This is a genomic window from Bacillus sp. ABR (genome assembly GCF_056172715.1).
Window position 1 is genome coordinate 456581 of sequence record NZ_JAOYSL010000002.1, and the last position, 115343, is coordinate 571923.

General features: G+C 41.8%; 121 protein-coding genes, 1 other RNA gene, 1 riboswitch and 3 other annotated features (2 of these 126 running past the window's edge). Of the genes, 24 read left to right on the forward strand and 98 right to left on the reverse strand.

The annotated features are described in order from the left end of the window. Window positions 1-422, forward strand: partial view of an RNA polymerase sporulation sigma factor SigK gene (gene sigK, locus OIT90_RS07755; protein WP_034738387.1) — the 3' portion only. 307 nt of this gene lie to the left of the window's left edge; only the last 422 of its 729 coding nucleotides appear in the window; its start codon lies beyond the left edge, outside the window; the stop codon is at window positions 420-422. A gap of 611 nt (window positions 423-1033) precedes the next feature. After that, window positions 1034-1516: a DinB family protein gene (locus tag OIT90_RS07760; RefSeq protein WP_126681563.1), complete on the forward strand. Its 483-nt coding sequence runs from the start codon at window positions 1034-1036 to the stop codon at window positions 1514-1516. A 22-nt stretch (window positions 1517-1538) separates the two neighbouring features. Here the strand turns inward: OIT90_RS07760 and OIT90_RS07765 are convergent, their stop codons facing one another. The 8 genes from OIT90_RS07765 to OIT90_RS07800 form a co-directional block, all read right to left on the reverse strand. Beyond that, window positions 1539-1835 carry a DUF3986 family protein gene (locus tag OIT90_RS07765; protein ID WP_247544509.1) on the reverse strand — a complete coding sequence of 99 codons (297 nt, stop codon included), beginning with the start codon at window positions 1833-1835 and terminating at the stop codon, window positions 1539-1541. A gap of 9 nt (window positions 1836-1844) precedes the next feature. Beyond that, entirely contained in the window at window positions 1845-2261 is a 417-nt protein-coding gene (locus OIT90_RS07770) for a hypothetical protein (protein WP_126681562.1), read from the reverse strand. A 35-nt stretch (window positions 2262-2296) separates the two neighbouring features. Then, the gene (locus OIT90_RS07775) at window positions 2297-2722 is read right to left on the reverse strand and encodes an NUDIX hydrolase (protein WP_144491388.1); all 426 of its coding nucleotides are present in this window, start codon (window positions 2720-2722) and stop codon (window positions 2297-2299) included. Window positions 2723-3001: 279 nt separating this feature from the next. Next, window positions 3002-3193, reverse strand: coding sequence for a hypothetical protein (locus OIT90_RS07780; protein ID WP_126681560.1), 192 nt, complete (start codon window positions 3191-3193; stop codon window positions 3002-3004). Window positions 3194-3300: 107 nt separating this feature from the next. Further along, window positions 3301-4704: a polysaccharide deacetylase family protein gene (locus OIT90_RS07785; protein ID WP_252049602.1), complete on the reverse strand. Its 1404-nt coding sequence runs from the start codon at window positions 4702-4704 to the stop codon at window positions 3301-3303. Between the two features lie 159 nt (window positions 4705-4863). Next, entirely contained in the window at window positions 4864-5418 is a 555-nt protein-coding gene (locus OIT90_RS07790) for a delta-aminolevulinic acid dehydratase (RefSeq protein WP_474892418.1), read from the reverse strand. Window positions 5419-5434: 16 nt separating this feature from the next. Then, window positions 5435-6001 (reverse strand): N-acetyltransferase family protein, encoded by a 567-nt coding sequence (locus OIT90_RS07795; protein WP_474892419.1) that lies wholly within the window; start codon window positions 5999-6001, stop codon window positions 5435-5437. A 50-nt stretch (window positions 6002-6051) separates the two neighbouring features. Beyond that, window positions 6052-6330 carry a spore coat protein gene (locus tag OIT90_RS07800; RefSeq protein WP_039180101.1) on the reverse strand — a complete coding sequence of 93 codons (279 nt, stop codon included), beginning with the start codon at window positions 6328-6330 and terminating at the stop codon, window positions 6052-6054. 250 nt (window positions 6331-6580) lie between these two features. Here OIT90_RS07800 and OIT90_RS07805 point away from each other — a divergent pair, with 250 nt between their 5' ends. Next, window positions 6581-6793 carry a hypothetical protein gene (locus tag OIT90_RS07805; RefSeq protein WP_064497634.1) on the forward strand — a complete coding sequence of 71 codons (213 nt, stop codon included), beginning with the start codon at window positions 6581-6583 and terminating at the stop codon, window positions 6791-6793. Window positions 6794-6834: 41 nt separating this feature from the next. On the opposite strand, the gene OIT90_RS07810 is transcribed toward OIT90_RS07805, so the two are convergent. The 4 genes from OIT90_RS07810 to OIT90_RS07825 all read right to left on the reverse strand — a co-directional run bounded on the left by OIT90_RS07810 (window position 6835) and on the right by OIT90_RS07825 (window position 12022). After that, a complete protein-coding gene (locus tag OIT90_RS07810; protein WP_461198304.1) occupies window positions 6835-8175 on the reverse strand; it encodes a sugar porter family MFS transporter in 1341 nt (446 codons plus the stop codon). A gap of 84 nt (window positions 8176-8259) precedes the next feature. Continuing rightward, a complete protein-coding gene (gene araA, locus OIT90_RS07815) occupies window positions 8260-9681 on the reverse strand; it encodes an L-arabinose isomerase (protein WP_039180110.1) in 1422 nt (473 codons plus the stop codon). 17 nt (window positions 9682-9698) lie between these two features. Beyond that, window positions 9699-10403: an L-ribulose-5-phosphate 4-epimerase gene (locus OIT90_RS07820; protein WP_039180113.1), complete on the reverse strand. Its 705-nt coding sequence runs from the start codon at window positions 10401-10403 to the stop codon at window positions 9699-9701. Further along, complete coding sequence (locus tag OIT90_RS07825; protein ID WP_474892420.1) at window positions 10397-12022, reverse strand: xylulokinase; 1626 nt, start codon at window positions 12020-12022, stop codon at window positions 10397-10399. Before OIT90_RS07825 ends, OIT90_RS07820 begins: the two co-directional genes overlap by 7 nt. 272 nt (window positions 12023-12294) lie before the next feature. On the opposite strand from OIT90_RS07825, the gene OIT90_RS07830 reads away from it, so the two are divergent. Further along, on the forward strand, window positions 12295-13383 hold the full coding sequence (locus OIT90_RS07830; protein WP_144490347.1) for a GntR family transcriptional regulator: 1089 nt from the start codon (window positions 12295-12297) through the stop codon (window positions 13381-13383). A 149-nt stretch (window positions 13384-13532) separates the two neighbouring features. On the opposite strand, the gene OIT90_RS07835 is transcribed toward OIT90_RS07830, so the two are convergent. The 11 genes from OIT90_RS07835 to OIT90_RS07885 all read right to left on the reverse strand — a co-directional run bounded on the left by OIT90_RS07835 (window position 13533) and on the right by OIT90_RS07885 (window position 27710). Next, window positions 13533-14258, reverse strand: a complete 726-nt coding sequence (locus OIT90_RS07835) for a DsbA family oxidoreductase (RefSeq protein ID WP_144464487.1) — start codon at window positions 14256-14258, stop codon at window positions 13533-13535. 139 nt (window positions 14259-14397) lie between these two features. Further along, entirely contained in the window at window positions 14398-14955 is a 558-nt protein-coding gene (gene hxlB, locus OIT90_RS07840; protein WP_144516106.1) for a 6-phospho-3-hexuloisomerase, read from the reverse strand. Beyond that, window positions 14952-15584, reverse strand: a complete 633-nt coding sequence (gene hxlA / locus OIT90_RS07845) for a 3-hexulose-6-phosphate synthase (protein ID WP_039180128.1) — start codon at window positions 15582-15584, stop codon at window positions 14952-14954. The genes hxlB and hxlA overlap by 4 nt, the downstream gene beginning before the upstream one ends. Window positions 15585-15823: 239 nt before the next feature. After that, window positions 15824-16180 (reverse strand): transcriptional activator HxlR, encoded by a 357-nt coding sequence (hxlR, locus tag OIT90_RS07850; RefSeq protein WP_012010675.1) that lies wholly within the window; start codon window positions 16178-16180, stop codon window positions 15824-15826. Between the two features lie 75 nt (window positions 16181-16255). Next, a complete protein-coding gene (locus OIT90_RS07855) occupies window positions 16256-17125 on the reverse strand; it encodes an alpha/beta hydrolase (RefSeq protein ID WP_474892421.1) in 870 nt (289 codons plus the stop codon). Between the two features lie 55 nt (window positions 17126-17180). Further along, window positions 17181-17555 (reverse strand): hypothetical protein, encoded by a 375-nt coding sequence (locus OIT90_RS07860; protein WP_151284442.1) that lies wholly within the window; start codon window positions 17553-17555, stop codon window positions 17181-17183. Between the two features lie 21 nt (window positions 17556-17576). Next, complete coding sequence (locus tag OIT90_RS07865; protein WP_369879797.1) at window positions 17577-17819, reverse strand: YxiJ family protein; 243 nt, start codon at window positions 17817-17819, stop codon at window positions 17577-17579. A 236-nt stretch (window positions 17820-18055) separates the two neighbouring features. After that, a complete protein-coding gene (locus tag OIT90_RS07870) occupies window positions 18056-18448 on the reverse strand; it encodes a YxiG family protein (RefSeq protein ID WP_369879798.1) in 393 nt (130 codons plus the stop codon). 13 nt (window positions 18449-18461) lie between these two features. Beyond that, on the reverse strand, window positions 18462-25466 hold the full coding sequence (locus OIT90_RS07875; RefSeq protein WP_474892422.1) for a DNRLRE domain-containing protein: 7005 nt from the start codon (window positions 25464-25466) through the stop codon (window positions 18462-18464). A gap of 166 nt (window positions 25467-25632) precedes the next feature. Further along, window positions 25633-26421: a BPU family class D beta-lactamase gene (blaBPU, locus tag OIT90_RS07880; protein ID WP_474892423.1), complete on the reverse strand. Its 789-nt coding sequence runs from the start codon at window positions 26419-26421 to the stop codon at window positions 25633-25635. Window positions 26422-26546: 125 nt separating this feature from the next. Beyond that, on the reverse strand, window positions 26547-27710 hold the full coding sequence (locus OIT90_RS07885) for an acyl-CoA dehydrogenase family protein (RefSeq protein ID WP_059374703.1): 1164 nt from the start codon (window positions 27708-27710) through the stop codon (window positions 26547-26549). Between the two features lie 144 nt (window positions 27711-27854). Between OIT90_RS07885 and OIT90_RS07890 the strand changes: the two genes are divergently transcribed. The 4 genes from OIT90_RS07890 to OIT90_RS07905 are packed head-to-tail and all read left to right on the forward strand — an operon-like array spanning window position 27855 to window position 30898. Beyond that, on the forward strand, window positions 27855-28619 hold the full coding sequence (locus OIT90_RS07890) for an amino acid ABC transporter ATP-binding protein (RefSeq protein ID WP_059374701.1): 765 nt from the start codon (window positions 27855-27857) through the stop codon (window positions 28617-28619). Beyond that, a complete protein-coding gene (locus tag OIT90_RS07895) occupies window positions 28616-29476 on the forward strand; it encodes an amino acid ABC transporter substrate-binding protein (RefSeq protein ID WP_039180202.1) in 861 nt (286 codons plus the stop codon). The genes OIT90_RS07890 and OIT90_RS07895 overlap by 4 nt, the downstream gene beginning before the upstream one ends. After that, window positions 29473-30171 (forward strand): amino acid ABC transporter permease, encoded by a 699-nt coding sequence (locus OIT90_RS07900; protein ID WP_039180205.1) that lies wholly within the window; start codon window positions 29473-29475, stop codon window positions 30169-30171. The genes OIT90_RS07895 and OIT90_RS07900 overlap by 4 nt, the downstream gene beginning before the upstream one ends. Window positions 30172-30184: 13 nt before the next feature. Continuing rightward, complete coding sequence (locus OIT90_RS07905) at window positions 30185-30898, forward strand: amino acid ABC transporter permease (RefSeq protein WP_474892424.1); 714 nt, start codon at window positions 30185-30187, stop codon at window positions 30896-30898. Between the two features lie 35 nt (window positions 30899-30933). Here OIT90_RS07905 and OIT90_RS07910 read toward each other — a convergent pair whose 3' ends face one another. The 7 genes from OIT90_RS07910 to OIT90_RS07940 all read right to left on the reverse strand — a co-directional run bounded on the left by OIT90_RS07910 (window position 30934) and on the right by OIT90_RS07940 (window position 38477). Continuing rightward, the gene (locus OIT90_RS07910; RefSeq protein WP_058839021.1) at window positions 30934-31764 is read right to left on the reverse strand and encodes a manganese catalase; all 831 of its coding nucleotides are present in this window, start codon (window positions 31762-31764) and stop codon (window positions 30934-30936) included. A gap of 126 nt (window positions 31765-31890) precedes the next feature. Further along, on the reverse strand, window positions 31891-32931 hold the full coding sequence (locus OIT90_RS07915) for a 2,3-butanediol dehydrogenase (protein ID WP_025092841.1): 1041 nt from the start codon (window positions 32929-32931) through the stop codon (window positions 31891-31893). Window positions 32932-33001: 70 nt separating this feature from the next. After that, on the reverse strand, window positions 33002-34222 hold the full coding sequence (locus tag OIT90_RS07920) for an MFS transporter (protein ID WP_144464168.1): 1221 nt from the start codon (window positions 34220-34222) through the stop codon (window positions 33002-33004). A 371-nt stretch (window positions 34223-34593) separates the two neighbouring features. Beyond that, window positions 34594-35343 (reverse strand): SDR family oxidoreductase, encoded by a 750-nt coding sequence (locus OIT90_RS07925; RefSeq protein WP_474892500.1) that lies wholly within the window; start codon window positions 35341-35343, stop codon window positions 34594-34596. Window positions 35344-35387: 44 nt separating this feature from the next. Next, window positions 35388-36161 (reverse strand): class I SAM-dependent methyltransferase, encoded by a 774-nt coding sequence (locus OIT90_RS07930; RefSeq protein WP_474892425.1) that lies wholly within the window; start codon window positions 36159-36161, stop codon window positions 35388-35390. A gap of 85 nt (window positions 36162-36246) precedes the next feature. Next, a complete protein-coding gene (gene fdhA / locus OIT90_RS07935) occupies window positions 36247-37461 on the reverse strand; it encodes a formaldehyde dehydrogenase, glutathione-independent (protein WP_024423097.1) in 1215 nt (404 codons plus the stop codon). A 413-nt stretch (window positions 37462-37874) separates the two neighbouring features. Beyond that, complete coding sequence (locus tag OIT90_RS07940; RefSeq protein WP_474892501.1) at window positions 37875-38477, reverse strand: class I SAM-dependent methyltransferase; 603 nt, start codon at window positions 38475-38477, stop codon at window positions 37875-37877. Window positions 38478-38744: 267 nt separating this feature from the next. Between OIT90_RS07940 and OIT90_RS07945 the strand changes: the two genes are divergently transcribed. Then, the gene (locus tag OIT90_RS07945) at window positions 38745-38870 is read left to right on the forward strand and encodes a YjcZ family sporulation protein (protein ID WP_008342643.1); all 126 of its coding nucleotides are present in this window, start codon (window positions 38745-38747) and stop codon (window positions 38868-38870) included. A gap of 43 nt (window positions 38871-38913) precedes the next feature. Here the strand turns inward: OIT90_RS07945 and OIT90_RS07950 are convergent, their stop codons facing one another. The 7 genes from OIT90_RS07950 to OIT90_RS07980 form a co-directional block, all read right to left on the reverse strand. Beyond that, window positions 38914-39075, reverse strand: a complete 162-nt coding sequence (locus OIT90_RS07950) for a hypothetical protein (RefSeq protein ID WP_155267112.1) — start codon at window positions 39073-39075, stop codon at window positions 38914-38916. 160 nt (window positions 39076-39235) lie between these two features. Then, on the reverse strand, window positions 39236-39370 hold the full coding sequence (locus OIT90_RS07955; RefSeq protein ID WP_064497892.1) for a YrzI family small protein: 135 nt from the start codon (window positions 39368-39370) through the stop codon (window positions 39236-39238). Window positions 39371-39821: 451 nt separating this feature from the next. Then, window positions 39822-40052: a YrhC family protein gene (locus OIT90_RS07960; RefSeq protein WP_034279976.1), complete on the reverse strand. Its 231-nt coding sequence runs from the start codon at window positions 40050-40052 to the stop codon at window positions 39822-39824. A 72-nt stretch (window positions 40053-40124) separates the two neighbouring features. Beyond that, the gene (locus OIT90_RS07965; protein WP_039180222.1) at window positions 40125-41273 is read right to left on the reverse strand and encodes a bifunctional cystathionine gamma-lyase/homocysteine desulfhydrase; all 1149 of its coding nucleotides are present in this window, start codon (window positions 41271-41273) and stop codon (window positions 40125-40127) included. Between the two features lies 1 nt (window position 41274). Beyond that, complete coding sequence (locus OIT90_RS07970) at window positions 41275-42198, reverse strand: PLP-dependent cysteine synthase family protein (RefSeq protein ID WP_423358324.1); 924 nt, start codon at window positions 42196-42198, stop codon at window positions 41275-41277. 46 nt (window positions 42199-42244) lie between these two features. Beyond that, window positions 42245-42940 carry a 5'-methylthioadenosine/S-adenosylhomocysteine nucleosidase gene (gene mtnN / locus OIT90_RS07975; RefSeq protein ID WP_024423101.1) on the reverse strand — a complete coding sequence of 232 codons (696 nt, stop codon included), beginning with the start codon at window positions 42938-42940 and terminating at the stop codon, window positions 42245-42247. A 15-nt stretch (window positions 42941-42955) separates the two neighbouring features. Next, entirely contained in the window at window positions 42956-43597 is a 642-nt protein-coding gene (locus OIT90_RS07980) for a class I SAM-dependent DNA methyltransferase (RefSeq protein WP_251180534.1), read from the reverse strand. A 186-nt stretch (window positions 43598-43783) separates the two neighbouring features. Here OIT90_RS07980 and OIT90_RS07985 point away from each other — a divergent pair, with 186 nt between their 5' ends. Further along, window positions 43784-43987, forward strand: coding sequence for a YrzA family protein (locus OIT90_RS07985; RefSeq protein WP_024423103.1), 204 nt, complete (start codon window positions 43784-43786; stop codon window positions 43985-43987). A 38-nt stretch (window positions 43988-44025) separates the two neighbouring features. Here the strand turns inward: OIT90_RS07985 and OIT90_RS07990 are convergent, their stop codons facing one another. The 3 genes from OIT90_RS07990 to greA form a co-directional block, all read right to left on the reverse strand. Then, window positions 44026-44691 (reverse strand): YrrS family protein, encoded by a 666-nt coding sequence (locus OIT90_RS07990; RefSeq protein WP_058839014.1) that lies wholly within the window; start codon window positions 44689-44691, stop codon window positions 44026-44028. Between the two features lie 67 nt (window positions 44692-44758). Continuing rightward, window positions 44759-46501: a peptidoglycan D,D-transpeptidase FtsI family protein gene (locus tag OIT90_RS07995; RefSeq protein WP_059374688.1), complete on the reverse strand. Its 1743-nt coding sequence runs from the start codon at window positions 46499-46501 to the stop codon at window positions 44759-44761. A gap of 50 nt (window positions 46502-46551) precedes the next feature. Continuing rightward, complete coding sequence (gene greA / locus OIT90_RS08000; RefSeq protein ID WP_047202506.1) at window positions 46552-47025, reverse strand: transcription elongation factor GreA; 474 nt, start codon at window positions 47023-47025, stop codon at window positions 46552-46554. 623 nt (window positions 47026-47648) lie between these two features. Here greA and OIT90_RS08005 point away from each other — a divergent pair. Then, complete coding sequence (locus tag OIT90_RS08005) at window positions 47649-47996, forward strand: Ig-like domain-containing protein (protein ID WP_247544496.1); 348 nt, start codon at window positions 47649-47651, stop codon at window positions 47994-47996. 52 nt (window positions 47997-48048) lie between these two features. Here the strand turns inward: OIT90_RS08005 and udk are convergent, their stop codons facing one another. From udk to OIT90_RS08070, 13 genes are all read right to left on the reverse strand, one after another. After that, the gene (gene udk / locus OIT90_RS08010) at window positions 48049-48681 is read right to left on the reverse strand and encodes a uridine kinase (protein ID WP_024423106.1); all 633 of its coding nucleotides are present in this window, start codon (window positions 48679-48681) and stop codon (window positions 48049-48051) included. A 7-nt stretch (window positions 48682-48688) separates the two neighbouring features. Next, window positions 48689-49957: a peptidase U32 family protein gene (locus tag OIT90_RS08015; protein ID WP_024423107.1), complete on the reverse strand. Its 1269-nt coding sequence runs from the start codon at window positions 49955-49957 to the stop codon at window positions 48689-48691. 20 nt (window positions 49958-49977) lie between these two features. Beyond that, window positions 49978-50907, reverse strand: a complete 930-nt coding sequence (locus OIT90_RS08020) for a peptidase U32 family protein (protein ID WP_064497887.1) — start codon at window positions 50905-50907, stop codon at window positions 49978-49980. Then, window positions 50904-51569 carry an O-methyltransferase gene (locus OIT90_RS08025; protein WP_039180249.1) on the reverse strand — a complete coding sequence of 222 codons (666 nt, stop codon included), beginning with the start codon at window positions 51567-51569 and terminating at the stop codon, window positions 50904-50906. Before OIT90_RS08025 ends, OIT90_RS08020 begins: the two co-directional genes overlap by 4 nt. A gap of 211 nt (window positions 51570-51780) precedes the next feature. Further along, window positions 51781-52863 (reverse strand): endolytic transglycosylase MltG, encoded by a 1083-nt coding sequence (gene mltG, locus OIT90_RS08030; RefSeq protein ID WP_039180252.1) that lies wholly within the window; start codon window positions 52861-52863, stop codon window positions 51781-51783. A gap of 73 nt (window positions 52864-52936) precedes the next feature. Continuing rightward, window positions 52937-54025, reverse strand: a complete 1089-nt coding sequence (locus OIT90_RS08035) for an acetyl-CoA C-acyltransferase (protein WP_106025816.1) — start codon at window positions 54023-54025, stop codon at window positions 52937-52939. Next, window positions 54013-55479 (reverse strand): acyl-CoA synthetase, encoded by a 1467-nt coding sequence (locus tag OIT90_RS08040; RefSeq protein ID WP_144491371.1) that lies wholly within the window; start codon window positions 55477-55479, stop codon window positions 54013-54015. The genes OIT90_RS08035 and OIT90_RS08040 overlap by 13 nt, the downstream gene beginning before the upstream one ends. After that, the gene (locus tag OIT90_RS08045; RefSeq protein WP_106025814.1) at window positions 55476-56042 is read right to left on the reverse strand and encodes a biotin transporter BioY; all 567 of its coding nucleotides are present in this window, start codon (window positions 56040-56042) and stop codon (window positions 55476-55478) included. Before OIT90_RS08045 ends, OIT90_RS08040 begins: the two co-directional genes overlap by 4 nt. A gap of 154 nt (window positions 56043-56196) precedes the next feature. After that, window positions 56197-56478, reverse strand: coding sequence for a DUF1292 domain-containing protein (locus OIT90_RS08050; RefSeq protein ID WP_024423112.1), 282 nt, complete (start codon window positions 56476-56478; stop codon window positions 56197-56199). A 15-nt stretch (window positions 56479-56493) separates the two neighbouring features. Further along, window positions 56494-56910, reverse strand: a complete 417-nt coding sequence (ruvX, locus tag OIT90_RS08055; RefSeq protein ID WP_034279935.1) for a Holliday junction resolvase RuvX — start codon at window positions 56908-56910, stop codon at window positions 56494-56496. Window positions 56911-56913: 3 nt separating this feature from the next. Further along, entirely contained in the window at window positions 56914-57180 is a 267-nt protein-coding gene (locus OIT90_RS08060) for an IreB family regulatory phosphoprotein (protein WP_008358522.1), read from the reverse strand. Window positions 57181-57269: 89 nt separating this feature from the next. After that, window positions 57270-59906, reverse strand: coding sequence for an alanine--tRNA ligase (gene alaS / locus OIT90_RS08065; RefSeq protein WP_474892426.1), 2637 nt, complete (start codon window positions 59904-59906; stop codon window positions 57270-57272). An 80-nt stretch (window positions 59907-59986) separates the two neighbouring features. Continuing rightward, window positions 59987-60194 (reverse strand) — a binding site (T-box leader). 44 nt (window positions 60195-60238) lie between these two features. Continuing rightward, entirely contained in the window at window positions 60239-61303 is a 1065-nt protein-coding gene (locus OIT90_RS08070; protein ID WP_058839007.1) for an AI-2E family transporter, read from the reverse strand. Between the two features lie 230 nt (window positions 61304-61533). Here OIT90_RS08070 and OIT90_RS08075 point away from each other — a divergent pair, with 230 nt between their 5' ends. The 4 genes from OIT90_RS08075 to OIT90_RS08090 all read left to right on the forward strand — a co-directional run bounded on the left by OIT90_RS08075 (window position 61534) and on the right by OIT90_RS08090 (window position 64482). Beyond that, window positions 61534-62262 (forward strand): amino acid ABC transporter ATP-binding protein, encoded by a 729-nt coding sequence (locus OIT90_RS08075; RefSeq protein WP_024423116.1) that lies wholly within the window; start codon window positions 61534-61536, stop codon window positions 62260-62262. 13 nt (window positions 62263-62275) lie between these two features. Then, the gene (locus tag OIT90_RS08080) at window positions 62276-63085 is read left to right on the forward strand and encodes a transporter substrate-binding domain-containing protein (RefSeq protein WP_474892427.1); all 810 of its coding nucleotides are present in this window, start codon (window positions 62276-62278) and stop codon (window positions 63083-63085) included. Window positions 63086-63162: 77 nt separating this feature from the next. Next, on the forward strand, window positions 63163-63816 hold the full coding sequence (locus OIT90_RS08085; protein ID WP_218677136.1) for an amino acid ABC transporter permease: 654 nt from the start codon (window positions 63163-63165) through the stop codon (window positions 63814-63816). A 15-nt stretch (window positions 63817-63831) separates the two neighbouring features. After that, a complete protein-coding gene (locus tag OIT90_RS08090; protein ID WP_474892428.1) occupies window positions 63832-64482 on the forward strand; it encodes an amino acid ABC transporter permease in 651 nt (216 codons plus the stop codon). 81 nt (window positions 64483-64563) lie between these two features. On the opposite strand, the gene OIT90_RS08095 is transcribed toward OIT90_RS08090, so the two are convergent. From OIT90_RS08095 to cymR, 8 genes are all read right to left on the reverse strand, one after another. Continuing rightward, the gene (locus tag OIT90_RS08095; protein WP_064497881.1) at window positions 64564-64695 is read right to left on the reverse strand and encodes a YrzQ family protein; all 132 of its coding nucleotides are present in this window, start codon (window positions 64693-64695) and stop codon (window positions 64564-64566) included. 20 nt (window positions 64696-64715) lie between these two features. Beyond that, entirely contained in the window at window positions 64716-64907 is a 192-nt protein-coding gene (locus OIT90_RS08100; RefSeq protein ID WP_211062958.1) for a hypothetical protein, read from the reverse strand. Between the two features lie 13 nt (window positions 64908-64920). Further along, window positions 64921-65439, reverse strand: coding sequence for a PRC-barrel domain-containing protein (locus OIT90_RS08105; protein ID WP_052196552.1), 519 nt, complete (start codon window positions 65437-65439; stop codon window positions 64921-64923). Window positions 65440-65707: 268 nt separating this feature from the next. Next, window positions 65708-68092 (reverse strand): SF1B family DNA helicase RecD2, encoded by a 2385-nt coding sequence (recD2, locus tag OIT90_RS08110; protein WP_024423121.1) that lies wholly within the window; start codon window positions 68090-68092, stop codon window positions 65708-65710. Between the two features lie 19 nt (window positions 68093-68111). Then, window positions 68112-68765, reverse strand: coding sequence for a tetratricopeptide repeat protein (locus OIT90_RS08115; RefSeq protein WP_025092425.1), 654 nt, complete (start codon window positions 68763-68765; stop codon window positions 68112-68114). Window positions 68766-68825: 60 nt separating this feature from the next. Then, complete coding sequence (gene mnmA / locus OIT90_RS08120; protein WP_039180282.1) at window positions 68826-69944, reverse strand: tRNA 2-thiouridine(34) synthase MnmA; 1119 nt, start codon at window positions 69942-69944, stop codon at window positions 68826-68828. A 94-nt stretch (window positions 69945-70038) separates the two neighbouring features. Continuing rightward, entirely contained in the window at window positions 70039-71181 is a 1143-nt protein-coding gene (locus tag OIT90_RS08125; protein ID WP_474892429.1) for a cysteine desulfurase family protein, read from the reverse strand. 18 nt (window positions 71182-71199) lie between these two features. Then, window positions 71200-71619 (reverse strand): cysteine metabolism transcriptional regulator CymR, encoded by a 420-nt coding sequence (gene cymR / locus OIT90_RS08130; protein WP_024423125.1) that lies wholly within the window; start codon window positions 71617-71619, stop codon window positions 71200-71202. 208 nt (window positions 71620-71827) lie between these two features. Between cymR and OIT90_RS08135 the strand changes: the two genes are divergently transcribed. Then, window positions 71828-73093 carry a replication-associated recombination protein A gene (locus OIT90_RS08135; RefSeq protein ID WP_474892430.1) on the forward strand — a complete coding sequence of 422 codons (1266 nt, stop codon included), beginning with the start codon at window positions 71828-71830 and terminating at the stop codon, window positions 73091-73093. 33 nt (window positions 73094-73126) lie between these two features. Here the strand turns inward: OIT90_RS08135 and OIT90_RS08140 are convergent, their stop codons facing one another. The 5 genes from OIT90_RS08140 to OIT90_RS08160 all read right to left on the reverse strand — a co-directional run bounded on the left by OIT90_RS08140 (window position 73127) and on the right by OIT90_RS08160 (window position 77854). Further along, window positions 73127-73891 (reverse strand): tRNA threonylcarbamoyladenosine dehydratase, encoded by a 765-nt coding sequence (locus OIT90_RS08140; protein ID WP_039180291.1) that lies wholly within the window; start codon window positions 73889-73891, stop codon window positions 73127-73129. Between the two features lie 92 nt (window positions 73892-73983). Next, window positions 73984-74164, reverse strand: a non-coding RNA gene (gene ssrS, locus OIT90_RS08145) — 6S RNA. 77 nt (window positions 74165-74241) lie between these two features. After that, window positions 74242-76020, reverse strand: a complete 1779-nt coding sequence (aspS, locus tag OIT90_RS08150; RefSeq protein WP_474892431.1) for an aspartate--tRNA ligase — start codon at window positions 76018-76020, stop codon at window positions 74242-74244. A gap of 18 nt (window positions 76021-76038) precedes the next feature. Then, window positions 76039-77313: a histidine--tRNA ligase gene (hisS, locus tag OIT90_RS08155; protein ID WP_024423129.1), complete on the reverse strand. Its 1275-nt coding sequence runs from the start codon at window positions 77311-77313 to the stop codon at window positions 76039-76041. Between the two features lie 73 nt (window positions 77314-77386). Beyond that, window positions 77387-77625 (reverse strand) — a binding site (T-box leader). A gap of 58 nt (window positions 77626-77683) precedes the next feature. After that, window positions 77684-77854 carry a YrzK family protein gene (locus OIT90_RS08160; protein WP_003216250.1) on the reverse strand — a complete coding sequence of 57 codons (171 nt, stop codon included), beginning with the start codon at window positions 77852-77854 and terminating at the stop codon, window positions 77684-77686. 161 nt (window positions 77855-78015) lie between these two features. Here OIT90_RS08160 and OIT90_RS08165 point away from each other — a divergent pair, with 161 nt between their 5' ends. Continuing rightward, window positions 78016-79572 (forward strand): SH3 domain-containing protein, encoded by a 1557-nt coding sequence (locus tag OIT90_RS08165; protein WP_474892502.1) that lies wholly within the window; start codon window positions 78016-78018, stop codon window positions 79570-79572. Window positions 79573-79668: 96 nt separating this feature from the next. Here the strand turns inward: OIT90_RS08165 and dtd are convergent, their stop codons facing one another. The 8 genes from dtd to OIT90_RS08205 all read right to left on the reverse strand — a co-directional run bounded on the left by dtd (window position 79669) and on the right by OIT90_RS08205 (window position 89291). Then, window positions 79669-80112, reverse strand: coding sequence for a D-aminoacyl-tRNA deacylase (gene dtd / locus OIT90_RS08170; RefSeq protein WP_474892432.1), 444 nt, complete (start codon window positions 80110-80112; stop codon window positions 79669-79671). Window positions 80113-80130: 18 nt separating this feature from the next. Then, entirely contained in the window at window positions 80131-82341 is a 2211-nt protein-coding gene (locus OIT90_RS08175; protein WP_474892433.1) for a RelA/SpoT family protein, read from the reverse strand. Between the two features lie 142 nt (window positions 82342-82483). After that, window positions 82484-82996, reverse strand: a complete 513-nt coding sequence (locus OIT90_RS08180; RefSeq protein WP_024423133.1) for an adenine phosphoribosyltransferase — start codon at window positions 82994-82996, stop codon at window positions 82484-82486. Between the two features lie 23 nt (window positions 82997-83019). Further along, window positions 83020-85344: a single-stranded-DNA-specific exonuclease RecJ gene (gene recJ / locus OIT90_RS08185; RefSeq protein WP_474892434.1), complete on the reverse strand. Its 2325-nt coding sequence runs from the start codon at window positions 85342-85344 to the stop codon at window positions 83020-83022. An 81-nt stretch (window positions 85345-85425) separates the two neighbouring features. Then, window positions 85426-85776 (reverse strand): LapA family protein, encoded by a 351-nt coding sequence (locus tag OIT90_RS08190; RefSeq protein ID WP_039180309.1) that lies wholly within the window; start codon window positions 85774-85776, stop codon window positions 85426-85428. A gap of 101 nt (window positions 85777-85877) precedes the next feature. Continuing rightward, entirely contained in the window at window positions 85878-86366 is a 489-nt protein-coding gene (locus OIT90_RS08195) for a cation:proton antiporter regulatory subunit (RefSeq protein ID WP_058838998.1), read from the reverse strand. A 358-nt stretch (window positions 86367-86724) separates the two neighbouring features. Then, window positions 86725-88953 (reverse strand): protein translocase subunit SecDF, encoded by a 2229-nt coding sequence (secDF, locus tag OIT90_RS08200; RefSeq protein WP_039180313.1) that lies wholly within the window; start codon window positions 88951-88953, stop codon window positions 86725-86727. 41 nt (window positions 88954-88994) lie between these two features. After that, window positions 88995-89291 carry a post-transcriptional regulator gene (locus tag OIT90_RS08205; RefSeq protein ID WP_003216788.1) on the reverse strand — a complete coding sequence of 99 codons (297 nt, stop codon included), beginning with the start codon at window positions 89289-89291 and terminating at the stop codon, window positions 88995-88997. 116 nt (window positions 89292-89407) lie between these two features. Between OIT90_RS08205 and spoVB the strand changes: the two genes are divergently transcribed. After that, complete coding sequence (gene spoVB / locus OIT90_RS08210) at window positions 89408-90958, forward strand: stage V sporulation protein B (protein ID WP_106025811.1); 1551 nt, start codon at window positions 89408-89410, stop codon at window positions 90956-90958. 15 nt (window positions 90959-90973) lie between these two features. Here spoVB and OIT90_RS08215 read toward each other — a convergent pair whose 3' ends face one another. After that, on the reverse strand, window positions 90974-91636 hold the full coding sequence (locus OIT90_RS08215; protein ID WP_039180318.1) for a DUF421 domain-containing protein: 663 nt from the start codon (window positions 91634-91636) through the stop codon (window positions 90974-90976). 151 nt (window positions 91637-91787) lie between these two features. On the opposite strand from OIT90_RS08215, the gene OIT90_RS08220 reads away from it, so the two are divergent. Beyond that, entirely contained in the window at window positions 91788-92165 is a 378-nt protein-coding gene (locus OIT90_RS08220; RefSeq protein WP_039180321.1) for a TIGR04086 family membrane protein, read from the forward strand. 49 nt (window positions 92166-92214) lie between these two features. Here OIT90_RS08220 and yajC read toward each other — a convergent pair whose 3' ends face one another. The 7 genes from yajC to OIT90_RS08255 form a co-directional block, all read right to left on the reverse strand. Beyond that, a complete protein-coding gene (gene yajC / locus OIT90_RS08225; protein WP_008360993.1) occupies window positions 92215-92481 on the reverse strand; it encodes a preprotein translocase subunit YajC in 267 nt (88 codons plus the stop codon). Between the two features lie 47 nt (window positions 92482-92528). Then, window positions 92529-93674, reverse strand: coding sequence for a tRNA guanosine(34) transglycosylase Tgt (tgt, locus tag OIT90_RS08230; protein WP_024423141.1), 1146 nt, complete (start codon window positions 93672-93674; stop codon window positions 92529-92531). A 31-nt stretch (window positions 93675-93705) separates the two neighbouring features. Continuing rightward, on the reverse strand, window positions 93706-94734 hold the full coding sequence (queA, locus tag OIT90_RS08235; RefSeq protein WP_474892435.1) for a tRNA preQ1(34) S-adenosylmethionine ribosyltransferase-isomerase QueA: 1029 nt from the start codon (window positions 94732-94734) through the stop codon (window positions 93706-93708). Between the two features lie 34 nt (window positions 94735-94768). Beyond that, complete coding sequence (locus OIT90_RS08240) at window positions 94769-94969, reverse strand: DUF2905 domain-containing protein (RefSeq protein ID WP_012010741.1); 201 nt, start codon at window positions 94967-94969, stop codon at window positions 94769-94771. After that, window positions 94962-95966: a Holliday junction branch migration DNA helicase RuvB gene (ruvB, locus tag OIT90_RS08245; protein ID WP_024423143.1), complete on the reverse strand. Its 1005-nt coding sequence runs from the start codon at window positions 95964-95966 to the stop codon at window positions 94962-94964. The genes OIT90_RS08240 and ruvB overlap by 8 nt, the downstream gene beginning before the upstream one ends. 11 nt (window positions 95967-95977) lie before the next feature. Further along, complete coding sequence (gene ruvA / locus OIT90_RS08250; protein ID WP_024423144.1) at window positions 95978-96583, reverse strand: Holliday junction branch migration protein RuvA; 606 nt, start codon at window positions 96581-96583, stop codon at window positions 95978-95980. A 148-nt stretch (window positions 96584-96731) separates the two neighbouring features. Continuing rightward, entirely contained in the window at window positions 96732-97232 is a 501-nt protein-coding gene (locus tag OIT90_RS08255; RefSeq protein ID WP_073979823.1) for an intercompartmental signaling factor BofC, read from the reverse strand. 238 nt (window positions 97233-97470) lie between these two features. Between OIT90_RS08255 and OIT90_RS08260 the strand changes: the two genes are divergently transcribed. Beyond that, a complete protein-coding gene (locus tag OIT90_RS08260; protein ID WP_059375678.1) occupies window positions 97471-98115 on the forward strand; it encodes a serine/threonine protein kinase in 645 nt (214 codons plus the stop codon). 33 nt (window positions 98116-98148) lie between these two features. Here the strand turns inward: OIT90_RS08260 and OIT90_RS08265 are convergent, their stop codons facing one another. Further along, window positions 98149-98331, reverse strand: a complete 183-nt coding sequence (locus OIT90_RS08265) for a hypothetical protein (protein ID WP_008342761.1) — start codon at window positions 98329-98331, stop codon at window positions 98149-98151. Between the two features lie 191 nt (window positions 98332-98522). On the opposite strand from OIT90_RS08265, the gene OIT90_RS08270 reads away from it, so the two are divergent. Continuing rightward, entirely contained in the window at window positions 98523-98669 is a 147-nt protein-coding gene (locus tag OIT90_RS08270) for a hypothetical protein (protein ID WP_167364625.1), read from the forward strand. A 35-nt stretch (window positions 98670-98704) separates the two neighbouring features. Here OIT90_RS08270 and thiC read toward each other — a convergent pair whose 3' ends face one another. Then, on the reverse strand, window positions 98705-100465 hold the full coding sequence (gene thiC / locus OIT90_RS08275; protein ID WP_458209064.1) for a phosphomethylpyrimidine synthase ThiC: 1761 nt from the start codon (window positions 100463-100465) through the stop codon (window positions 98705-98707). 126 nt (window positions 100466-100591) lie between these two features. Next, window positions 100592-100700: riboswitch (TPP riboswitch) on the reverse strand. A 235-nt stretch (window positions 100701-100935) separates the two neighbouring features. On the opposite strand from thiC, the gene OIT90_RS08280 reads away from it, so the two are divergent. Next, on the forward strand, window positions 100936-101568 hold the full coding sequence (locus OIT90_RS08280) for a LysE family transporter (RefSeq protein ID WP_073979793.1): 633 nt from the start codon (window positions 100936-100938) through the stop codon (window positions 101566-101568). Window positions 101569-101613: 45 nt separating this feature from the next. Here OIT90_RS08280 and OIT90_RS08285 read toward each other — a convergent pair whose 3' ends face one another. The 5 genes from OIT90_RS08285 to nadB all read right to left on the reverse strand — a co-directional run bounded on the left by OIT90_RS08285 (window position 101614) and on the right by nadB (window position 107460). Next, window positions 101614-102231, reverse strand: a complete 618-nt coding sequence (locus OIT90_RS08285; protein WP_059375683.1) for a YhcN/YlaJ family sporulation lipoprotein — start codon at window positions 102229-102231, stop codon at window positions 101614-101616. Window positions 102232-102565: 334 nt separating this feature from the next. After that, complete coding sequence (safA, locus tag OIT90_RS08290; protein ID WP_474892436.1) at window positions 102566-103813, reverse strand: SafA/ExsA family spore coat assembly protein; 1248 nt, start codon at window positions 103811-103813, stop codon at window positions 102566-102568. Window positions 103814-103944: 131 nt separating this feature from the next. Continuing rightward, a complete protein-coding gene (gene nadA / locus OIT90_RS08295) occupies window positions 103945-105054 on the reverse strand; it encodes a quinolinate synthase NadA (protein WP_039180349.1) in 1110 nt (369 codons plus the stop codon). Beyond that, the gene (nadC, locus tag OIT90_RS08300; protein ID WP_073979796.1) at window positions 105041-105904 is read right to left on the reverse strand and encodes a carboxylating nicotinate-nucleotide diphosphorylase; all 864 of its coding nucleotides are present in this window, start codon (window positions 105902-105904) and stop codon (window positions 105041-105043) included. Before nadC ends, nadA begins: the two co-directional genes overlap by 14 nt. Beyond that, window positions 105886-107460, reverse strand: a complete 1575-nt coding sequence (nadB, locus tag OIT90_RS08305; RefSeq protein ID WP_474892437.1) for an L-aspartate oxidase — start codon at window positions 107458-107460, stop codon at window positions 105886-105888. Before nadB ends, nadC begins: the two co-directional genes overlap by 19 nt. A gap of 94 nt (window positions 107461-107554) precedes the next feature. Here nadB and OIT90_RS08310 point away from each other — a divergent pair, with 94 nt between their 5' ends. Further along, complete coding sequence (locus OIT90_RS08310) at window positions 107555-108697, forward strand: IscS subfamily cysteine desulfurase (RefSeq protein ID WP_474892438.1); 1143 nt, start codon at window positions 107555-107557, stop codon at window positions 108695-108697. Window positions 108698-108700: 3 nt separating this feature from the next. Continuing rightward, window positions 108701-109243: a transcription repressor NadR gene (locus tag OIT90_RS08315; protein ID WP_039180361.1), complete on the forward strand. Its 543-nt coding sequence runs from the start codon at window positions 108701-108703 to the stop codon at window positions 109241-109243. Between the two features lie 24 nt (window positions 109244-109267). On the opposite strand, the gene pheA is transcribed toward OIT90_RS08315, so the two are convergent. The 9 genes from pheA to OIT90_RS08360 all read right to left on the reverse strand — a co-directional run. Continuing rightward, window positions 109268-110146 (reverse strand): prephenate dehydratase, encoded by an 879-nt coding sequence (gene pheA, locus OIT90_RS08320; protein ID WP_474892439.1) that lies wholly within the window; start codon window positions 110144-110146, stop codon window positions 109268-109270. 18 nt (window positions 110147-110164) lie between these two features. Next, window positions 110165-110608, reverse strand: coding sequence for an ACT domain-containing protein (locus tag OIT90_RS08325; RefSeq protein WP_251219680.1), 444 nt, complete (start codon window positions 110606-110608; stop codon window positions 110165-110167). Window positions 110609-110663: 55 nt separating this feature from the next. After that, the gene (gene obgE, locus OIT90_RS08330) at window positions 110664-111950 is read right to left on the reverse strand and encodes a GTPase ObgE (protein ID WP_039180364.1); all 1287 of its coding nucleotides are present in this window, start codon (window positions 111948-111950) and stop codon (window positions 110664-110666) included. 21 nt (window positions 111951-111971) lie between these two features. Further along, on the reverse strand, window positions 111972-112565 hold the full coding sequence (locus OIT90_RS08335; RefSeq protein ID WP_073979799.1) for a sporulation initiation phosphotransferase B: 594 nt from the start codon (window positions 112563-112565) through the stop codon (window positions 111972-111974). Between the two features lie 256 nt (window positions 112566-112821). After that, window positions 112822-113106 carry a 50S ribosomal protein L27 gene (gene rpmA / locus OIT90_RS08340; protein WP_003216586.1) on the reverse strand — a complete coding sequence of 95 codons (285 nt, stop codon included), beginning with the start codon at window positions 113104-113106 and terminating at the stop codon, window positions 112822-112824. Window positions 113107-113111: 5 nt separating this feature from the next. After that, entirely contained in the window at window positions 113112-113456 is a 345-nt protein-coding gene (locus tag OIT90_RS08345) for a ribosomal-processing cysteine protease Prp (RefSeq protein WP_260774545.1), read from the reverse strand. Window positions 113457-113470: 14 nt separating this feature from the next. Further along, the gene (gene rplU, locus OIT90_RS08350) at window positions 113471-113779 is read right to left on the reverse strand and encodes a 50S ribosomal protein L21 (RefSeq protein WP_003216781.1); all 309 of its coding nucleotides are present in this window, start codon (window positions 113777-113779) and stop codon (window positions 113471-113473) included. 12 nt (window positions 113780-113791) lie between these two features. Beyond that, window positions 113792-113864: a sequence feature (ribosomal protein L21 leader region), on the reverse strand. A 66-nt stretch (window positions 113865-113930) separates the two neighbouring features. Next, complete coding sequence (locus OIT90_RS08355; protein WP_047203338.1) at window positions 113931-114800, reverse strand: M50 family metallopeptidase; 870 nt, start codon at window positions 114798-114800, stop codon at window positions 113931-113933. Next, a protein-coding gene (locus tag OIT90_RS08360) for a peptidoglycan DD-metalloendopeptidase family protein (protein ID WP_474892440.1) crosses the window boundary here: on the reverse strand, window positions 114793-115343 show its 3' portion. The gene runs 241 nt beyond the window's last position; 551 of the gene's 792 nt are visible here — the last part of the coding sequence; the start codon falls outside the window, past its right edge; it ends in the stop codon at window positions 114793-114795. The genes OIT90_RS08355 and OIT90_RS08360 overlap by 8 nt, the downstream gene beginning before the upstream one ends.

Sequence of the window (115343 nt, forward strand, 5' to 3'; positions counted from 1 at the left end):
TGGCAACGTATGCAGCGCGGTGTATTGAAAATGAAATTCTCATGCATTTACGCGCGCTCAAAAAAACGAAAAAAGACGTCTCCTTGCATGACCCCATTGGTCAGGATAAAGAAGGCAACGAAATTTCATTAATCGATGTCTTAAAATCCGAAAATGAAGATGTGATCGATACCATTCAGCTCAACATGGAGCTTGAAAAAGTAAAGGAGTATATCGACATTCTCGACGGCCGAGAAAAAGAAGTCATTGTCGGCCGGTTCGGCCTTGATTTAAAGAAAGAAAAAACGCAGCGAGAAATAGCCAAGGAGCTTGGGATATCACGAAGCTATGTGTCACGGATTGAGAAGCGGGCGCTAATGAAGATGTTTCATGAGTTTTACCGGGCGGAGAAGGAAAAACGGAAGCGGGAGAAGGGGAAGTGAAAATGAATTTCCCTAACTTTTAACAAAAACAGACCTCATGAGGTCTGTTTTTTATTTCGGCAATAAGCTACTGTCTCTCTGCATTTCTTTTGATAATAGCTGCCGCCTTAGCCCTCAAAACAATGGCAAGATTTTGGTCATGTTCATGAACTAAGACATGAAGGAAATCCTATTCATTATGCCCCACTATTTAGAGAGCTGCAGGAAATGATGACAAAGCGATTTGCATATAAGTATTGTATTCTGCATTTATGCTTAAAAATTTAAATACGAAAAAATAAAATATAATGATTCATTTATTCTTGCTAATCAATTTAAAATGTTGTTATTGTTATTTGATACCAGTCAGAAAGCTTAGTATAATCAATATAGGAACAAATATTCGGGGTTAGTAATTGTAGATAAACTACCACTTACCAAAAATAACAACTTGCTGCAAGAGACGCTATAAACGTAACAGTTTCCAAGGGCTATGTTATGAAAACAAGGTTGATAGTATGATTGGTTCTAAACTGACACCAGATCATTTACATTGTGTCGTTTAATTCAACAAGAATATCTTTAAGAGATAGCAGTAATTAAACAAACAATTTAACTTTGGAGTGATGATAATGAATAAGTTTTTTGAGTACAACTGGCAGGTGAGAGACGAATGGATTAACTGGTGTAATCAACTAACAACAGAAGAGTTGCTACAAGACCGCACAGGTGGAGTAGGGAGTATTTTATACACTCTTTTTCACATTATGGATGTTGAATATAGTTGGATTCGTGGTATTCAGGGTAAAGAAGACGTGGTATTAGATTTTGATGATTACAAGACTCTGGCGAAAGTAAAAACGCTCTCAACTACTTTACGACATGAAATAGTTGAATTTTTAAAATCTCATTTAGATGGAAAACAAGATCGAATAGTAACAGTTCCTTGGGATAAAGGTGAATACACTAAAAATGAAATATTACATCATATAATTGCCCACGAAATTCACCATATCGGTCAACTTTCTGTTTGGGCAAGAGAAAAAGAATTAACACCTGTATCTGCTAATTTTATCGGTAGAAAGTTAAAATCAGTACATGCTTATGAAAAGTAAGGTCAGTTAAAGATCCATTCATTTATCCCACTATGCCATTTCCTTTTAAAAAACACTCAAATAATCGCTGACCTTCCTCTTCAATTTGATCATCTTCAATTGGATATTCCCCAATGAATAAGCCTAAATGGTCGTATTCCTCATAACTCTTTAAGAGATTCAACCCGTAACTTTTCTGATCAAAAAACAATAACCATCTTCCTGTTTCTAAACTCTTAAAAAAGACGCCTTCATAATCATAACCTTGTTCATCATATCCTACATGTAAATGCATACTCTCATCTAAACTATGTATTCTTTCATTTATACACACTTTCACCTTACTCCCCTAACTTTTCACATTATGCTGAAAATCAATATTCCTCAACTCAACCCAATCAACAAAGTCAGGGACTTTTTTTGTCGTCAAAAACTGTTGAATGATTTGATACGCCTGATTGCGGTCGACATAGCTGCACAATGGCACATACAATGGTGATCCAGCGACCAAATGCTCGATCGTTTCGATCTTTTCTACCTTTTGAAAAGGGACTAAAAAATCTGGATATCTGATGATAAAGAATCCATACGGTTCAGTATAAAAGAAAACTAGACTTTCGCATTCCCCATCTTCCTCTATCTCAATGGAAGATTCTCCGTTACCTTGTTTCCAATACTCTTCACCCTCCTGGAAGAAGATCTTTTTCATGAATTCTTCTCCCGGATTTTCTACTGGAGCTCCTGTGGGGCCGTAGTATAAAAACATCCATATCGCTCCTTTATGCCTATATCAATTTGGATTTAACCAATTGTTCTATTTCCCTCAAAATCATAAAAGGCTTGTGTTTGTTGGTTTAATTTTAGCATGTGAAATAGCTTTGGGTTTAGCTTTTGAAAGGTTTGAGTGCTGACCCATTTTACTTCTTCAATATCCTGATCCGGATCTAGAATGTTCATCTCTCCCCCGATCATTTCCGCAAAGAACGTAATGATCAGCGCATGATGCTTTTTATCTTGAAAGAATGCTTCACGAACCGAATGAAGTTCATTTACTTTGACAACATACCCTGTCTCTTCTTTCACTTCACGGATGACAGCTTGCTGCAGGTGTTCACCTTTTTCCACAGCACCGCCCGGAAGTTCCCAATATCCCTTTACATTCTTGACCGTTAATATATTTTCTTCCTCGTCATAAATAATAGCTGAAACCACGTCTACTCGTTTCAAATGAATCCCCCTTAACAATCCATTCACACCAATTGTCGAATAAATGGCACGAACTGTTCATTTTATACATTCTTATTGTACCGTATTCTTCATATCGATTGGAGGTCATAGCTTGTGGATGATCATTATTTTACTTATTGTCCTCATAGGATTTACAGGGAATATCGTTTCTCTTTTTAGACAAATCAAAGCATCAAACGAGAAAATCATCCAACTGTTAGAACATAAAAAAATAAAACCTCACGCAACTAGCAGGAGGTTTTTTCCATAGGGGAAATCTTACCGTTTTTCCTCAAACAACATATGTCTAATTCGTCGAATATAATGGAGCGCAATATGACCGAGACATAAAATGAGCCCAATCATCGCAAGAATATAGATGGGCAGCATCAAACCAGGTACATAGTTTATAACAAATCCCAAACTAAACGCTGTCAGCATATATATGCTGATCAACCTCATCAACACCATTCGAAGCCCTCCCTTTCTATAATCACTTTAACATATTTTCCCTTTATCTTCATAATATGCTTTAAAAAAGATGCGAATCCATTAAGACTCGCATCTTTTTAACGTATTCAATTCACCTTTTTCGCCCGTGCTTCCTTCCACTGCTCAAGCTCCGATACTGTTAGTAACTGATATCCTTGCTTCGTCAATTCGTTGATAATCGTGACAGCCGCGTTGGCAGAGGTGTCATAGATGTCGTGCATTAAGACGGTTTCTCCGCTAGACGCATGGGTGAGAATGTAGTTTGCGACGTATTGGCTGTTGCGATATTTCCAGTCTTCAGGATCAACGTCCCAAAGCGTAACTTTCATGTTGACAGCCTCGTTGATCTGTCCGTTTGTTCCACCATATGGCGGTCTAAAGTGAGTGGGTTTGAATCCGCTAGCTTTTTCAATAATTTGCTGCGTATCTTCGACTTGTTTGATGGCTTGTTTTAATGGCAATCTTGTGAGTAAAGGGTGGTTATAGGAATGATTTCCGATTTCATTTCCACCTTTTCTGATTTCACCTAGCATATCGGGATAATATTGAACCCTGCTGCCTAATACAAAAAATGTCGCGTGTCCTTTGTTTTCTTTTAAAGCTGTTAAGATTTTTGAAGTCGTTGATGGATTTGGTCCATCATCAAATGTAAGGGCAATGGCTTTTTGATGTGGGTTAAATATTCGCTGTTTAGGCAGTTTTACAATCTTTCTTTTTGCGATCGGTTCTTTTTTCTCGTTTTTGTTCTTTTCTTTATTGATGTATTCTGGCTTTAACATTCCTTTAAGCAGTGTTTTCTTAATCGCCAGCACTTGAGGGCCTTTCTTGTCTGGTGCAATTTGCCCTGCTGGGAAGTAGAATTCAATAAAACGATCTTTGATGGCAAAATACCGATAATGCTCTGCCTCAGGAGATGTTCCTTGTTTAAGCAAATGCTCGTTTTCAGCAAGAGAGCGATCTTTTTTTAACTCCTCAAATGTCATTTGAGACAGTTTTTTCAGACTTTCTTTCTTTGATAAAAATAGATCATCTATCGATAAAAAATGCTGTTTCTTGAAATCAAAATTGAATATCTTCGTTTCATGTGCGCCTTTTACTCCGCCTTTCAATTCATATGTATTGAATTTGATCGCAGCAGTTTGTTTGGCATAATGAGTAATCTCGTAATCTATGTTTAATTCGTATCGATGATCTTCATCGACATCACTTGCTTCACTAAATGATGTTTTGAATTTATCGAGCGCTGTTTCTGCAAATCTTTTCATCTCTTGATCTAGCTTTTTTTGATGAAACACAGGATAGTTCACAGCATATCTCAAGTATCTCCCGTCATTCACGAGGGTCACAATTTCAACTTCTTTATAGCTCGCATCTGGTGCTACCTTCTTCTTCTCTGTCCCGCTTGCCTGCTGATTATGATAAAACGCGGCGATTCCTATGATCATCGCAAGTCCGCATAGGACGAGACTGACTTTCCATTTAATTGACACAATGATTCTCCTCTCGTGATGCCGTCATGCCTGAATGACGTGTGTTTGTAGGATAGACTTTGCATGCCCCCTTTTTAGTTTGCAAATCACACAATTGTCACATTTTCGACACATTTTTTAGAGAGGAATAAAAAAAGGACTGATTTCTCAGTCCTTTGATTACTTTTGCATATATAGTTGAAATAATTTCGTTTCTTCATCAATGGAACGCGCTCGATCAAATGCCGCTCTGACCGTCTTTGTATTTTTCATGAGCTCGTACATCATGGTCAGCACAAAGATAAAAGCTGCATTCCCATCTATGTAATCGTCCGGCGCCGAATAAGATGTAGCTCCTGCCTCTAAAAAAGCATCTGCTAGATTTTTCTCTCCTAGTGTGCAGCCTGTAGAGATAACATGAACTCCTTCTAAGGAAGCATACCGCTTGATTTCATCCGCTCCAAAAGCAGTATCCCTAGGCTCTTCATCTTCGTATACATCTTCCCCTAATTCAGGCATGATAAATGCTCCTTCTTCACCATGAAACGATAAAAGAAGGTAATCTATTTCTCCTCTATTTCTACCAGATAACACATGAATCAGGTCATTTGGTCTTCCAATCCAATGCATATCGACTTTCGCGCCGAAGTTTTCAAGTGCTGCACGCAGTGCAAAAGATTCCAACTCACTATTGGGTCCTGCTGCTAACGTAATGCGCATGGCCTGTTGATTCACTTCTATCTCCTCCAGTCTATGATAAAAATAAAACCATTTTTTCCTCATCTGCATATGTATCAGCCCATTTTAACGCTTTTTCTTCGACAGCGTACGACTCAAATCCAACGGAGCGATAGAGGCGCTTTGCTGAATGATTAGTTGTCACCACTGATAAATACACTTGCTCGATGTCCTGCTGTTCTTGCGCCAAGGAAAGAGCTTTCGTCATTAAGGCATTGCCTGCTCCCATTCTGCGAGCACTAGGTGTTACATACATCGCAGTCAGATTCGCTCGGTGCTTTAACTTCTGCAAGGTTTCTTGGATAAGGGTGACTGCCCCCACAAGCTGCCCTTGATGAAAAGCGCCGAATGTCCACATAGATTGCGCCGAAGCAAAACGCGCTTTATATTTGTCCTTTGTATTGAATTGCTCTTCCTCATAGCTCATCGCAAAACCCTCTGGATTTAATTGCAGTGCTTCTAGTCTGAGTGCTGTATATTCTTCAGCATCATCTGTTGTTAACAATCGAATATTCAGAAAATCACCTCCAAAAGAATGATGGATACTTCCAATTTTATCTTGAAAAGAACTTTGGATCAAAATTTTATTCCTGAATATAAAAAGGCATCCTATAAAAGGATGCCCCTTCACTACCACTTACAGCGCTTCACCGGACGGCAGCAAGGGTTTTTGATATCACTGCCGCAATCGTATTCTTCTACAATATACTCGTTGTGAGTCGATTCAGTGACCGGATAGTAGTTTTCTATTCTTTTAATGTTTTTATTGACGTTTGTGATATGCGTTGGATGAATTTTTCTGATCGTTTGTTCATTCGTTCTTGTGTTGACAATTTGACGTGTGGGGAAAACAACCGTTTCTTCTCTGCGAGGTCCAAAGAAGAAATCATCTAATCGATTTCGGCTCATCTTAACACCCCTTCAAGTTGTCTTTCACTTACACTCTATCGTATGTAAGAGGCACCTTTCGTGATTAGATGCATGTCTATTTTTAAAGAAATCCACTTTCTATCTAGTTTTCTTTTTATTTACAAAAGGACAATTTTAACATATTATACAAATGATATATTGAGAAGATAGAACATATATGAAAACAACACATAAGCTCTTTTTATTCACTGCATTTTTTCTACTCATCATCAAATAAGAGGTGAACGATATGATTAACACGGCACAGCCATTCGAACGAAACAAGCTAGACATTGCACTAGAACTAACTCAATTACATCTGAATCAATATCAAACCAATCATCCTGATCAGCTGAGTGAAATTTACGCGAAATATTATGCACTGATTGAAGTGCTGGATTTGTCATCCTATGATCAATTAATTGATTTACTGCCAGATGAGCTTAAACAGACGCTTGAGTAAAAAAACCATCTATCCCGTGTGGGTAGATGGTTTTCTTAAATTTATACACGTGCAGCCATATCGGTTTCGATTTGCTCTAAGCTTCTTCCCTTTGTCTCGACTAGCACAAATCGGGTGAATAATAGTCCGATTAAGCAGATGACGCCAAATGAGGAGAAAATAACCCCAAAGCTGAATTGATCTGCCAAGATAGGGAAAACGAGTCCAACTGCTAACGATCCGGTCCAGTTAAAGGCAGAAGAGATACCTGCTCCGATGCCTCTTACAGATAGCGGGAAGATTTCGCCAATGATGATCCAAGTGATCGGTGCCCACGAGAAGGCATAGCACAAAATAAAGCAGCAAAGTGAAATCAATGTCACCCAGTTTAAAATTCCTTCACTGACGCCAAGTGCACCTAATGCGGCTGGGGCAAAGAAAGAAAGAGCCATGCCCGATCCCCCTACAGTGAGAATCGTTCGGCGGTCAAAGCGGTCAACAAATTGTAAAAAGATCACGGTCGTGACGACAAAAATGACACCGACAATGACTGTAAAACCTGCGGCAACCTGCGGCGCAAGACCTACATTCCGAGCGATACTCGTTGCATAATAGACAATGGAGTTCGCGCCTTGAATTTGTTGAAGGGTCGCCATTCCAACCCCAATGAAAAGAGCCATTCTGAATTTCTTTTGAAACAATTCACGAATACCCGAGCGTTCTTCTTTGGCGACTTCTAAGATTTCCTGCATTTCTAAGTCGATTTCCTCACGGGAAGAACGCAGTGATCCTAATACCTCTCGTGCTTTATGAGCCATTCCGTGTTTAATCAAATATCTCGGAGATTCAGGAAGCTTCAGCATGCCAATATAAAGCACGATCGCAAATAAAGCAGCACTTCCCAGCATCCAGCGCCAGCTGTCTGGGATGGGTTCAAACACAAACGCGACAATATAGCTGAGCAATAGTCCAGTTACAATCATGAGCTGATTGAGTCCAGATAATTTCCCGCGGATTTTAGCAGGAGCGATTTCAGACATGTAAGCCGGAACCAATGATGAGGCTGTTCCTACTGCTGTCCCTAAAAAGATCCGAGCGATGGTGAGTGAAATCTCTTCTGGTGCGACAGCCGATCCGATAGCCCCGACAAAAAAGATAACGGAAGAGACCAAAATGAGTTTTCTGCGGCCAAATTTATCCCCTAAGAGACCGCTTAAGATGGAGCCAATGATGGCCCCGCCCATTAATGAAGAGACAACAATTCCAAGCCATAATGGGCTGAGCTGAAATTCTTCCTGAATATGTCCTTCTGCCCCTGCAATAATACCAATATCATACCCAAATAAGATGCCTGCAAAGGACCCGAAAAAGAAGATAAATTTGCTTGACACTTTTTTCTCCAAGTGGATGACCCCCTCACTTAATTAACCGCTTTCATTTCTCCCTGTGCTTCCACTGTAAACAGTAGAAGACCTTTCACCCTTCTTCTATAAAACCACATATTCTGCATTGACAAGCTTTGCAAATTGAACAATTTGATCAACCGTTAAATTGAGAGACACGACTGTATGATGGCCTCCGCCTTGCTTAATCCATGCTTTGACGCCATCCTGAAAATTCGGTTTGATTTTCCACAATACACGCGCAACTGGTAAATGAGGTGCCGCTTCCTCCGGTTTAAAGGCTTCGACTTCTTGTATCAGCCATTTAAAATGTGTTCCAAAATCAGCTATGGAGACAACGACACCTTCGCCTGCTTTTCCATCAAATACAAGACGTGCTGGATCTTCCCGGTTTCCAATCCCAAGTGGAGACACGACAATGACAGGTTTTGTATGGGCGAGCGCTGGATCTACTTCCAGCATATGAGATTGCAGCACTGCTTCCTGCCCAGACGTCATTTCATATGTGTAGTCCTCCATAAAGCCAGTAGATTGATGATGGCTCATCACCTTTAATAAGCGGGATAGTGCAGCCGTTTTCCAATCGCCTTCCCCAGCAAAGCCGTATCCCTTTGCCATCAGCCGCTGTACCGCAAGTCCAGGCAGCTGCTTCATCCCATGTAAATCTTCAAAGTTTGTTGTAAAGGCATGATAGCCGCCTTCATCTAAGAAACGTTTGATGGCGATTTCATATCGCGCCTGCACCTTGACACTTTTTTCCCATTCGTCAACTGAATACGTTCCATAATTCACATCATATTGCGTTAAATACTCAGCAAATAATGCATCTACCTCTTCTTCCTCTACTGCATTTACATATTCGACGAGATCGCCTATTCCAAAGTAATCAACGGTCCATCCTAATTGAATCTGCGCTTCGATTTTATCGCCTTCTGTCACGGCCACATGCCGCATGTTGTCACCAAACCGGGCTACTTTGATGTGAAAGCTCTCATGATAGGCAGCCGCAACGTCCATCCAATCAGCAATTTGCTGCTGCACTTCAGGCTTCGACCAATGACCGGTCACAATTTGGTTTTGTTTATTTAAACGTGCATTGATATAGCCATATTCTCTATCTCCATGTGCGGATTGATGAAGATTCATATAGTCCATGTCGATCGTGTCCCACGGAATCTTTTCATAATATTGTGTGACAAGATGCAAAAGAGGCTTTTGCAAAAGATTGGTCCCGCGTATCCACATTTTCGCTGGTGAAAATGTATGCATCCACGTCATCACGCCAATGACTTCATCGCGATAATTGACCTCTTTCATTAGCTTTGTGATTTGATCGGCGCTGACAGCCAGCTCCTGCAAGATCACGGGATAAGGAAGTAAACCGCTCTCATTTAAGGCATCTGTCATCTTTTGTGCATTTGCTTTTACTTTTTGCAGTGCTTCATCACCATATAAATGCTGTGACCCAACGATAAACCAAAATTCTTTTTTCTGACTTGTTAACATTGATATCCCTCTTTTCTTTATCTTGAAGGTTTTTGTCCGTAATACGCATGCTTTCCATGTTTTCTTAAGTAATGTTTATCTAAAATTCGCTGCGGCAATGGCTCCGCAAATTCGTTCAATTGCTTGGCAAAAAGGTTCATTTTGGCAACTTCATCTAAAATCACACTGTTTGTGACCGCACTTTTTGCATCCTTCCCCCATGTAAACGGACCATGCCCTTGAAGCAATACACCCGGCACCGCCATGACATCTAGGTTTCTTTTCTCAAACGTTTCGATGATCAGCCGGCCGGTCTCTACCTCATAACCGCGATTGACTTCTTCTTCTGTCAGAAAACGAGCGCACGGAACGGCGCCGTAAAATGTATCGGCATGTGTTGTGCCCATTGCTGGTAAATCAAGACCTGCCTGCGCCCAAACGGTTGCCCACATAGAATGGCTATGTGAAATGCCCCCTATTTCCTCAAAGTGTTTGTAAAGAACCGCATGTGTAGCTGTATCTGACGAAGGACTGAATTCTCCTTCCACCACTTCACCGTCAAAGTTCACCACGACCATATCTTTTGCTGACAGTTGGTCATACGCTATGCCGCTCGGCTTAATCACAAACAAACCACTGTCACGATCACATGCACTGACATTGCCCCATGTAAATTTCACAAGTCCGTATTTTGGCAAATCTAAATTTGCTTGATACACTTCTTCTTTTAAGCGATCTAGCATACCGTCGTCACTCCTTTCTTTTGCATCAGATGCGCTACTGCCGCCTCTTCAATCGGAAGCCCCTTTTGATAGCGCTTTAAAAATTCGTCAAAGCCTTTGACATCGAGTGGATCGGGCTCCATGGGCTCTTCTGATGTATGGGCAAATACCCGGTGGGTAAGAAATTCAGCCAATGTTTGCTGATGATGATGGACCATATATGAAGCAAGGACCGCCATCCCAAACGCACCGCCTTCTCCCGCTGTTGAAACGACTGATACAGGTGTATTCAGCGCTGCGGCAACCATTTTTTGTCCAACGAGCGGTGTTTTAAATAATCCCCCATGTCCTAGTAAGCGGTCAATCACTACATGCTCCTGTTCCTTTAACCGGTCCATGCCTATTTTCATAGCACCAAAAGCGGAGAACAAATGGGTGCGCATGAAATTAGCGAGGTTAAAGCGGCTTTCAGGAGACCTGACAAAAAGAGGTCTTCCTTCTGGCAGTCTCGTAATATTTTCACCAGAGTAATAGCCATAGCTTAAGAGTCCGCCGCCATCTCGATCTGCTTCTAAAGCTTGCTGCAATAGGGACTCGTATAACCTTTCTGACTCCACTTGCATGCCTAGTGCTTCAAATGCCTCTCTGAATATATTCATCCAAGCGTTTAGGTCACTTGTACAGTTATTCGCATGAACCATGGCAACTGGCAGTCCATCCGGCGTCGTGACAAGATCCACTTCTGGATAGACACCTTTTAGATCCTGCTCTAGCACAATCATGGCAAAAACAGATGTCCCAACAGAAATATTCCCAGTCCGTCTTTCTACACTGTTTGTCGCCACCATTCCCGTTCCAGCGTCACCTTCCGGCGGGCAAAATGGAATGCCTGGCTGCAAATGTTTTCCTTGATCCAAAATGGCAGCTCCTGCTGTAGTTAACACGCCAGCCTCTTCGCCTGCTAAATAGACACGCGGCAAAAGGTGGCGAAGCTTCCACGGGTAGCCTTTTTCTGCAATCAACGCTTCAAATTGCTGGATCATTTCTTCATTGTAGTCCTTCGTTTCGTCATCAATTGGAAACATCCCTGATGCATCGCCAATACCAATGGCCTGCTTTCCGGTTAACAGCCAGTGAATATATCCAGACAAAGTGGTCATATATTCTAATCGGGATAGGTGTTTTTCCTCTTCTAATACCGCTTGATACAAATGAGCAATACTCCATCTTTCTGGAATATGAGATTGAAATACATCTGTCAGCTTTTGACTCGCCTCGATGGTCGTTGCATTTCGCCATGTTCGGAACGGAACGAGAACCTCTCCTGTATGATCACATGCCACATAACCATGCATCATCGCTGATACCCCGATTGAGCCAATGGTTTGAATGGTCACACCATACTTTTGCTCGGCCTGTTCTTTCATCTCTCGATAGGCCACTTGCAGACCTGTAATGATATCAATTAAGTTGTACGTCCAAATGCCATCCTGGAGAAAACTTTCCCATTCATATGCACCTTGTGCAATTGGCTGAAATTCCTCATCTATTAAAATCGCTTTAATTCGTGTTGAACCAAATTCAATGCCTAAAGATGTCCGTCCTTCTTTCAAGGCTTTGGCCGTCTCTTTATGATTCAATCTACGTTCACCCCCATTTTGATAGCGGTTTCAATTTTGTTTTTCTAGATTCATTGATTCTCTGGTACAATCACAATATAATATTTGTACGTACATATGTCAATAATAAATATAGTTGTACATACACAATGTGACAAAAACCTGCATTTTTTCTGGAGGGGTCATGACAGAAAAGGAAAGCGCCTGTTTTTGATTCGACAACCATGTTAAAATATGTCCATACAATTTCTTCTCAATCCGAGTAGATGATCAACTGAGAAAGAAGTGAAATGATGAAAAAGAAGTACCAGATCATTATTGATGATATAAAAAGCAAAATACTCACAGGGGATTATCGGATCGGGGAGCGCATTCCAACCGAATCAAGCCTGCAAGACATGTATCAAGTAAGCAGACATACAGTTCGAAAAGCCATTTTGGAATTGTCCAGTGAAGGATTTTTGCGCAGCGAAAAAGGTTCAGGCACATTTGTGACCAACCAATATCAAACAAAACCTGCGGGACATGCACATATGAAAACGATTGGGGTCATTACAACATACATATCCGATTACATTTTCCCTTCCATCATTCGAGGCATTGAAAGCCGATTAAACGAAGAGAACTATTCCTTGTTACTGGCAAGCACAAATAACGATGTTGAGCAGGAGAAAAAAGCGCTGGAAATGATGCTATCTTTTGGGGTGGACGGACTTATTGTCGAGCCGACGAAAAGCAATTTATATAATCCAAACATTTCGTACTACTTATCCTTTAAAGAACAGGATGTACCGCTCATTATGATCAATGCCTATTATGAGCAGCTAGAGGTTCCTTTTCTCTGTTTAGATGATGTGAAGTCCAGCTATTTAGCCACAAAAGAGCTGATCACCTCGGGCCATCAGCAAATTGGACTTATTTCAAAAACAGATGATTTACAGGGAAAATATCGGATGAAGGGCTATATTCAAGCGCTAGGTGAAGCGAAGCTTAATTTCCTGCCTGAGCATGTGCTCTTTTTCGATACAGAATCAAAGCAGCATTTGGGAGAGCAAATTCACACATTTCTGATGTCGCACAGACATGAATTGACCGCCCTTGTTTGCTATAACGATGAGGTGAGTTTAGAAGTAGCCAATGTATGCAGCGAAATCGGGCTGTCCATTCCAGATGATCTCTCGATTATTGGACAGGATAATTCGTATATTGCCCAGAAAAATGCCCATGTGAAGCTGACAACACTGACCCATCCACAGGAGCAAATGGGCCGTGATGCAGCAGACTGGATGATTAAAAAAGTACAAGGGAAAAAGAATCTCCCTGATCAAACGTTTTACGAGCCTGAATTGGTTCCAGGTGAAACGATCAAACGAATAAAATGAGCCCTTACTCCAAGTGGCTCATTTTATTTTAGATTCCAGCATAAGGCGTGAATGGGTCGGATTCCTGAAATGAAAGACATGTGTTTCCCCTCATCCATCATGAATCAATAAAAAATCCCCATCTTATAAAAAGATAGGGAACATATCTATTATGCCTCTTCTTTAGGGGAAGGCACCGCACATACGCCATCTGCACATGCCGCTTCAAACGCATTGTCAGCAGCTTTCTCTGCTTGAGCTGCTTCCTCTGTCCAAGCTGTTTCAAGTGCGCGCAGGAACGTATCTGCTGGCTGTGCACCTGCCACTGAATATTTGTTATTGATTAAGAAAAATGGTACGGCATTAATACCAAGCTGTCTCGCTTCTTTTTCATCTTCTCGTACATGATCTGCAAATTCCTCGCTGTCAAGAGCTTGCTCTACTTCCTTTAAGTCAAGACCTGCTTTTTCTGCAATGTCTAAAAGAGTTTGACGGTCACCAACATGCTTTCCATCTGTAAAATACGCTTGAAACAGCTCTCCCATGACGAAATCACCTTTCCCCTTTTGACCAGCATATTGCGCCAATCGATGAGCATCAAAAGTGTTTGTCAACACGAGCGGATCGAATTGAAAATCGATTCCTTTCTCTTTACCAGCCTGCTTCACCTGCTCATTCATTGCCATGGCCTGGCTGCGGCTCATGCCATATTTTTTGACAAGCATATCGTGAACGTCATGATCGACATCAACAGGTGCATGTGGATCAAGCTCAAAGCTTTTAAACTCTATCTCTACCTGTTCCTTCTCTGGAAATTGTTCTAGCGCTGTTTCCAGCTGTTTTTTTCCTATATAACAAAAAGGACAGGCGATATCTGACCAAATTTGTACTTTCATGTTCATCTTCCTTCCGTGCTGCACTTTTTCTTTAACGATGTAACAATTATAGTTACATCAAATAGATGATGTCAAGATTCTGATCTTGATTTAAATGAAAAAGCCTCTCCTTTTAAGAAAGGAAAGGCTTTGAAAATACCTATTCTAAATTTGCATGGTGACCGTACATTTTATGTGTGTCGAGCTCTTTTATTTCCATTAACCTTAAAATGACCGCATCGTATGTCAGAAGAAGCGATTGCTCAAATAGTGAGCCCATTGGCTGAATGGTATGATGGTTTCCTTCCTGTTGATCCTTCGGTGCACCTGACAATAAGATGACTTCATCCGATAAATCAGCTAAAGGTGACTCAGCAGAAAGCGTGAATGCTGCCACTTTTCCGCCAATTGCTTTTGCCTTTTTTGCAAGGACGAGTAAAGACTCTGTACGGCCAGAGCCGCTCCCGACAATCAAAAGATCCTCTTCTGTAAAAGAAGGCGTATTCGTTTCTCCAATTACATATGCCTTGACGCCAATATGCGTAAGTCTCATCGCAAACGATTTTCCCATCAAGCCGGATCTGCCCGCACCTGTCACAAAGACTTTTTGTGCAGATAAAATACTTGTGACCAGACGCTCTGCTTGTTCGTCTTGAATGGCAGACGAATGATCAGAAAGCTCATTTAAAATGGCTTTCACATAGTCGCTGGTCTTCATGATTGTGCGATCAGCTGTTTCATTTGTGCAGCCACTTCTGCTTTATTGTCCTGGCTTGCAATACCGCCGCCAACAATGATTAAATCAGGGTTTAATTTCACGACTTCAGGTAACGTATCAAGCTTAATTCCACCTGCAATCGCTGTTTTCGCTTGCTTGACAACTTCTTTAATCGTCATAAGATCAGCAAATGAATTTTGACCAACCGCTTGCAGGTCATAGCCTGTATGCACACAAATATAATCGACTCCAAGCGCATCCAGCTCTTTTGCACGGCCTGCGATATCTTTGATGCCAATCATATCAACTAAAATTTGTTTTCCTCTTGCTTTCGCTTCTTTCACCGCTCCTTGAATAGACATATCTTCTGCCGCTGCAAGAATGGTGACGATATCTGCTCCAGCTTCAGATGCCTGCTGCACTTCATAGCCGGCAGCATCCATAATTTTCAAATCAGCAAGTACACGTAAATTCGGAAAAGCCTGCTTGACTTCTTTTACAGCACGAAGCCCTTCGTTAATCACAACAGGTGTCCCAATTTCGACCACATCAATGGATGCTTCTACTTCTTTGATCAGCTCAATTGCCTCTGGTATATTCACTAAATCTAATGCTAATTGTAATTTCATCAACTTTCACTCCCGTTTTTCATCTCATCTTCAAGAGCTCCGCGGATGATGCATCTTGAACGATGAAATGAGTATAACAACAGGAATGACGCAATGTAAGTACGCACTTTTTTTTTACATACTATACTTTTCCGCATATGGTTACAAAAAAGATACTGTCTTTTGGGCAGTATCTCAGGGTAAAGACAAAGGGCTAAAATAAAGTTATTTTAGCCCTTTGTCTACAATCGGTAGTCTTTCTATTTATCATCTTTTAAGAAATTGCTGTCGAGATACTGTTTTCCCCAATCATACATCGCCTCTAAAATCGGCATTAAGCTTTCTCCTAATTCTGTGAGAGAATACTCAACCTTTGGCGGGACGACAGGATAAACCTCCCGGTGCACAATGTGATCTTCCTCTAATTCTCTTAGCTGATTGACAAGCATTCTTTGCGTAATCCCAGGCATTAACGACTTTAACTCACCAAAACGTTTTGTCCCTTCTCTGCCCAGATGCCATAAAATCAGCATTTTCCACTTACCGCCGATAATATTCAGCGTCAGCTCCTTTTCGCAGTTGAACACTTTATTTTCCATTCGTGATGACAACGACATACACTCCTTTAATAACAAACCACTTAGGTTTTATCATAACTGCAACAAAATGGATTGCCTAGCATATGGTCTTCGTTATTGATTTTGTTTTTTAACAAAAGCCATCACAGCCTCCGTCATTTTTTGTGCTTCTTTTGGCGCCCTGTCTGATCCAAACCATTTGTTCAAGTCACTGTGGCTCAGCGTATGCACCCGAAAAACAAACCGAGAGCCTTTGTCATGATTCAGTTTTTCAGCAAATTTGTACACCTCAGGATTTTCCCAGCCCGTGACCAAATAGACAGGTGGTAAATTCTTTTGATTCATATAAGTGACAGGTGATGCCTTTGTCCAGTTCTTCTCTTGTTTGCCAAAGACTTTTTTGTACGATGGGATGGCTTGTATAAATTGATTGATGTTTAACGGCCCATCTAAAATCACGATGGAATTGATCGTTGTTGGCGACAGCCCCACACGTTTTAAGTAGGTCGAATCTGTGGCAACCAGCGCCGTCAAATGACCGCCCGCTGAGTGACCCATGACATTGATTTTTGATGAATCAATTTGATACTCATCCGCATGATCCTTCACCCATTTAATGGCGTTTACCGTATCATCTGCCATCTGCTCATAGTTGGCATTAGGGTGAAGCCTGTAATTCATCGAAACAAACACATATCCTTGACCTGTAAAATAATCAGCTTTAGAAGCGACTCTATTCTTATCGCCGCCTGTCCAGCCGCCGCCATGGAGATAGATCATGACTGGATGCTTCTTCTTTTTGTCTTCATCTTTGCCCTTCGGCATATACATATCGAGGGTTTGCTGTTTATTTTGTGTGTCTGCATAATGGATGTTTGTCGTCGGTTTAGGCTGGTTGAAACGGAACACAAAGAATGCGCATACCAATAAGCCAGCGATGACCGCCGCAAATAAGAGCCATTTCAAGATTCGATTCAATGTCATTGCACCTTTCTGTGTTGGGATGGGGAAACATATTTAGGCATATGTTGGCAGACTATCACGATTCATTTGATATTACTTGTATGACTTGAACCGTTTCACAATAAAAAGAAAAATATTGTTCTTCAAAGTCTTCGACAAAGTAATTCAAATTTTCCCAGCCCCTATCTAAAAGCTGAATGTCCAAGAAAAGATAGTCATCGTTTGTTAACTCCAAATCTTTGATTTGAACACAAGAGACATTGGTGAATTTCAGATGAATGTCTGCTTGTAGATTCGGGGATTCATATGGGATGTGCAGAACAATACAATTGATCAAGTCGTAATGTTCATTATACTCTTTAAAGTAGTGAAATTCATTGATTTGCTTCAGATGGTTGATATCGAAATCAGGGATTTGCTTCTGGATTTTTTCATCTAAAAACCATGTCATCGTTTGTCCTCCAAGAGGTTATTATATAAGTGCAATGATTTGTTTTCTTGATTCTTCATGGTATTGAACATAGGAGTGCAATAAAGGATATGATTCAAGGATCTGTTGATACGATTTGATTTGGGGATATTGCTCTTCAAATGACTGACGCAGCACGTTTAACTGTTTTTTCGGTATTCGTTTATGATCGACCACAAGACTCGAGGTCCCCGCAACAAGTGCAATAAATAAAATTATCGGACCATATAACAGTATCTTCTTCAAAAGAGACGATATCATCTGGATAAGCGGACTGAAATATGTATTGATAACATTGTTTAATAACTTTAATAGGGTTTCTGTTTCCGATGTGAAGTTTGTTTAAACCTTCTTAAAAAAGGATAATCGTATTTAATCAAAGTCTAATTTATATTAATATTTATAGATTTCCAGAAATATTCTCTTCATTTTAAAAAGGGCAGCTTTAATTACCTAAAGCTACCCTTTTAATTACTATTTTATTAGCAAATAAATTCCTGCGAGTCGAAACTTGCTTTTTTGGATTCTATCGCAAGTATCATACAATTTATGTCAAATAAGAAATTTGCATTCGAATCAAACTCTTCAAGAAGTTCATTTTTGAGGTTCCCTATTCCATTAGGATGGTAACTGCATTCGAAAATTTGCCAATTCATCTCTTCTTCTATCAATTCTTCAAATCTATAATTACCTTCTCCACCATTATAATAAAGACTTGCCACATTCATAAATCGTATTTCATGTTGAGTAACTTTATTTAATTCTGATACTTTTACGCTCAGTACTAATTCTTTATGAAAAAAATCAAATGTGACTCCAAGTACATTACAACCCCCATCTAGATAATCGATCCATTTTTCTACACTATTAAACATCTCATTTACTCTCCTAACGTATCCTCTTATTTATGTTTTTATATGAGCGCCATTTCAATTTAATATGAGTATGTTCTCTACGTTCACTGAATTCCCCCTTTTTATTCATAGCTCCCTTCGTTTTATGACTCATTCTGTAATAAGGTTTTTTTCTTTCACCAGAATTCCTTCCCATTAATCTTACTGTATGCTTTTTAGTCGTTACTACCCATCCTTTTTTATTTCTTGCTCTTTTCACAGTCCCATTTTTCGCTTTAGCAACTTTTTTAGCATTCCAATAGGTTTTAGATAGTTTCCCAGCTTTATACAGAGAACTGCCAATTCGTAGAGCCCCTCCTCCGATAGCTCCTCCAGCTACTCCAATAACTGTAGCACCCACTAACTTCCATCCTTTTGCACCTCTGGCTTTAGCAGCTTTATAACTAGAAACTCCTCCAATAGCTCCTCCAGCTAGCATCCACACCCAATGGCCATCTGGATCAACATTCATAACTGGATTATTATTTCCATAAATATATCCATTTTGATCTAGTGCTCCTCCATCATCTCCTGGATATGGATCAAGTGATAGGAATACGCCGTTTCTCGGTTCATAGTAGCGAGCGATTAAATAGTAAAGTCCTGTTTCTTCATCGAAGCGGTAACCAGCATAGCGATATGAATTTCCTTTTACTTCTTCATCTTCTTTTACCTTTGTTGGAACGCCCCATGTATCGTATTCGTACTCAGCAACGATTTTTCCTGCACTATTTGTGATGGCAATGACATCACCGTGTGCATTGTAGTGATAGAAATATTTTTTCTCGTTTTGTGTGACTGCAAGGAGTTGTCCACTCTCACCGTATGTGTATGTTTTTGTGACTTCGTTGTCTCCATCTGTTTCGTATAAAACATTCAGGCTGTCGCCGTCATAAAAGTAATTGGTGACTTTTCCATTCACTGTTTTTTGAATTCTATATCCACGCTCATCATATTTGTAAGTGACAAATGGCTTGTCTTCCCCTTTTTTCGTGATGGCTGTAATGTTATCTTCTGCATCCCATTCATAAAGGAATTGCCCGTCAGACGTTCGGTTGCCATTTTTGTCATAAGTTAAAGTCTCATCATTTACCTTTGTCAGTTGGTTCATGATGTTGAATGATGCGTTGATTGTTTTTTTAGTGCCATTTTTTTCAGTCGTGACGGTTTTTCTGTTTCCAAACCCATCATATGTGTACTCAATGACCGTGCCATCTGGATGAGTTTCTTTGATCAATTGATCTAATTTTCCATATTCATAACGAATCTTCCCGTTGCTTCCTTGATCAACCGTTATTCTGTTTCCATTTTGATCATATTCGTAAGCTTCGTTTAAGATCGTTGTGCCTTGGCTTGTTCCAATATGCAAATCATTAATTAAATTGCGCTCATCATAAGCAAAACTAGCACCACTGCCGTTACCTGTTATAAAGGACTGAACATTTCCATTTTCATCATAATCAAACGAATACGTAGAACTCGAATCCTTCATCTGCGTCATTTGATCAAGCTTATTGTAACTGAATTGGTTCGTCCCTTTTTGATTTCCGTGTGTCCATTCAAAGGATTTCAGTTTATCTGAATCGGCTGGATACGTCCAAGTTTGGCTGCTGCCACGCTCTGCTAACTTTGTGATGCGGTTTTGTTGGTCGAACGTTCTGTTTTTGGTTGTGTTTTGTTCTTTGTTGACAACCGTTGTTTCGTTTCCGTTTTTATCATAGCTAAAGTTATATTTTTCTGTTCCATTGTATGACTTGGATTTCACTCGGTCTGTACCATCATACGTGAGAGACACTTCATGTCCATTTGCAGAAATGGTTTTGATTAAGTTGCTATTCGCATCATATTCACTTTTCAACACATTCCCTAATGGATCAATGGTTTTTGTCAATTTACCCATCAGATCGTATTCAAACTGATACGTCTGATCTGACTCTGCACGAATGGTTTTCGACTGTTCATTGCCCTCTTTATCGTAGGTTCTCACAATGGATGTCCCGTTAGATAAAGTGATTTTCTTTAGCTGATCAGCCTGGTCATATTCGAATGTTGTTTTTTCGCCTTTCGCATCGGTTTCAGAAAGTTTTTTGCCTGTTTCATCGAAGGCAGATTGAGATGAGTAACCAAGCTCATCCTCTTCTTTAACAGCATAGTTCCCTTTCTCGTCGTAAGTGGTTTTCGTTAACAGACTACCTTCTACTAGACGGATATCATCAAACCAAACCGTTCCAGTCGCGCTTTTTTGGAAAACAATCTGAACGTCGACTTTTTTCAATGGTTTTGTTTTTGGTATGACAACCGCCGCTCGGTTCCACTCTTGTGTACCTGTTGGGAATTTTGCATTAAACGTTCCTGTTGTGCCATCTGTATACGTAACGGACGCTTGAAGTGAGTAATCATTTTCATTTGAAGCTTTGACATTTTCAGCCTTAGACATCCCAGTCAAGGTGACATACACAGATTGATCATTCGCACTTTGTTCAATCGGTACAGATTGTTTATAGATGGCATTTGCTTGAGTTGAAGAAGTTCTTGTAATTTTTAACGAAACGTCATCGTTAAAGCCTTCTTCATTATCTAATGAACCACCTGTTCCGCTCCAGCTTATTGTTTTATCCGTAAAGGAATTATTTTTGACTGGATTGTAACTTGATGAAACTTCGCCTTTTTCCAGCTGAATCTCATCGAACCAGGCTTTTCCTTTTCCAGCCTTATCTCGATGATCCACTTCCATATAGATCACAGCTTTGCCTGCATGAGATGGCGTCGTAAACGAAACTTGGCGTTTTGTCCAATCGTTTTTGCCTGATAATGTGCTGTAGCCGTTGCTGATCCATTGAATTCGTTTATTGTTTGTATCTCTTAAATCAATGTTAAAAAATGCTCTTGCTTTCGTTAGTTCTGTCTTTATTTTCCCACTCAGTGTATACGTCGTATTTGGCTCTAGTATTACTTCTTGTGTAGCCGAAGAATAGCCAAGTTCTGTTCCTTCAGTTGTCGACTGTGAACTGACCTCTAATACTCGGCCCCCCGATAACGCACCACTTTTCCCAGCTATTTGCGCTAATTTCCCGTCATCCTTAGATGCTGTAAGCTTCCAGCCAGTTAGCGTATCTTCAAAACTGCCATTTTTCAAAATACTCGCGCCTGCAGCAAGTTCTTTACTTGTTTGTATCAAATTCCCGTAAGAATCATAAATACTTGCTGAAGACATATTTCCACTTTGATCTGTCTCAGATACAGCATCTAATCCATCGTAGGCGATATCTGTAATATCTCCTTCTGTATCTTTCACTTTAGTGACATCATTGTTTTTGTTATACTCGTAGGTTTCTGTCCCATAAGCATCTTTCGCCTGAATGACGTTGCCATTTTTGTCATACGAATAGCTTTCTGTAGCTTTTCCTTTCTCTACATCATTTGGGTCAATTTCTTCTACGATTTGGTTGCCTTCATATTTCGTTTTAGTGGTGATTTTAAGCCCTTCCGCATCATCTACAACTTGAATTGGATTGGCTGCTTCGTTATACGTATACTGTATTTTTCGACCATTTGGCTGTGTCAGCATGAGTGTCTTTTTAGACATATCATATGCGTACTCAAATGTTTCTTTTTTTGCATTGGTTGCCTTGACTAAACGATGATTTTCATATTGATATTCTGTAAAAACAGGCTGATCTTCTGTGCTGTTTTGAGAGAATTGTTTAATCACTTTGCCATCTTTATCGTATTCATATGAGATACTTGTTCCATCTGAATCTATGACTTTCGTTAGTAAACCTGCATCATACTCATATGAAAGCTTTTTCCCTTTTGGTCCTTGAACCGAAATGATATGACCATCTTCATCATAATCCATTGTTATTTTTCGGCCAGATGCATCTTCCATTGAAGTGAGCTGATTGTTTTCATTATATTTATATGTCGTTGTATTTTTATGTCCATCTACAACCTTGGTGATTTTCCCACCGTTTTTACTAAAGTGCGCAAAGGTTTGATCCTTCGTTTTTAACATGTATTCATCTTTTGATTCCGTTAATTCAAGGAAAATACCTGTTGGTGGTTGATACGTGCCATCTGCTTTTTTTGTAAAAACATGGGTTGTAGCATCCTCATCAAGATAGATAGCACCTTCTTTTGTTGGCGTGATACTCGTTTCTATATCTGCGTACCATCCTTGACCAAACAGGTGGTCAGCTGCATCTAAACTGTTGTATGTTCGACCAATTCCAAGCCCCGGTCCTCTTCCATCAATCGACATTTCTTCTTCACTGACAATCACATTCCCAGTTGCACCATTAAGCTGACCGTCTGGTATATCAATAATCGACCAGTAATCCTCTGTTCCAAGGAATTCGGCCCCTTCATGGAATGTCGGATTAAAGGCTGGTGTTGGAATGGTTTCTCCATTTGCATCGTAAGCGGAAAGGGTAAAGGAGTAGTTCTTGCGTCCTTTATAATTTCCATTCGCATTTTCATATACAGGTGATGGGTCTAGCGCTAATTCCCCGCCTTTACCATCTGTATGAAGCACATATTTCCCACTTTTAACTTCAGAAGGAGTCGGCCAAATATTCTTGTTTTGTGTTGTCCAATGATCGACATCACCCACATCAAATGATTGATATGCCTTACCATTATAGATGTTAATTTTATACCCTTTTGCATTTTTCACTTTGTCCCAATGTAAATTGATATAACCTGTTTGGCTTTCTTTTGTATTGGTATAAGCATATCCAGATAAAGCTTTTTGTCTAGATAGATCAGGTAAAGTTGGTCCAGCTGGCGGTGAAGCAATAGCCTCTCCATCTTTATTGTAGGCAATCACTCTGAAGGAATAATGTTTTTGAGCCGCATCTCCTCCAGCATTTTTATAAGTCGCACCAGGATGAATTGGAAGCTCCGCCCCTTTACCATCTTGGAGGTGCAATGCATATTTACCTGCTTTGATCTCAGCAGCTGTCGGCCATACTTTTTTCCCTTTAGTTGACCATGATGTTTGATTCCCAAGATCCAATGTCTCATAGCTTTTCCCATTAAACATTTGTATTTTATAACCAGTTGCACCGGAAACTGAAGTCCAAGAAAGATCAAAGTAACCTGTTGCGTTATTATTATTGAAACCTTTTGTACTAGGTGCTTTCGCTCTAGCAACATTCGGCACGACAGGCTTTACCTTTGCTGACATTGCGCCTTCACCTTGGTCGAAGATCGCACTTACAGCTACCCAATAATTTTTACTTGTCGCATACTTACCGCCTGAGTTTTTGTAAACTGGAGAAGGATCCACTGCTAATTCAGTGCCACCTTTTCCGTCTAAATGAAGTTTATATTTTTTTGCTGCTATCTCGCTCGCTGTTGGCCATATATTCTTTCCTTTTGTACTCCATGATGCCACATTTCCAACTGAAATGGCTTCATATTCTTTTCCGTTGTATAGCCACACTTTGTAACCTTTTGCGCCAGCTACCTTTTTCCAACTTAAATTGAAGTAGCCTGTCCCATTTCCATTACTAAAACCTTTTACAGTTGGTGCATTTGCCTGTGGAATGGTATACGTTACTTCAATGACTGGTTTATTAGTAGAGTTTGTTGATGAGATTATTTTTTTCCAATGGTCTTGTCCATTTCCATTTGCATGTAATTTAAAGCCATAGTTAGCTGTTCCACTATTCCAAGCTTTGATGGTTGATGTCACATCATAGCTCGCCCATTGTCCTTTATAAACATTGGCTTTACCGATGTTTTTAGAACTTGGTTTATTGTTCCATGTTAGCTTTGTATGATCATAGTTGGCATTCACTGTATCCAGCCAAAGACCAGTTGCTTTCGTCCCGTAATATGAATGAGCAACATACGTTTTGAGCGTCGCTTTTGTTACATTCATATTTTGAATCGGTTTGAATGAATTAAACTTCATGAAGGCGTAGTTTGTACCAGTTGTTTTATCATAATAACCGGTTTTCAGTACATAACTTTTCAGATTAGCATCCCATTTTTGCGTAGAGGATGAATAGTTTGTTGTTGGGTATTTACTCATGATGAATGTGTCTGCTGACACAGATAAAGAAGTCGATGGATCGATAGACACAGGATAAACTCGTTCAGGATCCTTAAGCCATTTCTCATCAGCAGTCACACGAAGTAAATAGCCATCGTCTTCTTTTTCTAGTTTAAAGCTCACATCTTCTGAGCGAGCCACTTCACCTGACTTTTCATCTAAATTAGAATCAGTCATAAATGGTTTTGGGACTTGAAAAATGGCCCGCTTTTTCTGATCATAAAAAGTAATAGAACCATCTTCCTCAATTTCTCCAGTTAGATCTGTCTTTATTTTAAATGTAAAAGAATTGTAGCCATCATATTGATTGAGTACAATATCTTCTTTGATGTTTTCATTAAAGGTAAATGATCGTAAATCTATATTTGGAAATACCTCTTCATATGTAAGCTCATTGGTGTTCTCTTTAAATTGTGCTGAGGTATCCTTGGAATTGATTTCTGATTTGTTTTTACCTGAAGCTTTTAAAATTGAAAATTCAATTTGATGCTTCTTGTGTTCAAATGTAGCATATAGTCCTTGCTTCATTTGCTTTTGAAAAGTTGATTCTAATCTCGCATTTTCTGTCTCTATTTCTTTTTGCGAGATCGTCTTTAATTCAGGAGAGATGTCCTCCCACTCAGCGTCTGACGCTTCTTTTATATGAATAGGGTCAGGATATACCTCTTGTGTAAATACACCCTCTCCTTCATAAAAAAGCTTGCTGTTTTCTGTTCTTTCTGAAAGAACTTCTCCATCTTTTCCAATTTCGTCTTCGTCAATCCCTGCCATTTCAAGGGCTTTTGAATCATCTAATTTTTCTAAGCGATTATGACTTGATTTTGTATTTGCGTCATGTTCTTCTGCAAAAATATCAGAAGGAAACATTGATAAAAGCATCACAAAGGCTAATAGTGCTGCGATATTCCTTTTCCATTTTACTTTTCTTTTTAGATCCATATTAATCTCCTTATCATATATTTGTAACATTTGTAACATTACGCCATATATAATAATATATTTGAAATGAAACTTCAATATATTTCTATAAATATATCATCCTTTCAAACTAACCCATATATCATCAACTTATCAATATATCTCCTTTTTCATATAAAAAAGCACCCTACACGGATGCTTCAATCAAATGATATTTTTTCAAAATACGATAGGTGATTTCTTTTGCTTCTAGTCCTGTGCCTTCGATATTTGTGGCGAAGATGTAGGTTTTGTTTTCATGTTTGATGAAACCTACGTACCAGCCAATGCCTGAGCCGGAGCCTGTTTTTCCGTATAGGGTGGCATGTTTCTCTTCTTTTTGGATCATCATTCGTTTGACCGTTCTCATGACAGATAGGTCAAATGGGAGACTTTCTTCATATAGCTGTTTGAGGAAATGGACTTGTTCTACTGGAGAAATGCGCAACGAACTGCTTAACCAAAATTGATCGATTCCGCCAGATATGTCTTCATTGCCATAGTGTATGGCTTTCACCCAATGGCTCATGCGTTCTTCCCCGATGTCACGCGCCATGGCTTGATAGTACCAGACGACTGAATCTCTCATGCCAGAGCCCAGTGTATGATCCTTATTCCAGTTATCAATTTCTCTTTTTACTCCGTCCCAATATTTGATGTCATATTCATCTCTCACCGCGCCGGTTTGGAGTCCGATGAGGGCATTTGCCACTTTAAATGTTGATTGTGGGGCAAAGCGCTGATTCGCTCTTTTTTTGTTATATACCCATGGCGATTTTTCTTTTACTTCTTGTATCACAAATGTGCCTTCCCTGTCTTTCAAGAATTCATCTACTGACCATGCTGGTGATGTTCCCTCACTTGATGACGGCTGACCGATACAAAGTGCCATCAGCATAATGGAAGAAACCAACCATTTCATATGCTTTTTCTTCAAAAAAATCGCTCCTTTTCCCATGATTTGTATCGATTGTAGCATGCCTGAGCGATGAGACATAAGGTACGCTTGTCCTCTTTTCTGCCAAATAAAAAAAGCCGGTTTCATCCGGCTTTCTGATCATATTAGCTTTCTTTTTTCTCTTCAATGGCCTGCTTCGCGATTTTTGAAATCGTCATATCATCCATTGGCGGGTTATGGAGCCCAGCACGAATATCTCGATAGTAACGCTGCAGCGGACAGCCAAGACTCAAACTTTTTGCACCGACTAAACGCATGGCTTTATCAACCACCTGCAGACTATGATTGACGACTGTATGCTTCACTGCACCGAATTCATTGATTAACAGCTCTCTTTTCTCAGGCTGCTCATACAATGTTGTCGTTGAATAGATGACGTGGCGTGCTTGCTTTAGTAGTAAATCAATTTCGCCAATCAATGTTTGGACATTTGGCAGGTCACTAATCGTTCCGCTAATACTGTTCGGTGAATGAGTGATGGCATACTGAACTGCATAATCTCTTGCCGCTTGCGCAATCCCTAAATAGCAGGAAGGAATATGTGCGATCCAAGGGTTTAATGTACCGCCTCGAGGTCCTTTTTGCACTTCAACAAGCATGTCATCTGAGACCACAACTTGATCTAAGATTAAATCATGGCTTTCTGTTCCTCTCATGCCGACAACATCCCATGTTTCTTCTATAGAAACACCTTCTGTATCACGGTGAATTAAGAAGAATCCCATCGCTTCTTTTTCTTCAATCCATACGCCGACTAAAAAGTATGTGAGAGCTGGTGACATCGTTGTGAAAATTTTACGTCCATTGATCACCCAGCGATCACCTGATTTAATTGCTGTTGTTCCAGGCTTGCCGCCTCTTGTTGGGCTGCCGGTCTGCGCCTCACTCACAGCGCGGTTGACAAGGGCGCCCTTCTTCACTTCTTCCGCAAAGAATTGCAGCTGTTTCTCATTCCATAGTTTCTTTTCATAAATTTCACCTACAACTCCTTGGTGCCAGCCGATCGATAAGGCAGTTGCTCCGTCCATGCTCCCAAGCGTTTCTTGAAATAGAACCATATCTGTTACAGATTGACCTCCGCCTCCATATTCAGTGGGAAGAGACAGGGTTGTATATCCCATGTTTACTAATGATTCGATATTCTTTTTAGGAAAATAAGCGCCTTCATCATGTTTTTTTGCGTTTTGTTCGATCGTTTCACGAAGAGATTCCAGCTGATTGAGCCATGTTTTTTGAAAATCGGTATCGACAAATAATGCTTTAGACAAAATGTATCCAACTCCTCTGTTTCTCACAATCTATGATATCTCATTTTTCCAATTGGAATGAATAAAACACACTTTACTTATAGGATTTAATGTGTTAAATTTTATCAATATTAAGTACATCTGTCAAAGGAACGTGATGCTTTTATGATCTCAGCTACTAATCTACATAAATCTTATGGGCAGACCCATGTGTTAAAAGGCATTGATTTCTCCGTACAAGAAGGTGAAGTGGTCGCAATTATTGGACCGAGCGGATCAGGAAAAACAACACTTCTCCGCAGTTTAAACAGCCTCGACATTCCAGACAAAGGAAAGCTGACTGTTGGAGAAGCCACGATTCAATTTGAACGATATCATAAAAAAGATCTTTTAAAACTAAGGCAGCAATCTTCCATGGTATTTCAGCATTATCACTTGTTTCAAAATAAACGGGCACTTGAAAATATTACAGAGGGATTGATTGTGTCTCAAAACATGTCTAAGAAAGAAGCAGAAAAGGTTGGAGAGCAATTTTTAACGCGGATTGGACTGCTTCATAAAAAGGATGCATTTCCGAGTGAACTATCTGGCGGGCAGCAGCAGCGGATTGGAATTGCCCGCGCTCTTGCGATGAATCCTGCGGTGCTTCTGTTTGATGAACCAACGTCCGCACTGGACCCAGAGATGGTTGGAGAAATCCTTGAAATGATCAAGGATATTGCAAGCCAAGGGATGACGATGGTCATTGTGACGCATGAAATTTCCTTTGCAAAGGACGTAGCGGATACGGTGATCTTTATGGCAGATGGGGAAATTGTTGAAAAAGGCTCACCAGAAGATGTTCTGATGAAGCCTCAGCATGAACGAACGAAACAATTTTTATCCAGAATTCATCGCGGAATGTGGCAAGGATCGGAGGAAGACATATGAAGCAAAAGACAGCATTCATGACATCTGGTGTCCTTCTGTTTCTCCTCTCTTTGATTGGCTGCAGCAGTGTAAAAACAACAACAGATGATGGGAAACAAATTGTGAAAGTCGCACTGAGTGCAGAGGTCAATCCACCCTTTTTAGCGACAAATGACCGAAACGAACCGATTGGCTATAACATTGATTATTTAAATGAAGTGGAAAAAAGACTTCCGCACATCCATTTTGATTACATCTTTGGCGAGGAAGAATCCAATCTTATTGGTGTTGGCGCTGGGAAGTTTGAAATGGCGGCTAATTGGTTTTTCAGTAACCCTGAACGCGAAAAGCGGTTTCTTTATCCTAAGGTTCCGTACGGCTATTCGATGACAGGTTTAATTGTGAATGAATCAAACCAGGATATTCAATCGCTTGACGATATGACATCTAAAAAGCTGGCTCCTGTAAGTCCTAGCGGCGGATTGCGTTCCATATTAAATCAATATAATGAAGAACATGATCCAGATATTCCGCTGACAACCATTGAGAGCCCTTCAAATGAACTCAACTTAAAGCGCGTTGAAAGCGGAAGGTCCGATGCGGCCTTTATGAATATTTCGACCTTTGATACCATTCAAAAGCATCTGAACCTGAAGGTCAAAGTGGGCGGGATCGTGTCAAAGGAGCCGATCTATCTTGTCTTACAGCCAAGTCAAAAACAGCTTGCAGCAGATTTGGACCGGGTTACACAAGAGATGATTGATGATGGAACATTGCCTAAGCTTGCGAAAAAGTGGTTTGGGGTTGATTTCTTTCAAGATATTGACTACATCTCAGAGCAAGGCTATCAATATGAAGAAAGGAAGGAAGCGTCATGACGTTTACAGCTGGAGATTGGCTGCGGATCTTTTTACAGGTGCTTGAACGCCTGCCACTCACTTTTCTCATTATTGTAGTGTCATTGTTTTTTGCCATCTTGATAGGGCTTTTATTTGCATGCATTCGTATTAAGCAAATCCCAGTGCTGAAGCAATTGGCTGTTGTCTATTTATCTTTTACACGAAGTACGCCATTAATTGTTCAGTTATTCTTAATTTATTTTGGACTGCCTCAGCTTTTACTTGTGGCAGGAATTCAAATCAACCATTGGGATCGTGTGTTATTTGTGATGATGACGTTCTCTTTACATACGGGTGCTTATTTATCTGAAGTTTTTCGCAGTGCGTATTCATCAGTTGGAAAAGATCAACTGGAAGCCGCCTACATTGTTGGGATGACAGATACACAGGCCTTGATCAGGATCATTATCCCGCAGGCCTTTCTCATTGCCCTACCAAACCTCGGAAATTACACCATTGATCTTGTGAAAGACACGGCGATTGCCTTTACGATCGGGCTCATCGATATTATGGGACAGGTGAAGATCATCTTAGGAAATAACTATGGAATCGGCATGTTTGAAGTGTATGTAATCATTGCGATTGTGTACTGGCTCATTTGTATGAGCATTGAACTAGTCACCATGCTGCTTGAAAAGAAATTTGTAAAAGGCCGCACCAGCCTGTCACGTTAAGGAGGCGATTTAGATGCAAACCATTGATATTCAATTTGCGATTGACCAAGTACCTCATATTCTAAAAGGCGTTCCTTTCACCTTATTAATTGCACTAGTTTCTATGGCTGTGAGTCTTGTGATCGGATATGTTTTTGCTTTTATTCGTCTCTTTCGCATCCCTGTACTCAGGCAGCTGGTCACGCTCTACGTCTCCTTTTTTAGAGGTACGCCTCTAATTGTTCAACTGTTTGCTTTCTTTTATGGGCTTCCTTTTGTTCTAACTAGCATGAGCGGCACATTCGGGCTGACCTTTCACCCGGACATGGTCTCCCCATTAGCTGTTGCCCTCATTACCTTCAGCCTGCATTCAGCCGCCCATTTAACAGAGGTGGTCCGAAGTGCACTTCTGGCAGTAGACAAAGGGCAGCTGGAAGCGGCAAAAATTGTAGGCATGACCACAAGGCAGGCGATGCTTCGCATTATTTTGCCGCAGGCATTTGTTGTGGCCTTACCGAACCTAGGCAATCAGCTCGTTCAGCTATTAAAAGCGACATCTCTTTCGTTTACAATTGGGGTACTCGAAATCATGGGTATTTCCCGGATCATTGCAAATGACGGCTATCAGTTTTTAGAAACTTATCTCGTCTCTGCTTTGATCTATTGGCTGCTGAGCATTTTCTTTGAATTAGCTTTTGCATTATTAGAGAAACGTGTCAGCGTGTACGGCAGAACCCTCGGACGTTAAAAAGTCGATCAGGCACAAAAACCTGATCGACTTTTTTATTCACCCTTTTTTGGTGTGTTAAACAGTTCTTTTGGTGCGGGATTGAGCTTTGGTGCTGAGCCGAATACGACAGGTGCAGAAATATATCTGAACTCTCCTTTTCCATCCATGCTGCGGCCATGTGCCCATCTGCCTTCCTTGCTTTCTTCCCCTCTTGAAAAGTTAAACAAATCATAGGATACTTGCTGTTTTTCTAGTGAACGAGGGAAAGTGGTTGGTACGACGACATCCCCTTCCCGCTCTTCTAATTCCTTAATTGCCGCAAGCCACATATTTTGATGATATGTATCACGAGCAATGAGGAAGGAAAGCATATCTTTGACGCCGCGGTCATCTGTCATCTCATAAAGCCTTGTGACCTGAAGTCTCCCCTGTGATTCTGCATTTAAATTGGCTCTGAAATCCGCCATTAAATTTCCGCTTGCAATGATATACTTGGCATTCCACGGATACCCTTGACTATCCGCTGCCATCGCCCCTAAGCCGGCAACAATTGCATGCTGCGGATTCATTCCGCCCATAACAGCCGCAAGTGCCGGATCACTTTGATACGCCTGTTCCTGTTCTTTTACCGGTGCTTTATCAAGTAGACGAGCGATCATTGTCGCCAGCATTTCGACATGACCAATTTCCTCTGTCCCAACATCAAATAATAAATCCCTATATTTTTGGTCTGCCCGGCAATTAAAGCCTTGAAATAAATATTGCATCATCACACTAATTTCACCATATTGACCGCCTAATACTTCTTGCAGCTTTTTCGCGTAAAGCGGATCAGGTTTTGAGGGCTTTGCTTCATATTGCAATTCTTTGATGTGATAAAACATGATGTCATCTCCCTTATCAAAAACATCTTTTCCCTTATCACTATTCAACCGCACCTTTCTTTATGAAAATGACCTGATCACATAAAAAAAAGAGAATGACTTATGCCATTCCCTTTGTTATCCTACTTATTCAGCACTGACTAAAATTTTCACTTGATCTTTTTCATTGATTAAAGCATGGAAGCCATCCTCGATCACATCGTCCAGCTTGATTTTTTTCGTGACGAGTGTGTCTGCAGAGAAATAGCCTTTTCTCATTAAGTTTAATACAGATGGGAATACGTCTCTGTAGCCGATAATTCCTTTCACTGTACGTTCTTTAATGACAATATCGTTCGGCATAATTTCCGCGCCTTTTTCCCAAATGCTTACAATGACGGTTTCGCCTGAAATTCTAGTTGATTGGATTGCTTGCTTCAATACAACAGGTACACCTGTCACTTCAAAAGAAACATCGACGCCACCGTTTGTACGGCTTGCGATTTCTTGAACAACATCTTCATATTGAGAAGGATCTACAATGATCGCTCCAAGCTCTTTTGCTTTCTCTTGGCGTTCTTTTGATAATTCAACTGCATAAATATCAGTAGCACCAGCTGCTTTTAATGCTTCAATGACAAGTAAACCAATTGGTCCGCAACCAAACACAGCCGCTGTATCCCCAGCTTGTACTTTACTAGAACGTACCGCATATAAAGCAACTGCAGAAGGCTCAACAAGCGCGCCTTGCTCATATGAGATTTCGTCTGGTAATAAATGAAGTAATTCTTCATCAACTGATACATATTCAGAGAATCCACCGCCGCCTCCGGCAAGTCCTAAAAAGCCCATGTTTTCATCTAAGTTATAAGCACCTTGATGCCCGTGAGTTGCAAAAATAGGTTCAACAACCACTCGATCGCCTACTTTGTAATTGCTCACGCCTTCTCCTACTTCAACAACTTCCCCAGAGAACTCATGTCCCAATGTAATTGGTGCTTTTTCTTTTGTAAGTGGATGAGGTTCATTCACAGGAATGAAGATCGGTCCGCCTAAATATTCATGTAAATCACTACCACAAATGCCGCACCATTTTACTTTCAGTTTCACTTTACCTGGAGCAACTGTTGGTTCGTCAATTTCCTCTAGTCGAATGTCCTTTTGATCGTGCCAGCGTAGTGCTTTCATTTGTAAGACTCCTTTTCTCATCAATTTAATTAACTTACTTAAATAATGATAACATAATTTTTTTAATTTTCTAAGTAGGATGCACTATTTTTTTGACAGTCAATGGACGAAAGATGACAAAACATAGCAATAGACAGATAAGAAGCATACATATACACCCAATGATGACGGACATTCTGATCGATAAAACATGAGCGAGCCCGCCGAATATTCCTGTCATGGCTATTGTCAAAATGGCTTCAATGAAAGCATAAAAGCTGGCTATCCTCCCCATCACCTCTACTGGGATATTTGTTTGATAGAACGTCATAAAACCTGTATTCGCAAAAGCTAAAAAGAAGGCTAAAACAAAAAATCCAACAGCGGCTGCAAATAGGGTGCTGGAAAATGCATAAATAAGATAGCCAAACGCCACAAACAAACTGCCGATTCCAAGCATCAGCGAAACTGACAGCCTTTCGACAATGACCGAATTAAGACTTGCCCCTGCGATGATGCCTGCTCCAGCCACACTAACAAGAAGGCCATATTGGGTATCAGTCAGCAGCAGTACTTCTTTTGCAAAGGCTGTTTCAAGTGAGTCAATGGCCGTAGGAAGGACCGATATCGCCGCACTAAATAATAAATATACCGCCATGATCTGGCGTGACGTCAGACTAAATCGCAGAACAAGCTTTGCATCCTCTTTTAACATTGAAAGGGAAAACCCCTTTTGGCCAGCATCTGTTTTGAGCAAATTCGGTAAACACATCGTTAACAGAGCAGATATCAAAAGGCAGAACGCATTTACATAAATTGAAAGAACAGGCGTCCCGATGAGAAAAAGTAGACCTGCTGCTGCGGGTCCAAGTAAAAATCCACCGGATTGTAATAAAGAGCGAATGGCATTAAACCGTTTTCGGTTATCGGCCGGGATGAGTCCTGTCATATACACCATCGACGCTGGATGAAACATCGCTTGTGCCATCTGTATGAAAAACACCATGACATACAGGATGAGCAGATGTCCTGAAAATAAGGCAAATGGGATGCATGCAATGAGCAAAGCACGGGTAATATCTAAACTGATCATCACATTACGCTGATTCAGTCTGTCAATCAAACTGCCAGACCAGCTATTGGTCAAAAGAGAAGCTGCCGGTCTTAGCAAATAAACTGCTGTTACAGCAAGTACAGAGCCCGTTTCTTGAAAAATAAGCAGATGGAGGGCAATCATATAAATCCATTCTCCTATGTTTGCGATCCCGATGGCTCCAAGCAAAATACTCATATCCCGCCAATGTTTTTTCATCATTGTCCCCCCTATTTGTCATAAAAAAAATCCCGCCCCCAAGACATTTCTGTCTTGAGGACGGGATTTACTCCGCGTTGCCACCTCAGTTCATTCATCTGTTGCCAGATGAACCTTAGCGGGTGATCATTCACCCTTCTCTGTAACGGGAGAAATTCGCTGCACCACCATCCGAGAGAATCCGGTGCAGAGCTAAGAGGCTTGGTTCCATCATGCTTCCCAGCTCCTTCTCAGCTTCACGGAGTTCTCTGTGTGGGGCAGCTATGATGTACTCTTCTCTATTGGCGCTGTGTCTTTTTTTCATCACGATCTTCAGCTGAATTGTTACATATTGTACTGCCGCTCGATCAAAGCGTCAATGTTTTTTTATGTTAATCCGCATAAATCATTTTTCTAGTCATGCCACCATCAACAACCAAATCTGTACCGGTCACAAATTGATTGTCTTCATCTGTTAAATAAAAACAAGCTTTCACAATATCCTTTGGCGTGCCGACTCGATTGGAAAGATGCTGCTGATGGTCAACTTCTCGAAGACTTTTCTCATCCTTCGTTTCAATCCACCCAGGGGAAATGCTATTCACCGTAATGTGATCCTGACTAAAAGAAACCGCCAAGGCATGAGTAAGCGCGGAAATCCCGCCTTTTGATGCAGCATAAGCTTCCGTATGAGGCTCTGACATGGTCGCACGGGTGGATGAAATGTTCACAATGGAACCGCCTTTTGGATTTTCTTTCATATAACGTGCTGCTTCTCTAGCACATAAGAAAGTCCCTCTTACGTTTGTATGCAGCACATGATCCCACTCATCGACTGTTAACTCATAAGGCGATGCTGTGCACATGACGCCTGCATTATTGATGAGAATATCAATCGTTTTACAGCGCTCCGCTGCAAACGACATTAAGCGCTGGATATCCTTCTCTTGTTTCACATCCGTTTTGATGAAATAAACTTCATAGGACTCTTTTCTCAGCTGCTCCTCCAAACGCTTCCCCTTCTCTTCATCTATATCCGCAAGCATCACACGCGCCCCTTCTTTTGCATAGCCGCAGGCGATCGCTTCACCAATTCCATTGGCTGCGCCTGTGATGATGACGGTTTTTCCTTTAAAATTCAGCATTTGATTGATTCCTTTCTATGACTGGTTTGAATGATTTACTTTTACCCTTTCCTGAAAAGAGCAATCCAGTCATCTACCTCTATTGATTCTATTTGATCCTCTGTCATTTTCAATCTATAATATTGCTTTATTTTCTCGTTAGCATCTAACAAGTATTCTGTAACAATCTCTTCTTCCTTTAAATTTTTCGTTGTTCGCTTGACCCATTCTTGAAAAGGGTAACGTTTTTTTCGTTCCATTGATTTTACTTCTTTTATTCCCTCTTTTAAAAACAATTCCCGCCATTGTTCTGTAGATAGACAGGAGACATGACTTGGGTCTCTCAATCGTTCTAGCTCATTGATAAATAGTGCAAGCTCTTCATCATTTGGCGAAATATTATCAATAAAGAAAAACAGACCATTTGACTTTAATACACGAGATGCCTCTTTGGCAAACTGTTCAGGGTGCGGGAAATGGTGTGCTGCAATTCGGCATGTGACCATATCAAATGTGCCATCTAAAAAAGGAAGGCTTTCTGCATCCGCTACTACATAAAAAATTTGTGGATAAACTTTTAAATGAAGTGATGTATGAGAAAGCATTTCTTTCGTTAAATCCGTCGCAAACACTTGTTTCACATATGGAGCCAGTGTTTTTGCGGTATGCCCGCCACCAGTTGCTATATCGAGAACGACCCAGCTTTCTTCTGGAGCTGCCCATTCAACAATTAGATCTAGGTCTGCTCCCTTTGTATGAGTTTGACTCGTCACATACTTTTCTGCATTTCTCCCAAATTGTTCTATAACTCTTCTTTTGGCTTGATCTGCATTCATCTGATTCCTCCCCTTTGAAATAGATTGGATTTTCCACAATAAAGAGCCGTCCCATTTTATTGAGCGGCTCCTTTCATGTTAAAAATTATCGAGAAAGCATCCCGTGCGGGTCAATCACAAATTTCTTCGCCACACCCGAATCAAAGTCACTATATCCTTTAGGGGCTTGATCAAGGTCAATGACGGTCGCATTGACGGCTTTGGCGATCTGTGCTCTTCCGCTTAAAATGGATTTCATTAGACTGCGATGATATTGCATAACAGGGGTTTGACCTGTCACAAAGGTATGAGCTTTCGCCCAGCCAAGTCCAATTCGCACTTTCAGAGAACCGACTTTTGCATCGGCATCCACTGCTCCTGGATCTTCTGTGACGTAAAGCCCTGGAATTCCAAGCTTGCCGCCAACTTTGGTAATATCCATAATTGTATTTAAAACGGTCGCTGGTGCTTCTCCCTGATCTCCATGACCCGAAGCTTCAAAGCCGACACAATCGACAGCACAATCGACTTCTGGCTCCCCTAAAATATTCGTAATTTGTTCGCCGATTCGATCATGTTTTCGTAAATTGATCGTCTCGCAGCCGAAGCTTCTTGCCTGCTCCAGTCTTTGCTCATTCAGATCTCCAACAATCACAGCAGATGCGCCAAGAAGCTGAGCCGAATGGGCTGCTGCAAGACCTACTGGACCAGCACCTGCAATATATACGGTCGAACCAGGCTTTACTCCTGCCGTATAAGCACCATGAAAACCTGTCGGGAAAATATCGGAAAGCATTGTCAGATCAAGGATTTTTTCCATCGCTTGATCTTTGTCTGGAAATTTGAGCAGCTGAAAATCTGCATATGGAACCATGACATACTCGGATTGACCGCCAACCCATCCGCCCATATCTACATATCCATAGGCAGAGCCTGGACGGTCCGGGTTTACATTTAAGCACACATGGGTCTTTTGTTCCTTACACATGACGCAGCGTCCGCATGCAATATTAAACGGAACGGACACGAGATCTCCTTTTTGAATAAATTCCACATCTCGCCCAACTTCAACGACTTCACCTGTAATTTCATGACCAAGGACAAGTCCTTCAGGTGCAGTCGTACGCCCTCTTACCATGTGCTGATCACTTCCGCAAATATTCGTCGTCACTACTTTTAAAATGACGCCATGCTCACATTTGCGCCCCACATTGGCTTTAGGTACACCCGGGCCATCTTTTAAGACCAAATCAGGGTATCCAATATCCTCAACTGCTACTTTTCCTGCTCCTTTATAAACGACACCTTTGTTTCCCGACATGATTTCATTCCTCCCTTTTGTTTAAAAATGAAGTCTCTACAATTTTCTCTATTTCTTAAGCAATTTCCTTCTTCAAACCGCACATTATGTGAAAAAGAAGGAGGTACATGTCTACATGAGAAAGAAAAATGTGTCTTCCAGTGAAATAAAAAAGAAAATATTGAAAAAAAAGCTAAACTTTTGCAGAACGGTGTCGATATAAGAAATAAGCCAGACAGGTATCCTTAATCGACAAACAAATTCCTTATATATACTATCATTCCTTACACACCTGGCTGGCGCCTACCTTACATACAAAAGGCTCTTCTGATGAAGAGCCTTTATTTATTTTTACATTCAATTGCAGACAAAGAGGCTCCTCTGACGAAGAGCCTCTTTTTGAGTGCTTGTTCATTACCTGGGAAATATTTTCATCATTTTAAAGCTTTGATACAGATGTATGTATCATAGTGATAAACCGAGACTTCTCTAAAGTGATAAGCTGAAAACAGACGGCTGATCTCTTGTTCACTGTACGATGAAAAAGATTTTGACCGTTTTTGTTCCTTTACCAGCTCCTGCTTTTGAAAAGATAAAAATACTTCACCATCCACTTGAAGGACGCGGTACACTTCCTTCATAACTTGCTCAATATCCTTCAAGTAATAGATCGTCTGCACCGTAAATAATTTATTGAATGATCTGTCTTCAAAAGGTAATTGCTCAGCCTTGCCAAGCGTAATAACGGCTTTGTCCTGTTCCGCAAGCTTCTTATGTTTTCTTTTTGCATATTTAATCATATGACGAGAGGCATCCACTCCATATACTTTTCCGCGGTCAAGTTTTTCTGCTACCTTTGATAAGGTGATGCCTCTTCCAGTCCCAATTTCTAAAATTCGGTCATTTTCCTGTATATTTAAGAGTTGAAGCGTCCATTCATTGATATTATGATGATTTTTTTCCATATAGCGGGCAACCCATTTTGAGAACAAGCCTTTTGGTTCTCTCATTTGTTTCCCAATCCAGCTTTGAATCAATGTTAACACCTGCTTTTCACCAGTAAATATAACTATTTACAAATTTTCTTACTTTTCATATCGGCTCTCACCTAACAAAAATTAAGACCTAGTCCTAATTTATTTATCCTTTATAAGACGCTCCTTTTCAGAAAATGTTTCGCAGAAAGTGAAAATTTTTTGACCTGAATAGGCGTTTTCATTATTTGTGCTCAGATTGATTTCGTTTTCTGCATGAGCTGCATAATTTATAAATGTATCTTGATAAGATAAAGGTGGTGCTAGATTATGGGCTTTGGCGGTTATTCTGGAGGCTACTGCGGTGGCTACGGTGGCGGTTTTGCAGGCGGATTCGCATTGCTTGTTGTACTGTTCATTTTGTTGATCATCATTGGTGCAAGCTGGATTTGCTAATGTAAAAGGAGCAGGAAACCATGACGTTTCCTGCTCCTTTTCTTTAATACCAATAAGTCCGGTATTGATACATATAACGTCTGAGCATTTCCTCTTGCTCTCTTTGCATGCGGTATGGATTGCCGTACCCGTGCTTTAAGGAATGCGGAATAGATGCATATCCGTGCCCCACAGACGGAAATCTCATATAGGGTGACATCGACATTTATTGATCACCTCACAATCTCCTTTTACGGTTATCATATGTGCAGGTGATCAATGTGGAGCGTGTCTAAACCTGGTCCTTCTCCCTCGTATAACAATCAAGCATGGCAAGCATCATAAACATGTCAATCTCCTCCTTTTCACTTTTTTCATTTCCTGTTTTAGTTCATATACTTTAGTTGTTTCTGTTTCATTTCTTCATAAAATGTTTCGACTTCTTGTTCGTAAAGAACAGTCTCAATATCCTTGTATTTACGCTTGATCGTCAATGTAATAAAAAATAAATGGATTGTCATATACGCTCACCTCCCTTCAGTTCGCAGCACGCGAAATAGCCCGCAGATCTTCTTTATCAGTTGACCTGCGGGCACACAAAAATACAGCTCAAAAGACATTGTCTTCCAACCTGCAATGGATGATACGTGTGAAATCCTCGTTTACTACTTAAACAGTTATAAAGCGTGCACCGTATAAGGCAAAGGAAGAACACGAACTCTTCCACAGGCTGATGACATGATGAAATTGTTGGTTGAATTGATCACAAGTAGATACGAATAACATATTCTTCAGCCTCCTTTACGTTTTTTTAATTACTTTGTAAGTATATCCAGCAAGCACCATTTTGTAAACCTGTTTTTAGTAATATAGATGATTTTTGTGTTTTTGACTAAATTTCTACAGTTATTCTTGTCCGATTGTCCAATACAATGAAAAAAGCCCCCTCAGGCACATGAGGAGGCTTTCGAATTAATCTTCATCTAATTCTTGCAGTTTCTTTTGAAAGAAAATCGCACGTTTAACACAAACAAAAGCGGCTAATAAGAAAACACAATCTATTCCCATCATCAGCATTTTTGGAGATGCTTCGATGTGCTGGTTCGGTAAGATCGTACCAATATATAAAAAGGTGCTGACAGCAAGCAAAATAAAAGCGTACTGCTTGTAATCTGTCACTAAATCACTCCACTTTTTCTTCACTTGTTTCACCTTCCAGTTATCAATGTCTATTCATAGCTTAACATAGTGAGAGAAAGCGAGGAGCATGTAAATCTATCCATTCGCCAGCGCGCTAAGTCCTTGCTTGATATCATGTAGTAAATCATCAACATCTTCAATCCCAACGGAAATACGAATTAAACCATCTGTGATGCCAAGCTCCTCCCTGCGGTCTTTTGGAATGGACGCATGGGTCATCCGGGCAGGGACAGAAATTAAGCTTTCAACAGCTCCAAGGCTTTCTGCGATCGTAAACAGCTTTAGCTGGCTCAAAAATACATCAACATGTTCTTCTTTTCCAATATCAAAAGAGATCATTCCGCCGAAGCCAGATGCTTGTGTTTTCGCAAGTTCATGGCCAGGATGAGTACCGAGACCTGGATAATAAACACGTGTGACAGCTGGATGTTGCTTTAAAAACTCAGCGATTTTCTGTGCATTTTGTTGATGTGCTTCCATTCTTAGCCCAAGTGTTTTCATCCCTCTCATGAGAAGCCATGAATCCTGCGGTCCAAGAATTCCGCCTGTCGAGTTTTGAACAAAGTGCAGTTCTTCTCCAAGCTCTTTCGTCGCTGTGACGACAAGCCCGCCCACAACATCACTATGACCGCCTAAATATTTAGTCGCACTGTGCAGAACAATGTCCGCACCATATTCAATCGGCTTTTGGAAATACGGTGTGAAAAATGTATTATCGACAATCATCAAGATGTTGGCTTCCTTTGTCAATTCGCCGATCGCTTTTAGATCCGTCATTTTGAGTAAAGGATTGGTTGGTGATTCAATGTAAACGGCTTTTGTTTCAGGTAAAATGGCTTTTTTCACCGCTTCAGGATCACTTGTGTCAACAAAGGTTGCAGTAATGCCAATACGGTTTAGCACCTTTGTGATGACGCGGTAGGTTCCGCCATACACGTCATCTGTCAGCACAATATGATCCCCGCTGTTAAACAGCATCATCACAGCCGTAATGGCTGCCATCCCTGAACCAAATGCGTAGCCGTTTGCTCCTCCTTCAAGATCACGAATGACTGTTTCCAGTGCGGTTCTTGTTGGATTTGCTGTTCTGGAGTATTCATACCCCGTATGTTCGCCTGCTTTTGGCTGCTTATACGTGCTCACTTGGTAAATAGGTACAGACACGGCGCCTGTTCTTTCATCACCCGTTGTTCCGCTGTGAATCATCATTGTTTTTGGTTTCATTCTATTTTCCTCCCTCATAAATTCCTTTACTTAAATATCGCTCACTGCTGTCAGGAAAAATGGTCACAATGACTGACCCAGGTGCTGCTTTCTTTGCTTCCTCTAAAGCGGCAAATAAAGCAGCACCAGAAGAGCTGCCGATGAGAACACCTTCTTTTTCAGCTGCTTCTTTCACCATTCGAAACGCATCATCATCACTGACAGTGTAAATCTCATCGAATAAAGCCTGCTCCATATAATCTGGGATAAATTCAAGACCAATTCCTTCTGTTCTATGCGGGCCCGGATCCCCACCATTTAAAATTGACCCTTCAGGCTCCACAACAACCGTTTTTAACGACGGATGCTGCTCTTTTAAATAGGCGGCACAACCTTGAAAAGTCCCACCAGATCCTGCTCCTGCGACGAATACATCGATATTCCCTTTTAAGTCGGACCATAATTCCGGACCTAGCGTTCTGTAGTAAGTCAATGGATTTACTTGGTTTTTAAATTGTAAAACACAATAGGCATTGTCAAGGCTTGCCTCTAGTTCAAGGGCTCGATCAATCGCACCCTTCATGCCTTCATTTCTTGGCGTATGAATAATCTCTGCACCGAGCGCCTTCATCACCTGTTGTTTTTCTTGACTAAAATGTTCTGGTACACAAAAAATGGTCTGCAATTGATGCTTTCTTGCACTTAGGGCAAGCCCAATTCCTGTGTTCCCAGCAGTTGCTTCAATAATGGTTCCGCCTGGACGCAGTTTGCCAGATGCTAATGCTTCTCTGATGAGCATATCACCTAAACGATCTTTAATACTTCCACCTGGATTCATCATCTCAAGCTTTGCATACACCTCAACGCCTTCTGGGACGCCAATCCCTGACAGCTTTAAAAGCGGTGTGCGGCCAATTAATTCGGTAATATCCTTTATGACAGCCATATAATTCCCTTCCTTTGCATGGAAAAGAAGGGGGAAACCCCTTCTTTTATTGTGTTTGCTTTATCATACGCAAGACAAGGTCGGTTGAGTGAATCGCTGCTTGCTCAAGGAATTGATCAAAGGAGATATTGGATTCTTTCCCTGCAATATCTGATAGCGCACGAACGACAACAAATGGCGTACCAAAGAGCTGGCATACTTGTGCAACGGCTGCAGCTTCCATTTCCACCGCATATAGCTCTGGAAACTTCTCTCTTACAAACGCTACACGATCCGGATCATTCATAAATGAATCTCCTGTTGCAATCGTTCCTTTTGCCACTTGAATATGATCGATCTCTAAAGCAGATTCCTCTGCAAGCTTCACAAGCTTTTCATCTGCAATGAAAGCAGCTGGAAGTCCCGGCACTTGTCCATATTCGTAATCAAAGATGGTCACATCTACATCATGATGTCTCACATCAGTAGAGATGACAATATCACCTACATTTAATGAGTGATGGAAACCGCCAGCAGATCCTGTATTGATCACATAATCTGGCTGAAAGCGGTCAAGCAGTAATGTTGTGCTGACCGCTGCATTTACTTTTCCAATCCCTGATTTTAATAAAATCACTTCTTTATCTTCATAAACACCTGTTGTAAATTCACACCCAGCGATGTTTTCTTGTGTAGCATTCTTTAGTTGATCTCTTAAAATCGTCACTTCTTCTTCCATTGCACCTATAACTGCGATTTTCAAAACAAAAACATCCTTTCATTCCCTTTTCTTCGCTTCTACGATCCAAACAAAATCATTCATTTGATGAAAGGATGTGCTAAAACCTTCTTCTTCAAAGATTTGCTTTAACACATCAATGGATGGATAATATTCCGTTTCTAAATCCTCTGCAAGCTGATCGAACCCGGCAGCTCTCGCTTTGTCGATTTCAGCTTGATGTGCTGCTTGATTTTGAAACATTGTATCAGCAAAGACTATTTTACCATCTGAGTGAAGGATGTTGCTATAGGTGTGAATGGCTTGTTTTTTTTCTTCATCCGTTAAATGGTGGAATGCATATGAGCTGACGATCGTATCCGGCTCAAAAGGCGTCGCTGGAAATGATAAAAAATCCCCATCATGAAGTATATTTGGTATTCCTTTTTGAAGAGCTGCTTTCTTCATGGCATCTGATGGTTCAACACCAAACACGTTTTTATCAGCTGCAAGCAGGAGCGCTGTTAGATTCCCCGTACCGCTTCCAAACTCAAGAACATATTGGCCTGAACGGCGGGTAATTTCTTTTAAAATAGCCGGATACCGGCGAAACACTTCTTTATACTGCTCGTCATGACCACTCACCGTGTCGTCATAAGAGTCAGCCCAATGATCAAATAAAGAAAGAAATTCACGTCCCATTTTCTTTCCCTCCACTTTATCTTTTTATTCCTATGCGTATAGTATGTTTTATTCCGTCGAACAGTTCCTATCCTACCACAACTTCTGTTTCTTTCCTACTAAAAAATACTGGGAGAGGTAGAAAAATATTTGCCCTTCTGAGGGAGAGAGATTAAGATGAATGAAGAGTATAGAGAGGTGAATCAAATGGATTTTCAGCTGGATTTTTTAAAGGATAAAATTGAATTTTTTGAAGCAACATCTTTAAAAGAACTTGAACAAAAGATCCAAAAACAAATTGAACATAATCAGGCGATTCTGCTGACCGTTCATTCTGTCAGTCATCAAACGACTGTGATCGATGAGCGGATTTTGTATACAGCAGTTGTTCATTTTAAAGCGAATGTTTAAACAAAAAAGATAGCATATCTGCTATCTTTTTTTCATGTTTATCTTAATTTTTCAACCTTCACAGGTTTCCAGCCTTTTTCATCTACCCACGTAATTTCCACGCGGTAGCGTTCACCTGTTGATTTATCACGGATGGTTCCTTTTGCATCTTGAGGACCTCCGTTATTTCCTAACCAAAGAACGGTCATTTGATCTTCTGAAATCCCTGTCGCATAAGACATCGCTTTGATCATTTCTTTCCAGTCTGTTGAGCTCGAATCATAGGTTGCTGTATGTGAACCGGATTGCTCTGTTCCTACAGGCTCCCAGTCATCGTTTTCGTATGTTTTGTCGACGTCACTTGTTTTGCCGCCGTCTGTTTCTTTGGCGTCTTTTAACGCATCTTTATTAGGTTTTTCTTCATCATCTGTCTTCTTCGTATCGTCGTCTTGATCAGATGAATCATCTTTTTTTGCATCTGAATCATCGGATGTGTCTTTCTTTGGATCTTTCACATCTTCTTCTGAGTTTTGTTTATTTTCACTTGTTGCAGGTGCCGTTTTTGATGGTGCATCCGCTACATCTGTATCTTTCGGCTTATTAAAAATTAACAAACTCGATGCGACAACCAAAATAAGCACCACAACGATACCAATTAATATGTTAAGCACCATATTTGCCTTTCTGCGCTTATCACGATGTTCAAATCGAGAATTTCTACTCAAAATCTCTGCACTCCTTTGCCTCTGTTCCCTAAGTCGTTACTATTCTAACATGTCATGAAGGGATGTTCTATGTCTGTTTCTTTTCAATTTCATTGACCTTTTTTACAATATCATAAAACGCATCATTTGTCTTAGCCCGGCCACTTGTCTCGTCAAGGTGAACAACGACAAGGGCGTATTTTGGTTTTTCTACCGGAAAGTATCCAGCAAACCACTTATGATAAAGCGGATTCCCCTTTTTGTCTTGACCGCCGGTTTGGGCAGTACCTGATTTCCCCGCTACATCGTATGGCAAATCTTGAAACCTTCTTCCGGTTCCCTTGTCAGAGGTCACCACCTGTCTTAAGAATTTTTGCAGCTTTTGAGCTGTATAGCGGTCTATGCTGCTCCCTTCAGGCCGTTTGTTTTGAAAGGACAGCATCGTTGTTCCGTTTTGATACAGCACTTTTTCTGCGATTTTCACTTCTTTTCGTTCTCCTCCTCTTGCGATCGTAGCCATCATATTCGCGATTTGCAGAGGAGTCGTTTTGACATTTTTTTGTCCTATTGCGGTTTGTGCAATGGCTTTTTTGACATGCTTGTCTCTTTTATCTCCCCACACACTGCCTGTTTCTTCACGATCAAACTGTTTGAAGTGCTGCTTATGATAGACATCCCCTTCCCAGCCAGCTCGATCTAAGAGTCCAAGCTTTGCAGCCGTCTTTTCGATGATTTGATCATCTGCTTGAATGAGCCTTTCAGCAAGTGTCGCAAAGGTATAATTGCAGCTCTCTGAGAAACTGTCCGTCAGATTTAGCACTTCCTGTTTTCCTTCAGGCTCTCCATATAAATTCTTTCGACAGTCATACATGGTTTGTGGCTGGTCAAGGTTTTTTTCGATTGCTGCGGCAAGCACAGCCGTTTTAAAGACAGAGCCTGGTGCAATCGCTGTCAGCATGTAATTTCTTGCCTCGTGCCGGTTTTTGCTTGTGACATTTGGGGTACTCGCCATCGCCAGCACACTGCTTTTTTCAATGTCAAGCAGAACGGCACCGCCTTTTTCAACGCCTTGTTCTTTGAGCACCTTTTCCATTTCAGCCTGCATGTCTTCATCTATTGTTGTCTGTACCTGAAGTGGATAAAAGGAATGAGCTTCTGCTGTATATTTGACGTCCATACCGAACAAAGGGTTTCCCCTTCCGTCCACATGATATAACAATTTTGTGTCTTGCTCGGGTAATAGAAATTCGTCAAAGGTGCTTTCCAGCCCAAATGTGCCGATTTCAGTACGAATGGAAAGCTCTTTTTTGTCAGGATAACGCTTTCTCAATAGTTCTGGATTCTCGCTTGTGAAACCTAATGTGTGGAGGGCAAGTCTTTTTTTGTCCTTCTCTTTCATATATACGCCGTACACACCTGAATATTTCATATCATTGATGTCTTTCAGCTTTTTTTTCGAAATGTCATCTTTTAAAATGAGCGGTTTTTTCGTTTCTGTTAACTGTTTTTTGAGTTCATTCTCTTCCATCTCAAGAATTGAGGCAGTTTGCTGCAAGCGCGGAAGATCATATTGCAGGAAAGGAAATAAGATAACCGCGGGCTGTTCTTTTGTAAGAAGTGCTTGGCCGTTTCGATCTAAAAACTCACCGCGTCCGTCTGAAATGACGACTTCTTCTGTTCGCTGTTTGACACTTTCTTGTATTAAATTGATATCAAGCTTTGAAAACGATTCTGTGAAGAACAGCTGAATTTCTGCCAGTCTCATCAGAAGACCGAGAAATAGCATAAAAATAATCGCACCTGTCCATTGAATTCTTCTTTTTTTGCGCATAAAAACACCTCGTCCCTATTGTGGACGAGGTGTTTACGTGATAAACGTGATTATGAAATTTTTACAATTTGGACGAACATTTCTCCGCCAGGTGTTTGAACGGTTACTTTGTCGTCTACTTGTTTACCTAAAAGGCTTTTTGCAATCGGTGAATCGTTTGAAATCTTGCCTTCAAACGGATCAGCTTCTGCACTTCCCACAATGGTGTAAGACTCTTCTTCGCCGTCTGGTAATTCAACGAATGTCACCGTTTTACCAAGTGAAACAACATTTGAATTTCCTTCATCTTCGATAATTTTGGCATTACGAATCATATTATCAAGCGTTGTAATACGGCCTTCTACAAACGCCTGCTCTTCTTTAGCAGAATCATATTCCGAGTTTTCAGAGAGGTCTCCAAAGCTTCTAGCGATTTTAATACGCTCTACAACCTCTTTACGTTTAACCGTTTTCAAATGTTCAAGTTCTTCTTCTAATTTACGCTTTCCTTCTTCTGTCATTGGAAATACTTTCTCTTGTGCCATGAATCATTCACTCCTTCTATTAATCCTCATCATACAAATTTCTGCACGTGAGTGACGACTGAAATATACAAGAATGAGGACATGTTCAGGCCCTCATTCCTTCTGTCCCATATTCGTAAAAGTCCATCTTACATGGCGTCCCTTTTAGATGCAACTATTATGCCTTTTATTAGACAGGACCACTCCGCAGCGGTCTAAAATCGCACAAACTGTGGAAAGGCACAGGAAGCTCCTGTACCTCGTTCGGCCATTTCGATCATATGTAGAAGAATAGCTTACCCATTCTCCATCTTCCAATACATAATATGGTCAGTGTACGATATGTCTATGCTATATTATTACAAAATTGCGTTTTGATCAAGAATTGTTTGAAAATTTGTGATGATTTGTTTGTCGTTTTTTTAATATACTTTTTCAACTTCATTCTTTCGCTATGTGGTAGTGATTTCTCCAACTCTTCTTTTCTTCATTGTTTTCTTATCATATCAAACCCTCAAGATTTTTTCCGATAATGCTGCTTTCATAAATGTTCACATATCATTAACAAATATTAACAAGGAAATATTTGGTTTTTGTTGAATTCTATCAATGCAAGACCAAATATATGCTAGGGAGTGTTTTAAATGAACATGAAGAAAACAATTGTTTCTGTTCTATCCATCTCTACCTTATCTTTTTCACTAATGGGCATGGCTTCAGCCAAAGAAACAGCGGATTTCACAGTCAATCACAGTTCTTCTGGATTTCAAACTTTAGATGTGATTTCGATTCAAGATTACAGTTTACCTTTAAGAGTTGGTGAGCGGCACTCGGTCTATGATTCTGCAGCTACACGTTATTGGACAGATAACCAGAGTGTAGCTTCTGTTAGCTCTAGTGGACTAGTGACCGCTCATTCAACTGGTAAAGCCACTATCACTCTTTATAAAGGATCGTCTATCTTAGGACAAGTTTTCGTGACTGTTTATTAATATGATGCTGAAAAGACCTTTACACTGTAAAGGTCTTTTTCTTCGCCACCATTTACTCTGCTCGGTTTTGAAGAATGGTTTGAATTTTTGTGACCATTAAGTCTATTGCCACATGGTTTTGGCCGCCTTCTGGGATGATGATATCGGCGTATCGTTTTGTCGGTTCAATGAATTGATTATGCATCGGTCTGACAACAGATACATATTGTTCGATCACAGAGTCGATCGACCGGCCTCTTTCCTTCGTATCGCGTAAAATGCGGCGGATGATGCGAAGGTCTGCATCTGTATCGACATACAGTTTAATATCCATTAAGTCTCTCAAACGTTCATCTTCGAGCGCAAAGATACCTTCAACGATAATGACATCCTTCGGCTCAACATGAACAGTCTCTTCTGAACGTGTGTTCAGTTTAAAATCATATATTGGTTTTTCAATGGATTCGTACCTTAGGAGCTGTTCCAAATGCTCAAACATCAGGTCATTGTCGAATGCAAGCGGATGATCATAGTTCGTGAGCAGGCGCTCTTCAAATGGCATATGACTTTGATTTTTGTAATATAAATCTTGCTGAAGCATGAGGATGGAATGTCCTTTAAATTTTTCATAAATCGAATTGGTGACGCTCGTTTTACCTGAACCCGAGCCGCCAGCAATACCAATGACAACTGGTTTACTCCTCATGTGGCTGTTATTTCCCCTTTCTCATCATGTTGCTAGGGTATACTTTTTGATCAAGCTTGAATTTGACGATTTGCAGCGGATGACGAGCGGCATCTAGTTCATTTCCTTTTTCATCCCAAATCGTCTCAATTTTGCATGTGAAATTCTCAATTTCTGGTCCGAAGAATTCGACTTCGTCGCCTTGCTTAAAGAAGTTACGCTGCTGCAATGTCACGATTTGTTCTTTTTCATCATAATGAAGAACAAGACCTGCGAAATCAAAGGTCGTTTTCTTTCCATGAATGCCAAACATTTGTTCATCTGTTCCTGGTACGCCTTCGAAAAAGGCTGGTGCTGTGTCACGGTTTGCACATTTATCTAATTCATCTAACCATTCCTGCTGAATGACAAAATTGTCTGGATCAGCACAATACGCATCAATGACTTTACGATACACACTGACAACAGTGGCAACATAATGAATGGATTTCATCCGTCCTTCGATTTTTAAGCTGTCAATTCCCATTTCGATCATTTGAGGAATGGATTCAACAAGCTTCAAATCTTTTGGACTCATCGCAAATGGTGCATCTTCTTCACCAAATAATGGTGCTTCCTCAGAACCTTCTAGTTTATAAAGATCATAATCCCAGCGGCAGGACTGGCAGCAGCCTCCGCGGTTAGAATCTCTTGCCGTCATATGGTTACTGAGCACGCAGCGGCCAGAGTATGCGATACACATCGCACCATGAATGAATGTTTCGATTTCAATATCGACTTTTTCTTTCATTTCTCTAATTTCTAGCGCACTTGTTTCACGTGCAAGCACCACACGCTCAAGCCCTTCTTCCTTCCAAAATTGAACAGCTTTCCAATTTGAAAGAGATTGCTGTGTGCTTAAGTGGACTTCAAGCTTCGGTGCAACACGTTTACATGTTTCAATGATCAGTGGATCAGCTACGATAATGCCTGCTACTCCAGCGCCTTCAATCCCTTGAAGGTATTCCTCCAGCCCATCCATGTTTTCATTGTGGGCGAAGATATTCGTTGTCACATAAATGCGTGCGCCATATTTGTTTGCAAATGCGACGCCCTCTGCCATTTCTTCAATAGAAAAGTTATCTGCATTAGAGCGAAGCCCAAATTCTTTCCCACCAATAAAAACAGCGTCAGCTCCATAATGTACAGCAATTTTCAGCTTTTCCAAGTTTCCTGCGGGTGCAAGCAGTTCTGGTTTTTTTGTAATGACACGTTTCCCATCAATCATTTCAGAAATACCATCTTTCAATAATGCCATTTCCTCTGCCTCCTCTTATCTTAATAAACCGTTTCTTTAAAGAAGAATCCTGTATCAATCGAACGATTCACTGGCTGAATCTCTTCAATTCGCTTCACCCAGTCCTCTTTCTGATCTTCATACGCGTCTTTGTCAGTCGTTAGTAAATCAATTGCTTTTCTATAAAGTGATGTCACCTCTGTCATATAAGAAAGTGACTTTAAAATTCCGTCAATTTTAAATGAGTCAATGCCTGCGTCAACAAACTCTTCTAATTCGTCAATCATACACACATCATTTGGACTCATAATATGTGTCCCGTTGGCATCCTCGAAAATAGGGTATTTGTTTTGACGCTCTTGGTCATGCAGGAATAGCCCTTCCTCCATATGTCTGCCTACGACATCCATTTGTTTGCCCTGGTATTCAAAGTAGTTGCCGATGAGCGTACGTTTTGATTGAAACATACATGTCATGCCATGGACCTGGATTTCAATCTCCACTTCAGCATTTTCTTTGATGTCGATCACACTGTCCATATTCAGCTCTTTTGCAAGAACAGCACGCGATGCACCTTTTCTACCCCAGTAGTTACAAGTGTAATAGTTTGTCCCAGTCGTTTCTGTACTCCAGTGAAGATTCAGGTTCACTCCTGTTTCCTTTGCAGCCATGATCACGGCTGGGTCTCCAAAGACGACACCGTCCACGTTTAATGAATCGAGAAAAGTTAAATAATCTCCAAGCAGCTGGACGCGGTCATTATGAAAAATTGCATTCATCGCCACATACACTTTTTTCTGATGGGCATGTGCAAGCTCAACCGTTTGTTTCACATCTTCTCTTGAAAACTCACCTGCAAGACGAATACCGTATGTTTGTTCGCCTATTAAGAATGCATCAGCTCCTGCCTCAATTAATGGCATGACGTCTGACACGCTGCTTGGCGTTACAAGCAATTCTGGTTTCTTCATGATTGGTCACCTCTTTTTGTACTAATGGCGATCCCGTCTCCAACTGGAATAATGCACGTTTGGAAATCAGGGTTTGACATGAGCCATTGATTGTATCGATCAATTTTTCCAATTAATTGTTTTTTTCGTTTATCTTCAATTTCTTCTTCATAATTCGTTGCCACTAAGCCTTTGAATAATACATTGTCTGTAATAATCATTCCGTCATGAGCAAGCATCGGTTCAAACAATTCAAAAAAACGCTTGTACTGCCCTTTTGCAGCATCAATAAAAATCACATCATAGGGCGCCATCGTTTGGACCGTTTTAGCCGATTCCATCGCATCACCAAAAAACACGTGTATTCTTTCTTTTAACTTTAATTCCTCAATGTTCCGTGTCGCTTCTTCATAGCGCTTTGCATTTCGCTCAATCGTATAAATCTCAGCATCTGGCAGAGCTGTTGCCATTCGAATGGCGGAATAGCCAATCGCTGTCCCAACCTCAAGAATTTTCTTCGGCTTTTTCATCGAAAGAAGCTGCAGTAAAAGCTCGATGCTCACCTTTTCCATAATTGGCACATGATGCTCTTTTGCATATATCTCTAATTGAGCGATTGCATCAGGACTTGGGTGAATTAAATGTTCAATATAATCATTTATTCGATCATCTTCGATAGTCATTATCTGTCTAGCTCCTTCATGACCTGAAAAAGAAGAGTCCTGCCTATTGCAGCTCTCTTTCTCGTCAATCTTTCGTTCATCTAAGTAAAAACAACCCGATATATTTTACCACAAAGAAGTGGTAATTGCGAACCTATAAAATGGATATTCCAACGAAAAAAACTGCAGGCAATCTCGTATTGTCTACAGTCTTTTTCGATTCACTTGTACGTTAATTGCTGCCTGTGATGTATTTCGCTTTTGCTTTATTATGCTCATTTAACGTTTTCGTAAATACGACTTCTCCATTTTTCTTCGCAAGGAAGTAAACGTAATCCGTTTTCTCTGGATGCAGTGCTGCTTTCCAAGAGGATTCACCAGCATTTGCAATAGGTCCAGGCGGCAGCCCTTTGTTGTTATACGTGTTATAAGGAGATTTCACTTTTAGGTCTTTGTAATAAACGCGGGATTTATGCTCACCAAGTGCATAAAGAACGGTTGGGTCAGTTTGAAGCGGCATGTCCTTTTTCAACCGGTTATAGAATACACTTGAGATTTTTGCCCGATCTGTCTTTTCTGTTGCTTCCATTTCAATGAGTGATGCCATCGTTAACACATCATGTATGGACATGTTTCTCTTTTTCATGTCTTTTTCATACGTTTTCACGTATTGATCTGTTTGTTTAATCATCGTTTCAATGATCGTCTCGAGTGATTCATCCTCACGATAAAATGGATACGTAGCAGGGAATAAGTAACCCTCTAACGGATGTTTCACCTGTTTCCCATTCACCTGTGATGTCACGGTTTTCGGATATTTTTTCATTAGTGTTTGAATAAAAGCAGGATCATCCAGCTTTGCTTCAACTTCCTTCGCTGAAAAATTCGTCTGATTTGCAATAATCGCTGCAATATCAGATAGCTGTCTTCCCTCTGGAATCACAAGCTGAAAGGCGTAATCTGTTCCGCCAGATGTCAGCTTTTTGATCAGCGTGTCTGCGTCCATTGTTTGTTTCAAATGAAAATAACCCGCTTTAAAGCCGGACGCATTTTTGTATTTCGCATAATAAGTGAAAATCGTGTCATTCGAAATGAGCCCATTTTCTTTTAAAATGCCCGCAATTTCGCGCACAGATGTCCCATTTGGAATATGAATATTAATCGTTTGTTTACTTTTTTGATCGACCGGTCCGAGTGCTGATTTAACATATAAAAAGCCTGATAATGCTGCAATGATGATGACAGCAAGGACAGATAACAGGACGATCCCCATTTTTCTTTTGAAGAATGGTCGTTTCTTTTGTTCTGAAAACATGCATGGCCCTCCTCACATCTAGCTTTTATAGTACATGATTCGACGGAGTTCGGCAATTCCTTGCTCATGCATGTCATGACAAAACTTGCCACAAAACGGCTAAACCAACACCGCCACCGCTTCCAATAGCAGCCATGACATAGCTTCCATTCGGTAAGGTGTGCGCTTCATAAAATAATCTCACCATCATAGCAGCTCCTGACGCGCTGTATGGATGCCCAAGGCATAGTGCACCGCCTCTTCTATTGATCCGGTCATATGGTATCCCCAGCATGCGGGCAATAAGTGCTGCTTTCAGCGCAAATGCTTCATTGATTTCAAAAAGCGCCACTTCCTCTGCCTTGATGTTCTCTTGATGTAAAAGTTTCTTGATCGCATCAATCGGTGAAGCAGCTGGAAAATGAGGATGTATCGCTGTCACAGCACTTCCGGCATACCGCAGCATCGCCTTACATCCACTTGCTTCCGCTAACGATCTTTCCATCACAGCGACAGCAGCTGCTCCGTCTGCTTCCTTACAGCTATTGGCGGTGGTCACAGTTCCTTTCCCCGGCAAAAATACAGGTTTTGCCCGCTTGATCAGCTTTGTCATTGGTCTTATTTTAGCAGCTGCTTGATCTATACTCAGCCCGTCTACCGAAACGATTTCTTCTGCATATGTACCATGTTTAAATGCGGCTAAACTCCTTTCCCAGCTTAAAAGGGCATAGTCATCTTGTTCTTTTCTTGTAACAGAAAATGCCGACGCGGTCAGCTCTGCTGCTTCTCCCATATGTGGATCTCCTATCCACTCCGGTGAAAAGCGGGCTCTTTCTTTCATTGGTGATCTGGAAATGCTCTCAGTCCCGCCAGCGATATACATCGAGCCCTCCCCCGATTGAACCATGATGCAAGCTGTTCGGATCGCTTCAAGACCAGAGGCACATTGCCTGTCAATCGTCATACCGGGAACGTGTAAAGGAAGCCCTGCTTCTAATGAGGACAGACGGGCCATATTTCCACCGCCTCCGACGACATTGCCTAATATGACGTCATCTGGTGTCATGTTCTGAGACAAATGCCGAATAAGGGGAGCGGCTAATTGCTCTGGGCGATAATCTTTCAGCATCCCATTTTTGTCACCGAAGGGTGTTCGTTTTGCTTGTACGATCATCGCTTGCATGACAATTGCTCCTCCGCCCACCTTTTCATGCTCACGCGGGCAATTTTTCCGCCGGATGTTTCAATCATTTGATCAATCATAAGCCATTTTTTTGGTACCTTGTAGGCCGCAAGCTTTTCTTTAACAGCTTGTCGAACCACCTTTATTTGCTGCACTTGCTCCAGTATGGCAACAGGGATTTCACCCCAATATGGGTCAGGAACGCCCACCACAATCGACCGCTTCACCTCTGGCTGTTCATTTAGCACACGCTCAATTTCCTCTGGGAAAATATTCAGACCTCCATAGACGATCATGCCATTCTCACGACCGCTCATATACAGATAACCGTCTTCATCCAGCCATCCCATATCGTAAACTGTCAGCCACTCCTGCGGCGGTTTCTCCTCATGTAAGTAACCTGAAAAAGTCATTGGGCTCTTTACATAAATCCTCCCTGTTTCATTTGGCTGACAGACAGATTGATCGGGCCGCCTTACTTCTACTTGAATGGAGGAGAAAGGCCGTCCAACAGAAGAAGGTTTTTGCAGAAAGTCATTTGAAGACAAGTAAGAGACAAAACTTAACTCTGATGTACCATAAAAATCAAAAAAAGTGATATGTGGATAGTTGGAGACGAGCTGTTCTTTTGACGAGATGCTCCAATCTGCTCCCGATGACATGACAAGAAGCGGATTGTCTCCTTTAAAAGCATCGATTTGCAGTAACGTTTCTGTCATTGTTGGGACAGTATACATCACGGTGATATCACCTGTCTCTAAGGCTTGCTTCGCTTTTCCTGGCACAAATTTTTCTAAAAGCGTCACTGTGCCGCCAAAGTATAATGTACTGATAGCACCATATAAAAAGTGAGAGGATAAGAGTGTACCTAATATAAGAGCATGATCTTGATGAGTGATTCCAAATGAAGCAGCTGTCATTCGAAAGCTCTCGATCCATGATTGCTGACGTCTAATAAAGGCTTTCGGTGAGCCTGTTGAACCTGACGTAAATCCCATATAAAAGACAGGATCCTTCTCGGTATCGCAGTTGTTACAAGGATTGATGTCTGTGAGAAGGCTCATTCTTTCCTTCCATTCAGATAAAGAAAGAATCGGCATGTCCACGCTTCCCTGTTCAAATCTTTTCATCAATCGATCCTCTATAATGGCGAGATCCGCCTCACTTAACAAGAGCTTTTCTACACATTCTTGATGACTCCATCTCGGATCAAGCGGAACGGCTGTCCACCCTGCACAAGCAGCGCCCGCAAATATTTGAAGAAAAGAAGCACCATTTGATAATAAAAAAGCGATTCTTTTTTGCTGATGAGCCGTTCCTTGTAACCACTGTGCCGATCTCTGCACACGTTCATACCAATCTTCATATGTAATGCTTTCTTGCTCATCTATGATGGCAATCTGATCTCGTTTCATTTCTGCATGTACTGCATAGCTTTCCGTTATTCTGTTCAAACTGCACGCCTCCCTTTATGCAGATCCCTTTTTCGATATGACATGGCCTGTATGATTTTGACCGTAAAGAAAGCGCACATTCCCGCTTTGATGAGATCACCTGGAAGATAAATCAAACTAAGGAAAGCCGCCTGCGACACCTTAATATGCATCATCATGGCTTGAAAAGGAATACCGCTCATATACAAAATCACAATACTGCAAACCGCATAGATCACAAAAAGACGCAGTGCGGTTACTTTTTTCAGCCGGTTCACCCATAAGCTGATCATGAAGGCAGCAACAGGATAAGCAAGAAGAAAACCACCACTTGGACCAAAAAAGACCCCTATCCCGCCTCTCCCACCTGACAAAAGAGGTGCGCCTGCTGCCACAACCAAAAGAAAAAGACATAAACTGATCAGTGCTTGCTTTGGCTTTAACAGCCCCCCAGCAAGCAAAAGACCTGCGGTTTGCAATGTAATCGGTACAGGTGTAAATGTCAGTAAAATCGGCGGGATCAAGCCTAACATCCCGATAACCGCTGTCATTAACGCTATTTGCATCATATCTTGAATTCTCAATATTCATGCCCCTCACTCAATTTATTGTTAAAAATAGAGTAAAAGGTACAGTTCATTATGTCAACATGAAATAAATTTAAGTTAACATAATGATCGTAAAAAAAGACCTGTGAAGAAAGATCAAGAAGATCTGTTCACAGGCCTTTTATTCGTTCTATTCTTCGTCTTCTTGATCTAAGAACGTGTTTAACGTTTCTTCAATCATGTCCCACTCTTCATCCGTTTCAATCGGCTCTAGCTCGCCATCTTCACCGTCTTCGTTCGGTGTGAAGCTTGATGCATGAATTTCAATTTCCTCATTGTCTTGCTCAGAAATTGGGTAGTAAAGAACATAAGATTTGTTAAAATGGTCGCTTTCAAAAGTAAATAGTACTTCGCAAAGCTGTTCATTTCCATTATCATCAACGATTGTAATTTGCTTTTCTCCGTGTTCCATTTGATTCACCTCATTTTAATTTAAGCTGTCTAAATATCCTTGCAGGATCATAACAGCCGCCATTTTATCAATGACTTTTTTACGCTTTTGTCTGCTCACATCTGCAGAGATGAGCATTTTTTCCGCTGCCATTGTTGACAGACGCTCGTCCCAAAGCACAACAGGAACATTGTACGTGTTTTCTAGCACTTTCGCAAATGATTGGCTGGCTTCGCCTCTAGGACCGACCGTGCCGTTCATATTTTTTGGAAAGCCAAGTACAATTTTATCCGCTCCATATTCTGCAACAATCTCAGACAGGCGGCTGAGACCAAAGTCTCCGCCTGCTTCATCAATTTTAATTGTTTCAATCCCTTGCGCTGTCCATCCCATTTCATCACTGATCGCAACACCAAGGGTTTTCGTGCCTAAATCTAAGCCTAAAATTCTCATGTTTTACGCCTCTTTATGTGTCTCTAAGTACGATTTAACCAATTCCTCAATTAATTCGTCTCGTTCTAGTTTACGAATTAGGTTGCGTGCATCCTGATGTCTTGGAATATAAGCAGGGTCGCCTGACAGCAAGTATCCGACAATTTGATTGATCGGGTTGTATCCTTTTTCTTGGAGTGCGTCATGAACTGTAATGAGCACTTCATTCACATTGGTTTCAGCTGAATCATCAGAGAAGTTAAACTTCATTGTCTTATCAAATGAACTCACTGCTTCTTGCACCTCTCTTCCAACATTCTACTAGCAAGCTTTTTTCTAACCGCTCATCTAATACCATTATTCTACACTACATCGCCTGATTATAAAACGGATTTGACAGATTCTTCGACAGATGCCAGTGCTTCTTCAAGTTTTTCTGGTTGTTTTCCGCCTGCTTGTGCCATATCTGGACGTCCGCCTCCGCCTCCGCCGCAGATTTCAGCTGCCTGCTTCACAAGCTTCCCTGCATGCAGACCTTTTTCGATCACGTCTTTTGTCACTCCTGCTGAAATGTTTACTTTTCCGTTTTGAACGGCTCCCAGGACGATGACAGCTGATCCTAATTTAGCTTTCAAGTCATCAACCATTGTTCTTAAATGGTTCATGTCTTTAGCATTTACTTTTTCAGTTAATACTTTTACTCCGCCAATTTCAGTCACTTTCTCTAAAATAGAGCCTGCTTCTGCTTGGCTTAATTTCGCAAGAAGAGATTCGTTTTCTCTTTGAACCTCTTTTAAATCCGCCTGTAATGAAGCGATTCGTTTTGGAACGTCCTTCGTATTTGACTTCAGCTCATTTGCTGCCTGTTCTAAAATCGCCAGCTGGTCATTTAATTCTTCATAGGCACCTTGACCAGTCACAGCTTCAATACGGCGTGTTCCAGCACCAATACCCGACTCAGACGCAATTTTAAACAAACCGATTTCCGCAGTGTTTTGCACGTGACAGCCGCCGCATAGCTCGATGCTGTAATCGCCGACTTGGACTACGCGGACAATATCGCCATACTTTTCGCCAAACAGCGCCATTGCGCCCATTTCTTTTGCTTCAGCAATTGGCTTCAGGTCAATCGCAACCGAAATGCCTTCCCAAATCTTTTCGTTCACGATTTTTTCAATTTGAGACAATTCTTCTTTCGTCACTTGTCCAAAGTGAGAGAAATCAAAACGAAGTCTGTTTTCATTCACCAATGACCCTGCTTGGTTCACGTGGCTGCCTAATACATCTTTTAGCGCCTGATGCAGAAGGTGTGTCGCTGTATGGTTTTTCACAATACCTTTTCGAAGAGCTGATTCCACTTCTGCAGTGACTTCGAGACCTTTTTGAGCCGTACCGCTTACGACGACTCCTTCATGGACATGCTGACCGTTTGGCGCTTTTTTCACATCTTTGATCTCAATGATGGCTTCTGCACTTTTTAGTGTCCCTTTATCCGCTACTTGTCCGCCGCTTTCCGCATAGAATGGAGTTTCATCTAACAAGATTTGCACCGTGTCTCCTTCATGTGCTTCCGAGACAATTTCACCATTTTGAAGCAATTCAATGATACGGGCATCTGCTGTTAGATTTTCATAGCCAACGAAGGTGCTTTCTACTTTAATATCGCCTAGAGCGCCCCCTTGAACCTGCATACTGCCGACATCTTGTCTCGCATTTCTTGCTCGTTCACGCTGCTTCTCCATTTCCGCTTGGAAGCCTTCTCCATCAACTGTCATGTTCTCATCTTCTGCGTATTCTTCTGTTAGCTCGACAGGGAATCCATACGTATCATACAGCTTAAATACATCTTCACCTGAAATTTTTGAGCTGCCTTTGTCTCTTTCTTTTTTGATTACTTCTGACAAAATGGCTAACCCTTCGTTCAGTGTTTCGTGGAAACGTTCTTCTTCGTTTTTGATGACTTTCGCAATAAATTCTTCTTTTGCTTGTACATCTGGGTAGAAGTCTTTCATGATTTCAGCAACAACTGGCACTAAATCATACATAAACGGACGGTGGATATGGATCGTTTTTGCATAACGCACAGCGCGGCGCAGCAAACGTCTTAATACATATCCGCGGCCTTCATTGGAAGGAAGCGCTCCGTCACTTACAGCAAAGGCAACTGTCCGGATGTGGTCAGCAATCACTTTGAATGCTGTATCCTTTTCCTTTGTTTCGCCATAGCTTTCTCCAGAGATCGTTTCGACTGCGCGAATAATTGGCATGAATAGGTCTGTATCGAAGTTCGTCGGCACATTTTGAATGACAGATACCATTCGTTCAAGACCCATCCCTGTATCAATGTTTTTCTTCGGCAGTGGTGTGTATGACCCATCTGGATTATGGTTGAATTCAGAGAACACAAGGTTCCATACTTCTAAATAACGCTCGTTTTCCCCGCCTGGATATAATTCTGGATCGTTCATGTCGTGACCGTATGATTCACCGCGGTCATAGAAAATTTCTGTATTCGGTCCGCTTGGGCCCTCGCCAATATCCCAGAAGTTGCCTTCCAGACGGATAATACGTTCTTCAGGCACACCAATTTTATCTCTCCAAAGGATATACGCTTCTTCATCCTCTGGGTGGACTGTCACAGATAACAAATTCGGATCAAAGCCAATCCACTCGTCACTTGTGAGGAATTCCCACGCCCATTCAATGGCCTCTTCTTTAAAATAGTTACCAATAGAGAAGTTGCCAAGCATTTCAAAGAACGTGTGATGGCGTGCTGTCTTCCCTACATTTTCAATATCATTTGTACGAATCGATTTTTGCGCGTTGCAAATACGCGGATTTTCAGGTACGACGCGGCCATCAAAGTATTTTTTTAATGTTGCCACACCACTGTTGATCCATAAAAGTGTCGGATCGTCATGCGGTACAAGAGACGCACTCGGTTCTACAGCATGTCCTTTTTCTTTAAAGAAGTCTAAAAACATTTGACGTACTTGAGCTGAAGTTAAAGTTTTCATTCAAAAATCCTCCCTTATCATTCATCAATCTCCACACAAACGAAAAAACATCCCGCCCTATGCAAGCACAAAACGACTTACACAGGGACGAGATGTTCTCGCGGTACCACCCTGATTATAGACAAATTCGTCTATCACCTTCACATCCGATAACGCCGGAAGAGAGCGGCAGTGTTTATCTGCACTCGGGACTAGCTTCCGTTAAAGGTCTGATAAGGCTTTTCTCAGCAAATAAAGCCTCTCTCTGCAACAGCTTTTTAACGTACTCGGGTCCGTCATTGAATTTCAATATGTATGAATCGAAATTATTATAGACAACTCGGCTCGTCTTGTCAATGAACGCTTCGTCTCATCAGGATATATTGCACAATGATCACCCTGATAATTGCAGCTGCTGGTACGGCTAAAATCATCCCAATTAAGCCAAACAGCTCTCCTCCTGCAAGCAAGACAAGCATAATGACGACAGGATGCATATGAAGACTTCGCCCTACAATGATTGGGCTGAGGACATTACTCTCTAAAAATTGCAGCACCGCTACTGTGATCAGTACAATGATGACCGATTTCACCGAGATGGTAAACGCAATAAAGATGGCAGGAACTGCGCCAATAATCGGTCCAAAATAAGGAATCACGTTCGTTGCCCCTATCAGCATCCCAAGAACAAGCGGATACGGGATATGAAAAAGCCAGAGCACAATGGCTGCTGCACCCCCGATTAAAGAACAAACAAGCAACTGCCCTCGAATATAATCACCAAGCGATTCATCCACTGCTTTGACAAAAGCTTTTCCCCTCTTTCTAAATGATGGCGGCGTTAAATACCATGCCGCCCGCTTCATCGTGTTCATATCCTTCACCATATAAAAAACAAGAAAAGGAATGAGTGCTGCGACTAATGCGTAATCAAATAAAACCTTACAGCTAAGAATCATCCGCTCAGCACTATTGGCTGCATATGTCTCCGATTGAACAATGAAGCGGTCTAAGCGGTCGTGAAGTCCGTCAGGCCAGTGGCTCGTATGACGATGAATATGTGATAAAGCGCCATTATAAGTTTCGGCGAGGACAGGAATTTGTTCTGACAGCTCATTTAACTGTGCGATCATCACAGGCGCTCCTTTATAAACCGCAAACCCAATCCCGCCAAAAAACAGGACATAGATGAGTAAGAGACTGACTGTTCTCGGCAGCCCTCGTGCATGAAGTCTTTCCACAATCGGATAAAGCAGATAAGAAATAAAAATGGCGATGAGAAGCGGAATGAGAACCGCCTTCAGCAATAAAAAAACAGGCATCCATAACTCGTCGAGCTGCAGTAAAATGAGCAAGGATGCAAGGACAAGCAGGATCCCTGCAGCATATATCAGAAATTGGATCGGACGTTTCTTCACCTTTTTCACCTCTTTTCTTATTGTTTAACCATCTTCTGCAATTATCCACGTAAATAAAATTTGTCCTAACTTTGTTAAAAATGAATACACATGAAACATACAACTCCATCCAAAGTCACTATTTGCTGTAAAATCTCGTCAGAAAATATTCCATCATTTACTTCTTTTTACACAAGTTGTGCTAGAATCCACTTTAGCTTTAGCCAATGAAACATAAGAGGAGGTTCTTCATGATCACATTCGAAGAAGTCAACAAGCATTATGGCCAGTTCCATGTACTTAAGGACATTAACCTACATATTCAAAAAGGGGAGGTTGTTGTGATCATCGGTCCTTCAGGATCTGGTAAAAGCACGATGCTCAGGTGTATCAATCGTCTTGAAAGCATTGATGCGGGAAAAGTTCTCGTCAACCAAGTGTCTGTTCAGCATCCGAAGACCAACATCAATCTTGTCAGGCAAAATATCGGAATGGTCTTTCAGCATTTTCACCTCTATCCGCATAAGACGGTGCTTGAAAACATTATGCTTGCGCCGATGAAGGTCAAAAAAGTGAGCAAGGAAGAAGCAAAGGAAACAGCTGAATTTTATTTAAATAAAGTCGGCATTCCTGAAAAAGCAGACACCTACCCTTCACGACTCTCAGGCGGACAGCAGCAGCGCGTTGCCATTGCAAGAGGGCTTGCGATGAAACCAGAGGTGATGCTTTTTGACGAACCGACATCTGCACTTGATCCAGAGATGATCGGCGAGGTATTAGATGTGATGAAGCAGCTGGCCCGTGAAGGCATGACCATGGTTGTTGTCACGCATGAGATGGGCTTTGCCCGTGAAGTGGCCGACCGCATTGTCTTTATTGATGAGGGCAGAATTCTTGAAGAATCAACACCGGCTGCATTTTATGAAAAACCGCAAGAGAAACGTGCTCAATTATTTTTAAGCCGTATTTTAAATCACTAGGGGGAATGGTTTAATGAAAAAAATGAAACGCTTTGGCCTGCTGCTCTTTATGACTTGCTGCATCGCCGCTTTGGCTGCTTGCGGATCTACAGAAAAAGGCTCAACTGATGCAAAACAAGGAAGCTCATTAGAAACCATTAAGAAAGACAAAAAAATCATTTTCGGTGTAAAAAATGACACACGGCTATTCGGTCTAAAAAATCCGAGCAGCGGTGATATTGAAGGATTTGATATTGATATTGCAAAAGCCATCACAAAGGAAATACTCGGCGATGAAGGAAAAGCAGAATTTAAGGAAGTGACATCTAAAACAAGAATTCCCTTGCTTCAAAAAGGAGATATCCATGCGATTGTAGCCACCATGACAATTACAGAAGAGCGTAAAAAAGAAGTCAATTTCTCAGATGTTTACTTTGAAGCAGGACAATCACTGCTTGTGAAAAAAGGAAGCGACATTCAGTCCATTGATGATCTTAAAAAAGGAACGAAGGTGCTGGCCGTGAAAGGATCTACTTCTTCTCAAAATATCCGTGAGAAAGCACCTGAAGTATCCGTATTAGAATTTGAGAACTATCAGGAGGCTTTTACAGCATTAAAATCAAACCAAGGGCAAGTGCTGACAACTGATAATGCGATCTTATTTGGTATGGCAGATGAAGATTCAAATTATGAAGTGGTCGGCGGCACCTTTACAGATGAGCCTTATGGCATTGCTGTGAAAAAAGGGAATCAAGAATTAACTGATGCGATCAATAAAGCCTTAAAAACGTTAAAAGACAATGGTGAATATGACAAAATTCTTAAAAAATGGATCAAAGAATAACATTTGATTGGTTAACATCAATGCCTCAGGTGAGCCGCTCAATGGCTCCCCTGTTGATCAGGAAGGAAGTGAACTGATTGCTGCGGTTTTCCATTCTCACTGAAAATTTCCATCTTTATTTAGAAGGCTTTAAATATACCCTTGGTGCAAGTGTCATTGCTCTGATTGGAAGCTTTTTGATCGGTACACTCATTGCCATTATGAGAATTGCGCCATTTAGGCCGCTCAACTGGTTCGGAACGGCTTATGTGGAATTTATTCGGAATATTCCGTTATTATTGATCACCTTTGTTTTCTTCTTTGGTTTACCCGTGCTAGGTATTGTAGCAGATGGCTTTACTGCTGGAACGATCGCCCTTGCCATTTATACGTCTGCCTTTATTGCTGAAGCCATTCGTGCAGGGATACAAGCTGTACCGCTTGGACAAATGGAAGCAGCCCGCGCTTCAGGTCTGTCATATGGCGGGACGATGCGGTATATCATTTTGCCTCAGGCGATTAAAATCGTCATTCCCCCTCTTGGGAATCAATTTATTAACCTTGTCAAAAACTCCTCGATTTTAGGTGTCATTGCAGGGTTTGATCTCATGTATCAAGGTGACCTTATTGCATCTAGAACATTTGTGACGTTTGATGTCTACATATTTGTTGCCATGTTCTATCTGCTATTAACCATTCCGCTTAGTCTAGGCGTTGGTTATTTAGAAAGAAGATTAGCAAGAAGCCACTAGAGAGGAGGAATTATCTTGGATTTTATAGGTGCCTACCAGCCTGATCATCTCGCCTTTTTACTTGAAGGATTTGCTGTCACCTTAAAAGTGGCTTTTATCTCCATCATTTTGAGCTTTATCATTGGATTAGTCGTCGGCACATTGCGGTTCGCTCAAATCCCGGTTTTATCAAAAGTGCTTGCGGTTGTTGTAGAAATCATTCGGAACCTGCCGCTTTTACTGATCATCTTTTTCACGTATTTTGCATTGCCTGAAATCGGCATCAAGCTAAGCATCACAGCCTCTGCCATTGCAGCTTTAACCGTGTTTGAATCCGCGATGCTGTCAGAAATTATTCGGAGCGGCCTTAAATCAATTGATAAGGGCCAGATCGAAGCAGCCAGGTCTTCTGGTTTAACCTATATTCAAACATTGAAAATGATTATTATGCCGCAGGCCCTGCGCAGAATGATGCCGCCAATTGTCAGTCAATTCATATCTCTTTTAAAAGATACGTCACTTGCCGTTGTCATTGCGCTTCCAGAATTATTACATCACGCTCAAATATTAAACGGTCAAAGCCAATCCTATTTACTGCCGATTTTCCTATTGGCAGCTATGATGTATTTTGTCGTCAATTTCAGCTTATCCATTCTTGCAAGACGATTAGAATACAGGCAAGCGTAACACCTCAGCTTATAGACAAACCCTATGCCCCGGTCTAAAAAAAACAAAGGGCTAAAATGAAGATCATTTTAGCCCTTTTGTTTACATCATTCTCATAACACGTTTTTTTAGCTTTTTCATATCCCGCTTTGATGGCATATCATATCGGCTTGCAAAGTGATATGCAAGTGCACCTGCACCAAGCGTTAATAGTGAAGAAGTCATTTTGCCCATTCGAAATTCCCCCTTAACACTTATAGTTGAATTGAACGTTCATCGTCACTAAACAGATCATCTAAGCTGCTTAGTGTCCCGTCTTCCTCCACTTGGTGTGTCGATATTTTGCCTTTTGTCAGCGTCAATTCAATAAAACAGCCCCAGCAATAATATTGATTGACCCCAATTTTTCCGATGTCTTTACATTTGCAATTTGGGCAAATGAGCATAATCAGCACCTCTTTACGTTCGGTTTAGAACCAGTGCTTCTTTTTGAACGTTCATCAAGGTTCCGGCAGCCTGCAGCTGTTTCCGAATCCCTGATAGCTCTGTAAAGAAGCCGTCCGAGAGTTCATATGCTACGATTGTGCCCGAATTTGTACAAAAGTATACATCTTCCAAAATGCCTAAATTTTCACCATCAGGCGACTGCATCATTTTCTTTTTTAATTTCGAAAATAACAAGAATGGAGCAGAGGAATCCATGCCTACTCCCTCCTGGCAGCTCACATATAAACCTTTGTCTGTAAGCTGATCAAATCCAGAGAATGGAATGAGTGCACAGTCTTTCTTTTTCCCCTCTAACACATACCCTCCGCAGCTGCCTCCGGCTAAAAAGCAAATATCTTTTATGGAACCAAGCGATTGGGACAGCTCATCTGAATAGATCGTCATTCCTTCAAGTTCTCGGCATGTTCTCAAAATGTGCTCAACCACCTTTTGCGGAACAGTCTTATCGTGTGCGTTTGCTTCATGACTCATACGAAGAAATGGCTTCCATGAACGGAATGGAAGAAGTTCTTTCCGCGCTAAAAGGCTTCCGTATGGAAGCCTCAGATTGTTGACAAAGGGCTAAAATGATCTTGATTTTAGCCCTTTGTCTTCTTTTCAGCGTGATAGAAAACCTTTGCAGTCTAGGAAAGACGAGCATCGGAGCGGAGCGAATTTGACATTCGTGAGCACCGGAGCGCAGGATCGACAACGAATGCAAGGGTTTGTCTACACGCTAAGGCTTCCGTATGGAAGCCTTCTACTCATGCATAAAATCAAACGGAGTGATTCCCTCCATGCCAATATTTGCGTCATGTACGCTAAACGGAAGCTCTTTTTGGAGCGCTTCAAGTTCTGCATCCATAATTTGTTCGGTTTGCACAAGCCGCATCGTTAAGGACGTTTGTCTGAGGGAATCCTCATTGTTTTTCACGCCCCACTCCAGCGCTGATTCCTCGCCGCACAGTATTAAAAACTTTTTACTTCGTGTAATCGCTGTGTACAGCAAATTACGCCGAAGCATTCGGTAATAGCTCCTCACAACTGGCAGCACAACAATGGGGAATTCACTGCCTTGTGATTTGTGGATGGAGCAGCAATAGGCATGAGTAAATTGATGAAAATCCTTTTTCGTAAAGGTGATTTCATTTCCATCAAAAGAGATCACGGCCATGTCTTCTTTTTCTGTATTTTCTTTTGCATAAAAAATCGAGACAATTTCGCCGATATCACCGTTAAAAATATTGTTCTCCGGCTGATTCACAAGCTGAAGCACTTTGTCACCTGTCCGGTACACCACATCACCAAATGGGATTTCTCTGCCTTTTGGTTTTTTAGGATTCAAAATGTGCTGCAGCATTTTGTTGAGCTCATTGATGCCTGCTTTTCCTTTATACATTGGTGCGAGCACTTGAATGTCCTTTGCCGAAAACCCTTTTTGAGCAGCATTGCTGACGACTTTCTCAATGACTTCTTTCATTTGATCAGCTGAACATTGAATGAAGGACCGATCCTTTGAGCGTGCAGTAATATCCTTTGGCAGCACACCATTTTTCATATCATGGGCAAGTTCAACAATAGTTGAGCCGTCTGCCTGCCGGTAAATATCTGTCAGAGTAACAGCCGGCACAGCTTTTGAGGCAAGCAAATCCCGTAAAACTTGACCTGGTCCTACAGACGGAAGCTGATGTTCATCCCCTACCATAATGACTTGGATATGATCAGGAATCGCTTTAAACAAATGATTTGCCAGCCAAATATCCAGCATACTAGATTCATCAATGATGACAAGCTTTCCTTCAATCGGCTGTTCCTCATCATGTGAGAAGCCTTCTGATCCGTTCCAGCCTAATAGCCGATGAATGGTGACAGCTGGAAGCCCTGTTGATTCTGTCATCCGTTTAGCTGCCCGGCCAGTTGGTGCCGCAAGTACAAATGGGAAGGATTCATCCTTTTTATAATCACTCGGATCAAGAGATACACCGTGAAGATCACTGTAAAGCTCAACAATTCCTTTAATGACCGTCGTCTTCCCTGTACCAGGTCCACCTGTTAAAAGTAGCATCGGGGACATGAGTGCCTTTTGAATCGCTTCCTTTTGAGTCGGTGCATACTGGACGCCTAACCGCTCCTCCAGCTCACCAAGTGCAAGCAGGAATTCTGATTCAGGAAATTGATCCGCGTATTCTGTTTGGGAGACGATTTTTTGAATGCGTTTGGCAACACTTTGCTCCGCGTAAAATAAGGATGGATGATAGCAGCGGTCATCTTCAATGATCATTTCTTTTCCTTCGCCAAGTGCAATGATCTGATTGGCAACATCCATTTCAGTCACTTTGTAATCATTGCCTGTTTGGTTGAGCAACTTGCGGGTTTCGACGATCAAATCTTTCGTTTGTATGTACGTATGACCGTCCTGTAGACTGGCTGTCTCCACTGTATATAGCAAGGCTGCGCGAATCCGCTCTGGATCATTACCTGAGATGCCTGTTCTAGCGCCGAGCTCATCCGCCTTAATAAATCCGATCCCCTCAACATCCTTAACAAGCTGATACGGATTTTCCTCGATCTTTTGCAGCGTTTCACTCTCGTACACTTGGTAAATCTTCATGCTGAGCTGCGGACCAAAGCCATATTGATTCAGGCTGATCATGATTTGTTCCAGTCCTTGATGTTCCTGAAGCGCTGCGGCCAGCTTATCCGCCTTCTTTTTGGATAAGCGCGGTACATCGTACAAAACAGCTGGGTCACGCATAATTTTATGAAGCGTCTGATTGCCAAGCTGTCCCACAATTTCTTCCGCCGTCTTTTTTCCTATCCCCTCAAATAAATCACTTGAGAGATAATGTATGATTCCTTGCTTCGTTGTCGGTACTTCCTTTTGAAAATGAGTGGCCTGAAACTGTTCACCAAATTTCGGATGGCTTGTGACTTTGCCATAAAAGGTGTAGGTTTCCTCCTCATGAAGTGCGGGGAAGTAGCCTGTGACAGATGCTGTTTTTTCCTCTAAGTTTTCCGATGTTTCAATGACTTTCACCTTTAACACCGAGTATAAATTACTTTCATTATGGAAAATAACGGCTTGAATGGTCCCCTTTAAAAACGGTTCGTCCTCAAGCTTCATTTGATCTGGATGTTCCTGCACAGGTCTTCCCTCCTTCCATCTATTCTGCTTCTTGAATCAGCTTTTGCGCATGTAGTGCAAGCATATGGTCAGGCTGCACGTCAATGGCTTTACCCAGCATCTCAAGCGCTTCGTCTTTTTTCTCTAAGTACGCATACGCAACCCCTAAATTATAAAAGGCGTCTGCATGCTGCGGATCACGCGTGATGACTTCAGTAAAAGTTGTCACCGCTTCTTCCAGCATGTGTTCATTGGCTAAGCACATGCCAAATTGGAATCTAGCTTCATTATCTTCTTCGTTTAGTTCAACGGCACGCTGAAGATACGGCATCGCAAGCTTTGGCTGCTCTAATTTGATGAGCGTCTGCCCAAGCATATAAAACAAATCACTATTTTCCATGCCCGCTTTTAGTGCTTGTTCAAAATAATCTTTCGCTTTCATAAAGTCTTCTTTTAATGTATACACATTTCCTGCCCCGTAATAGGCTGCGGCAGCAGTGTGATCAAGTTCAATTGCTTTTTGAAAAAAGTTTAAAGCACGTTCAAATTCATTGATACTTGAAAGTAAGTTCGCAAAGTTAATATATGGAACCGGATCCTTCGGGCTTTCTTCGATCGCTTTTGTAAAAGCTTCAGCTGCTTTTTCGATATTCCCTTGATTCAAGGCTTCTATGCCGATTTCGTTATGATTCATTCGCTCTCTCATCCTTTCATTAAAAAACCTCAACAGCGACGTTGAGGTTTTGAAAACATACTACACATACGACAGCTTTTGACCATCTTTGAAGACATCGTCAATTGTACCGCCGCCAAGACATTCGTCACCATCATAAAAAACAACCGCTTGTCCCGGAGTAACAGCACGAACAGGCTCATCAAAGATAACCATTGCTTCTTGCTCACCTGTCATTTTGACCTTCACATGGTGATCTTCTTGACGGTATCTGAATTTTGCTGTGCACGTTAATTCACCGTTTTCCCCGACAATATGAGGACGAGTCCAGCTGATATTAACAGCTGAAATGCTTTCAGAGTATAAAAGTGGATTGTGGAAGCCTTGTTCAACAAACAAGATGTTTTTCTCCAAGTCTTTCCCAACGACAAACCAAGGATCACCACTGCCGCCAATGCCAAGTCCTTGGCGCTGACCGATCGTGTAATACATCAGTCCATCGTGTTCCCCTTTTACTTCTCCGTCCATTGTCTGCATCACACCAGGCTGTGCAGGCAAATATTGACTGAGGAACGTTTTAAAGTTTCTTTCTCCAATAAAGCAGATACCTGTTGAATCTTTTTTCGTTGCTGTTGCGAGCTCTGCTTCTTTTGCCAATTCACGAACCCTTTTTTTCTCTAAATCACCGATTGGGAACATGACTTTATCAAGTTGTTCCTGTGTCAGCTGATTTAAGAAATACGTTTGGTCTTTGTTTGCATCAAGACCTCGCAGCATTTTGACTTCATCACCAGTTCTATCAACACGGGCATAGTGTCCTGTTGCCAAATAATCCGCACCAAGTGACAATGCATGCTCAAGGAATGCCTTGAACTTAATTTCTTTGTTACACATGACATCTGGGTTTGGCGTTCTGCCCGCTTTATATTCATCAAGGAAATATTGAAACACTTTGTCCCAATATTGCTTCTCGAAATTCACTGCATAATATGGGATTCCAATTTGGTTACACACGCGGATGACATCCTCATAATCTTCCGTTGCTGTGCAAACACCATTTTCATCAGTGTCATCCCAGTTTTTCATAAATATGCCGATGACATCATAGCCTTGCTCCTTTAGCATAAGAGCGGCAACTGATGAATCGACTCCTCCGGACATACCGACCACAACTCTTGTATCTTCTGGTCTTTTTGTCATCTTCATCAACTCCAATTTCAATGAAACAACATACGCGTTTCGTTCTTCAGGTGCTTCGCTGTTTCATTTTTCACACACGAACAAAAGGAAGCATTTATTTGGCTAGGCGTTTGACAACAGCTGCTATCTTACGTGCCGCCTGCTTCACATGATCCTCTTCATTCCCAAGACCGAAGCTTATTCTGACTGAGGATGTCAGCTCTTTTGCTTCTTCGCCATACATGGCGCTTAACACGTGCGAAGGAAGGACAGATCCAGCCGTACATGCCGATCCGCTTGAAACAGCAATTCCTTCCATATCTAAATTCACAAGCAGCGATTCAATGGAGACGCCCGGGAAATGAACATTTAAAATGTGCGGCAATGTCTCTTTCGGATGTCCATTGATAGAGAAATTAAGAGATTCCTCTTCGAATACTTGCAGCATAGTTTCTTTGAGCTTACCATAATGCATCGATTTTTCTCTTCTATTTTGCTTCGTTAATTGAACAGCTTCTGCAAGTCCAACAATTCCTGCCACATTTTCAGTGCCAGCACGGCGCTTTCTTTCTTGTTCCCCTCCGAATATTTGCGGAGAAAGTTTCACGCCTTCGTTTACATATAAAAAGCCTGTTCCCATCGGACCGTTCAGCTTATGGCCAGAAGCAGATAAAAGATCAATATGGAGATCTGCTACATCAATAGGCACTGTGCCAAACGCCTGTACTGCGTCTGTATGAAAATGAGCAGTGTGATCATATAGAAGTTCGCCAATGGCTTTGATTGGCTGAATCACACCTGTTTCATTATTGCCGTACATGACGGTCACAAGAATCGTATCATCTCTCAATGCTTGTTTTAATTGATCAAGATGAATCAATCCCGTTTCGTCCACATCTAAATACGTCACTTCAAATCCTAGCTTCTCTAGGCGTTCACATGTATGCAGCACCGCATGATGCTCTGTTTTCACTGTGATGATATGTTTTCCTTCATGCTGTCTTGCCATGGCAACACCTGTGATCGCCAGGTTGTCCGCCTCAGTTCCACCGCTTGTGAGGATGATCTCCTGTGGTTTACAGTGTAATTCTCTTGCAATGACTTCTCTTGCTTCATCGAGCCACTTTCTTGCCTCGCGCCCATATGAATGAATACTAGAGGGATTGCCAAATATCTCTGTAAAGTACGGCATCATCTTGTCCACAATACGCTGATCCATCGGCGTTGTGGCTGCATGATCTAAATAGATTCGTTCCATTTCCGGTACACCTCTGATCTAAATATAGAACATATACGAGTCTTGATCCCCGTCATCTGTGTAGCTTGCCAAGTCTTCAAGAGTTGTATTGTCTAGTACGTCTTTTACTGCATCACGAATACGAATCCATAGTTCACGCTTTGCTGGTTCTTCGTTTTCGATGACTTCAACAGGACTAATTGGTCCTTCTAATACACGAATAATATCACCTGCTGTGATCTCGTTTGGTTCATGTGCAAGAACATAGCCGCCATACGCACCGCGGATACTTTTTACAAGACGGGCATTGCGGAGTGGTGATACAAGCTGCTCTAAATAATGCTCAGACAAATCATTGTTTTGAGCGATTGATTTTAATGATGTAGGGCCTTCGCCATGTTTTTTGGCTAATTCGATCATGATCGTCAGACCATATCTGCCTTTAGTTGATATTTTCAAGTTAAACACCTCTGCGTTTTCTATTCTATGTCATCAATTATTTTTCTGATTTCATATACGCTGATATATAGACCAAAAGCAATTATATCATACTTTCAGCCAACTTTCATTTACGGGTATTGAGCATAATAGGAGGACGCATCCCTTTTCTATTTGAAGAAATTTCGGTACTCTATACAAACAAGACATTGCTTTAGGAGAGATAATTATGAAACCTTTAGCGTACCGGATGCGCCCAAGTCATATTGAAGACATTATTGGGCAGGAGCATCTTGTTGGAGAAGGTCAAATTATTAGACGAATGGTCGAGGCAAAGCATTTATCCTCGATGATTTTATACGGACCGCCGGGCATCGGCAAAACATCGATTGCGACCGCAATTGCTGGCAGTACAAGCATTGCTTTTCGTACATTAAATGCGGTCATTCATAACAAAAAGGATATGGAGGCTGTCGCCGCTGAAGCGAAAATGAGCGGACAGGTGATCCTTATTTTAGACGAAGTCCACCGGCTTGATAAAGGAAAGCAGGATTTTCTCCTTCCTTATTTAGAAAATGGCATGATCATTTTAATTGGCGCAACGACGGCTAATCCCTATCATGCGATCAATCCCGCCATCCGAAGCCGGACACAAATATTCGAGCTGAAGCCGCTTGAAACAGAGCAAATCAAAGCTGCGTTAACAAGAGCCTTACAGGATGAGCATCGCGGGCTTGGCGGTTATGAGGTGACCGTGGACGATGAATCGATGAATCATTTTGCCAATGGATGCGGAGGAGACGTGCGTTCTGCTTTAAATGCACTAGAACTCGCTGTCTTATCGACAAAACCTGATGAGACCGGGCATATCAAAATTACTCTTGCCGCAGCAGAAGAATGCTTACAAAAAAAGAGCTTCTCACATGACAAGAATGGTGATGCTCATTATGATGTCCTCTCGGCTTTTCAAAAATCCATTAGGGGATCTGATACAGATGCGGCGCTGCATTACCTTGCCAGACTGATCGAAGCAGGAGACCTTGAAAGCATTTCAAGGAGATTACTCGTGATGGCTTACGAGGACATTGGCTTAGCCAGTCCGCAGGCAGGCAACCGCGTGTTAAGCGCAGTACAAACAGCAGAAAGAATCGGTTTCCCAGAAGCACGGATTCCGCTGGCGAACGCAGTGATTGAACTGTGTCTTTCTCCTAAGTCCAATTCGGCATATAAGGCGATTGATGCGGCACTTGGTGACATTCGTACAGGGAAAATTGGTGAGGTTCCAGTTCATTTAAAGGATGCACACTACAAAGGCGCCACAGCACTCGGAAGAGGTGTCGATTACTTATACCCACATGATTACGAGAACGGCTGGGTGAAGCAGCAATATTTACCTGATCCGCTGAAAAACAAGCAATACTATGTACCGAAGCAAACCGGAAAATTTGAAGGTGCATTGAAACAGGTCTATGAAAATTTAAAACGCCAAAAATAAAAAAAGCCCCCTGCATATTAGCAGGCGGGCTGTTTATTTATCCTTCACACGTGTAATCGGAATATCCTTTAAAAGCTTCATAATGACATGACCACCCATGATCAGTCCGGCAACAGACGGAACGAACGCATTGGATGATGGCGGCATTTGCGCCTTGCGAATCTTCGCTTCATCATTTCCAACTTCTTTTCTGACATCCTCGCGAATGACAATCGGACTTTCATCAGAGAAAATGACTTCAATTCCTTTACGAATCCCTTCCTTACGCAGACGTGTTCTCACGACTTTTGCAATAGGATCGGTATGTGTTTTTGAAATATCATCAATTTTGAAGCGTGTCGGATCTGTTTTGTTCGCAGCTCCCATACTTGAAATGATGTTCACACCGCGGTTCAGACACTCTTTCATTAAATGAATTTTATAGTGAATGGTATCTGAGGCATCAATGACATAATCAAGCGGATACTCAAAAAATTGCTCGTATGTTTCCTCTGTATAAAACATTTTAAGCGCAACAACTTCACATTCTGGATTAATATCAGCGATTCTCGCCTGCATTAAGTCAACCTTTGGCTGGCCAACTGTTGATAGCAATGCTGGAAGCTGACGGTTTACATTTGTAATATCAATATCATCTTTATCAACAAGAACAATACGGCCAACGCCTGAACGAGCGAGTGCCTCTACTGCGAATGAACCAACGCCGCCCACACCAAGCACTGCAACTGTACTGTTTTTTAGTATATTTAAGCCTTCCTTGCCAATGGCAAGCTCGTTTCTTGAAAACTGATGTAACAAGTGCCTCACTCCACCTTTATTTAAAATGAATCGAAAGAATCATATCATATTCAGACTTCTCCGTCATCCTTCTCTAAAAGAAAAAAACACAAAAAAGTCCCGATGACGCCGCCAGCATTTCCTTCGTTTTGAACCCCGCACCATGCAGGTGGGTGCTTTCTTCCTGACTTTATAAGTCCTCTAATGAGGCATTTATGCAGAAAGGAAAGGCAAGCTCCCGTATAAAAAAATGTTCGGTCAAAACTAGGTAACCACCGTACGTATCAGGACTTTATTTATTGATTGATGAAAGCATATCATAGGCATATTTCTTTTTCAAGCGTTTACATACCTATAAACATGCGCCTATTTTACTGTTTTACTTTTGTTTTAATCGCTAAACTCAGCTCATCAAGCTGCGCCTCGCTCACATGGCCAGGGGCATCTGTGAGAACGCAGCTCGCACTTGCCGTTTTCGGGAATGCAATCGTATCTCTTAAGTTAGAACGGCCTGCAAGCAGCATCACTAAACGATCAAGCCCAAGCGCAATTCCGCCATGCGGAGGAACACCATGCTCAAACGCATCCAGAAGGAAGCCAAATTGTTCGTAGGCCTCTTCTTTTGAAAAACCAAGTAAGCCAAGCATTTTTTCTTGAATGTCCTTTTCAAAAATACGAATAGAACCTCCGCCAAGCTCGTAGCCATTTAGCACAAGATCGTAAGCCTGTGCCTTCATGTCTTCTGGGCTTGTTTCAATTAATTCAAGATCATCGCGAACTGGCATTGTGAATGGATGATGGGCAGCATAGAAGCGGCCTTCTTCTTCATCCTTTTCAAGCAGCGGCCAATCGACAACCCATAAGAAATTGAATACAGACTCATCGATCAGTTCAAGCTCTTTACCAAGTTTTAAGCGAAGCGCACCAAGTGCATCATGAACAACAGACGTCTTATCTGCGACAAAGAGTAAAAGGTCGCCTTCTTCAACTTGCAGCTGTTCTTTTAATTCAGCTTGCTTTGCATCATCAAAGAATTTAGCGATCGGACCTTTTAATTCAGTCCCTTCTGCTTTTAGCCAAGCTAGACCTTTTGCACCGTAGTTCGCTGCAAATGCACCAAGTGCATCAATGTCTTTTCTTGAATAGTTCGATGCAGCCCCTTTTACATTGATGGCTTTCACAGCTCCACCATTTTTCACAGCTCCACTAAACACTTTGAAATCGGAGTCTTTTACCGTATCTGAAATGTTAACCAGCTTCATCTCAAAACGTGTATCCGGTTTATCAGATCCATAGGAATTCATGGCTTCATCGTATGTCATACGAGGTAATGGCAATGTAAGGTCTACACCTTTGACATCTTTCATTACCTTCGCCATCATCTCTTCAGCAAGCGTCATGATGTCCTCTTGACTCATAAAGGACATTTCAATATCGACTTGTGTGAATTCCGGCTGACGGTCAGCACGCAAATCTTCATCTCTAAAGCAGCGGGCAATTTGATAATAACGGTCCATCCCAGAAACCATCAGCAATTGTTTAAATAATTGCGGAGACTGAGGCAGTGCATAAAATTCTCCCTCGTGTACACGGCTTGGAACAAGATAGTCACGCGCACCTTCTGGCGTACTTTTCGTTAAAATTGGTGTTTCAATGTCTAGAAAGCCGTTGTCGTCTAAGAAATGGCGGAATGCTTTTGTGACTTCATGTCGCATTTTCATTGTTTCAAACATTGCAGGGCGGCGAAGATCTAGGTAACGATATTTTAAACGAACATCTTCTGATACCTCGTCTGCTTGATCTGAAATCACAAATGGAGGAGTCTTCGCTTCATTTAAAACGGTGACCGTTTCGACTTGAATTTCAATTTTGCCCGTTTTTAAATTTGGGTTGATCGTTGCTTCTTCTCTTGCGACAACCGTTCCTTTAATATCAAGGACATATTCGTTACGAATTGATTCTGCTGTCTCAAGCGCCTCTTTTGATAAGTCTGGATTGAAGACAACTTGTACAATCCCTGAACGGTCGCGCAAATCAATAAAGATTAAACCGCCTAGGTCACGCCTTTTTTGAACCCATCCTTTTAATACAACTGACTGACCGATTTGGTCTTCTGTTACTTCTCCACAATAAAAAGTTCTACCAAACACAAACATTCCACTCCTTCTTTACGCTTTCTGGTGGGCCTTCAACATTTGAATCAGCTCATCAAGCTTCACTTCAATTTGTTCACCCGTAGTTGTATCTTTCACATTCACAATTTGCTGTGCAAGTTCATCTTCACCAAGAACTGCAATAAATTTGGCTTTTAAACGATCAGCTGCTTTAAATTGTCCTTTTAGTTTCTTCCCTGTATAGTCCATTTCACTTGAGATACCTTCTTTTCTCAGACGGTTTAATAATGAAACAGAATAATCCTTCGCTTCATCTCCGAGAGCAGCAATGTATAGATCAATACCATCTTGTAGAGGAAGCTCAATTCCTTCAGCATCGATCGCTGATAGGAAACGCTCAATACTCATCGCAAATCCGATCCCTGGTGATTCAGGACCGCCAATTCCTTCAACGAGTCCGTCATAACGGCCGCCGCCGGCTAATGTTGTAATCGCACCAAAGCCTTCTGCATTACTCATGATCTCAAATGCTGTGTGATTGTAGTAATCAAGACCGCGCACTAAATTTGGATCGACGACATACTCAATGCCTATATCTGATAAGTATTGTTTGACCTTTTCAAAATACGTCCGTGATTCTTCATTTAAGTAATCTTGAATGGATGGAGCCGTTGTCATCAGTTCATGATCACGATCCTTTTTACAATCAAGAATGCGCAGCGGATTTTGATGTAAACGAGTTTGACAGTCGTGACAGAATTCCTCAATTCTTGGCTCAAAGTGCTTGACCAGTGCTGTGCGGTAGTCTGCACGGCTCTCTTTGTCACCAAGGCTGTTAATGACGAGTTTTAAGTTAGAAAGGCCTGCTTTCTCATACACACTCATCGCAAGTGAAATGACCTCTGCATCAATGGCAGGATCTTTGGAACCAATCGCTTCGATTCCAAATTGATAAAATTGACGATATCTTCCTGTTTGCGGACGTTCATAGCGGAACATTGGTCCGATGTAATACAGCTTAGTTGGCTGAGCCGGCTGTGCAAACAATTTATTTTCAACATAAGAACGGACGGTTGAAGCTGTTCCCTCTGGACGGAGTGTGATGCTACGTCCTTTTTTATCTTCAAATGTGTACATCTCTTTTTGAACGATATCAGTTGATTCGCCTACTCCCCGTGCAAACAGCTCTGTATGCTCAAAAATCGGTGTGCGGATTTCTTTGTATTGAAAGGCTGCACATGTATCTCTCGCAATTTGTTCAACATACTGCCAGCGTTCTGACTCTCCAGGTAAAATATCCTGTGTGCCTCTTGGAATATTAAAACTCATTTTTCGTCCTCCTACGACCATCATTCATTTTTTATGTGGACATATAAAAAACCCCCGCCTCTACTATGTGTATAGTAGGGACGAGAGTTATACCCGTGGTGCCACCCTAGTTGGAACATGATCAAGCATGTTCCCGCTCAAATCCTTAACGCAGATTCACGTTCTCCGCCTATTGACTCATTTTTCGAGCGTTCAGCAGGAAACCTACAGAGTGTTCTTTCGTGATAAATGCCATGCGGATTCGCTTTCAGCCTAAGGCGAGTCCTCTCTGCTCACGCAATTTACCCTACTATTCTCTATCATCAGTTCCACATTTTAAATTTTCAAGTGTGTTGATTTATATTATAATAAGGTCGGTGCTGCCTCTCTGTCAACCCTTGCCGTGCCTCTTTTTCTTTTCCAGCTCTTCTTTTGAGGTACATCCGTATTCAGATGCGGTTTCTTCAAGGAAGCCCGGCTGATCCATTTCGTCATGCTGCCAGCGGTCGATATCACGATGTCCATTATATTGCACTCGTCCTAATTTTCTGCTTAATCTCATGTTTGTACATCCTTTTATCACATTTTTATTTAGTATAAACAGATTGATTCATTTTTATTAGGGAAACTGCAAGGAATTCATCCACTACATAACGAATTAACATTCATCGGTTTTACAAGGGAGGGGAAAACACCGTTTTGAATCTGAAAAAACACAATCAAATGATGATGCTGCTTACTTGTTTTGTTCTCATCGCGAGTTCTTTGCCTATGACACATGCTACAGCACAAACAGATCAAGCTGTGGTCGCAACAGATGAAATCAATGTGAGAACGGGCCCTGGTTTAAGCTATGGAATCGCAGCTGTAGTAAAACGCGGCGAAAGTTATCCTATTCTCACTGAACAAGGAGAATGGGTGCAGATCCAATTATCAAACGGACAAAAAGGCTGGGTCGTCTCATGGCTGATCACCACATCATCCGGCGCTCAAAAAACAGAGAAACCAAAGGCGCAAGGTCAAAGCACGGCAGGAGACAGTACCATTACATCGACAGCTTCCGACCTTCGCATCCGGACAGGCCCTGGGACTTCCTATCAAGTGATTGGTACTTTCCCGCAAGGCGCTTCCGCTAAAAGGCTCGAGACAAGCGGCGAATGGACGAAAATTTCTTATAAACAAGCAGAAGGCTGGGTTCACTCTGATTATGTTTCAGGGGGGCAGAAAACTTCTCAATCAAGCTCCGGTGGGTCTTCTCGCTCTAACCAGACAGGCACAGTTGGCGTATCGAGCTTGAATGTGAGGCAATCCGCGGCACCAAATGCACAAGTCATCGCTTCACTTGCCCGCAACACACAGATCACCATTTTGCGAGAGCAGAACGGCTGGTATGAAATTGAGGGGAAAGGCGTAAAAGGCTGGGTTGCAAGCTATTACATTGTCACAGGCAAAGGAGCAGGCTCTGCACCTGAAAAGAGTTCATCCTCTTCGGCTTCTGAGCAAAAAGCGTACATTGTCTATGACGGCACCAACATTCGAAAAAGCGCTTCTACCTCTGCTGGGATTGCAGAAAGAGCAACAAAAGGAGCTGCCTATCACATTGTTCGGACGCAAGGTGACTGGTACGAGGTGACACTATCGAACGGCGGAACTGGCTATGTAGCGAGCTGGGTCGTTCAAACGAAGAAAAATAGCAGCGAAGCGCCAAGACCTCAGCACGATTCATCGTCTGGGACTGGTTCTTTAAAAGGAAAAACGATTGTTCTTGACCCTGGTCATGGCGGAAAAGACAGCGGCACAATTGGCGCAGACGGTGCTTTTGAAAAGAACATCACCATCAAAACCGCCAATTTACTAGCAGGCAAATTAAGAGCTTCTGGTGCAAATGTGTATTTAACTAGAAGTGACGATACCTTTATCAGCCTTCAATCGAGGGTGGCGACATCTCATTACCGAAATGCAGATGCATTTATTAGTCTTCATTATGATAGTTTTATGGACCAAAGTGTTAGAGGAAGTACAGCGTATTATTATCACGCAGCAAAAGATCAGCAATTAGCGTCAAGCGTTCATTCCGAAGTCGCAAAACGCTCTCAAATCCCTGATAAGGGTGTCAAATTCGGAGATTACTTTGTTTTAAGAGAAAACAAACGCCCTTCCCTTTTATATGAACTCGGGTATTTAAGCAATCCTCAGGAGGAAGCGATCATTTATAGCGCCTCTTACCAAGAACGAGTCACAGAAGGAATGACTGAAGGATTAAAACAATATTTCCGTTAAAAAAAGAGGCCTCTGCGCCTCTTTTTTTATTTGGCCACAAAAGAAAAAGACTCTAAACAAACTCCCGCATGAGTTCATCTACAGTCTAAAGAGAATCTATTCTTTGCTGTCCATCAAGATCGTGACTGGTCCTGAATTGGTCAATGACACGTCCATCATCGCACCAAAACGGCCAGTTTCAACATGGATACCTTTTTCTCTAAGGGTTTTATTGAAACATTCGTAAAGCGAATTGGCTACATCCGGCTTGGCGGCTTTCATAAAATTCGGCCGTCTGCCCTTTCTCGTATCACCATAAAGGGTAAATTGCGACACAGACAGAACGCTTCCTTTTATGTCCAATAGTGAACGATTCATTTTCCCATTTTCATCTTCAAAAATACGTAAATGTGCAAGCTTTTCAGCTAAGTAAAACACATCTTCTTCTGTATCTTCGTGTGTGACACCAACAAGCACCATATATCCTTCACTTATGGCACCTGTGATCTCTTCTTCTACCTTCACAGATGCATTTGTCACACGCTGCACAACAAGCCTCATAGACGATATACTTCCTTTCTAATTCATGAATCGGCGAACAGAGTAAATGTCTTTGATTTGTTTAATGCGCTCGACTACTTTGTGCAAATGATTAATATTTTGGATAAAGATCGCCATATGGATCGTCGCCACTTTGTTACGATCAGACTTCCCAGAAACAGAGGAGATGTTCGTTTTGGTTTCGTTAACTGCTTGAAGCACCTCATTGAGTAAGCCGCGTCTATCATATCCTAATATTTCAATTTCCACATTGTATTCTTTACGGTTTTTAGCAGGCTGCTCATGCTCCCACTCGACCGGAATTAACCGCTCCTGCGCTTCTCCTGTCTTCACGTTCGGACAGTCCTCACGGTGAACAGATACGCCTCGGCCCTTCGTAATAAAGCCGACAATGCTATCGCCAGGAACAGGGTTACAGCACTTAGATAAGCGGACAAGCAGGTTATCAATCCCTTTGACCCTTACGCCAGCTTCCCGTTTTTTCCCGTGATACGTCTTTGGTTCCACCGTCACTTCTTGAACGGTTTTCTCTTGCTCTTCTTGATCTCTTTGTTTTCTTTCTTTTTCCGTTAAACGATTGGCAACTTGTAGTGCAGTAATGCCGTTATATCCAACAGCTGCATACATGTCCTCTTCGTTTGAAAAATTAAATTTGTCAGCCACTTTTTGCAGGTTTTCAGCGGTCAGAATGTCTTTGACATCAAACTCAAGGTTTTTGATTTCTTTTTCCACGAGCTCTCGGCCTTTTTCGACATTTTCTTCACGGCGCTGTTTTTTGAAAAACTGTCTGATCTTGTGCTTCGCTTGGGAGGTTTGGGCAAGCTTGACCCAATCCTGACTTGGCCCGTAGCTGTGCTTTGATGTCAGAATTTCAATAATGTCACCTGTTTTTAGTTTGTGATCGAGTGTGACCATTTTGCCATTGACCTTGGCACCGATCGTTTTATTCCCAATTTCCGAGTGAATCCGGTAAGAGAAATCAATCGGAACTGAGCCCGATGGCAGTTCAATGACGTCTCCTTTTGGTGTAAACACAAACACCATATCAGAGAAGAGATCGATTTTTAACGATTCCATAAATTCTTCTGCATCTGTGGATTCGTTTTGGAATTCAAGAATTTCTCTAAACCAAGAAAGCTTCTTCTGGAAGACCGCTTCTTCCGTTGATTCTGCTGACTCTTTGCCTTCTTTATATGCCCAGTGTGCCGCAATCCCATATTCTGCAATTTCATGCATTTCCACTGTACGGATCTGAACTTCAAGCGGATCACCTTTTGGCCCAATCACCGTTGTATGAAGAGATTGGTACATGTTTGGCTTTGGCATCGCAATATAATCCTTAAATCTGCCTGGCATCGGTTTCCAGCATGTATGGATAATACCGAGCACCGCATAACAGTCTTTAATGCTGTCGACCAAAATACGAACGGCAAGCAGATCATAAATTTCATTAAACTGCTTATTTTGCAAGACCATTTTGCGATAAATGCTATAAATATGTTTTGGTCTTCCGGAAAATTCAGCCTTGATGTTCACCTCAGACACGCGGTCTTTCACTTCATTGACAACCTCGTCCAAGTATTCCTCACGTTCCGCTCGTTTACGCTTCATCAGATTCACAATTCGGTAATATTGTTGCGGATTTAAATAGCGGAGTGCTGTATCTTCAAGCTCCCACTTAATCTTTGAAATCCCTAATCTGTGCGCAAGCGGTGCAAAGATTTCAAGTGTTTCATTTGAAATTCTCCGCTGCTTTTCCTGCGGAAGATGTTTGAGCGTTCTCATGTTATGAAGACGGTCTGCCAGCTTAATCAAGATCACGCGGATATCTTGCGCCATTGCAACAAACATTTTTCGATGGTTTTCGGCCTGCTGTTCTTCTTGTGATTTATATTTAATCTTCCCGAGCTTAGTGACACCATCAACAAGCATTGCTACTTCTTCGTTAAAATGATCTTTTAAATCCTGTAATGTCACATCTGTATCCTCAACTACATCGTGCAGGAAACCGCCTGCAATGGTTGATGGATCCATTTCAAGGTCAACAAGAATGCCCGCCACTTGAATTGGATGGATAATATAGGGCTCACCAGATTTCCGGTATTGCTCCTTGTGTGCATTTTCAGCATATTCATATGCTCGCTCTATAAATTGAATATGTTCAGCGGACAGGTATTCTCTTGCCTTGTCAATGACCTGCTGCGCCGTTAAAACTTGTTCGTTCGCCATGGAATCACCTTTTTAAATGAAAACTGTATTGTAGTTTATTATCAAGAAAAATTCGATAGATGTAAAGAGAAGAAGTCCGCTAAAAGATTTTTGATAGGAAAAAAGCACCCTTCTTACTGAGTGCTTTTTACGAAAAACTCCATTAGTATTGCATTAACGTCATGATGTCGTAGCCGTCAAGCTTCTTTCTGCCGTCCAGATACGTCAGCTCAATCAAAAATGCAATCCCTGCCACAACGCCGCCTAATTCCTCTACAAGCTTGATGGACGCTTCAATTGTTCCACCAGTTGCCAGTAAGTCATCAGTAATCAGGACACGCTGACCAGGACGAATCGCATCTTTATGAATCGTTAATACATCTTTACCATATTCCAAGCCGTAATCGACTTTAATGACTTCACGAGGAAGCTTTCCTTCTTTACGAACCGGTGCAAAACCTACACCAAGTGCGTATGCTACAGGGCAGCCAATAATGAATCCACGCGCTTCAGGTCCAACAATGAGATCAATGTCTCTTTCCTTCGCGTATTCAACGATCTGATCCGTTGCATAACGGTACACTTCGCCTTTATCCATTAACGTTGTAATATCTTTAAATTGTACACCTTCCTTTGGGTAGTCAGGTACAACTGTCACATATTGTTTTAAATCCATCTTTTCCTTTTCCTCCTCGTACGTCAAAGCACAGGTGAGACTTCGCTCATCATGCTATTCAGCCATTCCTTCAGCTCTTTAGCTGAGGAATATGTTAGTGTTTGATCGAGTTCCATCAATCGTTGTTTTGCTGTATAGGACGCTGATGCCGTTAAATCTTTTTTAGGGGCATCAAGTACTATTGACAGCACACCATTCTCTATTTTAACAAAACCGAGTTCAAAAAACACCTTTGTCATAAAAATGATTGTATCTTTTGTCCAGCCTCTATGTTTGGCAAGCTCCATTCCTTGTTCTTTGATAGGAAAACTTCCCCGTTTAAACAAGAACCCATAAAACCATTTGAATTGATCACGGCTTGGGAAAGAGGACATAAAATGATCTTCTTCTCTTTGAAAAACCGTATAAATTCTGGCAGGCTTCTGATTTTCTAAAAGCTGCTTCAGCAATTGGTCATCTGCCGGAACATCCGCAAAGACCACATACTTTCCGTGTACATCAAATGTTGATACATTTTCTGCATGAACATGATGAATGGGGATATCGACGTTTTGTTTCGTTGCTTCATCAAAACAGATAACCAAAGATTTTTCTGAATCAAGCGTCGAAACTTTCTTCTCCCAATCCTTTTTCCCGCGCAGATCAAACAGCTGCCATTCATCAACTCGTGCATCTTTTAGCATCAGCTGGGGCTTTTTCCGGTTATTCCATTCATTGACGGACATTTCTCCAATCACGGAAATGCGGCTTCCTGGAACAATTTCTTCTTTTAATTTCCCTTGGTGAAAGCCGACACAGTCAAGCAGCTTGTCTTCGTCTTTCAGAGACATTTTAATATGGTTGTGATTTGCCCCAATTGTTCGGATATCTTCAAGCTTCGCATCTTCAATCATAATGAACGGTTTTGGGTTTGACATACCAAATGGTGACAGCATCCCTGCTTCTTCAATCGCTTGAACCGTCAATTCGTCTACCTTACACACAGCATCGACCCGCTGAATGGGAATAAAATCTTCTTCCGTCAATGTTTCATTGGCATATTGATTTAATCTTTCCCTTAGTAAAGCGACATCATCCGCTCGAAGTGTCATCCCTGCTGCCATCGGATGCCCGCCGAAATGCGGCAGGATGTCGCGGCATTTGCTTAGATGGAAGAATAGATCGAAGCCAGGAATGCTCCGGGCTGATCCTTTTGCCATTTGCGTTACTTCATCTATTCCAAGCACAATCGCCGGACGAGAAAAAGTATCCGTCAATTTAGAGGCAACAATTCCGACAACGCCCGGATTCCAGCCAGCTTTCGCTACAACGATCGCAGACTGGTCATCGCCTGCCTCTTCCACCATTTGAATGGCTTCTTCTGTGATCGTACTGACAATCTTTTGTCGTTCTTTATTCAGTTCCTGTACAAAACGAGCGAGCTCTTCTGCTTCATCCTTATCCTCAGTCATAAGAAGGTGAACAGCTGGATCTGCCTGTTCAATTCGTCCTACAGCATTCAGCCTTGGCGCAATTTGAAAGCCGACCGTTTCCTCGTTCGCTTCTTCTAAAGTGGCTCCCGCTTCTTTCAATAACGCTTTCAGCCCCGGTCTATTCGACTGACGAAGCTGCATAAGCCCTTTTTTGGCGAGCCATCTATTCTCATCATGAAGCGGTACAAGATCCGCGATTGTCCCGATTGCTGCAAGATCTAACAGCTGAACTGGCAGCTCCCCAAGAAGTGCATGCGCCACTTTAAACGCTACACCTACACCAGCAAGTTCTTTAAAGGGATACTCACAGCCTGGCTGCTTAGGATGGACAATGGCAAGTGCCTCAGGCAGCTCCTCACTTGGTTCATGGTGATCTGTAATGATCAGGTCTAGCCCTATTTCTTTTGCAATACGTGCTTCATTTACAGCAGCAATGCCTGTATCAACCGTGATGACAAGCGATGCTCCTTGCTCCTTGATATATCGAAAAGCCTGTTCATTAGGCCCATAGCCTTCTTTAAACCGATCTGGAATATAAAAGTCTACTATCGCAGACCGCTCTTTTAATGTATGTAAAAGTACAGACGTACTTGTCACACCATCTGCATCATAGTCTCCGAAGATCACAATCGATTCCTGCTCTTCGATCGCTTTGTTGATGCGCTCTACTGCTTCTTTCATTCCTTTTAATAGGAATGGATCATGAAATTCGGCTTTTTGATCAAATAAAAAAGACCTCGCCTCTTCTACTTCTTCAAGTCCTCTTTTTACGAGAAGCGATGCAGTCAGCGCTGAAATATTCAGATTTTCAGAGAGTGATTTCACTTTTTCTTCGCTTGGATGTTCATATTCCCAGCGCATTTTGGATAATAACATAAATTCACCCCTCAACCACACTATTATACTAGAGTGGCCTGAGGGGTTTCAATTTTTATTTTATGAAATTGTGCTGGAAGATTATTTTTCCTTCCGGTCAAATGATGCTGGCTGTTCTTTTAAAGGCGTAACATGCGATTTTTTTTGAAGATCTTTGTCTGCCTTTTTCGTCGAAGCAGCAGGTGCAGCAGCTGCACGCTCAGCTTTTAATGCCTTTAGTTCACGTTTCAGTTTCACAATTTGGAAGATCCCTGCAAATGCCACAATCAGTCCGCCCATTAAAACAGAACCGATAATGACGAGGATCAGCGGCCATTCAGCCGTTCCAAATAAGTAGTCTACCTCGACAGGCCGTACATTAATCACGGCAAATACTGAGACAATTAATACGAAAATAAATGCGAGTATGATGGTCCATTGTTGTTTGTTCATCTACAAATCCCCCAAGCTTTTTCTTTTATTCTTCCCTTTTCACTGCCTTTTTTAAACACAGAAAAAAAGCAGCGGAAGAAAACCTATCAGCATGGGCATCATCAGCTGCTGAGTTTTTCTTTAATCAGGTTCTTTAATTCTTTTCTTTCTCCAGAAATAACAAGGGTATCCCCTTCTTCGATGATGGTATCTGGTCCTGGATTTAAAATCTTCTCGTGTGATTTTCTCATAATGGCGATGACTGTTACTTGATAGTTTTGGCGAACATTGAGTTCACCGATGCTTCTTTGAACAGCTGGTGCATTCTTTTCAATTTTAAACCATTCAATCACTAGATCATCAATGGCTACCTCTACGGTTTCAAGCGCTTTCGGCTTATAGACCATGCCGCCTAAAATAGCCGCAATTTGTCTTGCTTCTTCATCGTTTAGCAGGATACCAGAAATCGTTTCTTCGTGGTCGTCCTCCTGAAAATGATACATTTCTCTTCTGCCGTCATTATGTGTAATGATGGCAAGCTTCTCATTATTTCTTGTGATCATTTCGGCTTTATGACCGATACCTGGCAGTTCAGTTTCCCGAACCTTCATCACAGCCCCTCCAATGAATAAAGCAAAATGCCTTAAACAGACACCCGCTTTCTATACTGATCTAAACGTAAGTCATTATAGCAAAAGACCATTTTAAGATCAATGAAACCCAAAATGTTTTTTCAATAGAAAAAGACTGCCGAAAAGGCAGTCTCAGATTGTTGAAAAAGGGCTAAAATGATATTTATTTTAGCCCTTTTTCTTCTTTTCAGCGTGATAGAAAACCTTTGCAGCCCTAGGAAGGACGAGTACCGGAGCGGAGCGAATTTGACATTCGTGAGCACCGGCACGCAGGACCGACAAAGAATGCGAGGGTTTGTCTACACGCTGAGACTGCCGAGAAGGCAGTTTTTCTAGATTAAATATCTTGATCTGTATCTATCTTAGCTGGTTTTTTCAGCTCGCGGCCTTTCCACATCAGCCAAATTTGTGCCGCGATATAAAGGGATGAATACACCCCTGTTAATAAGCCGACAAGTAAGGCGATGGAGAAGTTTGTAATCGACGCTGATCCGAAGATAAGCAGTGCGACAACAACGACAAGTACAGTCAGCACCGTATTGACAGATCGCGTAAAGGTTTGCTGTAAGCTTAAGTTCACAATGTACGATAGATCTTCAATGGTTTTCGGTTTACGTTTCTTCATTTGCTCACGAACCCTGTCGAAGGTAACGATCGTATCGTTGATCGAGTACCCGATGACCGTGAGGATCGCGGCAATGAAGGTGACATCCACCTCTAAGCGCGTAATACTAAAGAAGGCCACGATAAAGAACGCATCATATAGCAGTGAAATAATTGCCGCAATCGCCATCTTATACTCAAATCGGACGGATACATATAAAATGATCCCGATGGAGGCAATGATGACGGCATATAGCGCATTACGGGCAAGTTCTTTTCCGACAGTCGGAGACACTGTACTTACGTTTGGCTCCGTTCCGTATTTATCTTTGAAGTAATCTTTCACTTCAGCAATCTTTTCTTTGTTCGGCACACCGACAAATCTCGCTGCTGCCTGATTCTCTTTTTGACCCGATAACACGACACTGTCTGTCTCAAGGTCAAGCTTTTTAAAGTCTTGCTCGACTTGTTCAGTTGACAGCTTGTGATCACTTTGAATATCAATTCTAGTTCCACTTGTAAAGTCAATTCCCGCATTCAGCTTGAAGATGGAAAGAACGATGATTCCCGCAATGGTGATAGTAGCTGAGAAAATCATAAATCCTTTACGTTTGCTGACGAAATCCCACTTATCAAATGGTGTTTTTGGCTCGGTGGTTTCTGTTGTCTCATGGATGTTCATAATGTCTTTTTGACGAACACCAAACCAGCCTTTTCTCCGGTCAAGATAGCGGCTTTCAACAAGAAGACCGAGAAGGAATCTTGATAGGAAAACAGCTGTGATAAAGCTTGTTAAAATCGAGAGGATGAGCATTGTTGCAAATCCTTTTACAGAGCTTGTCCCGAAGAAGAACAGCACTCCGCCGGCAATAATACTTGTTAAGTTAGCATCAAAGATCGTCGCAAATGATCTGCGGTTCCCTGATCTGAAAGCAGAACGGACTGATTTGCCGAGCTTCAGCTCTTCCTTGATCCGCTCATAAGTAATAATGTTGGCATCGACAGCCATCCCTACCCCTAAAATGAGTGCGGCAATTCCAGGCAGTGTCATAACCGCGCCCATCCAGTCAAACACTTGCAGCGTAATGTAGATATAAGCTGAAAGTGTGATGACAGCTATAAGACCAGGTAATCGGTAATAAAACAGCATGAATAAGAAGATAAATGCGATTCCTACTATTCCTGCGAACACTGTTTCGTTCAGTGCTTGTTCACCAAACTGTGCACTCACAGATGTGGAATATTTTTCTGTTAATTTCACTGGCAATGCCCCGGCATTTAAAATACTCGCAAGGTCTTTTGCCTCTTGGACAGTAAACTTTCCTTCTATTTGTACGTCACTGCTGTTAATCTCTTGATTCACATTTGGTGCAGATACATACTTGTGGTTTGATTTTGAGACTTCTTTTTTGAAGGAATCTCCTTTGTGGTAATCAAGCCAAATGACAAGCTGATTATTTGGTGCCATCGCTGCTACTTTTCTTGTGACGTCACCAAATTTTTTCGCATCCTTTAGTTTAACCGTCACAATTGGCTCATTCGTTTGACTGAATGTTTGTTTTGCACTGTTTTCGACTAGGTCAGCCCCGTTTAGGAGTTCTTTATCATTCGTATCTCTGAAGGATAGCTGTGCTTCAGTGGAAAGAATCTCCCTTGCTCTGTTTTGATCTTTTACACCCGCAAGCTGCACGCGGATACGGTTGTTGCCTTCAATCGAAATGTTCGGCTCACTTACACCAAGCACGTTTGCTCTTCGGTTAAGAGCCTCCACTGTACTAACGAGAACACTATTTGTGATCTTGTCCTCTTTTTTCACTGGATGTACATCATACAGGACTTCAAATCCACCCTGTAAATCCAGCCCTAGCGTCATATCTTTCGCAACAGGCTTTGTTAGTAAGCCCACGCCAGTTCCGATTAACAGAACCACTAAGAAAAACGCAAGAATGCGCCCTTTTTTCATTATGTATTTCCTCCTTAAACACCTGAATCCATTAAGATGGCTTATTTTAACAGTTCATCAAGCATATTCTTGCCATCTTCACTGTCCAAAAAAGCAGACGTTTTAAACGACTGAACGGTTGCATAGTTCATAAATTCGCCTATTTTCACAGATAAGATATCTGCAACCATTTCATGAATCGGATACTCTTGTTTTTTCTTCCACTTCTTATTCTCTAAGTATGACCATAATTCCTCTAAATCTACATCTTTATAGCCCAAAACGATGAATTCTTCAAGCTTACTGAACAGAAAAGGCTTTAAATGGTCTTTGTAAATAGCAGCTGGATGTTGTGTCATTGCGTAGCTCCCCCTTTTCAGTTTTTTATCGAGAGACTTGTCATGCTTGGACGATATACACGCATATCTTATTGTATATGATTCTATGTCGTTTGAGAAGGCAGGTGATCTGTGATTTGACGAAGCAAACGTTTTTAAAGGGGACCATTATTTTAATTTTAGCAGGTTTTATCACGAGAATATTGGGTTTTGTCAATCGAATTGTCATTGCGAGGTTCATTGGCGAAGAAGGGGTCGGACTTTATATGATGGCTGCACCTACCTTTTTTCTCGCCGTGACGCTCACGCAATTCGGACTGCCTGTCGCCATTAGTAAGCTTGTCGCAGAAGCAGAAGCCCGGGGTGACAAACAGAAAACAAAACGTATTCTGGTCATGTCCCTTGCGATAACAGGAACACTCAGCCTGATTTTCACGCCGCTCTTTTTATGGTTTGCGCCTATCATGGCAGAAAATATGCTGACAGACCCTAGAACGGTCTATCCACTGCTTGCCATTACACCCGTCGTACCAGTCATCGCCATTTCCAGTGTGTTAAGAGGCTATTTCCAAGGCAGACAGCAAATGAGTCCGCTCGCGATGTCTCAAGTTCTGGAACAGGTCGCAAGAATTTCATTAGTCGCGGTATGTACAACGGCTTTCCTTCCTTACGGGATTGAATTTGCGGCAGCAGGTGCGATGGTGTCATCTGTGATTGGAGAGATGATTTCACTTGCTTACTTACTGATTGCCTTTCGCTATAAAAAGACCATTCGTATTCGAAAACGATTTTTTAAGGCGATTCATGACGGGAAGGACACATTTAAGCAGCTGATGAGCATTGCCCTGCCAACAACAGGCAGCCGTTTTATCGGGAATATTTCGTGGTTTTTAGAGCCGATTGTTGTCGCGCAAAGTCTTGCCATTGCTGGATATGCGGCTGTTGAGGCGACAAGGCAGTACGGGGAGTTGACCGGGCTTGCCCTGACCCTTTTGACACTGCCTAGTTTTATTACGTATTCACTCTCAACTGCATTAGTTCCGGCGATCAGTGAAGGAATGGAGCAGAATAAACGTAAAACGGTCGAATACCGGCTGAAGCAGGCGATGCGCCTTTGTTTACTCAGCGGAGGCATTTCATGTATTATTCTTTTCGTTTACGCAGAAGATTTAACGCTCTTTATGTATGGTTCATCGCATGCGGCTGTTTATGTGAAATTTATGGCGCCATTTTTCCTTCTATATTATTTTCAGGGGCCCCTTCAAGCCGTACTTCAAGCACTCAATTTAGCTGGTGCGGCGATGACCAACAGCCTGATAGGTGCAATTGTAAAAACAGGGATGATTTTTGTTCTTGCTTCACAGCCTGGCTTTGGCATTATGGGCGCAGCACTTGCGATCTTAATCGGCATCATCCTTGTCACACTGCTCCATGCGGCAACTGTTGGAAAGGTGCTACCTATTCATTTACCATTAAAGGAATATGGACTTTGCGTCCTTGTGATTATCGGTACGGGGGCTGTCAGCCTTTGGCTGAAATCTCAAGTAAACGGACTCTTTTCTGCTCCTATTGAACTTGTAACACTCATCTTTGTTACGTGCATGCTGTATGTCATTCTATTAATCTGCCTAGGACTAGTGAAACGAGAAGAGCTGCGCCGCATCCCGTTCATTGGGAAGCTGTTTTAGCTCATCTGTTTTAGCTCATCTCTTTTTGATCACTTCATCTTTCAAATCAATATAAAATGTTTTTTGATTAAAGCTGCAGTAAGAGATTTGCTCGATATCATGGTAACCTCTTTTAGCAAGCTCATCTTTCAACCACTGTTCATTTTGATTGATTTGCTTAAGGTGATCATGCTGCACTACACCGTCCGCAACAAGTGGAAGCTCAAGCGCTGCATGTTTGAGCTTGTTTTCTTTTTCGACGACGGCGAGCTTTCCAGACGGCTCTAAAATAGCGTAAGAGACATCCTGAATACTGTCGATGTTATTTTCTCTTAATTGAATAAGCAGGTCATCAAAATTGTATCGCTGTTTTCTCATAGCACCCTCGTCTATTTTGCCATTGATGATGAGCAAGACCGGTTTGCCGTCAAGAAAGCGCCGGACGCCTTGGAATTTCAATGAGAGATAGGCAAGTGTGATTTGAATGAAGGTTAACAGCAGGATTGGCCATACCGTATGTAACATGTGATCCTCTACTTCTTCTATGGCGAGAACCGCAATTTCTGCAATCATCATAAAAATGACTAGATCTAAAATACTCAGCTCGCCAATTTCCCTTTTGCCCATTAAGCGAAAGATAAACCAAATAAGAAAATATAGAATGATGGTTCTCATGGAAATGATCAAGATGTCCTGCATGTGATGTAAACCCTCCTTCTCCAACATAGCTTGTGTCAAAACACTTTATTTATGTAGAAAAGAAACGTCTGAAACATGTCTATTTTTTCTCCACTGTGAATACATTTTAGTAAAAGACAAGCTTCGGTCAATTGGAGAGGAGACAAATCACATGCAAGAAACAAAACATATTGGAAAAGGCATTTTATCCGGATTAATTGCCATTTTTGTCGTGATGGTTGTCACAAGTTTACTTGTGTCGCTCATGCTTACATTCACAAGTATGCAGGAATCATCATTTAAATGGATGATTATGATTTTGTCCTTTGTTGCCCTGTTATTAGGAGGCATCATTTCTGGCGGGAAAGCAAAGGAGCGCGGCTGGCTAATTGGTGCGATCACATCTATCATTTTTTCTCTCACTGTATTTTTATTTCAATATTTGGGGTTTGGAAAAACGTTTTCACCAGAGCAGTTCATCTATCATGGAGCATTTTTAGGCATTTGTATGCTGGGGGGAATGATTGGCGTCAATCTTCGAGGTAAATAAAAAAAGAGCGGTTCATATCGCTCTTTTTTTATTGCTATGTATCGGAGGATTAGCCTTTGTCAGCTAATTCTCTAATAGCACGGCGATCGAAAGTTAAACGGTTGTTTTCGCTTGTTTTGATGACCACTTTTGATTCATCAATTGAGTCGATTTCACCGTGTAAACCACCGATTGTGACGATTTTATCGCCTTTTGATAAAGATTGCTGCATCTGACGCACAGCTTTCTGTTGCTTTTGCTGTGGACGGATTAACAAGAAGTAAAGCACAGCAAACATGACAACAATCATAATGATTGAACCCATACCACCATCCATTCTATTTCACCCCTTTCTAAAGCATTGTAAAGCCTTTCGTTTATGCGTTAAAAGTTTTTCGCATTCGGTTTGTTAAAGCCATAACGCTCAAAAAACTCTTCTTTAAAATCACCTAAACGATCCTCACGGATAGCTTCTCTCACTTGCTCCATTAATTTTAACAGAAAATGAAGATTATGATAAGTTGTTAATCGAATTCCGAACGTTTCATTTGTTCGGATGAGATGTCTAATATAGGCGCGTGTATAGTTTTTACATGTATAGCAGTCACAGTTCTCATCGATTGGTCTAAAGTCACGCTCATATTTTGCATTTTTCACAACAAGACGGCCTTCACTTGTCATTAAGGTACCGTTTCTTGCAATTCGCGTAGGCAGTACGCAGTCAAACATATCTACACCGCGAATGGCGCCGTCAATTAAGGAATCTGGCGAGCCGACACCCATTAAGTACCTTGGTTTGTCTGCCGGTAAAAATGGTGTAGTGAACTCAAGTACACGATTCATCACATCTTTTGGTTCCCCTACAGATAAGCCTCCGATGGCGTAGCCTGGGAAATCAAGTGAAACAAGGTCTTTTGCACTTTGTTTTCGAAGCTCTTCGTATTCTCCGCCTTGGACAATTCCAAACAGCCCTTGATCCTCTGGACGCTGGTGCGCTGTTAAACAGCGCTCTGCCCATCTGCTTGTCCGCTCCACAGAACGTTTCATGTAATCATACTCTGCAGGATATGGCGGGCATTCATCAAATGCCATCATAATATCAGAGCCAAGCGCATTTTGGATGTCCATAGCTTTTTCAGGAGATAGGAACAGCTTGTCTCCGTTTAAGTGATTACGGAAGTGAACGCCTTCTTCTTCAATTTTTCTAAATTCACTCAATGAGAAAACTTGGAATCCGCCTGAATCAGTTAGAATGGCTCGGTCCCAGTTCATAAATTTGTGCAGACCGCCTGCTTCTTTTACGATATCGTGACCTGGACGGAGCCATAAGTGGTACGTATTGCTTAAGATGATGCCTGCATCCATTGCCTTTAATTCTTCAGGCGCCATTGTTTTGACTGTAGCCAGTGTACCTACTGGCATAAATACAGGTGTTTCAAAAGAGCCGTGCGGTGTATGAACGCGGCCAAGACGTGCACCTGTTTGTTTGCATGATTTAATGAACTCATAACGTATCGGTAATTGCGACAAAAATGAGCCCTCCTGTCTTTGTTGTATGATGTTATTGAATCAGCATGGCATCGCCAAAGCTGAAGAATCGGTATTCCTCTTTCACAGCCTCATTGTACGCTTTTAGTACGTGCTCTCGTCCAGCTAATGCGCTGACAAGCATAATTAACGAGGATTTTGGCAGATGGAAATTTGTGATCATGCCATCAATTGCCTTGAATGTGTAGCCAGGGTAAATAAAGATCGACGTCCAGCCGCTTGAGGCTTTGAACTCACCATTGTGTGCACTTGCAATGGTTTCAAGCGTTCTTGTTGACGTTGTGCCGACTGAAATAATCCGTCCGCCTTCTTTGCGAACGCGATTAAGATTATCAGCTGTTTCTTCATTCATTTCATAAAACTCTGCGTGCATTTCGTGTTCTTCAATACGTTCTGCACTTACGGGACGAAACGTGCCAAGCCCCACGTGCAGCGTAATGAAAGCAATGTGTACACCTTTCGCTTTCAGCGCATCCAGCAGCTCGGTTGTAAAATGGAGACCGGCAGTTGGGGCAGCAGCGGAGCCAACCTCTTTTGAATAAACGGTTTGATAGCGTTCACGGTCATCAAGCTGCTCTTTAATATATGGAGGCAGCGGCATTTCACCAAGGGATTCAAGCACTTCATAAAAAATGCCTGTATATTGAAACTCGACTTTTCTTCCGCCATGTTCCATTTCCTCTGTACATACCGCTTTGAGCCGTCCATCACCAAAAGTGATAACCGTTCCTTTTTTCACCCGTTTCGCTGGTTTTACAAGTGTTTCCCATTTATCTCCTTCTTCTTGTTTTAATAGAAGCAGCTCAACTTTGGCACCTGTATCCTCTTTCATACCAAACAGACGTGCAGGCAGAACGCGAGTATTGTTTAGAACGAGACAATCACCTTTTTGAAAATAATCGATGATTTGTGAGAATGTATCATGTGTAATCGCACCCGTTTGTTTGTTTAAGACCATCAGTCTTGATGCATCTCTTTTTTCAAGCGGCACTTGGGCAATCAATCTTTCTGGTAAATCAAAATCAAATAGTTCTAGCTTCATTTCCTTCACCTATTCTGTAGTTAACTAGTTAACGTTATTTCATCCGTCCAAAGATATTCAGTAATATGGTTAGTACGATGCTAATGACAATGCATGTAATGACAGGAAAAAAGAACGTTACATTTCCTTTTTTCACAAAAATATCACCTGGAAGCTTACCAACCAATTGAAACACTAATCCTGCGGCAAAAAGGACACCACCTAAAATCATTAATATTTTAGGGAATTCAGTCACGAATCGGAACCTCCATTTGAAAATGTTCATACGCTTCTCTTGTGACGACCCGCCCTCTTGGTGTTCTTTGCAGGAAACCAATTTGCAGCAAGTACGGTTCGTACACATCTTCAATCGTATGTGATTCTTCTCCAATTGTCGCTGAGATCGTATCAAGCCCAACAGGACCGCCTCTAAATTTTTCAATCATACTTAAAAGTAGCTTATGGTCTATATGATCGAGGCCAAGCCTGTCGACTTGAAGACGCTCAAGTGCATCTTCCGCAATGTCCTGCGTAATAGCATGATTCCCAAGCACCTGCGCAAAATCTCTTACTCTTCTGAGCAAACGATTGGCAACCCTCGGTGTTCCACGGGAACGTCTCGCTATCTCTTCGGCAGAGCGAATATCGATCCCAATCTCAAACAGCTCGGCTGTTCTTGCCACAATGTGAGCCAAATCTCTTTGCTCATAGTATTCCAATCTTGCATGTACCCCAAACCTATCACGAAGCGGCGCAGTTAACAGCCCGACACGGGTCGTTGCACCTACAAGCGTAAATGGCGGTAAATCAAGCCGTACAGAGCGTGCTGTATCTCCTTTTCCAATGACAATATCTAAACAAAAATCCTCCATTGCTGGGTACAGCACTTCCTCAATTGAGCGCTGCAAGCGGTGAATTTCATCAATAAACAATACATCACCTGGCTCAAGAGACGTTAAGATGGCCGCCAAATCTCCAGGACGCTCAATGGCTGGTCCTGACGTTGTACGCAGCTGAACATTCATTTCATTGGCAATAATCGACGCAAGCGTTGTTTTCCCAAGTCCAGGAGGTCCATATAAAAGGACGTGATCAAGCGTTTCCTGCCGCATGCGGGCAGCTTCAATAAATACGCTGAGATTATCCTTTACTTTTTGCTGACCGATATATTGGCTAAGTGTCTGTGGCCGCAGACTTTGCTCAATGGCTGATTCATGGTTGTCTGCTTCAGTTGAGACGAGCCGTTCATCCATGAGACATCACCCTATTTCAACATTTTTTGTAAAGCTTTTTTCACATATTGATCGGTTGTAAGATTCTTTTCTTCTTTTAATAATGGAAGAACCTTTTTAATTTCACGATCACCGTATCCAAGGACACTCAAGGCTTCAAGCGCTTCATCTAATGCAGTTTGCTGCGTTTCAACCTGAATGTGGTCCTCGTGATTAAATAAGTTGCCAATCATTTCTGGTACCACATCTGCAAGTTTTCCTTTTAGATCCAAAATGATTTGACGTGCTGTTTTTTTGCCCACACCAGGGAATTTAATCAGGAACGCTTCATCTTCACGTTCTATCGCTGAAATGACAGCGCCAGGATCACCGGAAGCAAGAATAGCGAGTGCGCCCTTTGGCCCTATTCCTGTGACATTTAACAGTTTTGTAAACAGCGCTTTTTCTTCTCGTGTTTGAAAACCGTATAACGAAAATGCGTCTTCCTTTATGTAATGATACGTATAAATCGTTTCTTGTTTGTTTACTCGATAGATAAACGGGTTTGGGGTATAGACTTGATATCCCACTCCGCCGTTTTCAATGACAACATATTGCGGGCACACATAATCAATGGTCCCTTTTACAAACTCTATCACCGTTTTCACCTCTTTGACTGTTCTTCATTGTAACATAAATCGAGGAGAAAACCGCAATAAAAGTTAACATACGTTCGCTCAGTACATTTTTATCATGAAACCATGAAAAACAGCTTGCGGTCTTCACACCAGCAAGCTGTTACATGCTTTAAAACGATATTTCATTTCGGTAAGGCTTCATGACTTCAAGCACATGCTCAAATTCATCCTTTGTTCGAAAAGGAATACCTTGCTCAAGCTGTTTTTCCACATGACTTTCTAAACGGGACGTATCAATTTGAAAAAAGAGATGAATAGGCTCCGCCCAGCCGTCAGGCCTTCCATGAAACGTAGAAATCACACCGTCCTCTGATAATCCGATATATCCATTTGCTTTACTTAATGGAGAGATATCATCAATTTGCTTTCTAAAAAGGGCAAAATCCTCTTTTTGTTCTACCAGCGTCCAGCCTTTATACTGCGCCCAGAATGTGTCTTTGTCTTCTAATGATGCTCGGTGTCTTTCAATACTCACATCGCCGTCTAAATAGACTTTTTCAAGCTGGACGGTGATAGAGTTTGACTGCTTTTGCAAGTGTTCTTTCCCTTCCATATCCGCAGCGAAAAAAAGCACACTTGTCATGATAAGTCCTGTAACGAAACATTTCATCTTCACTTTCACTATTTACACCTCTTTAGAACATGAGATCGATGCATGACATATGTAGTTTGACCCATTTTTCTAAACATTAACCACATCGATGATTCAAATGTATGGTAAGAGTCTTTCATTGTATCCTTCATTCGTAAATGTTATGTTTTATACAATCCATTGCTTTATCGAGTGACACGTTTTTTCATCATTCGTTTTTCAGCCGCATAAACTGAAACCAAAGAAGGTGAAGTCAATGTCAGATGTCAAAAGATTAGCCGAATCGATTCAGTATCATGAAGAGAAACGTTTTCATAAGCTTGCCTATAAACCAGCAGAGCTTGAACTGTGCGGCAAAGGAAGAAGTGCCTATGTCTTTTTATATAAAAAAGACGGCAAGAAAATGGCACTAAAAGTCTTTTTCCCTTCTTATCAGCATATTGCCCGCAAAGAGGCTGCCATTTACGAAAAACTTTCTGGTTCGTCTTACTACCCTGAGATTTATGAGTCTGGGGATCAGTATATTTTAATGGAATATATTAAAGGCTACACATTCTATGAATGCCTTACAAAAGGAATTCCTATTAAAAAACAAATGATCAATCAAGTCGATGATGCGCTGGAGGAAGCGCGCGAGAAAGGATTGAATCCTTCTGATATCCATCTGCGCAATCTGATCTTAACAAAAGAAGGACGAATCAGAGTCATTGACGTTGCCAGATTCACGCAAACGAAAGCATGTCATCAATGGGATGATTTAAAAGCCGCTTATGCTTATTACCAAAAACCTTTTTTCCCTAAAAAAGCACCGCGTCTTTGGCTTGAAGTGATTGCTTATTTGTATAAAAAGAACTGGCTGTCCCGCGGGCAGCTTAATAATCGAAATGATTTTTCTGCATAACAAAAGCCGCTCTATTTGAGCGGCTTTCTGTTGTTATTCTGTTTCTACATGGATACTATTGACGTTTAATAGGTTAATGATTTCATTATTCAGCTTAAACCAATGATTGGCTTCTTCAATTTTTTTATACACATCATAGGTAGCTGGACGTTTGAGCTCGAAATCAAGCACTTCCCCATTGTTCATATGAAATGTTACCTTAAATACTTTCATCATAAGATCACCTTCCACTCTTCTTGTTCGCTGGTCAAATAGATCAGCTCTTTTCATTCATTCTCTATTCAACTCGTTTCCCCTCCTTCTTTCCATTCAAACCCAAGAAGTTTAAATTTTGTTTAAATTCACACAACATATCTATCTCTCATATCTGCAAAGAAGTATATTAGTGAAAAAGGAGGCTGCCCTTGATGAAGCAGAAAAAGAAACGAACATCTCCAGAAAGAAAAACAGTCTTTTTTCATTTAACAGATGCTCTCATTCCAAGTGTGGACATGATGGCATATGCAGCAAAGGCATTTTTTCACCTTTTAAGAAAAGCCTTTTCAGCGGTTTGATAAAACCCCGCACAGCATCGTGCGAGGTTCTTTTTTTATGGCTGATAAATTTGACTTCCTTGACTGACAAACTCCTTCGCCTTCTTTTCCATCTCTCTTTTTACTTCTTCAGATTGATTGCGGATATCATGAGAAATTTTCATACTGCAAAACTTCGGTCCGCACATCGAGCAAAAGTGAGCGGTTTTAGCGCCTTCGGCAGGCAATGTTTCATCATGGAACGCCAAGGCTCTTTCTGGATCAAGTGACAGGTTGAATTGGTCCCGCCATCTAAATTCAAACCTCGCTTTCGATAAAGCATCATCGCGCTTTTGAGCCGCAGGATGTCCTTTTGCTAGATCAGCGGCATGTGCTGCAATTTTATAGGCGATCACGCCTTCTCTCACATCTTCTTTGTTCGGCAGACCTAAATGCTCTTTTGGTGTTACATAGCACAGCATTGCTGTTCCGTACCAGCCGATCATGGCCGCACCGATCGCGGATGTAATGTGATCATACCCAGGTGCGATATCTGTTGTAAGAGGCCCTAACGTATAAAATGGTGCTTCCTTGCAAATGTCCATTTGCTTGTCCACATTTTCTTTGATTTTATCCATTGGGACATGTCCGGGCCCTTCAATCATTACCTGCACATCATGTTTCCAAGCAATCTCTGTTAACTCACCTAACGTTTCCAGCTCTGCAAACTGCGCCTCATCATTGGCATCAGCAATCGAGCCTGGTCTAAGTCCATCTCCAAGTGAAAAGGCGATATCATATTTTTTCATAATTTCACAAATGTCTTCGAAGTGAGTGTAGAGGAAATTCTCTTGATGATGAGCAAGACACCATCTTGCCATAATTGCACCACCTCTTGAAACAATTCCGGTCACCCGATCGACAGTGAGCGGAATATATCTTAACAGCACGCCAGCATGAATCGTGAAATAGTCTACACCTTGCTCCGCTTGTTCAATTAATGTGTCCCTGTACACACCCCACGTCAAATCTTCTGCGACTCCATTCACTTTTTCAAGGGCCTGATAGATAGGAACGGTTCCTACTGGGACTGGGCAATTCCGAATGATCCATTCTCTCGTTGTATGAATATCCTTTCCAGTAGACAGATCCATCATTGTATCTGCCCCCCATCTGATCGCCCATGTCATTTTTTCAACCTCTTCATCAATGGATGACGTGACAGCCGAATTGCCAATATTCGCATTGATTTTGACATGAAAATTCCTTCCGATAATCATTGGTTCACTTTCTGGATGGTTAATATTTGAAGGAATGACGGCTCTTCCGCTCGCTACTTCCTCTCTAACGAACTCAGGGCTTAGCTCTTCTCTTATTGCGATAAACTCCATTTCAGGCGTAATGATGCCTTTTTTGGCATAATGCATTTGCGTCACGCGCGCTCCTTGTTTCGCGCGGAGCGGCTTATGATGAAAATTAGTTTGGACAGAATGGATGGACTCCTTCTCCCTTGAACGGTATCCATTATCCTCCGGTCTTACATGACGCCCTTCATAGCTTTCTGTATCTCCTCTTTCTTCAATCCATGCTGCCCTAAGACGCTTTAACCCCTTTGTGACGTCAATATGAACGTTCTCATCCGTATACGGTCCACTCGTATCGTATACACGGACTGGTTCATTTTTTATGTCGCCCGCCTCTGTCACAGTATGTGAGAGCGTAATCTCTCTTTTTGGCACTAAGATATCGGGTCTTGATCCTTTCTCATACACCTTATGGCTGCCGTCAAAGCTAGATAACAATGATTGGTTGGATGGGACACTTTTCTTTTCTTTCATTTGCTGTTCTCTCCTTTTCTTCTTGTCACCGGACAGGATGGAATCAGCACCAGCAAAAAACCAGGCTCTATTTAAAGAACCTGGTTTCGTCGTCAGAAATAAACATGCATATCATTGATATGATACATGCATCATCTTCAACTTCCCCACGCTGGTACGAGCCAGATCAGGTCCAAAGGGTTAAGAAGCTTATACTTCTCTCTCAGCCCATTTACGGGCACCCCTAGTCACTTTTATTGATTTCCACATCAGTGTAGCATAGAGACATCATGAAGAAAAGAAGATTCAGGAAAATAGTTCCTTTCCCCTACAAGCGTTATAGATCATGTTGATATACAGTCTTCTATACATCATCTATCTCTCTCATTTCAATTAAATCTGAAATAATCATTGATCCTTTTCTCCTATTATGTATAATTAATCTAAACGGAGAATTTTTATACAATTTATTTAAAGGAAGTTCTAGTCGATTGCAAACATTTCTCACATTTATCGTCGTAGGATTCTCAATTGCTCTGCCTGTTGGAGCAATCACGGTTGAAATGACAAAACAGGGACTGAAAAACGGATTTTTTCATGGTTTAACTGTCGGAGCAGGCGGTATGACCATAGACTTATTACTCATCTTGGCTTTATATGCTGGATTTGCTCAGTTTTTATCTTTGCCGTTTGTTCAAATCCCGCTCTGGCTGATTGGAGCTGTATTTTTAATGATTCTCGCATACGATTCCATTAAAAATGCGGATCAAGATATTCATTTAGCAGGAGAAAAGGTCAATAAATCATTCGTGAAAACATATCGAAACGGCTTGCTCGTGGCGGTATCTCCTGGAAATCTTGTGTTCTGGGTTTCTGTTTTTGGTGCTGTACTTGCAGATGCTTATACAAAAACAGATTCATCTGAATTTATGCTGGCTGCCGGCGGTATTTTGGCAGGGATTCTCCTTCATGACATTGGTCTACTCACCCTTGTATCCTTAACAAGAAAAGTGATGAATCGGACGATGATCAAGTGGACATCCATTATTGCTGGTATTTTATTATTAGGGTTTGGCTGTTATTTCTTTTACGAATTTTATATAGGCATCAAGGTTTATTTTTAAGAAAAGGCTAAAGTTCGTGATGAACTTTAGCCTTTTTGTGTCAAACTATCGGGTCATGCCTGTTTGTCCTGTTTCAAATTGCGTTCTTCTCATATCTCTAAAGCGTGTGAATGCACCTTCATCTTTCATGACTTGGACTGCTCTTCCATCTGCATAACGAGTCGCTGCTTCTTCTACTTGTGATACACCTTCTGACGTCAGGCGGCCATCTGATTTAATGGCAATATACACATTCTCATCCGTCACCATGACTTGAGAGTCTGCCACGTGATTCATTTTATTGACGCGGTTGGCAATTTTTCTTGAACGCTGGATGTTCTCTTGTTTATCGTAGCCTGAGAACGACATTTGGTTATGATAGTTCATATCTCCATGACTGTAGCGTCCATCTCCACCTGCAAGAGGCATTCGATCATCGGCTTGAGGACGGGTGCGATAATCAACATTCGTTGTATTCCCACCGTTCATCCCTTCCATGAGTTCAGAAACTGGTCCTTGATGATCTTGGTTATTGTCATCTGCACGGTTATTCGAATGATATCCGACCGGCTGACCTGATTGATTATGCCTTGTATCTACACCTGCATTGTCATTTGTACCACATGCTGTTAACCCAATAGGAAGAAGCACTAATGCGATTGTTTTTTGCCATTTTTGTCTCAAACGAAAAACCCCCTGTACAAATTCAATCTCATGAGCGCGAAACAGGCTCTGTTTTAGCATGTACAGTTAGGAAGAAAATCAAGCTGTCAGTTATAAACAAAAAAAGGAACGATTGAGATCGTCCCTTCTGGTATGGTGACAAAAGGCTAAAATGTTCTTGATTTTAGCCTTTTGTCTTCTTTTCAGCGTAATAGAAAACCTTTGCATTCTAGGAAGGACGAGCACAGGAGCGGAGCGAATTTGACATTCGTGAGCACCGGAGCGCAGACCTGACACCGAATGCGAGGGTTTGTCTACACGCTGAAAGGAACGATTGAGATCGTTCCTTCTGTCATTAATCCTCTTCTTCCTCCTCCGGCCTTGCAAATACGGATTGACCTGGATATGGCTGCATATATGGCTGAGCTGGATAAGCTCCCATTTGGCCATAAGGAACAGGATTCGGATAATGTCCTGGCCAAGGCTGATGATGCTTCATTCCATCATCACATCCGCAGTCTTCCTTGCCATATGCTGCATTTGAGACGTTTGGATAAAAGCCTTGATTTGCATTGGCATTTGCATTGGCGTTTGAATGCATATGGTGATGCCAGTGATGTCCGTCGTTTGCATGGTGCTCATGATTCTCCCCGTAGTAAGCAGGCGCTTGATACGCAGGATAATATGGATGAGCCGGGTATGGATATGGCATCATATGATGGTGATAATATGGATGGATAGGATAACATAGTCCTGATCCCGGTAAAATTGGTGATGCCGGCACCATTTGCTGCGGATATGGATACATCGCCGGCATGTAATGACCATGACCATAACCAAAATAAGGATCATATGGTTCATGATGATGCTGGTGATGATGCTCGTTATTTTCAGCCACTCCTCCTACCGCTGCCCCTCCCACATTTGGCATTTGCGGGAAGTTAGGAAGGTTTGGGTAATTGCCATGCTCCATGTCTTTTCCCTCCTCTTTTTGATGCGGAATATGAATAAACGGGTCATATCCCTTTGCCACTTCATCTTTTAGATGACCTTTATTTTCATGGTGAAAATGGTCTTTGTTATCTTTATGGTCCTTATTTTCATGATGGGAATGACCCTTGTTATCTTTATGGTCTTTATTCTCATGATGAAAATGATCCTTGTGATCTTTTTTCTCGTGAACGTGATCTTTTTTCTCATAATGATCTTTTTTGGGAGGAGGCGTGAATGGCTGGTAGAGATTGGTCTGATAATAGTTCACATCGACTTGTGGAAAAACTGGCTGCTCGATCTTTGGCACTGGCGGTACATAAGGTACCGGTTCATTTGGCTTTTCCTTCGGTTTTGTATCTTGCACTTGCACGACATCTTTTGGCTTTTCTTTCACATACGGATGTTCTTTCGTTTTTGGCATTTCTTTTGCTTTGTGATGATCTGTTTTTACAGGAACACCACTAGATGGAATTTTAATCTTCATACCCGGCATGATCAAATCAGGATTACTGAGCTGAGAATTTAGTTTTTTCAATTCTTGAAAGTCGACTCCGTATTTCTTTGAAATTTTCCAAAGGGAGTCTCCTTTTTGCACAATATGAATTTTCAACGTTTTCCCCTCCTATGCAAAACGTGAACGTAACGGTTATGTCAGAAGTACAATATGTTTCAACATAAATTTATGCCTATTTACAAGCCGATATGATAAAAACTTGTTTTCTGATAGGAGGGGCTGAATCATTATTTAATGGCGAGCATTTTCTCGAGTGCAAGCAAAGCGTCTTTCGTGATGTCTTCATTGACCTGTATCAACCCGACCGGCTGACCCTTTTCAATGCTTTCAAGTGACCATAGCAAATGAGGCAGATCAATCCGGTTCATCGTCAAGCATGGACACATATCTGGGTTAAGGGATTCAATTTGTTTATCTGGGTGCTGCGCTATGATCCGTTTGACTAAATTCATCTCTGTTCCAATCGCCCACTTGCTGCCTGCTGGCGCCTGTTTGATCGTATCAATAATAAATTTCGTTGAACCTGCTAGGTCAGAAGCCCTTACGACCTCATGCGTGCATTCAGGATGGACAAGAATTTGAATGTCACGGTCTTTTTTTCTCATTTCTTCTATATTCCGAACGGTAAATTTCTCATGTACGGAGCAATGGCCCTTCCATAAAATCATCTTGATCCGGGAAAGCGGCTGATCGGTGATGAGCTTTTCTTCTATCTGATCCCAGACAGCCATTTCTTCTAGCGGAATACCTAAATCAAAAGCCGTATTACGCCCTAGGTGCTGATCAGGGAGAAACAGAATCCGCTCTTTTTGCGTCATCGCCCACTCGAGTACTTTTTTAGCATTTGATGAAGTAACAGTCGCCCCGCCATGCTTGCCGACAAATGCTTTAATATCTGCTGTTGAATTGACATACGTAAGCGGAAGTATTGTATCTCCAAACAGATCAGTGAGCTGCTCCCATGCTCTGTCTGTTTGTTTCATGTTTGCCATATCTGCCATGGAACAGCCTGCTCTCATATCTGGCAATACGACGCTTTGATTCTTGTTTGACAGCATATCTGCCGTTTCTGCCATAAAGTGAACACCGCAGAACACAATGTATTCAGCCTCGTGATTGTCGGCCGCTATTTGTGCCAGCTGCAATGAATCTCCTGTTGCATCTGCAAATTCGATGACCTCATCCTTTTGATAATGATGACCCGGTATAAAAAGCTTTGATCCAAAAGCCCGCTTGATTTCTAACACTCGCTGCTTCATTTCATCATCAGAGCGGTGTTTATATTCATCTGGCATCATGGCTGCATGTTGATTGGCTAATACATTAAGCATGGACATGAGTTGTTCCCCCTTTATGACTGAATTCCATATTCATACTAAAATCAAATGCTGGAGCAGAATGTGTTAGAAAACCAAGTGAAATCAAGTCGACTCCTGTCCCCCTGTAGCTTGGCAATGTCTCTAGCGTAATGCCCCCTGAAGCCTCTGTCAGAATGGACTCTGGCGTCATTTGTTTAAAACGTTTAACCTCGTCCGGAGAGCAGTTATCAAACATGATGACATCCGCTTTTGCATCAATGGCTTCCATTAGCTGCGTTTCTGATTCAATTTCCACTTCAATTTTCACCATATGACCGGCATATGCTCTTGCTTTTTCTACAGCTTCACGAATAGAGCCGCATGCGGCAATATGATTATCTTTAATCATGACCCCATCTGATAAGCCAAAGCGATGATTCTTTCCACCGCCTGTCTTCACTGCGTATTTCTCTAACATACGCAAGCCGGGTGTCGTTTTTCTCGTATCACAAATCGTAATAGACGGGTCACCTAATCGCTGCACCGCCTCATGTGTTAAGGTGGCGATACCTGTTATTCGCTGCAATAGATTTAAAATGACCCTCTCTCCCTTTAATAAGTCGTTGACTGGGCCCTTTATTTTCGCCAGTACAGCGCCTGAATGAATCCAATCACCTTCTTGAAAAAACAGCTCAGTTTGAATCTGTTCATTCAACAGGCGGTAACCTATTTCAATCAGTTGTGATCCTGCCAATACACCAGATTGTTTCGCAATGATAAGAGCTGTTCCTTTCTTGTCTCCAAAGATGGCATCAGCTGATACATCTCCAAAGCCAATATCCTCTGTAAAAAAATGAGTGAGCATTTGTTTTAACTGTAAACGTTCCATTTGGCACCGATCCTTTCATTTTTCATGATATGAATATGACCTTTTTCATGAACAATCTGCCTGCCCTGCCACAACGCATCGCTTCGCTCTGGATAATCCATTCGATAATGGCCGCCTCTGCTTTCTGTACGGAGTAATGCAGATTGAGCAAGGCAAACCGCTAATGCCCATTGATTGCTTAATTCGATCTGTTCATTTGTGATATCCTTCACATTAATTTGCTGAAAAGTGACATGCTGTAACGTATGAAGCAAAGTCTGCAAGCCCTTTTCATCTCTCACAATGGCTGCAAATGTAGTCATCCATTGTCTCAGCTGATCCTTTGAAATCATTGGAACCATCCATATTTCTTGAATAGAAAAAGGTGGACTTGTTTCTTTCTGTTTAGGCAGCTGTTCAATTCTTTGTGCCGCTTTGCTGCCTAACACGAGACCTTCCAGAAGAGAATTACTCGCCAATCGATTCGCACCGTGTAAGCCAGTACAGGCCGCTTCTCCAATGGCAAATAGCGCTGGAACAGTCGTTTCTCCATATTCATTGACACTGATACCGCCCATTAAAAAGTGCATACCCGGGGAAATTGGCAGCCTGCCGCTCGCCATATTGACACCTGCACGCTGACACATCGCATCTATTGCGGGAAAACGGGCTGAAAAATGCGGAATATCATGGATGTTAAGATACAATTGATGGCCTAATTGCTGCTCATGAAAAATAGCTCTAGCGACCACATCTCTAGGTGCTAAATCAGCTTGTTGGTGAATACCTTTCATGATCCGCCTGCCTGTTTCATCTTCTAAATAAGCTCCCTCTCCCCGTACTGCCTCTGAAATGAGACCAACTGCTTTTCCATCGATTGTCAAAAGAGTTGGATGGAATTGAACAAATTCTAGATCCACTAATTGCGCACCTGCTCGATAGGCCATCATCAGTCCGTCTCCTGTTACAGAAGGATCATTTGTGTTTGTCTCATATAGGGAGCCGCAGCCGCCTGTTGATAAAACAACGGCATCTGCGGTCATTGTTTGTACGTGTCCTGTCTCGTCTTTCCATACAACACCCTTGCATGTCCCTTCATGAACCAATAGATCAATGACATGATGATATTCATATAAATGAATATGTGAGCCGAGCTGACTTTTCAGATACTGTACAAGGGTTTTCCCTGTTTGATCTCCTCCTGCATGCAAGATGCGATGAGTGGTGTGTGCCCCCTCTTTGCCTAATTGCGGCTCTCCCGCTTCATCTTGATCAAATGGACATCCATCTGCTACGAGCTGCTGCACAAGATGTTTTCCAAGTCTCACGATTTCTTGTACGGTTCTTTCATCATTGTGGTCACAGCCAGCATCTAGTGTATCTTGCACATGCTGCTCAGCTGAATCATGTGCTGAAAAGGCAGCAGCAATTCCACCTTGTGCCAGCATGGAATTACTAGATGAAAATTGTTTTTTTGTCATCATGATGACCTGGCAGTTTTTCGAGATATTTCTTGCAAAGGAAAGCGCTGCAATTCCTGATCCCACCACAATAACTTTTTTGATTGATGACACCATTGCCCCTCCTGTCATTTACACCTGTCTTGACACATATCATTACACAACACTAAAATAAATACAAGAAAAAATTTTCACACGGGAGATGGATAGGTTGGTTTATTTAGATTACGCAGCTTCTACACCTGTTTCAGAAGAAGCACTGCATGTTTTTGAGCAGCTGAGTAAAAATTTCTACGGAAATGCAAGCAGTCTTCATGATGCTGGGGGAAAAGCAAATGACATATTGACTTACAGCAGACAATCACTCGCTGCCATGATCGAGGGTGAACCAGATGGGATCTACTTTACAAGCGGTGGAACTGAATCCAATCTCCTTGCGATTCAATCGATCATCAATGGACTACCACCACATAAACAGCATGTCATCACAACATCAGTCGAGCACCCTTCTGTTCATCATGCAGTTAGCAGCTTAGAGCGTCTTGGCGTAAAAGTCACGATCATTGAACCGAATCAGGATGGAATCATAACAGAGGACATTCTCAAAAAAGCATTATTGCCTGAAACAGGACTCGTATCTATTCAGCATGCTAATTCAGAAACAGGGATTATCCAGCCGCTTGCTGAGTTAGCACCTCTTTTAAAAGAAAGGAACATTCTTTTTCATACAGATGCTGTGCAAACATTTGGAAAGATACGTGTGTCCATCAAAGAACTTGGAGTCGATGCCGTGTCCATCTCAAGTCATAAAGTGTATGCTCCTAAAGGCGCTGGTGCCGTTTATATGGGCGCTCATGTTCCTTGGAAACCTTTATATACAGGAGCAGTTCAGGAAAATGGCTTACGTCCAGGGACAGTGAATGTACCGTGTATCGGTGCTTTTGCTGCTGCAAGTGAACAAGCAATGCTTAGGCTGGATGAACAGCAAAAATTAGATGAACAGCTGCGTGATTATTTTCTTCAGCAGTTAAAAATCAGACAGTTGCCAGTTCGTACACTTCAGGACAATGACAATCGCCGTACGCTGCCTCATATTATTGGTTGTTTTTTTGAAGGGTTTGAAGGACAATATGTAATGTTAGCATGTAACCGGCATGGGATTTGTCTATCAACTGGAAGCGCATGTGCTTCTGGTTATCACCATCCTTCCCCTGCTGTGAAGGCATTGCGTGTATCAGATCGTGATGCCCTTCAATTTATTCGACTATCATTTGGATGGCAGTCATCAAAAGATGACATCGATCAGCTTTTGCATACATTTGAGCATTTGCAAAAGGAGAAGAAGGGAGCTTAGGACGTGGAGCAAGAGAGGAAACTCATTGGCGAAGAAAGAAGAACCGCCATTTTAGAGTGGCTGAAAGAAACAGACACACCGCTTACTGGAAGCTTTTTAGCTAAAAAAGCGGCTGTCTCTCGACAAGTCATTGTACAAGATATTTCATTATTAAAAGCAAAAAATGAACCCATTATTGCCACAAGCCAAGGCTATGTGTATATGGCAGCGCAGCATGCGCCAGAAAGAGAAATTGAACAAATCATCGCCTGTAAGCATGATCCTGCTCGCACAGAAGAGGAACTGACCTTGATTGTAGACTTTGGAGTGACGGTGAAAGATGTGATCATTGAGCACCCTGTTTATGGTGAACTAACGGCCTCCATTCGCGTCAGTACACGGAAACAAGTCGCTGATTTTGTCCATCATATTTCTAACACCGGCGCGTCCTACTTGTCAGAACTAACAGACGGCGTGCATTTGCATACTCTCTCTTCTTACAGCCAAAAGCAGCTTGACCAAGCCATTCAAGCGCTGGATGATGCTGGGTTTTTAATAAAAGACTAAAAAAATAGTGTCCTGGATGGGACACTATTTTTCATTCGTTAATTCATATGTTTGATAGCTGCCGAGCAGCTTGACCTCACAGCCAATCGCTTCTAATTCTTGAATCGCACCAGGGACTAGGACATCATCCATTTCTTTTTCGATGTCAATAATAAATAAATAGTGTCCAAGACCTGTTTTTGTCGGACGGGATTCAATTTTTGACAAGTTGAGATTCCGCCAAGAAAAAGCAGACAACACGCGGTGCAATGCACCTGATTGGTCATCCTTAGGCAGACTGACCACAATGGTCGTTTTTGGCTTTGATGAGAAACCAGAATTCATTGGGAACGATGCGTTAGGATCTTTATGTAAAATCACAAAGCGTGTATGGTTGTGCGGATAATCATGAATGTCTTTTTTCGCAATCGTCAAACCATACGTTTTTGCGGCAATTTCATTGGCAATAGCCCCGACAGCTTCATCTGGATGCTCACTGAGGTATTTTGCTGCATAGCCTGTTGATTCCACTGGCCGGTGAGGAATATGAGGGTACTGTTTTTTCAGAAATTGATGACACTGGGCAATCGCGTGAGGATGTGATTGAATGACATCTAACGTCTCCCAGCTCTCCGCTCTTGACGGGTGGACAAGCAAATGCTGCCGTATCGGTGCTGTCATCTCCCCCACAATGGACAACGCTTCTTCATGAATTAAATAATCAATCGTTAAGTTCACAGATCCTTCGAGTGCATTTTCAAGTGGAACGACCGCCAAATCGACTTCGCCCTTTGACACAGCATCCATACATTGCGGAATCGTTGCATAGGCACGCTGCACTGCATCTTTTGGAAAACAAGAGCATACGGCCAAATGAGTAAATGTTGCCTCTGGTCCAAAATAACCTACAGTTAATTGCTTCATCTGCTATGATCTCTCCTTTTACGCCCCAGAACCTAAAATTTCAACTTTTTCGACAAATTCAAGCTTTCTTAATTGATTCATGACGGTGTTAATATCATCTGCCATACCTGCCGTACTAATCGATAGGGTGACATTTGCTCTTCCTTGCAGCGGAATCGTTTGGTGAATGGATAACACATTACAGCCAGAGTCAGCCACAATTTGAAGCAGCCTTGACAGAGCCCCAGACCGGTCCTCAAGGTGGAAAAACAATGTGATGATCTGCTCTTTCACCATTGTATAAAATGGAAAAACAGCATCTCGGTATTTATAAAAAGCACTGCGGCTTAAATCCGCTTTTTGAACAGCATCGGCAACTGAATCCGCTTTTTTGCGATCGAGAAGCTTTTTGACTTCAAGCGTTTTTCGCATCGCCTCTGGAAGTACATCCTCTCTTACTAAATAGAACGTTTCTTCTTTCACCTGTTTTCTCCCCTTTTAAAAACGGGAGAGCCCATGGACTGGACCCTCCTGTTGATCAATCAATAAATTCGAATTCAAATTCAAGCAGACGAATGATGTCGCCATCTTTTGCACCGCGCTCACGCAACGCATCATCGACACCCATTCCGCGCAGCTGTCTAGAGAATCGTTTAACGGATTCATCTCTTGAGAAGTCTGTCATCTTAAAGAGACGCTCAAGTGCTTTACCCGTTAAGACAAATGTGCCATCAGGATCTCTAGAGATCTCAAATGGTGCATCGCCCTCATCAAATCTGTACATCACGCGGTTATCCGACAGCTCCTCTTCATTATAGAGCGGGAATTCCGGTGTTGTTTCAAGCTGATTGGCGATTTCAAATAAGAGCTCACGAAGCCCTTCTCTTGTGATCGCACTAATCGGGAACACTTTATAGTCATCCGTTAATTTTTCTTTAAATGCCGCTAGATTGTCAGCTGCATCTGGCATGTCCATTTTGTTCGCAACAATGATTTGCGGACGCTCTGTCAATCTCATATTGTATTGCTCAAGCTCTTCATTAATCGTCACGTAGTCTTCGTATGGGTCACGCCCTTCAAGTCCAGACATATCAATGACATGGACAATGACACGTGTACGCTCAATATGACGTAAAAATTGATGACCTAAGCCAACGCCTTCGTGCGCTCCTTCAATCAGTCCTGGCAGATCCGCCATAACAAAGCTTCGGTTATCGTCTGTTTCAACAACTCCGAGGTTCGGCACAAGCGTTGTAAAATGATAATCCGCAATTTTTGGTTTCGCAGAAGAGACAATTGAAAGCAGCGTTGACTTCCCGACACTTGGGAAACCAACAAGTCCAACATCTGCAAGTACTTTTAATTCTAAGATGACGTCACGTTCTTTACCTGGCTCACCGTTTTCAGAAAGCTGTGGCGCAGGATTTGCTGGTGTTGCGAAGCGTGAATTTCCACGTCCGCCACGTCCGCCTTTGGCAATCACAGCCCGCTGCCCATGCTCTGTCAAGTCAGCTAGTACTTGTTCCGTCTCTGCATCTGTCACAACCGTACCAGGCGGAACTTTGACAATCATTTCTTCCGCATTTCGGCCATGCTGGTTTTTACTCATTCCATGCTCGCCGCGGTCAGCCTTGAAATGACGCTTATAACGAAAGTCCATTAACGTTCTAAGTCCTTCGTCTACTTCAAATACAACATCTGCACCATTTCCGCCGTCGCCGCCTGCTGGGCCGCCCTTTGGTACATATTTTTCACGACGGAACGCCACCATACCGTTTCCGCCGTCACCGCCTTTAACATACACTTTAACCTGATCTACAAACATAACTTCCTCCGTTTCTCTGCATCACATATCTCGTTCTTGCCTCAAACAAAGCTCAATCATGGACTCATGAGGCGTCACATGAAATTGCGTTATACTCATACATGGATAGTTTGCGTCATGAAACGCATTTAACGCATCCAAACTTGTTAATTTTCCTTTGAAATCAAAATATAAGATCACATCATTTTCTTCATGATCTGTTTGGAACGTGACCGTTAAATGATTTTCAGTTTTTTGGCAAACTGATTGATCGAATATCGAAAACAACTCCTGTGATACCGATAGCAGCTGTGATTCATATGCTGATAAGTCTCGGGTTTCACCAAGCACTTCATATTCTAAGGTGATAAAATGCGACTCCCAATTAAATGTTAGAAAGTAATAGGCCAATTGGGGAATTTTTAAATTTGAGAGTTTGGATTCATGCTGTGCTTCAATGACCATTTCTTCTATAATTTCAAACACGCGGTCATATTTTTCTAATGTCAAGTTGCCTTTGATCAGCTGTAATTTATTCATCCAGTCGTGTCTTGAACGACTGAGCAGATAGATCAATTCATTTGTTAATGCAACGTGAGTTAATTTTTCATTTTCTTTACTTGGTATCTCTTCCATTATCGCACTCCCAATCGTTTGGTCTCTCTTTTAGGAGTCTTATCATCAATATGTCTCCCTGAATTATAACAGAGAAGACAGCATAGAAAAACACTAGTTATGTGAGGAAAGGTTGTTTTTTCTGATCGTATAGGAGAAAATGAGGCAAAGTCAGCAAACGTTCTTTGATATTTATGGAGTGCATCTTCTTTTATCATCTTCGGTACTGCTTGTAAAAGTGAAAAAAACTCCAGTCAATGACCGGAGTTTTTAGCAATTATTGTGCCGCAGGATATACGCTCACTTTTTTACGGTCACGACCGAAACGTTCGAATTTAACCGTTCCGTCGATTTTAGCGAAAAGAGTGTCGTCGCCTCCGCGTCCAACGTTTTCACCTGGATAGATTTTCGTTCCACGTTGACGATAAAGGATAGAACCACCAGTTACGAATTGACCATCAGCACGTTTAGCGCCTAAACGTTTAGACTCAGAGTCACGTCCGTTCTTTGTAGAACCTACCCCTTTTTTAGATGCGAAAAATTGAAGATCTAATCTAAGCATGAAGTTCACCTCCTATTTTTTGTTGATATTCTCACATAATCGTGATAATCTCGTTCAATTGTCTCTAAGGAAACGACCATGCCTTCTAAAAGCAGCTGGGCTTTTTCAAAGGATACTGGATCTGTATCAGCCGGCAGTTCAAAAGAGAAGTAGCCGCCTTCTTCACCAATATCAAGCAGTGGGTCCAATCCTGTCAGTGCAATAATTGAATTGACTGAGCCGAAAACAACAGCAGATACACCTGCACAAACGAGATCCTGACCTTTTTCAGCAAACTCGGCATGTCCAGTCATCTGAAAAGACGTAATGCTTTCATCTGCTGATGACCGAGTAATGGTTGCTTTGATCATATCACTCACACGCCTTAAGCGTTGATTTTTTCGATAACAACTTTAGTGTAAGGTTGACGATGACCTTGTTTCTTGTGGTTGTTTTTCTTCGGTTTGTACTTGAACACAGTAATTTTCTTACCGCGACCTTGTTTTTCAACTTTAGCCGTTACTGTTGCTCCAGCAACTGAAGGGTTACCCACTTTGACAGTGTCTCCGCCGACAAACAATACGTTTTCGAAAGTTACTGTTTCACCTGCTTCAGCAGCTAGTTTTTCAACATAAACAGTTTGACCTTCTTCAACTTTTACTTGTTTACCACCAGTTTCGATAATTGCGTACATCTCTGCACCTCCTAATAAACTCAGACTCGCCGAATACAGGGGGCCATAGGCTCTTTACACCTGCTCCGCGCGGTTGTAGCACGGGTGCTACATATCCATAACATTAAAAAATATATCAAACTAGACGCAGAATGTCAATGTATTTTCACCATTAGTACGGTAAAAGAAGCTCTTCCATTGAGGAGGTCGTTCTGCGATCTGAAAAATACGCATGGAGCAGTTCATTTTCATCAAGCTGACTCATCTTCACGCCATCTCTTTCAATAATAATCGGATGCTTGCAGCCCCTTTGAAATCGTGCCATCACTTCGTAAACTTTTTCCTCTGCACTTGCTCTCAGCGGAATCAGTTTTTCTACCTTTTGCTCTTTTTTACCGTAATACCGTTCTAGTAAAAAACGAACCCTGACGTAATGCCTCTGCCTGTGCTCCATCACGAGTGAATAAGCTAAAAAAGTGAGCAGCACCCAGCCATTGAATTGCAGCGGTGCAAACAAAAGTAATCCTGCTGTCAATAGACCGAAAAAGACAAGTGAGCCTTTTATGGCTAGAGCATGTGCACGTTGGAAAGGGTAAAAAATAGATAAGAGCAAAAAGAATAATTTTCCGCCATCAAGCGGCCAAATGGGCAAAAGATTGACAAGAAAAATCGCCATATTATAAAAGGTAAACATCGTAAAGACGTCATGCGAGATAAGAGAAGCCTCCATGAACAGCCACGCCATGAGCTGGAGCGGTACATGCTGAAGCGGCCCGCACAAAATGACCGCCAGCTCCTCTTTTAGCGGACGGTTTCCATGTTCCTCTACTTCAACCGTTCCGCCAAATGGCAGTAAAAAAATCCGCCGAATGCGCCAATGATAATAGCATGCAGCCGCTGCATGTCCAAGTTCATGGACACAGACGATCACAAGCAGGCAAAGCAGCGGCTTAATTTGACCTGACAGAATCGCAAACGCCATCACAATCCACAGCAGCGGATGGATGTGAATTTTCGTCAGCATGAGCAGCCATCTATTCAAAGGTCATCACCTGAATAGGATCGATAAATTGTTCATTTTGTTTAATGGCAAAGTAATACGTGCCCTTCCCTTGATCATCAAGCGAAATCTGGCCAATTTTTTCACCTTTATCAACAAAATCGTATAAGGCCACATCGGCTTTCTTTAATTGACCGTACCAGCTATAGCTGTTATCTGCATGCTGCACCACAACGGTAAGCCCTGTGTCGCTTTTCTTTTTCACCTCGACCACATAGCCTTCCTTCATACTATCAATGGCTTCAGCGGATGTTTCAACTTTGACCCCTGCTCCATTTTGCGTAAAGGATTCCTGCACTTTACCAGAGGCAGGCACAGCTAGTTCTTGATTCGCTTGTACGTCCTTTTGGCCCTCTTTTTTCTCTGTTAAAAATGCCAGCGGATGTCCGACTGTTTTTTCAATCCAACGGTTGGCAGCAGCAAATTGAAAATCTTGCTCAAAGGTCTGAGTAATCACCGGCTTCAGCTGCTGAAACGGACCTGCCTGACCTTTAAACGAAATGGCAGCAATCAACACAAGGGACG

Excerpts from the sequence above, each read along its gene's own strand:
- fdhA (WP_024423097.1), bottom strand. The coding sequence starts at position 37,461 with ATGTCGGGAAACAAAGGTGTCGTTTATAAAGGAGCAGGAAAAGTAGCA.
- OIT90_RS07900 (WP_039180205.1), top strand. The coding sequence starts at position 29,473 with ATGACGTTTACAGCTGGAGATTGGCTGCGGATCTTTTTACAGGTGCTT.
- OIT90_RS07855 (WP_474892421.1), bottom strand. The coding sequence starts at position 17,125 with ATGACATTGAATCGAATCTTGAAATGGCTCTTATTTGCGGCGGTCATC.
- OIT90_RS08255 (WP_073979823.1), bottom strand. The coding sequence starts at position 97,232 with ATGAAATGTTTCGTTACAGGACTTATCATGACAAGTGTGCTTTTTTTC.
- OIT90_RS08025 (WP_039180249.1), bottom strand. The coding sequence starts at position 51,569 with ATGACTATCGAAGATGATCGAATAAATGATTATATTGAACATTTAATT.
- OIT90_RS08080 (WP_474892427.1), top strand. The coding sequence starts at position 62,276 with ATGAAAAAAATGAAACGCTTTGGCCTGCTGCTCTTTATGACTTGCTGC.
- OIT90_RS08095 (WP_064497881.1), bottom strand. The coding sequence starts at position 64,695 with ATGGGCAAAATGACTTCTTCACTATTAACGCTTGGTGCAGGTGCACTT.
- ruvB (WP_024423143.1), bottom strand. The coding sequence starts at position 95,966 with ATGGATGAACGGCTCGTCTCAACTGAAGCAGACAACCATGAATCAGCC.
- OIT90_RS08175 (WP_474892433.1), bottom strand. The coding sequence starts at position 82,341 with ATGGCGAACGAACAAGTTTTAACGGCGCAGCAGGTCATTGACAAGGCA.
- OIT90_RS07920 (WP_144464168.1), bottom strand. The coding sequence starts at position 34,222 with ATGAAAAAACATTGGCGGGATATGAGTATTTTGCTTGGAGCCATCGGG.
- ruvX (WP_034279935.1), bottom strand. The coding sequence starts at position 56,910 with ATGAGAATTTTAGGCTTAGATTTAGGCACGAAAACCCTTGGTGTTGCG.
- hxlR (WP_012010675.1), bottom strand. The coding sequence starts at position 16,180 with ATGTCGTTGTCATCACGAATGGAAAATAAAGTGTTCAACTGCGAAAAG.
- OIT90_RS07905 (WP_474892424.1), top strand. The coding sequence starts at position 30,185 with ATGCAAACCATTGATATTCAATTTGCGATTGACCAAGTACCTCATATT.
- OIT90_RS08165 (WP_474892502.1), top strand. The coding sequence starts at position 78,016 with ATGATGATGCTGCTTACTTGTTTTGTTCTCATCGCGAGTTCTTTGCCT.
- hisS (WP_024423129.1), bottom strand. The coding sequence starts at position 77,313 with ATGAGTTTTAATATTCCAAGAGGCACACAGGATATTTTACCTGGAGAG.
- OIT90_RS08100 (WP_211062958.1), bottom strand. The coding sequence starts at position 64,907 with ATGCTCATTTGCCCAAATTGCAAATGTAAAGACATCGGAAAAATTGGG.
- OIT90_RS07895 (WP_039180202.1), top strand. The coding sequence starts at position 28,616 with ATGAAGCAAAAGACAGCATTCATGACATCTGGTGTCCTTCTGTTTCTC.
- OIT90_RS08050 (WP_024423112.1), bottom strand. The coding sequence starts at position 56,478 with ATGGAACACGGAGAAAAGCAAATTACAATCGTTGATGATAATGGAAAT.
- OIT90_RS08215 (WP_039180318.1), bottom strand. The coding sequence starts at position 91,636 with ATGCAGGACATCTTGATCATTTCCATGAGAACCATCATTCTATATTTT.
- OIT90_RS08105 (WP_052196552.1), bottom strand. The coding sequence starts at position 65,439 with ATGAGTCATGAAGCAAACGCACACGATAAGACTGTTCCGCAAAAGGTG.
- OIT90_RS08345 (WP_260774545.1), bottom strand. The coding sequence starts at position 113,456 with ATGATCAAAGCAACCATTACTCGGTCATCAGCAGATGAAAGCATTACG.
- OIT90_RS08265 (WP_008342761.1), bottom strand. The coding sequence starts at position 98,331 with ATGATGAAAGTATTTAAGGTAACATTTCATATGAACAATGGGGAAGTG.
- OIT90_RS08075 (WP_024423116.1), top strand. The coding sequence starts at position 61,534 with ATGATCACATTCGAAGAAGTCAACAAGCATTATGGCCAGTTCCATGTA.
- OIT90_RS07870 (WP_369879798.1), bottom strand. The coding sequence starts at position 18,448 with ATGTTTAATAGTGTAGAAAAATGGATCGATTATCTAGATGGGGGTTGT.
- OIT90_RS07875 (WP_474892422.1), bottom strand. The coding sequence starts at position 25,466 with ATGGATCTAAAAAGAAAAGTAAAATGGAAAAGGAATATCGCAGCACTA.
- OIT90_RS08005 (WP_247544496.1), top strand. The coding sequence starts at position 47,649 with ATGAACATGAAGAAAACAATTGTTTCTGTTCTATCCATCTCTACCTTA.
- pheA (WP_474892439.1), bottom strand. The coding sequence starts at position 110,146 with ATGAAGCAATTAACTGTAGGTTATTTTGGACCAGAGGCAACATTTACT.
- mltG (WP_039180252.1), bottom strand. The coding sequence starts at position 52,863 with ATGTTTTCAGAACAAAAGAAACGACCATTCTTCAAAAGAAAAATGGGG.
- OIT90_RS07945 (WP_008342643.1), top strand. The coding sequence starts at position 38,745 with ATGGGCTTTGGCGGTTATTCTGGAGGCTACTGCGGTGGCTACGGTGGC.
- udk (WP_024423106.1), bottom strand. The coding sequence starts at position 48,681 with ATGAGGAGTAAACCAGTTGTCATTGGTATTGCTGGCGGCTCGGGTTCA.
- OIT90_RS08220 (WP_039180321.1), top strand. The coding sequence starts at position 91,788 with ATGCAAGAAACAAAACATATTGGAAAAGGCATTTTATCCGGATTAATT.
- alaS (WP_474892426.1), bottom strand. The coding sequence starts at position 59,906 with ATGAAAACTTTAACTTCAGCTCAAGTACGTCAAATGTTTTTAGACTTC.
- OIT90_RS08180 (WP_024423133.1), bottom strand. The coding sequence starts at position 82,996 with ATGGATTTAAAACAATATGTGACAGTTGTACCTGACTACCCAAAGGAA.
- OIT90_RS08125 (WP_474892429.1), bottom strand. The coding sequence starts at position 71,181 with ATGGAACGAATCTATTTAGATCATGCAGCCACAACGCCGATGGATCAG.
- OIT90_RS08335 (WP_073979799.1), bottom strand. The coding sequence starts at position 112,565 with ATGGAAGAGATACCAAGTAAAGAAAATGAAAAATTAACTCACGTTGCA.
- OIT90_RS07980 (WP_251180534.1), bottom strand. The coding sequence starts at position 43,597 with ATGGGACGTGAATTTCTTTCTTTATTTGATCATTGGGCTGACTCTTAT.
- nadB (WP_474892437.1), bottom strand. The coding sequence starts at position 107,460 with ATGGTGTCATCAATCAAAAAAGTTATTGTGGTGGGATCAGGAATTGCA.
- hxlA (WP_039180128.1), bottom strand. The coding sequence starts at position 15,584 with ATGAAATTACAATTAGCATTAGATTTAGTGAATATACCAGAGGCAATT.
- OIT90_RS08270 (WP_167364625.1), top strand. The coding sequence starts at position 98,523 with ATGAAGCAGAAAAAGAAACGAACATCTCCAGAAAGAAAAACAGTCTTT.
- OIT90_RS07805 (WP_064497634.1), top strand. The coding sequence starts at position 6,581 with ATGATTAACACGGCACAGCCATTCGAACGAAACAAGCTAGACATTGCA.
- OIT90_RS07830 (WP_144490347.1), top strand. The coding sequence starts at position 12,295 with ATGAAAAAGAAGTACCAGATCATTATTGATGATATAAAAAGCAAAATA.
- secDF (WP_039180313.1), bottom strand. The coding sequence starts at position 88,953 with ATGAAAAAAGGGCGCATTCTTGCGTTTTTCTTAGTGGTTCTGTTAATC.
- OIT90_RS07955 (WP_064497892.1), bottom strand. The coding sequence starts at position 39,370 with ATGACAATCCATTTATTTTTTATTACATTGACGATCAAGCGTAAATAC.
- hxlB (WP_144516106.1), bottom strand. The coding sequence starts at position 14,955 with ATGAAGACCAGCGACTATGTGAAAGCCATTTTAAATGAGCTTTCTGAT.
- OIT90_RS08035 (WP_106025816.1), bottom strand. The coding sequence starts at position 54,025 with ATGCAAGCGATGATCGTACAAGCAAAACGAACACCCTTCGGTGACAAA.
- OIT90_RS07780 (WP_126681560.1), bottom strand. The coding sequence starts at position 3,193 with ATGGTGTTGATGAGGTTGATCAGCATATATATGCTGACAGCGTTTAGT.
- araA (WP_039180110.1), bottom strand. The coding sequence starts at position 9,681 with ATGTTAACAAGTCAGAAAAAAGAATTTTGGTTTATCGTTGGGTCACAG.
- OIT90_RS08015 (WP_024423107.1), bottom strand. The coding sequence starts at position 49,957 with ATGGCATTATTGAAAGATGGTATTTCTGAAATGATTGATGGGAAACGT.
- OIT90_RS08260 (WP_059375678.1), top strand. The coding sequence starts at position 97,471 with ATGTCAGATGTCAAAAGATTAGCCGAATCGATTCAGTATCATGAAGAG.
- OIT90_RS08160 (WP_003216250.1), bottom strand. The coding sequence starts at position 77,854 with ATGAGATTAAGCAGAAAATTAGGACGAGTGCAATATAATGGACATCGT.
- OIT90_RS07760 (WP_126681563.1), top strand. The coding sequence starts at position 1,034 with ATGAATAAGTTTTTTGAGTACAACTGGCAGGTGAGAGACGAATGGATT.
- greA (WP_047202506.1), bottom strand. The coding sequence starts at position 47,025 with ATGGCACAAGAGAAAGTATTTCCAATGACAGAAGAAGGAAAGCGTAAA.
- nadC (WP_073979796.1), bottom strand. The coding sequence starts at position 105,904 with ATGGAACGTTTACAGTTAAAACAAATGCTCACTCATTTTTTTACAGAG.
- OIT90_RS08115 (WP_025092425.1), bottom strand. The coding sequence starts at position 68,765 with ATGAATCATAACGAAATCGGCATAGAAGCCTTGAATCAAGGGAATATC.
- rplU (WP_003216781.1), bottom strand. The coding sequence starts at position 113,779 with ATGTACGCAATTATCGAAACTGGTGGTAAACAAGTAAAAGTTGAAGAA.
- OIT90_RS07835 (WP_144464487.1), bottom strand. The coding sequence starts at position 14,258 with ATGAAAGTACAAATTTGGTCAGATATCGCCTGTCCTTTTTGTTATATA.
- OIT90_RS07985 (WP_024423103.1), top strand. The coding sequence starts at position 43,784 with ATGGATTTTCAGCTGGATTTTTTAAAGGATAAAATTGAATTTTTTGAA.
- dtd (WP_474892432.1), bottom strand. The coding sequence starts at position 80,112 with ATGAGGCTTGTTGTGCAGCGTGTGACAAATGCATCTGTGAAGGTAGAA.
- recJ (WP_474892434.1), bottom strand. The coding sequence starts at position 85,344 with ATGTTATTATCCAAAATGCGCTGGGAATATGAACATCCAAGCGAAGAA.
- mnmA (WP_039180282.1), bottom strand. The coding sequence starts at position 69,944 with ATGACAAAAAGACCAGAAGATACAAGAGTTGTGGTCGGTATGTCCGGA.
- OIT90_RS07970 (WP_423358324.1), bottom strand. The coding sequence starts at position 42,198 with ATGGCTGTCATAAAGGATATTACCGAATTAATTGGCCGCACACCGCTT.
- OIT90_RS07860 (WP_151284442.1), bottom strand. The coding sequence starts at position 17,555 with ATGACATGGTTTTTAGATGAAAAAATCCAGAAGCAAATCCCTGATTTC.
- OIT90_RS07995 (WP_059374688.1), bottom strand. The coding sequence starts at position 46,501 with ATGCGCAAAAAAAGAAGAATTCAATGGACAGGTGCGATTATTTTTATG.
- OIT90_RS07915 (WP_025092841.1), bottom strand. The coding sequence starts at position 32,931 with ATGAAAGCACTACGCTGGCACGATCAAAAGGACATTCGACTAGAGGAA.
- yajC (WP_008360993.1), bottom strand. The coding sequence starts at position 92,481 with ATGGATGGTGGTATGGGTTCAATCATTATGATTGTTGTCATGTTTGCT.
- OIT90_RS08020 (WP_064497887.1), bottom strand. The coding sequence starts at position 50,907 with ATGAAGAAACCAGAATTGCTTGTAACGCCAAGCAGCGTGTCAGACGTC.
- OIT90_RS08195 (WP_058838998.1), bottom strand. The coding sequence starts at position 86,366 with ATGAAGGTTCGGGAAACTGAACTGCCAGGTATCGGTCATAAAGCCGAA.
- thiC (WP_458209064.1), bottom strand. The coding sequence starts at position 100,465 with ATGAAAGAAAAGAAAAGTGTCCCATCCAACCAATCATTGTTATCTAGC.
- rpmA (WP_003216586.1), bottom strand. The coding sequence starts at position 113,106 with ATGCTTAGATTAGATCTTCAATTTTTCGCATCTAAAAAAGGGGTAGGT.
- OIT90_RS07770 (WP_126681562.1), bottom strand. The coding sequence starts at position 2,261 with ATGTTTTTATACTACGGCCCCACAGGAGCTCCAGTAGAAAATCCGGGA.
- OIT90_RS07890 (WP_059374701.1), top strand. The coding sequence starts at position 27,855 with ATGATCTCAGCTACTAATCTACATAAATCTTATGGGCAGACCCATGTG.
- OIT90_RS08205 (WP_003216788.1), bottom strand. The coding sequence starts at position 89,291 with ATGACACAACATCCAGCTGCTATTTACAAAGACCATTTAAAGCCTTTT.
- OIT90_RS08135 (WP_474892430.1), top strand. The coding sequence starts at position 71,828 with ATGAAACCTTTAGCGTACCGGATGCGCCCAAGTCATATTGAAGACATT.
- OIT90_RS07910 (WP_058839021.1), bottom strand. The coding sequence starts at position 31,764 with ATGTTTTATCACATCAAAGAATTGCAATATGAAGCAAAGCCCTCAAAA.
- queA (WP_474892435.1), bottom strand. The coding sequence starts at position 94,734 with ATGAAGCTAGAACTATTTGATTTTGATTTACCAGAAAGATTGATTGCC.
- OIT90_RS07950 (WP_155267112.1), bottom strand. The coding sequence starts at position 39,075 with ATGTCGATGTCACCCTATATGAGATTTCCGTCTGTGGGGCACGGATAT.
- OIT90_RS07800 (WP_039180101.1), bottom strand. The coding sequence starts at position 6,330 with ATGAGCCGAAATCGATTAGATGATTTCTTCTTTGGACCTCGCAGAGAA.
- nadA (WP_039180349.1), bottom strand. The coding sequence starts at position 105,054 with ATGTCCATGCTTAATGTATTAGCCAATCAACATGCAGCCATGATGCCA.
- OIT90_RS07930 (WP_474892425.1), bottom strand. The coding sequence starts at position 36,161 with ATGAATGCAGATCAAGCCAAAAGAAGAGTTATAGAACAATTTGGGAGA.
- OIT90_RS07965 (WP_039180222.1), bottom strand. The coding sequence starts at position 41,273 with ATGAAACCAAAAACAATGATGATTCACAGCGGAACAACGGGTGATGAA.
- OIT90_RS07820 (WP_039180113.1), bottom strand. The coding sequence starts at position 10,403 with ATGCTAGATCGCTTAAAAGAAGAAGTGTATCAAGCAAATTTAGATTTG.
- obgE (WP_039180364.1), bottom strand. The coding sequence starts at position 111,950 with ATGTTTGTAGATCAGGTTAAAGTGTATGTTAAAGGCGGTGACGGCGGA.
- OIT90_RS08190 (WP_039180309.1), bottom strand. The coding sequence starts at position 85,776 with ATGAACAAACAACAATGGACCATCATACTCGCATTTATTTTCGTATTA.